At 65.9% G+C, this 98,552-nt stretch carries 92 protein-coding genes, 1 tRNA gene and 1 pseudogene (1 of these 94 running past the window's edge); 47 read left to right on the top strand and 47 right to left on the bottom strand.

The window, feature by feature from the left end:
- Positions 1 to 294: 294 nt before the first annotated feature.
- Entirely contained in the window at positions 295 to 1,167 is an 873-nt protein-coding gene (locus tag FHS98_RS10705; protein ID WP_167104148.1) for a PAS domain-containing protein, read from the bottom strand.
- A 140-nt stretch (positions 1,168 to 1,307) separates the two neighbouring features.
- On the opposite strand from FHS98_RS10705, the gene FHS98_RS10700 reads away from it, so the two are divergent.
- Genes FHS98_RS10700 through FHS98_RS10690 form a run of 3 tightly spaced genes read left to right on the top strand, consistent with a single transcriptional unit; the run spans position 1,308 to position 4,107 of the window.
- Positions 1,308 to 1,751, top strand: a complete 444-nt coding sequence (locus tag FHS98_RS10700) for a TadE/TadG family type IV pilus assembly protein (protein ID WP_167104145.1) — start codon at positions 1,308 to 1,310, stop codon at positions 1,749 to 1,751.
- Positions 1,748 to 3,418: a TadG family pilus assembly protein gene (locus tag FHS98_RS10695; protein ID WP_208402179.1), complete on the top strand. Its 1,671-nt coding sequence runs from the start codon at positions 1,748 to 1,750 to the stop codon at positions 3,416 to 3,418. Before FHS98_RS10700 ends, FHS98_RS10695 begins: the two co-directional genes overlap by 4 nt.
- On the top strand, positions 3,418 to 4,107 hold the full coding sequence (locus FHS98_RS10690; protein WP_167104139.1) for a hypothetical protein: 690 nt from the start codon (positions 3,418 to 3,420) through the stop codon (positions 4,105 to 4,107). Before FHS98_RS10695 ends, FHS98_RS10690 begins: the two co-directional genes overlap by 1 nt.
- Positions 4,108 to 4,118: 11 nt before the next feature.
- Here the strand turns inward: FHS98_RS10690 and FHS98_RS10685 are convergent, their stop codons facing one another.
- The gene (locus tag FHS98_RS10685; RefSeq protein ID WP_167104136.1) at positions 4,119 to 4,301 is read right to left on the bottom strand and encodes a hypothetical protein; all 183 of its coding nucleotides are present in this window, start codon (positions 4,299 to 4,301) and stop codon (positions 4,119 to 4,121) included.
- A 240-nt stretch (positions 4,302 to 4,541) separates the two neighbouring features.
- Here FHS98_RS10685 and FHS98_RS10680 point away from each other — a divergent pair, with 240 nt between their 5' ends.
- Positions 4,542 to 6,920: a DUF3772 domain-containing protein gene (locus FHS98_RS10680; protein WP_167104134.1), complete on the top strand. Its 2,379-nt coding sequence runs from the start codon at positions 4,542 to 4,544 to the stop codon at positions 6,918 to 6,920.
- Here FHS98_RS10680 and FHS98_RS10675 read toward each other — a convergent pair.
- On the bottom strand, positions 6,917 to 8,101 hold the full coding sequence (locus tag FHS98_RS10675; RefSeq protein ID WP_167104132.1) for a BaiN/RdsA family NAD(P)/FAD-dependent oxidoreductase: 1,185 nt from the start codon (positions 8,099 to 8,101) through the stop codon (positions 6,917 to 6,919). The two genes, FHS98_RS10680 and FHS98_RS10675, sit on opposite strands and share 4 nt — an antisense overlap.
- A 92-nt stretch (positions 8,102 to 8,193) precedes the next feature.
- Here FHS98_RS10675 and ppk2 point away from each other — a divergent pair, with 92 nt between their 5' ends.
- Positions 8,194 to 9,099 (top strand): polyphosphate kinase 2, encoded by a 906-nt coding sequence (gene ppk2, locus FHS98_RS10670; protein ID WP_167104129.1) that lies wholly within the window; start codon positions 8,194 to 8,196, stop codon positions 9,097 to 9,099.
- A gap of 9 nt (positions 9,100 to 9,108) precedes the next feature.
- Here ppk2 and FHS98_RS10665 read toward each other — a convergent pair whose 3' ends face one another.
- The 4 genes from FHS98_RS10665 to FHS98_RS10650 all read right to left on the bottom strand — a co-directional run bounded on the left by FHS98_RS10665 (position 9,109) and on the right by FHS98_RS10650 (position 15,939).
- The gene (locus FHS98_RS10665) at positions 9,109 to 10,113 is read right to left on the bottom strand and encodes a CorA family divalent cation transporter (RefSeq protein ID WP_167104126.1); all 1,005 of its coding nucleotides are present in this window, start codon (positions 10,111 to 10,113) and stop codon (positions 9,109 to 9,111) included.
- 76 nt (positions 10,114 to 10,189) lie between these two features.
- A complete protein-coding gene (locus tag FHS98_RS10660; protein ID WP_167104123.1) occupies positions 10,190 to 11,602 on the bottom strand; it encodes an efflux transporter outer membrane subunit in 1,413 nt (470 codons plus the stop codon).
- On the bottom strand, positions 11,589 to 12,770 hold the full coding sequence (locus FHS98_RS10655; protein WP_167104121.1) for an efflux RND transporter periplasmic adaptor subunit: 1,182 nt from the start codon (positions 12,768 to 12,770) through the stop codon (positions 11,589 to 11,591). Before FHS98_RS10655 ends, FHS98_RS10660 begins: the two co-directional genes overlap by 14 nt.
- The gene (locus FHS98_RS10650) at positions 12,763 to 15,939 is read right to left on the bottom strand and encodes an efflux RND transporter permease subunit (protein ID WP_167104118.1); all 3,177 of its coding nucleotides are present in this window, start codon (positions 15,937 to 15,939) and stop codon (positions 12,763 to 12,765) included. Before FHS98_RS10650 ends, FHS98_RS10655 begins: the two co-directional genes overlap by 8 nt.
- Before the next feature lie 183 nt (positions 15,940 to 16,122).
- Between FHS98_RS10650 and FHS98_RS10645 the strand changes: the two genes are divergently transcribed.
- Complete coding sequence (locus FHS98_RS10645) at positions 16,123 to 17,052, top strand: LysR substrate-binding domain-containing protein (RefSeq protein WP_167104115.1); 930 nt, start codon at positions 16,123 to 16,125, stop codon at positions 17,050 to 17,052.
- Here FHS98_RS10645 and fghA read toward each other — a convergent pair.
- Genes fghA through FHS98_RS10630 form a run of 3 tightly spaced genes read right to left on the bottom strand, consistent with a single transcriptional unit; the run spans position 17,049 to position 19,865 of the window.
- Entirely contained in the window at positions 17,049 to 17,885 is an 837-nt protein-coding gene (gene fghA, locus FHS98_RS10640; RefSeq protein WP_167104111.1) for an S-formylglutathione hydrolase, read from the bottom strand. The genes FHS98_RS10645 and fghA overlap by 4 nt on opposite strands.
- 8 nt (positions 17,886 to 17,893) lie before the next feature.
- Positions 17,894 to 18,793, bottom strand: coding sequence for a formyltetrahydrofolate deformylase (gene purU / locus FHS98_RS10635; RefSeq protein ID WP_167104108.1), 900 nt, complete (start codon positions 18,791 to 18,793; stop codon positions 17,894 to 17,896).
- Positions 18,756 to 19,865, bottom strand: coding sequence for an S-(hydroxymethyl)glutathione dehydrogenase/class III alcohol dehydrogenase (locus tag FHS98_RS10630; RefSeq protein ID WP_167104105.1), 1,110 nt, complete (start codon positions 19,863 to 19,865; stop codon positions 18,756 to 18,758). The genes purU and FHS98_RS10630 overlap by 38 nt, the downstream gene beginning before the upstream one ends.
- Positions 19,866 to 19,987: 122 nt before the next feature.
- Here FHS98_RS10630 and FHS98_RS10625 point away from each other — a divergent pair, with 122 nt between their 5' ends.
- Both FHS98_RS10625 and FHS98_RS10620 read left to right on the top strand, forming a co-directional pair.
- Positions 19,988 to 21,073 carry a glycosyltransferase gene (locus FHS98_RS10625; RefSeq protein ID WP_167104103.1) on the top strand — a complete coding sequence of 362 codons (1,086 nt, stop codon included), beginning with the start codon at positions 19,988 to 19,990 and terminating at the stop codon, positions 21,071 to 21,073.
- Entirely contained in the window at positions 21,073 to 22,143 is a 1,071-nt protein-coding gene (locus tag FHS98_RS10620; RefSeq protein ID WP_167104100.1) for a glycosyltransferase, read from the top strand. The genes FHS98_RS10625 and FHS98_RS10620 overlap by 1 nt, the downstream gene beginning before the upstream one ends.
- Positions 22,144 to 22,147: 4 nt before the next feature.
- Here FHS98_RS10620 and FHS98_RS10615 read toward each other — a convergent pair whose 3' ends face one another.
- Entirely contained in the window at positions 22,148 to 23,374 is a 1,227-nt protein-coding gene (locus FHS98_RS10615) for a hypothetical protein (RefSeq protein ID WP_167104097.1), read from the bottom strand.
- Positions 23,375 to 23,609: 235 nt separating this feature from the next.
- Here FHS98_RS10615 and FHS98_RS10610 point away from each other — a divergent pair, with 235 nt between their 5' ends.
- Entirely contained in the window at positions 23,610 to 24,896 is a 1,287-nt protein-coding gene (locus FHS98_RS10610) for an oligosaccharide flippase family protein (protein WP_167104094.1), read from the top strand.
- Here the strand turns inward: FHS98_RS10610 and FHS98_RS10605 are convergent.
- Positions 24,891 to 25,919: a substrate-binding domain-containing protein gene (locus tag FHS98_RS10605; protein WP_167104091.1), complete on the bottom strand. Its 1,029-nt coding sequence runs from the start codon at positions 25,917 to 25,919 to the stop codon at positions 24,891 to 24,893. The genes FHS98_RS10610 and FHS98_RS10605 overlap by 6 nt on opposite strands.
- Positions 25,916 to 27,136: an MFS transporter gene (locus FHS98_RS10600; RefSeq protein WP_167104088.1), complete on the bottom strand. Its 1,221-nt coding sequence runs from the start codon at positions 27,134 to 27,136 to the stop codon at positions 25,916 to 25,918. The genes FHS98_RS10605 and FHS98_RS10600 overlap by 4 nt, the downstream gene beginning before the upstream one ends.
- A gap of 155 nt (positions 27,137 to 27,291) precedes the next feature.
- On the opposite strand from FHS98_RS10600, the gene FHS98_RS10595 reads away from it, so the two are divergent.
- From FHS98_RS10595 to FHS98_RS10570, 6 genes are all read left to right on the top strand, one after another.
- Positions 27,292 to 29,778: a TonB-dependent receptor gene (locus tag FHS98_RS10595; protein ID WP_167104085.1), complete on the top strand. Its 2,487-nt coding sequence runs from the start codon at positions 27,292 to 27,294 to the stop codon at positions 29,776 to 29,778.
- 116 nt (positions 29,779 to 29,894) lie between these two features.
- Positions 29,895 to 31,457 carry a tryptophan halogenase family protein gene (locus tag FHS98_RS10590; protein ID WP_167104081.1) on the top strand — a complete coding sequence of 521 codons (1,563 nt, stop codon included), beginning with the start codon at positions 29,895 to 29,897 and terminating at the stop codon, positions 31,455 to 31,457.
- A 13-nt stretch (positions 31,458 to 31,470) separates the two neighbouring features.
- Positions 31,471 to 33,732, top strand: coding sequence for a beta-glucosidase (locus tag FHS98_RS10585; RefSeq protein ID WP_167104078.1), 2,262 nt, complete (start codon positions 31,471 to 31,473; stop codon positions 33,730 to 33,732).
- A 124-nt stretch (positions 33,733 to 33,856) separates the two neighbouring features.
- Entirely contained in the window at positions 33,857 to 34,156 is a 300-nt protein-coding gene (locus FHS98_RS10580; protein ID WP_167104075.1) for a terminase small subunit-like protein, read from the top strand.
- Positions 34,157 to 34,271: 115 nt separating this feature from the next.
- Complete coding sequence (locus FHS98_RS10575) at positions 34,272 to 35,999, top strand: copper resistance system multicopper oxidase (protein WP_167104071.1); 1,728 nt, start codon at positions 34,272 to 34,274, stop codon at positions 35,997 to 35,999.
- Entirely contained in the window at positions 35,996 to 37,030 is a 1,035-nt protein-coding gene (locus FHS98_RS10570; RefSeq protein ID WP_167104068.1) for a copper resistance protein B, read from the top strand. Before FHS98_RS10575 ends, FHS98_RS10570 begins: the two co-directional genes overlap by 4 nt.
- Here FHS98_RS10570 and FHS98_RS10565 read toward each other — a convergent pair.
- The 4 genes from FHS98_RS10565 to FHS98_RS10550 all read right to left on the bottom strand — a co-directional run bounded on the left by FHS98_RS10565 (position 36,961) and on the right by FHS98_RS10550 (position 40,329).
- Positions 36,961 to 38,106, bottom strand: a complete 1,146-nt coding sequence (locus tag FHS98_RS10565) for a glycosyltransferase (protein WP_167104065.1) — start codon at positions 38,104 to 38,106, stop codon at positions 36,961 to 36,963. The genes FHS98_RS10570 and FHS98_RS10565 overlap by 70 nt on opposite strands.
- On the bottom strand, positions 38,103 to 38,897 hold the full coding sequence (locus FHS98_RS10560) for a DUF2334 domain-containing protein (protein WP_167104062.1): 795 nt from the start codon (positions 38,895 to 38,897) through the stop codon (positions 38,103 to 38,105). The genes FHS98_RS10565 and FHS98_RS10560 overlap by 4 nt, the downstream gene beginning before the upstream one ends.
- Complete coding sequence (locus FHS98_RS10555; protein ID WP_167104059.1) at positions 38,897 to 39,445, bottom strand: methyltransferase domain-containing protein; 549 nt, start codon at positions 39,443 to 39,445, stop codon at positions 38,897 to 38,899. Before FHS98_RS10555 ends, FHS98_RS10560 begins: the two co-directional genes overlap by 1 nt.
- Before the next feature lie 104 nt (positions 39,446 to 39,549).
- Entirely contained in the window at positions 39,550 to 40,329 is a 780-nt protein-coding gene (locus FHS98_RS10550) for an FkbM family methyltransferase (RefSeq protein WP_167104056.1), read from the bottom strand.
- A gap of 219 nt (positions 40,330 to 40,548) precedes the next feature.
- On the opposite strand from FHS98_RS10550, the gene FHS98_RS10545 reads away from it, so the two are divergent.
- The 7 genes from FHS98_RS10545 (at position 40,549) to FHS98_RS10515 (ending at position 49,726) form a co-directional block, all read left to right on the top strand.
- Complete coding sequence (locus FHS98_RS10545) at positions 40,549 to 41,283, top strand: polysaccharide biosynthesis/export family protein (RefSeq protein ID WP_167104053.1); 735 nt, start codon at positions 40,549 to 40,551, stop codon at positions 41,281 to 41,283.
- 119 nt (positions 41,284 to 41,402) lie between these two features.
- Complete coding sequence (locus tag FHS98_RS10540) at positions 41,403 to 41,735, top strand: hypothetical protein (protein ID WP_167104050.1); 333 nt, start codon at positions 41,403 to 41,405, stop codon at positions 41,733 to 41,735.
- 155 nt (positions 41,736 to 41,890) lie between these two features.
- Entirely contained in the window at positions 41,891 to 43,213 is a 1,323-nt protein-coding gene (locus tag FHS98_RS10535; RefSeq protein ID WP_167104047.1) for an O-antigen ligase family protein, read from the top strand.
- Positions 43,214 to 43,339: 126 nt separating this feature from the next.
- A complete protein-coding gene (locus tag FHS98_RS10530) occupies positions 43,340 to 45,592 on the top strand; it encodes a GumC family protein (protein ID WP_167104044.1) in 2,253 nt (750 codons plus the stop codon).
- A 41-nt stretch (positions 45,593 to 45,633) separates the two neighbouring features.
- Positions 45,634 to 46,830: a tetratricopeptide repeat protein gene (locus FHS98_RS10525; protein WP_167104042.1), complete on the top strand. Its 1,197-nt coding sequence runs from the start codon at positions 45,634 to 45,636 to the stop codon at positions 46,828 to 46,830.
- The gene (locus FHS98_RS19085) at positions 46,827 to 48,641 is read left to right on the top strand and encodes an ATP-binding cassette domain-containing protein (protein WP_167104039.1); all 1,815 of its coding nucleotides are present in this window, start codon (positions 46,827 to 46,829) and stop codon (positions 48,639 to 48,641) included. Before FHS98_RS10525 ends, FHS98_RS19085 begins: the two co-directional genes overlap by 4 nt.
- Positions 48,638 to 49,726: a glycosyltransferase gene (locus FHS98_RS10515; RefSeq protein WP_167104036.1), complete on the top strand. Its 1,089-nt coding sequence runs from the start codon at positions 48,638 to 48,640 to the stop codon at positions 49,724 to 49,726. The genes FHS98_RS19085 and FHS98_RS10515 overlap by 4 nt, the downstream gene beginning before the upstream one ends.
- Here the strand turns inward: FHS98_RS10515 and FHS98_RS10510 are convergent.
- Positions 49,657 to 50,802 (bottom strand): glycosyltransferase family 4 protein, encoded by a 1,146-nt coding sequence (locus FHS98_RS10510; protein WP_167104033.1) that lies wholly within the window; start codon positions 50,800 to 50,802, stop codon positions 49,657 to 49,659. The two genes, FHS98_RS10515 and FHS98_RS10510, sit on opposite strands and share 70 nt — an antisense overlap.
- Before the next feature lie 2 nt (positions 50,803 to 50,804).
- Positions 50,805 to 51,962, bottom strand: coding sequence for a glycosyltransferase (locus FHS98_RS10505; protein WP_167104030.1), 1,158 nt, complete (start codon positions 51,960 to 51,962; stop codon positions 50,805 to 50,807).
- 169 nt (positions 51,963 to 52,131) lie between these two features.
- On the opposite strand from FHS98_RS10505, the gene asnB reads away from it, so the two are divergent.
- From asnB to FHS98_RS19080, 5 genes are read left to right on the top strand one after another with little or no spacing between them, the layout of a single operon-like run.
- Positions 52,132 to 54,063, top strand: coding sequence for an asparagine synthase (glutamine-hydrolyzing) (gene asnB, locus FHS98_RS10500; protein WP_167104027.1), 1,932 nt, complete (start codon positions 52,132 to 52,134; stop codon positions 54,061 to 54,063).
- Positions 54,045 to 55,130, top strand: a complete 1,086-nt coding sequence (locus FHS98_RS10495; RefSeq protein ID WP_167104024.1) for an EpsG family protein — start codon at positions 54,045 to 54,047, stop codon at positions 55,128 to 55,130. The genes asnB and FHS98_RS10495 overlap by 19 nt, the downstream gene beginning before the upstream one ends.
- Positions 55,076 to 56,275, top strand: coding sequence for a glycosyltransferase family 4 protein (locus FHS98_RS10490; RefSeq protein ID WP_243847961.1), 1,200 nt, complete (start codon positions 55,076 to 55,078; stop codon positions 56,273 to 56,275). Before FHS98_RS10495 ends, FHS98_RS10490 begins: the two co-directional genes overlap by 55 nt.
- 31 nt (positions 56,276 to 56,306) lie before the next feature.
- Positions 56,307 to 57,374 (top strand): NAD-dependent epimerase/dehydratase family protein, encoded by a 1,068-nt coding sequence (locus FHS98_RS10485; RefSeq protein WP_167104257.1) that lies wholly within the window; start codon positions 56,307 to 56,309, stop codon positions 57,372 to 57,374.
- Between the two features lie 10 nt (positions 57,375 to 57,384).
- Positions 57,385 to 58,668: a sugar transferase gene (locus tag FHS98_RS19080; protein WP_167104022.1), complete on the top strand. Its 1,284-nt coding sequence runs from the start codon at positions 57,385 to 57,387 to the stop codon at positions 58,666 to 58,668.
- Here the strand turns inward: FHS98_RS19080 and FHS98_RS10475 are convergent.
- Positions 58,581 to 59,840, bottom strand: coding sequence for a nucleotidyltransferase domain-containing protein (locus FHS98_RS10475; protein WP_167104019.1), 1,260 nt, complete (start codon positions 59,838 to 59,840; stop codon positions 58,581 to 58,583). The genes FHS98_RS19080 and FHS98_RS10475 overlap by 88 nt on opposite strands.
- A gap of 142 nt (positions 59,841 to 59,982) precedes the next feature.
- Here FHS98_RS10475 and FHS98_RS10470 point away from each other — a divergent pair, with 142 nt between their 5' ends.
- A complete protein-coding gene (locus FHS98_RS10470; protein WP_167104016.1) occupies positions 59,983 to 60,291 on the top strand; it encodes a DUF6916 family protein in 309 nt (102 codons plus the stop codon).
- Here FHS98_RS10470 and FHS98_RS10465 read toward each other — a convergent pair.
- From FHS98_RS10465 to FHS98_RS10435, 7 genes are all read right to left on the bottom strand, one after another.
- The gene (locus tag FHS98_RS10465; RefSeq protein ID WP_167104013.1) at positions 60,284 to 60,808 is read right to left on the bottom strand and encodes a GNAT family N-acetyltransferase; all 525 of its coding nucleotides are present in this window, start codon (positions 60,806 to 60,808) and stop codon (positions 60,284 to 60,286) included. The two genes, FHS98_RS10470 and FHS98_RS10465, sit on opposite strands and share 8 nt — an antisense overlap.
- Before the next feature lie 3 nt (positions 60,809 to 60,811).
- Positions 60,812 to 61,351, bottom strand: coding sequence for a phage tail protein (locus FHS98_RS10460; protein WP_167104010.1), 540 nt, complete (start codon positions 61,349 to 61,351; stop codon positions 60,812 to 60,814).
- A gap of 18 nt (positions 61,352 to 61,369) precedes the next feature.
- The gene (locus FHS98_RS10455; RefSeq protein WP_167104007.1) at positions 61,370 to 61,903 is read right to left on the bottom strand and encodes a phage tail protein; all 534 of its coding nucleotides are present in this window, start codon (positions 61,901 to 61,903) and stop codon (positions 61,370 to 61,372) included.
- Positions 61,904 to 61,927: 24 nt separating this feature from the next.
- Positions 61,928 to 62,437: a phage tail protein gene (locus FHS98_RS10450; RefSeq protein ID WP_167104004.1), complete on the bottom strand. Its 510-nt coding sequence runs from the start codon at positions 62,435 to 62,437 to the stop codon at positions 61,928 to 61,930.
- 450 nt (positions 62,438 to 62,887) lie between these two features.
- Positions 62,888 to 64,804 (bottom strand): asparagine synthase-related protein, encoded by a 1,917-nt coding sequence (locus tag FHS98_RS10445; protein WP_167104001.1) that lies wholly within the window; start codon positions 64,802 to 64,804, stop codon positions 62,888 to 62,890.
- Positions 64,801 to 65,091, bottom strand: a complete 291-nt coding sequence (locus FHS98_RS10440) for a PqqD family peptide modification chaperone (protein ID WP_167103998.1) — start codon at positions 65,089 to 65,091, stop codon at positions 64,801 to 64,803. The genes FHS98_RS10445 and FHS98_RS10440 overlap by 4 nt, the downstream gene beginning before the upstream one ends.
- 23 nt (positions 65,092 to 65,114) lie before the next feature.
- Positions 65,115 to 66,323 (bottom strand): sulfotransferase, encoded by a 1,209-nt coding sequence (locus FHS98_RS10435; protein WP_167103995.1) that lies wholly within the window; start codon positions 66,321 to 66,323, stop codon positions 65,115 to 65,117.
- Positions 66,324 to 66,475: 152 nt separating this feature from the next.
- Here FHS98_RS10435 and FHS98_RS10430 point away from each other — a divergent pair, with 152 nt between their 5' ends.
- Positions 66,476 to 67,075, top strand: a complete 600-nt coding sequence (locus tag FHS98_RS10430) for an aspartyl/asparaginyl beta-hydroxylase domain-containing protein (RefSeq protein WP_208402178.1) — start codon at positions 66,476 to 66,478, stop codon at positions 67,073 to 67,075.
- Here the strand turns inward: FHS98_RS10430 and FHS98_RS10425 are convergent.
- From FHS98_RS10425 to FHS98_RS10410, 4 genes are all read right to left on the bottom strand, one after another.
- On the bottom strand, positions 67,030 to 67,458 hold the full coding sequence (locus FHS98_RS10425) for a lasso peptide biosynthesis B2 protein (RefSeq protein WP_167103989.1): 429 nt from the start codon (positions 67,456 to 67,458) through the stop codon (positions 67,030 to 67,032). The genes FHS98_RS10430 and FHS98_RS10425 overlap by 46 nt on opposite strands.
- Positions 67,459 to 67,502: 44 nt before the next feature.
- On the bottom strand, positions 67,503 to 68,408 hold the full coding sequence (locus FHS98_RS10420) for a sulfotransferase domain-containing protein (protein WP_167103986.1): 906 nt from the start codon (positions 68,406 to 68,408) through the stop codon (positions 67,503 to 67,505).
- The gene (locus tag FHS98_RS10415; RefSeq protein ID WP_167103983.1) at positions 68,405 to 69,328 is read right to left on the bottom strand and encodes a phosphoenolpyruvate carboxykinase (ATP); all 924 of its coding nucleotides are present in this window, start codon (positions 69,326 to 69,328) and stop codon (positions 68,405 to 68,407) included. Before FHS98_RS10415 ends, FHS98_RS10420 begins: the two co-directional genes overlap by 4 nt.
- Before the next feature lie 210 nt (positions 69,329 to 69,538).
- Positions 69,539 to 69,615: transfer RNA gene (locus FHS98_RS10410), tRNA-Arg, on the bottom strand.
- Positions 69,616 to 69,697: 82 nt separating this feature from the next.
- Here FHS98_RS10410 and FHS98_RS10405 point away from each other — a divergent pair.
- Positions 69,698 to 70,216 (top strand): hypothetical protein, encoded by a 519-nt coding sequence (locus FHS98_RS10405; protein ID WP_167103980.1) that lies wholly within the window; start codon positions 69,698 to 69,700, stop codon positions 70,214 to 70,216.
- Positions 70,217 to 70,310: 94 nt separating this feature from the next.
- Positions 70,311 to 71,471: an acyl-CoA desaturase gene (locus tag FHS98_RS10400; protein ID WP_167103977.1), complete on the top strand. Its 1,161-nt coding sequence runs from the start codon at positions 70,311 to 70,313 to the stop codon at positions 71,469 to 71,471.
- A gap of 41 nt (positions 71,472 to 71,512) precedes the next feature.
- Here the strand turns inward: FHS98_RS10400 and FHS98_RS10395 are convergent, their stop codons facing one another.
- Positions 71,513 to 72,106, bottom strand: coding sequence for a peptidylprolyl isomerase (locus FHS98_RS10395; RefSeq protein ID WP_167103974.1), 594 nt, complete (start codon positions 72,104 to 72,106; stop codon positions 71,513 to 71,515).
- 92 nt (positions 72,107 to 72,198) lie between these two features.
- Here FHS98_RS10395 and FHS98_RS10390 point away from each other — a divergent pair, with 92 nt between their 5' ends.
- The 5 genes and pseudogenes from FHS98_RS10390 to FHS98_RS10370 all read left to right on the top strand — a co-directional run bounded on the left by FHS98_RS10390 (position 72,199) and on the right by FHS98_RS10370 (position 76,116).
- The gene (locus tag FHS98_RS10390; protein WP_167103971.1) at positions 72,199 to 73,215 is read left to right on the top strand and encodes an adenosine deaminase; all 1,017 of its coding nucleotides are present in this window, start codon (positions 72,199 to 72,201) and stop codon (positions 73,213 to 73,215) included.
- A gap of 13 nt (positions 73,216 to 73,228) precedes the next feature.
- Positions 73,229 to 73,750, top strand: coding sequence for a phosphoribosyltransferase (locus FHS98_RS10385; RefSeq protein WP_167103968.1), 522 nt, complete (start codon positions 73,229 to 73,231; stop codon positions 73,748 to 73,750).
- Between the two features lie 58 nt (positions 73,751 to 73,808).
- Positions 73,809 to 74,810, top strand: a complete 1,002-nt coding sequence (locus FHS98_RS10380) for a fumarylacetoacetate hydrolase family protein (protein ID WP_167103965.1) — start codon at positions 73,809 to 73,811, stop codon at positions 74,808 to 74,810.
- Between the two features lie 44 nt (positions 74,811 to 74,854).
- A pseudogene (locus FHS98_RS10375) lies at positions 74,855 to 75,160 on the top strand (4a-hydroxytetrahydrobiopterin dehydratase); the annotation flags it as partial.
- The gene (locus tag FHS98_RS10370; RefSeq protein ID WP_167103959.1) at positions 75,157 to 76,116 is read left to right on the top strand and encodes an NAD(P)H-dependent flavin oxidoreductase; all 960 of its coding nucleotides are present in this window, start codon (positions 75,157 to 75,159) and stop codon (positions 76,114 to 76,116) included. The pseudogene FHS98_RS10375 and the gene FHS98_RS10370, both read left to right, overlap by 4 nt.
- A gap of 3 nt (positions 76,117 to 76,119) precedes the next feature.
- On the opposite strand, the gene FHS98_RS10365 is transcribed toward FHS98_RS10370, so the two are convergent.
- Positions 76,120 to 76,644 (bottom strand): DUF1465 family protein, encoded by a 525-nt coding sequence (locus tag FHS98_RS10365; protein ID WP_243847960.1) that lies wholly within the window; start codon positions 76,642 to 76,644, stop codon positions 76,120 to 76,122.
- Between the two features lie 213 nt (positions 76,645 to 76,857).
- Between FHS98_RS10365 and FHS98_RS10360 the strand changes: the two genes are divergently transcribed.
- Positions 76,858 to 77,316 carry an Hsp20 family protein gene (locus tag FHS98_RS10360; RefSeq protein WP_167103956.1) on the top strand — a complete coding sequence of 153 codons (459 nt, stop codon included), beginning with the start codon at positions 76,858 to 76,860 and terminating at the stop codon, positions 77,314 to 77,316.
- A gap of 55 nt (positions 77,317 to 77,371) precedes the next feature.
- Here the strand turns inward: FHS98_RS10360 and FHS98_RS10355 are convergent, their stop codons facing one another.
- On the bottom strand, positions 77,372 to 77,572 hold the full coding sequence (locus FHS98_RS10355; protein ID WP_167103953.1) for a YdcH family protein: 201 nt from the start codon (positions 77,570 to 77,572) through the stop codon (positions 77,372 to 77,374).
- A 228-nt stretch (positions 77,573 to 77,800) separates the two neighbouring features.
- On the opposite strand from FHS98_RS10355, the gene FHS98_RS10350 reads away from it, so the two are divergent.
- Complete coding sequence (locus FHS98_RS10350) at positions 77,801 to 77,956, top strand: YdcH family protein (RefSeq protein WP_167103950.1); 156 nt, start codon at positions 77,801 to 77,803, stop codon at positions 77,954 to 77,956.
- Between the two features lie 98 nt (positions 77,957 to 78,054).
- Here the strand turns inward: FHS98_RS10350 and FHS98_RS10345 are convergent, their stop codons facing one another.
- The 5 genes from FHS98_RS10345 to FHS98_RS10325 all read right to left on the bottom strand — a co-directional run bounded on the left by FHS98_RS10345 (position 78,055) and on the right by FHS98_RS10325 (position 81,446).
- Positions 78,055 to 78,447, bottom strand: a complete 393-nt coding sequence (locus FHS98_RS10345; RefSeq protein WP_167103947.1) for a PilZ domain-containing protein — start codon at positions 78,445 to 78,447, stop codon at positions 78,055 to 78,057.
- A gap of 109 nt (positions 78,448 to 78,556) precedes the next feature.
- Positions 78,557 to 79,009 (bottom strand): RNA polymerase-binding protein DksA, encoded by a 453-nt coding sequence (gene dksA / locus FHS98_RS10340; protein ID WP_167103944.1) that lies wholly within the window; start codon positions 79,007 to 79,009, stop codon positions 78,557 to 78,559.
- 631 nt (positions 79,010 to 79,640) lie between these two features.
- Positions 79,641 to 80,192, bottom strand: a complete 552-nt coding sequence (locus FHS98_RS10335) for a hypothetical protein (protein ID WP_208402176.1) — start codon at positions 80,190 to 80,192, stop codon at positions 79,641 to 79,643.
- An 89-nt stretch (positions 80,193 to 80,281) separates the two neighbouring features.
- Complete coding sequence (locus tag FHS98_RS10330; RefSeq protein ID WP_167103941.1) at positions 80,282 to 80,890, bottom strand: preprotein translocase subunit YajC; 609 nt, start codon at positions 80,888 to 80,890, stop codon at positions 80,282 to 80,284.
- 115 nt (positions 80,891 to 81,005) lie between these two features.
- Complete coding sequence (locus tag FHS98_RS10325) at positions 81,006 to 81,446, bottom strand: host attachment family protein (RefSeq protein WP_167103938.1); 441 nt, start codon at positions 81,444 to 81,446, stop codon at positions 81,006 to 81,008.
- A gap of 89 nt (positions 81,447 to 81,535) precedes the next feature.
- On the opposite strand from FHS98_RS10325, the gene serS reads away from it, so the two are divergent.
- From serS to argC, 9 genes are all read left to right on the top strand, one after another.
- Positions 81,536 to 82,816: a serine--tRNA ligase gene (serS, locus tag FHS98_RS10320; RefSeq protein WP_167103936.1), complete on the top strand. Its 1,281-nt coding sequence runs from the start codon at positions 81,536 to 81,538 to the stop codon at positions 82,814 to 82,816.
- A gap of 2 nt (positions 82,817 to 82,818) precedes the next feature.
- Positions 82,819 to 83,577 carry a 5'/3'-nucleotidase SurE gene (gene surE, locus FHS98_RS10315; protein WP_167103933.1) on the top strand — a complete coding sequence of 253 codons (759 nt, stop codon included), beginning with the start codon at positions 82,819 to 82,821 and terminating at the stop codon, positions 83,575 to 83,577.
- 69 nt (positions 83,578 to 83,646) lie between these two features.
- A complete protein-coding gene (locus FHS98_RS10310; RefSeq protein WP_243847959.1) occupies positions 83,647 to 84,765 on the top strand; it encodes a peptidoglycan DD-metalloendopeptidase family protein in 1,119 nt (372 codons plus the stop codon).
- A 10-nt stretch (positions 84,766 to 84,775) separates the two neighbouring features.
- A complete protein-coding gene (locus FHS98_RS10305; protein ID WP_167103930.1) occupies positions 84,776 to 85,966 on the top strand; it encodes a GGDEF domain-containing protein in 1,191 nt (396 codons plus the stop codon).
- A gap of 39 nt (positions 85,967 to 86,005) precedes the next feature.
- Complete coding sequence (gene rimO, locus FHS98_RS10300; RefSeq protein ID WP_167103927.1) at positions 86,006 to 87,337, top strand: 30S ribosomal protein S12 methylthiotransferase RimO; 1,332 nt, start codon at positions 86,006 to 86,008, stop codon at positions 87,335 to 87,337.
- A 115-nt stretch (positions 87,338 to 87,452) separates the two neighbouring features.
- Positions 87,453 to 88,853, top strand: coding sequence for a leucyl aminopeptidase family protein (locus tag FHS98_RS10295; RefSeq protein WP_167103924.1), 1,401 nt, complete (start codon positions 87,453 to 87,455; stop codon positions 88,851 to 88,853).
- Between the two features lie 137 nt (positions 88,854 to 88,990).
- A complete protein-coding gene (locus FHS98_RS10290) occupies positions 88,991 to 89,323 on the top strand; it encodes a MarR family winged helix-turn-helix transcriptional regulator (protein WP_019833202.1) in 333 nt (110 codons plus the stop codon).
- Between the two features lie 52 nt (positions 89,324 to 89,375).
- Positions 89,376 to 90,179, top strand: a complete 804-nt coding sequence (locus FHS98_RS10285; protein ID WP_167103921.1) for an NlpC/P60 family protein — start codon at positions 89,376 to 89,378, stop codon at positions 90,177 to 90,179.
- Positions 90,176 to 91,117 (top strand): N-acetyl-gamma-glutamyl-phosphate reductase, encoded by a 942-nt coding sequence (gene argC / locus FHS98_RS10280; protein WP_167103918.1) that lies wholly within the window; start codon positions 90,176 to 90,178, stop codon positions 91,115 to 91,117. Before FHS98_RS10285 ends, argC begins: the two co-directional genes overlap by 4 nt.
- Before the next feature lie 41 nt (positions 91,118 to 91,158).
- Here the strand turns inward: argC and FHS98_RS10275 are convergent, their stop codons facing one another.
- The 8 genes from FHS98_RS10275 to FHS98_RS10240 all read right to left on the bottom strand — a co-directional run.
- The gene (locus FHS98_RS10275) at positions 91,159 to 91,551 is read right to left on the bottom strand and encodes a GtrA family protein (RefSeq protein WP_167103915.1); all 393 of its coding nucleotides are present in this window, start codon (positions 91,549 to 91,551) and stop codon (positions 91,159 to 91,161) included.
- Entirely contained in the window at positions 91,548 to 92,531 is a 984-nt protein-coding gene (locus tag FHS98_RS10270) for a glycosyltransferase family 2 protein (protein ID WP_167103912.1), read from the bottom strand. The genes FHS98_RS10275 and FHS98_RS10270 overlap by 4 nt, the downstream gene beginning before the upstream one ends.
- The gene (locus tag FHS98_RS10265) at positions 92,528 to 93,460 is read right to left on the bottom strand and encodes an NAD-dependent epimerase/dehydratase family protein (protein ID WP_167103909.1); all 933 of its coding nucleotides are present in this window, start codon (positions 93,458 to 93,460) and stop codon (positions 92,528 to 92,530) included. Before FHS98_RS10265 ends, FHS98_RS10270 begins: the two co-directional genes overlap by 4 nt.
- Positions 93,461 to 93,482: 22 nt before the next feature.
- On the bottom strand, positions 93,483 to 94,706 hold the full coding sequence (locus tag FHS98_RS10260) for a DegT/DnrJ/EryC1/StrS family aminotransferase (RefSeq protein WP_167103906.1): 1,224 nt from the start codon (positions 94,704 to 94,706) through the stop codon (positions 93,483 to 93,485).
- The gene (gene rfbG / locus FHS98_RS10255; RefSeq protein WP_167103903.1) at positions 94,697 to 95,830 is read right to left on the bottom strand and encodes a CDP-glucose 4,6-dehydratase; all 1,134 of its coding nucleotides are present in this window, start codon (positions 95,828 to 95,830) and stop codon (positions 94,697 to 94,699) included. Before rfbG ends, FHS98_RS10260 begins: the two co-directional genes overlap by 10 nt.
- Positions 95,823 to 96,635, bottom strand: a complete 813-nt coding sequence (rfbF, locus tag FHS98_RS10250) for a glucose-1-phosphate cytidylyltransferase (RefSeq protein ID WP_167103900.1) — start codon at positions 96,633 to 96,635, stop codon at positions 95,823 to 95,825. Before rfbF ends, rfbG begins: the two co-directional genes overlap by 8 nt.
- 142 nt (positions 96,636 to 96,777) lie before the next feature.
- Entirely contained in the window at positions 96,778 to 98,322 is a 1,545-nt protein-coding gene (locus tag FHS98_RS10245; RefSeq protein WP_167103897.1) for a glycosyltransferase family 39 protein, read from the bottom strand.
- Between the two features lie 56 nt (positions 98,323 to 98,378).
- Positions 98,379 to 98,552 carry the 3' end of a glycosyltransferase family 4 protein gene (locus FHS98_RS10240; protein WP_167103894.1) on the bottom strand. The gene runs 1,011 nt beyond the window's last position, so the window shows 174 of its 1,185 coding nt (coding positions 1,012–1,185); its start codon lies beyond the right edge, outside the window — the gene reads right to left on this strand; its stop codon occupies positions 98,379 to 98,381.

Raw genomic sequence — 98,552 nt, 5'->3', positions numbered from 1 at the left:
GGCGCTGTAGCGCTTCCTCGTCGTCTTCATTCCCGTACCAATCCATCAGGTCGGGAGTAGCTTAACACCCTGTCCAGAAAACCGGCACCACCTCACTAGCACTATACCAGCAACAAAGGAACAGCTACGACAAGCACCCACAATCAAGCAACGATAAAAAGCACGCAATATCAAGGGTTAGAACAGCTAGCATAAGCTGTCGCAATCTAGCGCAATGACGTGATTCCAAAACTCTTAATCAGCGGGTCCTTGGTTCGAGCCCAAGTGCGTCCACCATTTTCCTCTCATTGATCTTCAGGCAGGTCCGTGGAGGACCATGACGGCGCCGCCGATACCATAACCCTCTTTCCATGAGGCGAGCGCGATGCGGCGGGGGCGATCGCCGCCGTCGACCAGCAGGCAGGCATCCAGCGCCTCCACCTTGGCGCCGCCCATGACCTTCTCCAGCGCAGCGCTTACCGCATCGCGGGAGGCCATGGCGAACAGATCGGTCACGCGCGCGCCCGCCAGCCGGTCGGGAGCGATGCCCACGATGCTGGCAAAGCTCGCGTCCACCTCGGCGATGGACGCACGGACAGTCAGTTGCGCCGTCCCGATATTCCCATGCGTCTCCAGGGCCGCCGATAGCGCGCGGGCACGGGCAAGCTCGTTTTCCGCTTCATCCTCCGACGATGCCGACTGCAAAGTCAGCGCCATTCCCGTCGGCCAGGGGAAAGCATGGAGATGGATGGAGCGCTCATCCTGCCCAACCAGCGAGAATCGCGCCGGCGCCGCGCTGCGCAGCACCCGTCGGATCTGTGTGTGATAAGGATCTTCCGCCAGCCTCGGGAGCAGATCGAGGATCGATGTGCCGATCAGCCTGTCCCGGCTTCTGCCGAGCATCACCGAGGCCAGCGTGTTCAGTTCCTGCATCCGAAGCGATTTGTCGAGCACGACGAAACCGACATCGATCCGTTCCGACAGAAGCGCATGATCGACGGCAATCTCGCTCTCCTGCGCTTCGCTCCGAGAGAATTGCGCATATGCATCCGCGGCGAGAAGAACGCAGCGTGGCCGTCCATGATGCGTAACCACTAAAGGGCCACGCGCCGCGCGATCCTGCCACGCGCCGAAATTTCGCGTAAGTTCCGCGGATGACACGCATTGCATGGGCTGGATCTGTGTCATACGCCCCTCCTCTTCCGTTTAAGTGACGGAATCCCGGGCGATCATCAACTAGACTTAGATCGAATTTTCCGCGTTATTCAGGCATTTTGCGTAAACTTCGCAGAAACTCGATCTGCATGACGAAGCCATAGACTGGCGACATGGTTCGACGGCTCGCCGCTCGCCCTCATGAGGCCAAAGCCGGCACCCTGTGTGCCGATGCGCGGGGGGTAGCCGCCATCGAGATGGCCTTTGTCCTCCCGATCCTGCTGACCCTCATCATGGGCGTCATCTCCTATGGGGACTGGTTCCTCACGGCGCACACCGTTCAACAGGCGGCCAATGATGCCGCGCGCGCCTCCATCGCCGGCCTGACATCCGATGAGCGCAGCGATCTGGCGGTCAGCAACGTGAAGACCATGCTCGCGCGCGGCGGCGCACTCGACCCGGATAAGGCCACGACCAGCGTGAGCGACGATCAGACGACGCTCACCGTGAACGTCTTCTACGATGCTTCACAGGATCCCCTCCTCCACATGAGCTTCGTGGTTCCGCCGCCAACCAGCATCCATCGGAGCGCGGCGATCAGTCTTGGAGGCCTATGATGCTTGTGTTCAAGCGACATCTCCGAGGGATTGCCCATGATCGGCGAGGTTCGGTCACGATCCTCACCGTCGCGGCGATGACGGCGCTGCTCGCCTCGACCGCATTCGCCGTGGACATGGGCTCGGTCTACCTCGCCAACCGCAAGTTGCAGGGCGTCGCCGACGCGGCGGCTCTGGCGGCGGTCGGCACATCCGGCGCTGCAACCGCGGCCGCCCAGCAAGTCATCGCCGACAACAGGCTGACGGACGCGCAGATTGCCGCACTCGTACCCGGAACCTATACGCCGGACGGGTCGATCAAGCCGGCGCAGCGCTTCGTGCCCGGTACGCCCTCCACCAACGCCGTACAGGTGACGCTGGTGCAATCGGTGCCGCTGTTCTTCGGCGGCGCGATCACCGGCCGCCGGTCCACACAAGTCCGCGCGACGGCGCTGGCCGCTCGTATCGATTATGCCGCCTTCTCCATCGGCACCCGATTGGCATCCGTGCAGGGCGGGCTGCCCGGTGCATTGCTGGACGCGCTGGCGGGGACGAAGCTGAACCTGTCCGTAGCGGATTATAATGCGCTGGTGGGAACGCAGATCGACCTGCTGAGCTTCTCCAAGCAGCTCGCCACCAAGCTGGATCTGACGGGTGCCAGCTTCAACGACACGCTCAATGCCAAGGCGACCTTGCCGCAGATATTGTCGGCGCTGGCAGACGCCTCCACCAACCCCGCGGCCACCTCAGCGCTGAATGCGCTGTCGCTTCGGGTTCCGTCGACGACGGTCCAGCTTTCCAACCTGATCGACCTCGGCCCCTATGGCTCGCAGGACCATGCCGATCCGTCCACGGTCATCTCAAGCGACGGATATTCGATCGTGCGCGAGATGCTTCAGCTCGCCAATGGATCGCGTCAGGTATCGACGGACCTCGGCGTCGATCTGCCGGGAGCCGCCAGCACCAATCTCACTCTCGCCATCGGGCAACGGGCAGAGCACTCGCCCTGGCTGTCGGTCGCGCAGGGCGGGAACGTCACCGTCCATACCTCGCAGGCCCGGCTTTATCTCGACACGAAGCTTCTGGACGGATCGGGCCTCGCCTCGGTACATCTGCCGCTCTATGTCGAGCTGGCGGAAGCGCAGGCCAAGCTCAGCAGCATCACCTGCCAGAAGCGGGACAACGCCACGGTCGGACTTAGCGTACTGCCTTCGCTCGGCAATGTCGCGATCGGCGCGGTGGACATGTCGAAGCTGAACGATTTCAGCACTCCCGAGACGCCAGGCCCCGTTTCGGTCGCGAATGTGTTGTCGCTCCTCGGCATCAATGTCGCGAATGTGACGGCCCAATCACAAATCCAGTTGGGCGGAGCCAGCCCGAACTGGCAAACGCTGGCATTCAATCAATCCCAGATCGACTCCCACACGGTTCAAACCGTTCAGACCCCCGATCTCGTTCAGGGCATTACGGCGTCGCTCGTGAGCAATATGAAGCTCAAGGTGCAGGTTCTGGGGCTTGGCCTTGATGTCGGCGGTATCACCAAAAGCGTCGGATCGCTTCTGACCCCGGTTGCGCCGGCACTGGATGGGCTGCTCGATCAGGTCACGAACCTGCTTGGCGTGCATATCGGGGAGGCCGATCTCCAGGTGAACGGCGTACGCTGCGGCACGCCCTCGCTGGTTGCGTGATGGCATCGAAGGTAGAGCGCCAGTCTCCCGTCACGCTCGGCGGCGTGGCGGCGATGGGCGGAGCGATCGCGCTCTGCCTGGTGGGCCTTGGGCAGACCACGCGGGCCACGCCGACGCCGCCTTCGCTGCTGTTTCTCGGCTGGGTCGGCGCGGCGGGCCTTATCATCGTCCTGTGCCGCGTGCGGCTGCCACGGGCGGTGCGCCTCGGATGCATCATCGCGACGCTGGGCGTGATGTTCCTTCTCGCCGCTCAAAGCGACATGTTCGCGATGAAGAAGGTATCGAGGAAGATCGCCGATCCTCTGGCCGCCGCCGGCGAAAATGGCGCCGACATGACCGGCGGCAGTGCCTCGCGCTCGTCCGGGCGAGCCGGAGCGATGATCCATCTACGCGCCTCTGCGCGAGGCGACCTCGGATGGACCGGGCGGCTGGATGCCATGCTGGCAGGCAACATCGGAAGCGCATCCGCCTCCTGGCTGACGATCGATGGCAGCGTCGCCGCGCAAGAGCAGGAGGGGCGGACGGCCGTCACGGTCGAATGGCGGATCAGCGGCTCCGGGAAGGCCTCCGACTGTGGCATCACTTCCGTCGTCAGCGGGGACGAGAAGGCGGTCGGCATCGCCGTTCGCGATGCCTTTGAAACCGCCGCGCTCCGTTCGATCCAGCGCGCTCAACCCGTCTGCTTCTGAGAGGGCGGCGCCTACTCGGCGATGGCCATCCCGATCAGCACCGCCGTCGCCGCCAAGGTGGCGAACAACAGCCCGACCCTGGCAAACGCGGGCACGCCCCGTGACGAGCTATATTCGCTGGGGTCATCCTCGGAGCCGATGTTCCGCGAATGGCTCGGATCGTCCAGCGGCAGGTTGTCATTCTCCGTAGCCATGGTTCCGGTCTCCTCGCCTGTCGGCCAAGGGCAAAACGCCCCGATACCCAGAAGGAGCCCCGATAAACGACAAGCTGCCGAGGCCGCCTGAGCCCCGTCATCATACCCCCGTGTGGGCCGGGCTGTCACCGAAGATCAGCCTCCTGTCGCGCCGGATGGAGCGATCGCGTCCGTCGATGTGCCCGAAAAGGCGCGCCGCCGGGCTGGGCGCGGCGTTTCGGAGACGATAGGAAGGGCCGCATGATCGCCCGCCTCCTCGTGCTGCTCTCCCTTCTCGTCGCCGGTCCGGCCTTTGCGCAGGAATCCGATCCCATCACCGGAGCCACTCGAACGCTCGATCAGGCTTCAGCCGAGTTCAGCGCGATCGACAGCGCGTTCAACGAGCGAACCAGCCCAGCCGAGCGGCAGGCGCTGCTCGATCGGGCGACGGCCGTGAAGAAGGCGTCCGACGACCAGATTGCGATACTCGGCGACCAGCTCGGGATGATCGACGCGCGGATCGCCCAGCTCGGCCCGGTGCCTGCCGGCATCACCGAGGCGCCGGATATCCGTGCCCAGCGCCGGCTGCTTGCCGGTCAGCGATCGACCGTGGATTCGGCCATCAAACGTGGAAAGCTGCTCGGCGTCGAGGCGGACCAACTCACAGGCGAAATCACCGAAAGCCAGAGCGACGCCTTCAGCGAGCGCATGTCCGAACGAGTCGCGTCGCCCCTGACGCCGGGCTTCTGGGAGCCGCTGGTCCATTCCCTGCCCCGTGACGGGAAGCGCATATCGCTCTTCCTGAAGGTCGAGGCCAATGCTTTCCAGAATGGCATCGCGAACGGCGGGCTTCCCTCGGCGTTCGTCGGCTTCATCATCGCCCTGCTGCTGATCGGCCCGGCGCGGAGCCTCCTGAAGCGCGCGGGGCGACGCTATGTCATCGCGCATGTGCCGGGCAGCCGCATCCGCCGCTCGGGCCTCGCCCTCTGGCTGGTCGCGGTCGGCGTGTTGCTGCCGGGGCTTGCGTCCATGGCGTTGGTGGGGGGCTTCCACTCGGCCGGGATGATTGCACCGGCATGGGAAAGCGTGGCCCGCTCCTTCCAGAGGGTGACGTTCGTGGCGGCGTTGATCTCCGCCCTCGGCGGCGCCCTGCTCCAGCGGGGGCAAAGCTCGTGGCGTCTCCTGCCGATCTCCGATGAGTCGGCATCCGGCTTGCGGCCATGGACCTTCGCCGCAACGGGCGTCGTCATCGCGAGCGTGCTGCTCACCGCCATCCGCGAAGCAGCCGGAGCGAGCGGTCCGGCCACGGCAGCGGCGGACTCCGCCTCTGCCGTTCTCAACATCGGGCTGATCCTGGGCGTGCTCGTCACGATCGGCCGCCTGCGCGCCCGCGCCATGCGTGCCCATGGCGAGGATCGAACGGATCAGGCCGGCGTCGCCTTTTTCGCGCTGGCCGCCTGGGCCATTCTGGCCATCGCCGTGATGGCGCTGCTGGCGGGCTATATCAGCCTGGCCTATCTCCTCTCCCGTTCGCTCGTATGGGTGACCGTGGTGGCGGGCGCGCTCTATCTCAGCCTGATCGCAACGGACGACATCTGCTCCAGCCTCTTCGCCCGCGAAGGCCGGCTTGCGACCGTCATGCACGACGGCTTCGGCCTGCGCCGCAGCCTCGTCGACCAGCTCGGGGTCGCTCTTTCCGCCGCGTTGCGACTGGCGATGATCGTGGTCGCGGCGGGGTTCGTCTTCCGCCCCTTCGGTTCGAACGTCACCACGCTGTTCGGCGAGATCGGGCGCATCGCGCAGGGCGTCACCATTGGCGAGATCACCATCTCTCCCGGTGCGATCCTGCGCTCCGGCGCGGTGCTGCTCGTCGGGCTGTTCATCGTCCGCAGCAGCCAGCGCTGGCTGACCAGCCGCTACCTGCCCGCGACCGAGCTGGATGCCGGCGCCCGCAATTCGATCAGCATGGTGGCGCGCTACACCGGGCTCATCCTTGCGGTGCTCTGGTCGCTGGCGTCGCTGGGCATCGGCGTCGAGCGGATCGCCCTGCTGCTTTCGGCACTGTCCGTCGGCATCGGCTTCGGCCTTCAGGCGATCACGCAGAACTTTGTCTCGGGCCTGATCCTGCTGGCGGAGCGCCCGGTGAAGATCGGCGACCTTGTCCGCATCGGAGATCAGGAAGGCGATGTGAAGCGCATCAGCGTGCGCGCGACCGAAATCCAGATCGCGGATCGCTCCACCCTGATCGTCCCCAATTCGGAGCTGATTACCAAGACGATCCGCAACATGACGCTGGCGGACCCGATCGGCCGCGTTCAGCTCAAATTCTCGGTGCCGATGGGGAGCGACATCCGTCAGGTCCGCGAGATGGCGCTGGCGATCTTCCACGAGGCGCCGGCGGTGCTCGACACGCCCGCGCCGAGCATCTTCATCGACTCCATCGCCGACGGGCGGATCAACATCAACGGCTTCGCCTATGTGCGCAGCCCGCGCGACGTGTACGGGACGAAGAGCGAGATCCTCTTCCATCTGCTCGATCGATTGCCGGCCGCAGGCATCGAGTTGGGCACCACGCCGCAACAGTTCCAGTTCATCGGCCATATCCCCCCGGCCGCGGAGGGCGAACCTATCGGAGGCTAGAGCGCCTGCCCCGCGGCGTGGCCGCTCGCCCACGCCCACTGGAAGTTATAGCCGCCGAGCCAGCCGGTGACGTCCACCGCCTCGCCGATAGCATAGAGGCCGGGGACCGTCCGCGCCTCCATGGTCTGCGAGGACAGGCCCGCCGTGGAGATGCCGCCGACCGTCACCTCCGCCTTGGCGAAGCCTTCCGTTCCGTTGGGCATGAAGCGCCAGTCGCCGAGCCGCTGTTCGGCCGCTTCGAGCGCGCGGTCCGGCAGATTGGCCAGTTCGCCCGCAAGGTCGAGGCGCTCGGCCAAGGCCTCCGCGAGCCGATCCGGGAGCATGGCCGCCATGATGGAGCGGATCGTCGCCCTCGGCCGCGCCCGCTTGGCCTCGCGCAGCCAGCCGCCCGGCTGATCCGGCAGAAAATCGAGCCCTATGCTCTCGCCATGTCGCCAGTAGGAGGAAATCTGGAGGATTGCCGGGCCGGACAGGCCCCGATGGGTCAGCAATGCGGCCTCGCGGAAGGCGGTTTTCCCGCTCTTCGCCACGACCTCCGTCGCCACGCCTGAAAGCGAGCGGAACAGCGCCTCCTCCTCGCCGAGTGTCAGCGGCACGAGCGCGGGGCGAGGCTCCACGACCTTCATTCCGAACCGGCGGGCGATGTCATAGGCGAACCCCGTCGCGCCCATTTTCGGGATCGACGGGCCGCCCGTCGCGATCACCAGCGCGGGGGCCGAAGCCTGCTGCCCGCCACAGGAGACCGTGAACCGACCATCCGCATGATCGATCGCCCGAACCTCTTGTCCGCAGCGGATCGTGACGTCGCCCTGCGCGCATTCGTCGAGCAGCATCGTCACGATCTGCCGCGCCGATCCATCGCAGAAGAGCTGGCCGAGTGTTTTCTCGTGCCAGGCGATCCCATGGCGTTCCACCATCGCAATGAACTGTTCCGGTCGATACCGCCCCAGCGCGGACTTGGCGAAGTGCGGGTTCGCGGACAGATACCGGTCCGGCGCCGTATGGATATTGGTGAAGTTGCAGCGGCCTCCGCCGGAAATCAGAATCTTCCGTCCCGGCTCGTCCGCATGATCAACCACCAGCACGCGCCGCCCACGTTGTCCTGCGATAGCCGCGCACATCAGGCCCGCCCCACCGGCGCCGAGGATGATGGCGTCGAAAGGTTCGGCCGGGCTCGTCATGGGGAGCGCCCATTCCATATCTGGCGCCGAAGGGAAAGCGCGATGAGCCCGCTGTCATCGGAGGGACATCATCCCGCGCTAGCGATCGCCGCATGACCAACTACGCCTCTGATCTCGATCGTATCCGCGAGGAGCTGGCCGACAGCTTCGACGAAGAGCTGGAGATGGAGCTTGACGAAAGCAGGCTCGAAAGCCTGCTGATCGACGCCCCGGACAGGGAGCAGACGCTCGATCGCGGCGTCTATTTCCGTTCGCTCTTCAAGCTCCAGCACGAGCTGGTCCGCCTTCAGGACTGGGTGCAGAACAAGGGGCTGAAGGTCGTCATCCTGTTCGAGGGCCGGGACTCGGCCGGCAAGGGCGGCGTCATCAAGCGCATCACGCAGCGGCTCAACCCGCGCGTCTGCCGCGTGGCCGCCCTCCCCGCGCCGAACGAGCGCGAGCGGACGCAATGGTATTTCCAGCGCTACGCCGCGCACCTGCCGGCGGCGGGCGAGATCGTCCTGTTCGACAGGAGCTGGTACAACCGCGCCGGCGTCGAGCGAGTGATGGGCTTCTGCACGGACGACGAGGTGGAGGAGTTTTTCCGCTCCGTGCCGGAGTTCGAGCGGATGCTGATCCGCTCGGGCATCATCCTGCTCAAATACTGGTTCTCGATCACCGACGACGAGCAGCAGTTCCGCTTCGCCATGCGTATTCACGATCCGCTGAAGCAGTGGAAGCTGTCGCCGATGGACGTGGAATCCCGTCGCCGCTGGGAAGATTATACCCGCGCCAAGGAGGAGATGCTGGAGCGCTCGCATATCCCGGAAGCGCCGTGGTGGGTGGTCGAGGCGGTGGACAAGAAGCGCGCCCGGCTCAATTGCATCAGCCATATCCTCACGCAGATCCCGTATGACGAGATCGAGCGCGCGCCTGTCGTGCTGCCCGATCGCGTGCGCCACGAGGATTATGAGCGGCATCCCGTCCCGCGTGGAATGTACGTCCCCGAACTCTATTGACCGGCAGGCCTATTGCCGCCGGACGAGGCCCATCAGCTTCAGCAGCCAATAGGAACCGCCCGCCGAGACGAGCGCCACGATCGTGGCCATCAGCGTGCCGTGCTGCCCCTGCGCGAACGGCAGGCCGCTGGTATTCATCCCGAAAAAGCCCGTCACCAGCGTGGCGGGCATCATCAGCGCGGTCAGGATCGAGAGCAGGTAGATATTCGAATTGATCCGCTGCGCCGCCTGAAGATCGAGTTCGTCGCGAAGCAGCTTGAGTTGGTTCTGCGCGGCGACGATGTCCGTATCAAGGGCCGAGAGGCGCGGCTGGAAACGCTGCGCGACCGGCGCCAGCTCCGGCGGGAGGCCCGGCTGCCGCTCAAGCCGCTGGAGTGTCGCGCGCATTCCGCCGATCATCCGGTGCAACTGCGCAGCGCGCCGACGGGCCGCGATCAGGCGCCGAGTATCGGGCGCGAGATCGTCCACCAGCAGATTTTCCTCCGCATCCAGTAGTTCGGTCGTGAGATCGAGAACGAGCGAGCCCATGCTGTCCGTGAGCGTAGCGAGCAGGACGCCGAGCGCGGTTTCGGCATCCTCCGCAGCCTCCCCCTCCTCCAGCCGCGCGCGGAAAAGATCCGCACTGTGGAGGGGGCGATAGCGCCCGGTCACCAGAAGGCCGTCGCTCAGCGCGACATGCAGGCTCCCGATTCGGCCGACGCTCGACGGATCGAAGCCTCGTTCGAAATCATGCAGCAACAGCCCCACCACGCCACCTTCGACCACGCAGCGCTGATGGCTGTCGCGCGTGAGCATCAGCGCATGGATCGACGGTCCGAATTCCGGGCGCTCCTCCAGCCAGCGTAGGCTGCGCTGGTCGGAAAGGTTGAGGTGTATCCAGCGGAAAGGCGTATCCGGCGGCGGGAGAGCCGCGTCGAGCACGCTCACCCCCTTCTCGTCGCATCGATAGCACCACACCAGACCGGGCTCGCGCGCGGTCTTCTGAAGGCCCGTGCCGCGATCATCTCCGTCCAAACGGCACCTTTTCCGAAATCCGTGGGCGGGACGGAGGGATATCATGCCGGCCCGACACGGGGAACCGGAAGATCGCTCAGCCGGCGATCGAACCTCCCAATGCCCGCACGCTGTCGACCGACGTCGTCAACTGACGGGTATGGAGATCGAGCAACGCGCGCTCCGCGTCCAGCGCGGCGGTCTGGGCCGTCACGACCTCCAGATAATCCGATGCGCCGTCCCGATACCGGGTGAGCGCCAGATCGCGGGTCCGCTCGGCGGCGGCGACGGCTTCCGCCTGCTCATGCTCCTCCAGCCGGAGATCGCGATCACGGGCGATATCGTCCTCCACCTCGCGGAAGGCGTTGAGCACCGTCTGCTTGTAGTTCGCGGACGCTTCCCGGAACTCCGCCCGTGCGATACGGACGCGAGCGGCACGGGCACCGCCATCGAACACCGTCAGCGCGGCTGAGGCAGGCCCCAGTGCCCAGAAGCTGCTCGCGGTACTCAGCAGATTGGGGCCGGTCGTCTCCCAACCGCCGCCGCCGCCCAGCGTCAGCGTCGGGAAGAACGCGGCGCGGGCCACGCCGATGCGGGAATTGGCGGCCGCCACGCGACGTTCGGCCGCATCGATATCCGGTCGGCGCTGGAGCAGCGTGGACGGAGTGCCCGTCGCGAAGGCCGGCGCCGCGCCCAACGTCGGGTCAGCCGCGATCGAAAAGCTGGATGCAGGCTCGCCGACAAGCACCGCGATAGCATGTTCGAACGCCGCGCGCTGGGCGTGGACTTCGAACAGCTCCGCCTTGGCCGAGGCGAGCTGGGTGCGTGCCCTGTTGGTGTCGAGCCCGGACGCCGCGCCGCCCTCGTGGCGGGCATTCGTCAGATCATAGGCGCGCTGATAGGCATCGACCGTCTGGCGGAGCAGACCTTCGCGCGCATCGAGCCCGCGCATCTGGAAATAGGCGGTGGCGAGACTGGTTTGCAGGCCCAGCCGCACGCCGGCCACATCCGCGGCGCTTGCCTGTGCCTCGGCATGGCTGGCCTTGATCGAGTTGCGGATGCGGCCGAACAGGTCGATCTCCCAGATCATGGAAGCGCCGGCCTTGTAGTCGTTATAGGTTCCGGCCTGCCCGTTCGGGGACAACGGGCGGTTGGCCGAAACCCGATCCCGCGCCGCGCTTCCGCCAACGCCGATTTCCGGGAAGAGATCGGCTCGGGCCTCATGCAGAGCCCCCCTCGCCTCGTCATAGCGCGCGACAGCCGCCGCGAGCGAGGGACTGCCAGCCTCGATGCGTTTCTCCAGTCCCGTCAGGACGGGATCGCCGAAAACGTCCCACCAGGCCGCGCGAGGAGCGTCCGCCGCGGGAGCGGCGACCGACCAGCCCTCCGGCACCTCCTTGTAGGCCGTCGGCGTCGTGATGGACGGACGGTGATAATCCGGCGCCAGCGAACAGCCCGACAGGAGCGCGGCCAGCGCGAAGGCGGAAACCGCCCGCTCAGTGCTTCGCATCGGCGGGTGCATCCTTCGCGATCTGAACCTGGTCGCCGTTCTGGATGGCGTCCGGCGGGCTGTCGATCACCTGATCGGCTGCCGTGAGGCCCGCGACGATTTCCAGCTTATCGCCCGAATCCCGCCCGATCCGAACCTGATGCAGCTTCACGCGGCCCTGCGCATCCACCACGGCGGCGAGCGTTCCGTCGCTGCGATAGATCACCGCGCTGGCCGGAAGCGTAACCGCATTGGCCGTCCCCGAAATCGGGAAGCGCACCTGCGCATAGGCGCCCGGCTTCAGGGCGCCATCAGGGTTCGCGGCCTGAAGCTCGACCAGTTCCGTGCCGGACTGCTGATCCACGGCCTCCGCCGCGCGCGTCAGCACCGCGTCGAAGTTGCGGCCGGGAAATTCCGGCAGCGTCAGAGTGACATGGAGACCCGGCTTGATCTGGCCGGAGGATGATTGCGGCACACGCACATAGATGCGCACGCGGCTCACGTCCGATACGGTGAAGAGCGGTTGGGAAGCGGCGGTGCCCGCCGTCACGAGCTGGCCGATCTGGGTGGAGCGGCTGGTCACCACGCCGGCGAAAGGCGCCTCGATCCGGGTGAAGCCCTGCAACGCCACCAGCCGCCGGACATTCGCCATCTGCGCATTCGAGAGCGCAGCCTTCGCCGCCAGATCGCCCTGCTTCTCGTCCGCCTCCTGCTTGGAGACGGCATCCTTGGCGAGCAGCGTCGACCAGCGGGTGGCAGTCGTCCGGGCGAGCGCCTCATTGGCGTGCGCGGTCTGGAGATCGGCGCGGGCCTGGGCGAGCTGCTGGTCCACTTCCGGCGCGTCGATCAGCGCGAGAAGCTGGCCGGGCTTCACCGGCGAGCCGATATCCACGAACCACTTGCGGACATAGCCGTTGGTCCGCGCATAGATCGGCGCACTGTTCAGCGCCTGCACATTGCCCGGCAGCACCAATGCGCCCGTTCCAGCCTCCGACTGGGGTTTCACCACGGCGACGGTCGGCACCGACTGGGCCTTGGTCCAGTCCGCCAGCTCCGCATCGGAATGATGGCGGGCATGAATGCCCCACGCGACCGCGGCGATCGCGACCACGGCGGCCGCGACGCCCACGCGCTTCAGCGAACGCGAGTCCTCCGGCGGCGCGCTCCGCACGGACGAGGTGTCATGCATGGATTTCCTCCAGTCGGGCGGCGGACGAAACGGGCCGGCCCTTGCGATGGGCGACGCTGAAGACGACGGGCACGAACATCAGCGTGGCGAAAGTGGCAACGAGGAGGCCGCCGATCACGGCACGGCCGAGCGGCGCGTTCTGCTCGCCGCCCTCGCCGAGGCCGAGCGCCATGGGCAACATGCCGATCACCATGGCGAGCGCGGTCATCAGCACCGGGCGGAAGCGGGTCATCCCGGCCTCGAATGCCGCCTTGGTGGCATCGCCCAGCTCCTCCAGCTTCTCGCGGGCGAAGCTCACGACCAGGATCGAGTTGGCGGTCGCCACGCCCATGCACATGATCGCGCCGATGAGCGCCGGCACCGACAGCGTCGTGCCCGTCAGGAACAGCATCCAGATGATGCCGGCGATGGCACCGGGCAGCGCGGTGATGATGACGAACGGATCGAGCCAGCTCTGGAAGTTCACGACGATGAGCAGGTAGATCAGCACGATCGCGCCGATCAGCCCGAAGAAGAGGCCCGAGAAGGCGATATTCATCGTCTGATACTGGCCGCGCAGTGTCACCGTGGTGCCCTTCGGCGCCTCCTTCTTCAAATCCCGCAACACCTTGTTGATGTCTCCGGCGACGGCCCCGAGGTCGCGCCCGGAAGGCGTCGCGTAGATGTCGAGCACCGGCACGATGTTGTAATGGTTGACCACCGCATCGGTGTTGTCGCGGGTGAAATTGGCGATGCCGCCGATGATCTGCGGTTGGGTGGCGCCGCCGCCCGTCACCGGAATGTTGCTCAGTTCCTGCAACGTGCGGACGCGATATTCCGGTGCCTGTGCGGTGACCGTATAGGACACGCCGTTCTCCGGGTTCACGAAATAGACCGGTGCGGTCTGCGAGGTGCCCGCCAGCGCGTTGGCGAGGCTGGTGGTGACGTCCTTCTCGGTCAGCCCGAACTGACCGATGCGGGTCCGGTCGACGTTGACGCGCAGCTCCGGGTAAGCGGACGACTGCTGGATGCGGCCATCAGCCGCGCCGGGGATCGCCTTCACGCGCCGCAGTATCTTCTGCGCATAGGCCATGTTCGCCTTGGCGTCCTTGCCGACGATCTGGATATCGATCGGAGCCGGAGCGCCGAAGTTCAGGATCTGGCTGGTGATGTCCGCCGGCAGGAAGCCGAAGGTGACGCCGGGGAAGGCCCGCGGCAGTTCCTCGCGCAGGCGCGTGACATACCCCGCGGTCGGCTTGTGATCCTCGCTGAGCGTGATGAGGATATCGCCATCCTGCGGGCCGATGGTGCCCGAGTTGTTGTAGGTCGTGTTGATCGACGACACCGGCAAGCCGATATTGTCGACCATCGTCACCAGTTCGTCCTTGGGGATGATCTGGCGGATGCGGCGTTCGATCTGGTCGAACTTGGCCGACGTATCCTCGATGCGCGAGCCCACCGGCGCACGGACGTGCAGCGTGATCTGCCCGGCATCCACCGACGGGAAGAAGTTCCGCCCGAGAAACGGCACCAGCAGGAAAGACACCGCAACGATCGCGAGGAAGCCGATAGCAAAGGGCTTGCGCGCGCCGAGCGCCCGGCCCAGCAGCCCGCCATAACCCTTGCGCAGCCGCTCGAACCGCGCCTCGAAGCCCCGCTGGAAGCGGACGAGCGGGTTACGCGTCTCCTCGCGATGCTCGGCATGGACGTGCGGCTTCAGCAGATACATGGCCATCGTCGGCACCAGCGTGCGCGACAGGATGAACGAGCCGATCATCGCGAACACCACCGCCAGCGCCAGCGGCACGAACAGGAAGCCCGCCACGCCCGGCAGGAAGAACATCGGCACGAACACGATGCAGATGCAAAGCAACGACACGAAAGCCGGTGTCACGATCTGCGCTGCACCGTCGAGGATGGAGCGGATGACGCTCTTCCCCTGCTCCAGATGGTAGGTGATGCTCTCGATGGTGACGGTCGCGTCGTCGACGAGGATGCCGACCGCGAGGCTCAACCCGCCCAGCGTCATGATGTTGAGCGTGTTGCCGGTCGCGCCGAGGAAGATCACCGCGAACAGGATCGCCAACGGGATCGAGATCGCGATGATGACGGTCGAGCGCCACGAGCCCAGGAAGAGCAGGATCATCAGCGAGGTGAGCGCGGCGGCGATGGCGCCTTCCTTGATGACGCCCTGGATGGCGGCGCGCACGAACACCGACTGATCGCCGATCGGCAGCACCTTCAGCGTCGAGGGCAGCGTCTCGGTGATGCTCGGGAGCTTGTCCTTCACGCCCTGCACGATCGACAGGGTCGAGGTTGCGCCGTTCTTGAGGATCGTCATCAGCACGGAGCGCGTGCCATCGACATGCACGACGTTCTGCTGCGGCGCAGAGCCATCGCGGACGTGGGCGACGTCGCGCAGATAGATGGTCGCGCCGTTGACCGTCTTCACCGGCAGATCGTTGAGGCCTTCGATCGAGTTCGGCGCATTGTTGAGCGCGACGTTATACTGGAAGGTGCCGATCTTGGCGAAGCCGGCCGGATTGATCTGGTTCTGGTTGGCGATGGCGTTGCCGACGTCCTGCGCCGACAGACCCTTGGACTGAAGCGCCTCGGGATCGATATCCACCTGCACCTGGCGCTGCTTGCCGCCCGAGGGATAAGGCAGCGCCGCGCCCGGCACCGTCACCAGACCGGGGCGGATCTGGTTCTGCGACAGGTCGAACAGCTTCTGCTCGGACAGCCCCTTGCCCGACACGGCGAGCTGGAGGATCGGCACCGTCGACGCGTTATAGTTGAGGATCAGCGGCGGCGTGACGCCGGGCGGGAGCTGCTTCAGGATGGTCTGGGAGACGGATGTCACCTGCGCGGTCGCCGTCTGGATGTTCGCGCCCGGCTGGAAATAGATCTTCACCACGCCGATGCCCTGCATCGACTGGCTCTCGATATGGTCGATGTCGTTGACCGTGGTGGTCAGCACGCGCTCGAACGGAGTGATGATACGACCCGACATGTCGTCCGACGACAGCCCGGCATATTGCCAGGCGGTCGCGATCACGGGCACGCCGATGTTCGGGAAGATGTCGACCGGAGTGCGGGCCGCCTGAAGAACGCCGACGATGGCGATGAGAATCGACATCACGATGAAGGTCAGCGGGCGGGCCAGGGCTATCCGGACGATGCCGTTCATCACGCTCTCTCAACTCGAAGTCGCCCACAGGGTGGAGCGCAAAGGAGGCGTCGAACCCTGCGCGCGCGCCGTGGAGGGGGGGAACTACGGGGGCGCAGGGTCCGAACGCGTTTGATGTGCGCGCGCTGTCAACCGAGGTCCAGTATGGATTTAGGACCGATCGATATGTAATGCATATCGATCATGGAATTGCGCCATCTCCGCTACTTCGTCCGTGTCGCGAGCGAACTTCATTTCGGTCGCGCGGCCGAACAGCTCGGCATCTCCCAGCCCCCACTCAGCCAGCAGATCCGGCAGCTAGAGGGGGAACTGGGTGTCCAGCTCTTCGAACGCTCCAGCCGCCGGGTCAGGCTCACGCTCGCGGGCCGATTGTTCCTCGAAGAGGCCAGGGCGACGCTGGAACGCGCCGAACATGCCATCAACGTCACGCGCCGGGCCGCCAGCGGAGAGATCGGCGAACTGAGCATCGGCCTTTCGGCATCGGCGTTGTTCATGCCGATCTTCTCGGAATCCGTGACCGATTTCCGCCGCCTCCATCCCGAGGTGCATCTCGATCTTTCCGAGAAGTCGCTCGCCGCCCAGCGCGAGGGCGTGGCCGGCGGCGCGCTCGACATCGGCCTGATCCGCAGCGGCCGGCGACCGACCCTGCCTTCCGACCTCACCGCCATGGCGATCGCCGTGGATCGCATGTATGTCGCCATGCCTACGGGCCATCGCCTCGCCAATACCTCCGATCCGATCGACGTCGCCGATCTCGGTGGCGAACCGATGGTTCATTATCCCTATGACCGTGAGGGGTTTCAGGAGGATCTGTGGCGGCTGTTCGGCAGTGCCGGGCTCCATCCGCGTCTGGTGCAGGAGACGCATGAGATGTCCACGCTGCTGGGCCTCGTCTCGGCGGGGCTTGGCATCACGGTGCTGCCGGCGTCGCTGCGCCGTCTGCATGTCGCGAACCTTCACTATCGCGAGATCAGCGGAGATCGGGCGCTCAGCCGCATGTGGGTGATCCACAATGTCGAGCGGACCCGGCCGACCACCCTCGCCTTCCTCGACGTGCTGCTGCCGCGGGTGGACAGCCTTCCCTGTCAGGAGAAGTTCGAGGACGTGGCCTAGCCCAGCCGGGCTGCGTGCCAGCGCAGATGCTCGGCCATGAAGGTCGAGATGAAATAATAGCTGTGATCGTAGCCCGGCTGGAGCCGAAGCGTCAGGGAAATGCCCGCACGAGCACAGGCGGCCTCCAGCAATTCGGGGCGGAGCTGCTCCTTCAGGAAGCCGTCCGCCTCGCCTTGATCGACCAGCAGGGCCGGCACGCGCGCGCCGTCCTCGATGAGCGCGACGGCGTCATGCCGGCGCCACGCGGCCCGATCCGCGCCGAGATAGCCGGACAGCGCCTTCTCTCCCCAAGGCACCTGCGAGGGCGCCACGATGGGCGCGAAGGCGGAGACGGCCTTGAAGCGATCGGCGAGGCTCAGCCCGATGGTCAGCGCGCCGTGGCCACCCATAGAATGGCCCATGATGGACTGGCGCGCCATGTCCGCCGGAAACTCCGCCGCGATCAGCGCCGGCAGTTCCTCGGTGACATAGCTCCACATGCGGTAATGCGGGGCGTAAGGTTGTTCGGTCGCATCGACATAGAAGCCCGCGCCCAGCCCGAAATCATAGGCGCCCGCCGGATCGTCCGCCACGCCCTCGCCGCGCGGCGAGGTGTCGGGCGCCACGAAGATCAGGCCCAGCTCCGCGCAGGCGGCGCGGAACTCGCCCTTCTCCGTCACATTCGCATGGGTGCAGGTGAGGCCCGAGAGATACCAGACGACCGGCAGCTTCGCGCCCTCTTCGTGCGGCGGAACGTAGACCGAGAAGGTCATGTCCGTGCCCGTCTCATGCGAGGCGTGGCGATAGACGCCCTGAACGCCGCCGAACGCCCGGTTGGTCGAGACCGTCTCCATGCCTGCTCCTATCGGAAAACCACGGTGCGCTGGCCGTTCAGGAACACCCGTCGTTCCGCCACCCAGCCGACCGCGCGGGCCAGCACCTGCGCTTCGATGTCGCGGCCGATCCGCGCGAGATCGGCGGCGGTGGAGCGATGATCGACCCGCTCGACCGCCTGCTCGATGATCGGCCCCTCGTCGAGATCGCCGGTGACGAAGTGAGCCGTCGCACCGATCAGCTTCACGCCCCGCGCGTGCGCCCGCTCATAGGGTCGGGCGCCCTTGAAGCTTGGCAGGAAGCTGTGGTGAATGTTGACGCAGCGCCCTTCCAGTTCGCTCACCAGAGTAGGCGACAACACCTGCATGTAGCGCGCGAGCACCATCAGTTCCGCCCGCTCGGCGCGGAACAGGTCGACGATGGCGCGCTCCTGCCGGTCGCGCGTGTCGGCCGTCACCGGGAGATGGTGGTAGGGCACGCCATGCCAGCGGGTGATCGGCTCCAGATCGATATGATTGGAAACGACACCGACGATGTCGATCGGCAGCACGCCCGTCCGCCAGCGGTGGAGCAAGTCCACGAGGCAATGCGAACCCTTGGACACCGCGATCAGCACGCGTGGCTTTTCGTCAGCCCGATGGAGTTGCCAGTCCAGCGCGAAACGCTCCGCGACCGGCGTCAGCGCCGCGTTCAACCCGGCCTCATCGGCAGGGAAACGCTCGCCGCCCTTCATGAAGGCGAGCCGCATGAAGAAGCGCCCCGTCTCCAGATCGGCATATTGCTGGCTGTCGAGGATGAACCCGTCCACCCCCGCCAGCGCACCCGATACACCCGCCACGATCCCCACGCTGTCCGCGCAGGTGAGCGTCAGAATCCAGCCTTGGCTCACCTCAGAAAACCACCACCGAACGGATGCTCTCACCGGCATGCATCAGGTCGAAGCCCTTGTTGATCTCGTCCAGCGTCAGCACATGGGTAATCATCGGGTCGATCTCGATCTTGCCGTTCATGTACCAGTCGACGATCTTCGGCACGTCGGTGCGCCCCTTGGCGCCGCCGAAGGCCGAGCCCTTCCACACGCGACCGGTGACGAGCTGGAACGGACGGGTGCTGATCTCCTTGCCCGCCTCCGCCACGCCGATGATGATGCTCTCGCCCCAGCCGCGATGGCAGGCTTCCAGCGCGGTGCGCATCACCTGCGTATTGCCGGTGCAGTCGAAGGTGTAGTCCGCCCCGCCATCGGTCAGCGCCACGAGGTGGGCGACGAGATCGCCCTCCACCTTCGTGGGGTTCACGAAGTCGGTCATGCCGAACTTGCGGCCCCATTCCTCCTTGGAGTCGTTGATGTCGACGCCGATGATCTTGTCCGCGCCGACCATCTTGGCGCCCTGGATCACGTTGAGGCCGATGCCGCCCAGGCCGAAGACGATCACGTTTGAGCCTGGTGTCACCTTGGCCGTCTTCACCACCGCACCGACGCCGGTCGTCACGCCGCAGCCGATATAGCAGCTCGACTGGAAGGGCGCGTCCTCGCGGATCCTGGCGACCGCGATTTCGGGCAGGACGGTGAAGTTCGAAAAGGTCGAGCAGCCCATATAATGATAGATCGGCTGCCCCTTGTAGCTGAAGCGCGTGGTGCCGTCGGGCATCAGCCCCTTGCCCTGCGTGGCGCGGATCGCCGTGCAGAGGTTGGTCTTGCCCGAGAGGCAGCTTTTGCACTGGCGGCATTCCGGCGTGTAGAGCGGGATGACGTGGTCGCCCGGCTTCACCGAGGTGACGCCCGCGCCCACCTCGCGCACGATGCCCGCACCCTCATGGCCGAGGATCGAGGGGAACAGGCCCTCGCTGTCGAGCCCATCGAGCGTATAGGCGTCGGTATGGCAGATGCCCGTCGCCATGATCTCGACCAGCACCTCGCCGGGCTTCGGGCCTTCAAGGTCCAGCTCGACGATCTCCAGGGGCTTCTTCGCTTCGAATGCCACAGCCGCCCGTGTCTTCATCGTCTCGATCCTTCCGCCAGTTCCGGCTGGCTGACATACACGATTTGGCCGTCTCGCAAATCCTTCCGCAAGAGTGTTGCGATCCGCTGTTCCGGGCGCCGTTCGGATGCTACCGCGCGGGGATGAAGCACCCCGCCTCCATCGGCATCGTGATGCATGACTTCCCGCTCGGCGGCACGGAGCGGATCGCTCTGCGCCTCGCGCGGGAGTGGATCAGCCGCGGGGTAGCCGTCACCATCTTCTGCGGCGACGAACATGGGCCGCTGCGGGCCATGGTGCCCGAGGACGCCCGGTTGATCCCGGCCGAGCCGCCCATTCCGCGCGGCACGCGATCACGTCAGCGATTGGGCCGGGCAGCCGCGCGCTACTTCAGGGCGCACCCCGTCGATGCGCTCTTCGTGACCGGAAACTTCCACTGGGAAGTTGTGCCGGCGCTGAGCCGCATCAGGCCGCGCCCGACGATCCTCGTCCAGATCAGCTCGCCTCTGGAGATGCCGCGACGCCGGCGGCTGCGTCAGGCGCTGTTCCGGCGTCGAATGCGGCGCCTGCTCGCCCGCGCGGATGCGCTCGTCGCTATGGACGAAGCCGCTCGACGGAGCGCGGACGCCATGATGAAGCGCCCGATCGCCACGACCATTCCCTTGCCGGCGCTCGATGATGACCATCCGCCGGCCGCCCCCGCATCGGGACGCACGATCCTCGCGGCCGGACGCCTGATCCACCAGAAGGGTTTTGATCTTCTGATCGAAGCCTTCCGTCAGCTCGGCGATCGCGATGCCCGGCTTATGATCGCCGGAAGCGGCCCGGAGGAAGAGGCGCTTCGGCGGCAGATTGCGGCGGCGGGGCTCGCCGATCGGGTCCGACTGGCAGGCTATGCGCCCGATATCCGCCCCCTTCTCGATGAGGCGCGGCTGTTCGTGCTGCCTTCGCGTTTCGAGGGCTATGGCGCCGTGATCGTCGAAGCGCTGGGCGCCGGGCGACCCGTCATCGCCACGGCGTCGACGCCGGCCGTGGAGGACGTCCTGACCGACCCCGCGCGAGGGCTTGTCGTGCCGATCGAGGATATCCCGGCCCTCACCCATGCCCTCCGCGAATTGCTCGACCGGCCCGCGCCGGACCCGGCGGCACTGGCGGAGGCTGTCGCTCCCTATCGGATAGGCGCGGGTGCAACGGCCTATCTCGACCTCTTTGCTCGGGCAAAATCCTGATGCGCATCGCTTATGTCATCAATTCGGTCGAGGGCGGCGGAGCGGCGCTGCCCGTGCCGGCCGTCACGGACGTCCTGCGCCGGGGCGGTGCGGAGATCCGCATCCTCGCCCTCACCCGCCGCGACGGCCGGGCGATCCCCCCGATGGAGGCGGCCGGGCTCGACGTCATCGTCAGGGAGGGCGGCGAGAAGGATCATGTCGCCGCGCTGAGGTGGCTCGATCGCCAGATCATCGCAACGCGACCGACGCATCTCTGGACATCGCTGAGCCGTGCGACGCTACTGGGGCAACTCGCCGGTGCGCGGCGGCGCATACCTGTCGTGAGCTGGCAGCACGCGGCCTATCTCAAGCCCGCCAATCGTCGGCTGCTCCGCGCCATGCAGGGAATGTCGCGCCTCTGGGTGGGCGATTCCGATGCCGTGACGCGGCTGACCGCCGAACGTCTCAGGGTGCCGCCGGAGCGCCTCGTGCAATGGTCGATCTTCCGCGCGGACCCAAGCGCCCCTCAGGCGAAGCCGTGGCAAGCGGGTGAGGTCTTGCGGATCGGAACGCTCGGCCGCCTGCATCCGGTGAAGGGATATGACGTCCTGATCGACGCGCTCGCGCAACTGCCGGCGACGGGCTTGCCGATCGAGGTTTCAATCGCAGGGGAAGGCGCCGAGCGGGAGGCGCTGGCGGCCCGCGCGCGGGCGCTGGGCGTCACCTCGCTCCGACTAGCCGGATATACGGAGAACCCGCGTGCCTATCTCGCCGGGCTGCATCTCTATCTTCAGCCTTCGCGCTCGGAGGGGCTGTGCGTCGCTGTCCACGAAGCCATGCAGGCGGGGCTCCCGGTGATCGCGAGCGGCGTGGGCCAGCTTCCCTATTCGATCGATCCGGGCAAGACTGGAGCGCTCGTGCCTCCCGGCGATGCTGGCGCGCTCACCGGCGCACTGGCGACCATGCTCGCGAGGCCCGAACAGCTCGAGGCCATGGGCGCCCTCGCCCGCACCACCGTGCTGGATCGCTTCAGCGCTGCCCGGTTCGAGGCCGCCGGCCTGGCGATCCTCGACCGGATGCGAGGCTTCTGACCGATCAGGCCGCCGCCGCGGTGGGGCGCTTGGAGTGGCGGCCCGCGCCACTGCTGATCGCCGGCACGATCTGCTGCACCGGCCGCGCGAGGCTGCCGAGAATGGCCCTTGCCGCGCGATCGGCCGAACTCTCCTCGGTCAGATCGAAGCTGCGGCGGAACAATTCCTGCTGCATGGGCAGATAATGCGCATGTTCGGCAACGGCGCGATCCAGCGCCGCACCGAGATCGGTCGGATCGGCAATGACTTCGCCGGTCTGCCAATGGGCATAGTTGGGGTTGCCCCGCCATTCCGCGTTCTGGCTGTTGAGGAACAGGCACGGGCGCGGACGATACAGGAACTCGTAGACCTGACTGCTCACGTCGCCGAGATAGATGTCGGCGGCGGAGGTATAGGTCATGTCCGTGGAGGCCCGGCTGCCCAGATCGACGTGGATGTTCGGCGCTTCCTTCACCCGGCGGTCGATCAGGCCGGGCCGATCGATGCGCAGCTTGTCGATGGTCAGCACGAAACGCCGGTGGAACAGCATCACATGCGGCGCGAAGATCAGGTTGTAGCGGTCGTCGTTCAGGAAATGGTCGAGCACCGCACGGCCGTGCCGATACCATGACGACAGATGCGGCGACGGATGCGGATTATAGAGCACCGTCGGCTTGCCATTGTCCTGAAACGGCAGGCGCACGGGCACCTTCGGCAGCAGATCGAACTTCGGATAGCCGACCGTCGACAGGCGATCCGGGGAAAGCCCCGCTTCCTCGATCAGCCGCTCGCGGATCTTCGGCCCCGACACCAGCACATGATCGAACTTCGCGCTCGCCTTGTCGAACCCGATCGCCCGATCGCCCGCGCCGTGGCGGGTATGGATGATACGCAGATTGTCGAGATGATAATGGCTCTTGAGCAGCAGCGAGGTCTTCTCCGCCACCACCAGCATGTCCAGCGAGGCGAAGAAATCGAGATTGTCGCGATAGATGCCGAGCTTGGTGATCGGCAGGATCGCCTCCAGGCGCCGCGCGAAACGGGTGAGCGGCCGGCGCAACGTCAATTCGACCGACGGCAGCGTCACCCCATGCGCCGCGCTGATCCGCCGGACTTCGGCCGAGAGACGCTCGTTGGTGGTCGCCACGACGATATCGACATGGGGCGCCACGCGGGCCAGCGCCATCGCGATGGGCAGCGAGTGGGCGACCTGATGGATCTGGTCGTGGTTGAACAAAAATCCGATTTTCATAAATGCTCGAAACCGATGCTCGCCTATCGGAAGAGACGTAGCCGATTGGCCATTCCCGCAGCTTTTCCCGTTATTAAATAGCGTTCATGGAAAGATTCGTGACTCCCGCCACCGTGCATTTGGCACGGCACAAGGGTAGAGCGCCCGCATGACCGCCCCAGTTGCACCCGGCCGAACGCCAGTTGCGTCCTCGCCCGCCAAAGAGACCAGACAAGCTGAATCGGGCCTGAAGAGAGTGGTCGCCAATCTGGCGCACCTGCTCGGTGGCAAGGCGGCGGCCGGGCTGATGAGCCTGGTCTATCTCATCATCGTCGCGCGGACGCTCGGCGTGCGCGATTATGGGATGCTCGTGCTGGTGAACAGCTATGCCCTGTTCGTCGGCAGCCTGCTGGCCTTTTCCGGTTTCCACGGGGTGGTCCGCTACGGATCGCTGGCGGCGGCGGAGAACGATCCGGCGCGGCTGGCGCGGATCGTTCGCTTCATGGCCGTGGTGGAACTGGGCTTCGGATTGCTGGCCGTGCTCGTCACCGCGGCGGCCGTGCCTCTGGTCGGGCCGAGGCTTGGCTGGTCGCCGGATGCGATGCGGATCGCCGTGCCCTACAGCCTCGCCGTGCTCGCGACGGTTCGCGCCACGCCCCAGGGACTGCTCCAGGTCGCCGGACGCTTCGACCTGATCGGCATCCACCAGGCGGTGTCGCCGACCGTGCGGCTGTTCGGGACGCTTATCATATGGACGATCGGCGGCGGACTGGACGGCTTCCTGCTCGTCTGGCTCCTGTCCAGCGTCGCCGAGGGCGTCGCGATGTGGGCGCTCGGCCTGATCGCGTGGCGCAAGCTGATGGCCTCCGAGCCGCTTCGCGGGCCGTGGCGCGGGCTGCTGCGGGAGCCGACCGGCTTCGGCCGCTTCATCCTCGTGACCAATCTCGACATCACTTTGCGCGAGTTGGCGCCCAATCTCGCTCCCCTGACGATCGGCTGGATGCTGGGGCCGGTGGCGGCCGGCCTGCTATCGCTGGCCCAGAGAGCGACGACGCTGCTGGATCAGCCCTCCAAGCTGCTCAGCCAGGCGAGCTATGCGGTGCTCGCCGATCAGGTCGCGCACGGACGGTTCGATCAGCTCCGCCATACCGTCTGGCGGAGCGCCACCATTGCCGGCGCCCTCGCCGCGCCGATCGTCGTCGCGTTCTGGGCAGCGGGCAACCACCTCCTGCCCTTCCTGGGCGGCCACACCTTTCAGGGTGGCGCGGTCATCGTCACGCTGATCGCGGGGGCGAGGCTCGCGGCCCTGATCGCCTCGCCCATCGCGGCGGGACTGACGGCGCTCGGCAAGCCCCAGCGATCCATGGCGGTGACGCTGGTGACCAATCTCGCGCTCTATCCGCTGCTGCCGCTGCTGGTGTTGTGGCTGGGGCTCCATGGCGCGGGGCTTCACGCGCTATTCCAGAATGTGATCGCGACGGCGATGCTGATCTTCTTCTTCGCAAAGGATGCCCGCGATCCGCCGCCACGCCCGGTTTCATGAGGAGGCGGCAGGCGGCGCGGTGCTCTCGCGGGTGATGAGGGCATAGGACAGTTCGCGCTGGAAACGCGGATCGCCGGGCGCGTTGCGATAGACGGGATCGATGAGGATATCGACGGCAGCCGCCGCCATCTCCTCCATCGGCTGGCGAACCGTGGTGATGGGCGGCCAGGCGATCCGCGCCGTCGCGGTGTCGTCGAAGCCCGCGATGGAAAGGTCCGTCGGCACGGTCAGGCCCAGCTTGGCCGCCGCCGCCGACACGCCCAACGCCATGTCGTCATTGCTGGCGAAGATCGCGGTGGGACGGGACGGGCCGCGCAGCATCGCCTCGCCCGCCTCGATTCCGCTACGGAAGGTGAAATCCCCCGGCGCGACATGATCCGGGATGACGCTCAATCCCGCCCGGCGCATCGCCTCCAGATAACCCTTCAGTCGCTTCGGAGTCGCCGCGTGGCTGGGGATGCCCTTGATAAATCCGATATCCCGATGGCCAAGATCGATCAGACTGCGCGTCATGTCATAGGCCGCCCGCTCCTCGTCGATGTCGACGACGCCGGAGCGCTCCAAACGCTCCCCCGGCGAAATGCGGACATAAGGCAGCTTCAATGCCTCCAGCCGATCCAGCAGCGGGCCATGGCGGCAGACCGGCGGCGTCAGGATCGCGCCGTCCAGTCTCAGCGCGTCGATGCTCGTCATCATCTGCCGCTCCCATCCCTCCGACGAGATGTCGAGCGGCTCGACGACAAGATGATAATTCCGCTTCCGGCATTGCATCAGCGCGCCGCGCTGCATCGCCACGGCGTAGCTCGACCAGGCGGGATCGTGGAGGAACAAACCGAGCAGATAGGACCGAGAGCTCGAAAGGCTGCGTGCAAAGGCATTGGGTCGATAACCAAGCGCCTCGACCACTTTCATCACCGCATCGCGCAGTTCGGGACGGACATGCGCCTCCTGGTTGATGACGCGGGAGACGGTCTTCGCAGAGACGCCGGCCTGCGCGGCAACGTCCTTGATAGTAATGGTCACGACAGCTCCCGGTTGCGAGACGAGCGGTAGAGTGCGAACGCAACGATCACGATATAACACGCCCCCGGAACCAGGAGCGAAAACACCAGCCCGCGCGCATCGGCGACATAGCCCGTCAATACCGGTATTACCGCGCCACCCACGACGGCCATGCACAGCAACATCGAGGCCAGCGGCATGTCCGCCTCGTCGTCCGGCATAGCGAGCGCGTAGCCGAGCGGGAACATGACGGAGTTGCACAACCCGATCGCCAGGATCGCGATGGCTCCGGCCATTCCACCGACACCGATCACGACCGCCAACAGCAGCAACGCTCCGCAGGCCGCGAGCATCAGCATCCGCGCCGCCGCGATCCGCCGGAGCAGCCAGGAACCGGCGAAGCGGCCGATCATCGCTCCGCCCCAGTACAGGCTGACGAGCCGTCCGGCGAAAACCGCTCCGGCACCGATCGTATCCGGCAGCATGAGATAATTGACCGCCAGCGTCCCGACCGTCACCTCCGCACCGACATAAGCGAAGATCACGATCACGCCGGCCTGCATCGGCCGATGGGCCAGCAAGCGGCGGATGCGCGTGAAGCTCGGCGTTGCCGCGCCGGAACCGGCGGTGCGCGGCAGGAGATCGCGGCCAAGGAAAAAGCCGAGGGCCAGGCAGAGCAGTCCCGCGCCCATCGCCAGAAAGGGCAGCTCCGGCATCAGCCGGCCCTGCCATGCACCGAGCAGGAACCACGCGCCGATCAGCGGCCCCAAAACGGTGCCCAACGAATTGAACGCCTGAAGCAATGTGAAGCGCGACGCCATGGCCGAACCCGAACCCGCGGCCGCCACCACGGCATTCCCAGCGATCTGGAGCACCGTCGCGCCCGACGACAGCAACAGCAGCGAAGCCAGCATGGAGGGATAATCCCGCGCGCCGTTGGCGATCGACAGGAGCAGACACCCCGCCCCCACCACGGCAAGACCGGCCGCGATGGCCCTCAGATAGCCGATACGCACGACGGCGAGCGCGATCGGCAGCGCGAACAGCAGATAGCTCGAATAATAAGCCAACTGCACCGTCAGCGCCTGATGATAGTTCAGCCCCAGCGTCAGCCGGAGCCGCGGCACGAGCAGGTTCACCATGGAGTTGAGCAGGCCGCCGCCGAGATAAACCCCGACAAGCAACCGAAACAGCCGGTCAGCCCGACCGTCCTGCGGCGTCCCTCTCTCCCCCATCATGCGGTAACGCTACCATTCGGCTCGACAAGCACAAGTCTCCTTCGTTCCGGCTGCTTTTTACCAGACAACGATGTCAAATTTTCTTTGACATCGTTGTCTGGTTCTGTTTGAAGGCGGCCAAGCCCCATCAACTGGGCGATTTCTGGGAGGGATGCATGACCCGGCATATTCTTGCCGCGAGCACTGCGCTTGCGGCCACGCTTTTCGTTACCTCGACTGCCTTCGCGCAGGACAGCGCCCCCGCCACGCCCGCTCCAGCGGCCGAGGCCGGCCAGATCCAGGAAATCACCGTCACCGCGACCAAGCGCGAGACGAGCCTCGAGCGCACGCCGATCGCCATCTCGGCTTTCGGTCAGGGCCAGCTCGATAAGCAGCAGGTCAAGGACGTCACCGGCCTCGCCGATTTCGTGCCCAGCCTTCATTTCGCCCAGCAGGGCGATCAGGGCGCCATTCTGCTCACGATGCGCGGCATCGGCAATGACAGCGCTTACACGGAAGTCGCCGACCCCGAGGTCGCGATCTACGTCGACGGCATCTATTCGCCGCGCGCGCAGGGCGCTTCCGTCCTGCTGTACGATATGGAGCGCGTCGAAGTGCTGCGTGGCCCGCAGGGCACGCTGTTCGGCCGCAACGCGACCGTCGGCGCGATCAACATGGTGACCGCCAAGCCGAAGCTCGATGACTTCCACGCCAGCCTTGAGGCGGTGGGCGGCAGCTACAACCGCTTCGGCGTGCGCGGGATGGTCAACATCCCGGTGACGAGCAACTTCGCCCTGCGCGCTGCCTTCATCACGGATCGTCATGACGGCTACATCAGCTATCAGCAGGCGCCGAATATTCCCGGCCTCAACCGTTCCGCCTTCGTCACCAGCGGCAAGCGCTATGGCGCGGCGGATCAGAAGTCGGCACGTCTCAGCGCTCTGTGGGATCTCGGCCGCTTCAAGTGGAATCTGAGCGGCGAATATTACAAGGATGACGGTGCGCCCATCCTGTCGCTGATGCAGCATCCGCGGGCCGGCCAGAAGTTCTGGTCCGCGCTGGTCGACACCGCGCCGCAGACCAACCGCTATTCGGGCGGCGTCCGCTCGAACATGACCTATGACTTCAGCGATCATATCGAAGCGGCTTACATCGCCGGCTGGTCGCGGGTCGGCGGCAATGCGGACTCGGATGCCGATGCCGGCGCGCATCCGCCGACGCAGAATGCGGATGGTTCGATCAACCTGCCGAACGACAGTTTCGGCGAGAACCGGACGACCTTCTCGCGCTATGACTCCTGGAGCCAGGAAGTTCAGTTGAAGTCGATCGGCAAGAACACGATCGACTGGATTCTCGGCGGCTATTACAGCCACGAAAAGAACCAGATTCGCTTCGATATCGACCAGCGCAACGGCTATCGCGACGGCACCTTCAACTGGGCGGGCACGTTCATCCAGGCTGATCGCACCATCGATTCGCGCGCCGCGTTCGGCCAGGCGATCTGGCATGTGAACAACTGGATCAACCTGACCGGCGGCATTCGCTACACGTCCGACGAGAAGCGGGACGTCGGCGGCCGCAACATCACCTACTGCGGTGGCACGGTCGCGGCTGGCAATCCCAACTGCTACAACACGCCTGGCCTGCCGGGGATTTTCGGCATTGCCAACAATGGCGCGGGCAACGCCCAGCAGGTCGTCGACCAGTTGAACGCCGAGAGCAGCGCGCTCGGCTACGGCAACCTGTGGGATATCTCCAAGAACGACACCCACGGCAAGTGGAACAAGGTGACCTGGCTGGCCCGCGCCGACGCGCAGGTGACCGACACCACCCTTGTCTACGGCTCGGTGAGCACGGGCTTCAAGTCGGGCAACATCGAGGACGGCGGCCTGCTCGCTGGCCCGGAGACGCTGACCAACTATGAAGTCGGCTCCAAGTCGCGGCTGTTCGGCGGACGTGCCACGGTCAACCTCGCGGCCTATTATGAGGACTTCAAGGGCTATCAGGTCAACCAGGCGATCACGACGCAGGATGCGAACGGCAACATCACGGGCAGCCAGCTCGTGACGACCAACGCCAAGGGCGCGAAGGCCTGGGGTATCGAAGCCGAAATCACGGCCAACATCACCCGGACCGACCGCATCAACTTCGCGGGCACCTATCAGCACACCAAGCTGGATCACCTCGTCACGATCGACAACCGTATCTATCCGACGGCTGAAGAGAATTTCGAGAATCTGGCGGGCAACCAGCTCCCGCACGCGCCGCATTTCTCGATGACGGCCACCTACGAGCATGATTTCCTGCTGCCGAACGAAGGCCGCCTCACGCCGCGCTTCACCGTCCATTACGAGACGCGGAGTTGGCTGAGCTACTTCAACGGCGACGTGGCATCGCGCTACAAGCCGGACGATCAGGCCGGCAAGGGCCTGCTCGGCACCGAGTTCGACCAGCAGAAGGCCTATGCCAAGATCGATCTCGGCATGACCTACGCGGCTCCGGGCGACAAGTACGAGATCGAGGCGTTTGGTCAGAACGTGACCAACCATCGCATCCGCACCAGCGCGGGCGTCAGCGGGACGACCAACGGCCTCTCCGCGGTGTTCCTGTCGAACTATGAGGCTCCCTCGACCTGGGGCGTGCGCGTCCGCGCGAAGTTCTAAACTTCCCCCACCCGGCTTGCGTTTCGCCGGGTACTGCGGCCATCGTTCGTGATCGGACGATGGCCGCCATTTCTTTCCTTGGACCTCCGGCTCCTTTCAGCAGAGGCTGAAGACGCATGACGCAGAAGCGTATCGTGATCGTGGGAGGCGGAACGGCGGGCTGGCTCACCGCGGCCTATCTGTCCCGCAATCTGCCTGGGGCCGGGCGGCCGCATGGCTGGGCGATCACGCTCGTCGAATCCCCCGACATCGGCGCGATCGGCGTCGGCGAGGGAAGCTTCCCGACACTCCGTTCGACGCTTGCCACCCTGGGCCGCAGCGAGGCCGAGTTCCTCCGCGCCAGCCACGCGACCTTCAAGCAGGGCGTGCGCTTCGTCGACTGGGCTGCCGGACCGACGCCGGGCTCCGGCGCGGACGACTATTTCCACCCCTTCAACCTGCCCTTCGGCGGCGATGCGCCCGGTCTTTTGCCGTTCTGGCTGGACAGCGCATCCGATCCGGCGCGCCCGGCCTATGCCGATGCCGTCACCGCGCAGGAGCGCGTGATCCGCGCCGGACGCGGCCCCAAGCGGGCTCAAGACCCCGATTTCGACGGCCCGATGAATTATGCCTATCATTTCGATGCGGCGCGCCTCGCGGATTTCCTCCGCGATGTCGCGACCTCGAACGGCGTCGAGAGGATCGAGGCCACGATCGCGACCGTCGACCGCACCGAGCAGGGCGGCATCGCGGCCGTGCGCGCGGCCGATGGCGGGCCGGCGATTGCGGGAGATTTCTTCGTCGACTGCTCGGGCTTCCGGGCGCTGCTGATCGGCGATACGCTCGGCGCCCGTTTCAAGAGCGTCGAGGATGTGCTGTTCAACGATCGCGCCATCGCGCTCCAGATCCCGCACGAGCGGCCGGACACACCGATCGCGCCCTATACGCTGGCGACGGCGCATGAAGGCGGCTGGATCTGGGATATCGGCCTGATCGATCGCCGCGGCACCGGCTGCGTCTATTCGAGCCGCCATATGTCCGACGACGAGGCCGAGGCGGTGATCCGTCGCTATGCCGGCCCGGCGGAGAAGGGGCTTCAGACCGGGCGGCTCCAGTTCCGCACCGGCTATCGTGAGCAGCAATGGATCGGCAACTGCATGGCGATCGGGCTTTCCGCCGGCTTTTTCGAGCCGCTGGAATCGACCGGCATCATGTTGATCGAAGTCGCCGCCCGGATGCTCGCCGAGATGCTGAACGGCCCGGTCGACCGCGCCGCGCTTGAAGGGGCCGCGCGCAACTTCAACCGGCAGATGCCGGCCCGTTTCGACGCCATCGTCGAGTTCCTGAAGCTCCATTATGCGGTCAGCCGCCGCGCCGACACCGCCTATTGGCGCGACAACACCGATCCCGCTTCCTGGCCGGAAGGGCTCCGCGACAAGATCGCCCAATGGCGCCGCCGGCTCCCTTCCCGCTTCGATTTCGTGGTGGATCACGAGACCTTCCTGCCGCCGAGCTGGGCCTTCATCCTGCACGGCCTCGGCTTCGGGACGCAGGCGGGGGCCGGTGCCTTCGCCGCCTCCCCACAGGATGGCGCGGATGCGCGCACGGCTTTCGACAGGGTGCGACAGGCCGGCGCGCAGGCGGTCGACGCCCTGCCCGACCACCGAGCCCTGCTCGACCATTATCAACGACAGAACTGAGAGAGAGGCCTTCATGAGCGAGACCCGTTTCCCGATCCTGCGATGCATCCTGCTGGCGGGCGCTGCGCTCTCGCTGACGGCGCCTGTGCTGGCTGCGGCGCCTCAGGCGGCCAAGCCGTGGCTGAATCGCAAGCTCGGGACGGAGGCGCGCGCCTCCGCGCTGGTCGCCGCGATGACGGAGGACGAGAAGCTCCAGCTCGTCCGCACCTGGTTCCCGCCCTTCGCGCAGGGCAAGCCGGGCGCGCCGACCGATATGGTCCCATCCGCCGGTGAGATGGTCGGCGTGCCGCGCCTCGGCATTCCGACGCTGCGTGAGAGCGACGCCAGCCTCGGCGTCGCCAATCAGGTCGAGCAGCGCAAGGGCGACGTCGCGACGGCGCTCCCGGCCGGCCTCGCCACGGCGGCCAGCTTCGATCCCGAGGTCGCCTATGCGGGCGGCGCGATGATCGGCTCCGAAGCGCGGGCCAAGCGCTTCAACGTCCTGCTCGCCGGCGGCGTCAACCTGACGCGCGATCCGTGGGGCGGGCGCGACTTCGAATATCTCGGCGAAGACCCGCTGCTGGCCGGCGTGATCGATGGCGCGCACATCAAGGGCGTGCAGAGCAACCACATCGTCTCGACCATCAAGCATTTCGCCCTTAATTCGCAGGAAACCGGCCGCATGGTGGCGGATGCGAAGCTCGACTGGACGTCGCTCCACGAGAGCGATCTGCTCGCGTTCAAGATCGCCATCGATCAGGGTCGTCCGGGCTCGGTGATGTGCGCCTACAACCTCGTCAACGGCGATTATGCCTGCGAGAACAAGGAGCTGCTGACCACCATCCTGCGTGGGGATTGGGGCTATAAGGGCTTCGTGATGTCCGACTGGGGGGCGGTACACTCGACGGCCAAGGCCGCCAATGCCGGCCTCGATCAGGACAGCGGCGCCGAACTCGACAAGATGATCTATTTCGGCGCGCCGCTGAAGGAGGCGCTGGCGAAGGGCGAGGTGCCGAAGGCCCGCCTCGACGAGATGGCCAAGCGCGTGCTGACCGGCATCATCGAGACTGGCCTCTACGACGATCCGGCGCCCGCCACCAACCAGCCGATCGATTATGCCGCCCACGCGCTCGTCGCCCAGAAGGCGGCCGAGGAAGGCATCGTCCTGCTGCGCAACGAGGGAGACATGCTCCCGCTCGCGACACAGGCGAAGCGCATCGTCGTGATCGGCGGCCATGCCGATGTCGGCGTGCTGTCGGGCGGCGGTTCGTCGCAGGTCCGCTCGGTCGGCGGCGTGCCGGTCGAGATTCCGCTGAAGAGCGGCCCGGCAGCCTCCTTCGCGCGGACGACCTGGCATAATTCCTCGCCGATGAAGGCCATTCAGGCGCTCGTGCCCGGCGCGGAGGTCACCTATGTCGACGGCAGCGATCCGGCTGCGGCAGCAGCGGCGGCAAAGGCGGCGGACATCGCCATCGTCTTCGCGACGCAGTGGCGCACCGAGGCGGAAGACATCCACAACCTCACCCTTCCGAACGATCAGGACGCGCTGATCGACGCGGTCGCGGCGGCCAACCCGAAGACTGCGGTGGTGCTCGAAACCGGCGGCCCGGTGCTGATGTCGTGGCTCGAGAAGGTGCCGGCGGTGCTCGCCGCCTGGTATCCGGGCCAGCGCGGCGGCGAGGCGATCGCCAACATCCTGTTCGGCAAGGTGAACCCCTCGGGCCGCCTGCCTATCACCTTCCCGGTCGCCGAAAAGCAGGCCCCTCGCCCCGCGCCGGTCAACCTCGCGGCGATCGAGGCGAACGACGCGGCTTCCAACGCGGGCAGCGCCGGCGCGCAGGCGGCGATCTTCCCGATCGAATACCCGGAAGGCGCGAATGTCGGCTATCGCTGGTTCGAAGCGCAGAAGGAGAAGCCGCTCTTCCCGTTCGGCTATGGGCTTTCCTACACACACTTCGCGTACAAGAACCTCAAGGTGACCGGCGGCGCGACGCTCGCCATCAGCTTCGACGTGACCAACAGCGGCGCCCGCGCCGGTGCGGATGTCCCGCAGGTCTATGTCGCGGCGGATGGCCAGACGGCGCGCCTCGCCGCCTTCCAGCGCGTCGAGTTGAAGCCGGGCGAGACCCGTCATGTGACGCTGACCGCCGAGCGGCGCATCCTGTCGCGCTGGGACGACAAGGCGCGGGGCTGGCATCTTGTGGGCGGGCGTTACCATGTCGCCCTTGCCCGTGCCGCGGGCGACGCGGCGTTGACCGCCGATGCCACCATGACCGATCAGCGCTTCCGCCCCTGATCCTGGAGGCGGCGCGGGCCATGGCCGCCTGCGCCGCCTTACTCAAGCTCCGGCGATCACCCCGGTTGACTTCGCGCCCGATCCCGATAGGGCAGCGCGCCCCGCCGAGGAACGCCCCGCGAACATGATCGAGAATGCCGACGTCCCGAATATCCAGTTGAGTTTCGATCTCGGTGATCTCGACCCGTTGCTGGAGCGGATCGCGGGCGGGGAATCCCTGCTGCGCGTCTGTCGGGATTGCCGGATGAGCTTCAAGGGCTTCCTGCGGCTCGCGGACCAGGATCCAGCCTTCGCCGCCCGACTCGAACGGGCGCGGGAGCGCGGCATGGACATCCTGCGCGAACGCCGTGAGCAAATCGACGGGGATGCCCTCAAGGCACTGAGCTGGATCGTGCGGCGAAGGCTGGGCGCGTCCGCGGGCTGATCCGCGCCTGGCGACGCGGGGGGTCGAGCAACAAAATCTCGATCGCCCCTCTTGACCTTCCCAACATGACAAGCCCCATCGGGTTCGCGGTGAAGAGCGACGGGGCCGGTTTCAGATGACTTCCAGTACGACACGCGCACTCGGTTCCGAGCGGATCGTCGACCGGCGGCGGTTGCTGCTCGGCTCCACGCTGTTCGGGGGAAGTGCGGTCGCGTCGGCATGGACGCCGGCATGGGCCAAGCGGATTTCTACGGGGATCGGGAGCGAAGCGCGCCCTCTTTCCGGTGAGGACATCACGCTGCGTATCGCCCGCCAGACGATGCGGATCGACGGACGCCCTTCACGCGCCGTCGGCATCAACGGCTTCGCGCCTGCGCCGCTCATCCGTCTGCGGCAAGGGCAGAATGTCCGCCTGCGCGTCGTCAACGAACTGGACGAGGACAGCTCGATCCACTGGCACGGCCTGCTGGTGCCGGCGCAGTTCGACGGTGTGCCCGGCATCTCCTTCCCCGGCATCCGCGCACGTTCGACCTTCGTGTATGAATTCCCGATCCGGCAGGCGGGCACCTACTGGTATCACAGCCATTCGGGCTTTCAGGAGCAGCTTGGCCTTTACGGCCCGCTGGTGATCGAGCCGGCCGGCCCGGAGTGCGCGCCTTTCGACCGCGAGCACGTCATCCTGCTCTCCGATCATAGCCATGAGGCGCCTGAGACGATCTTCCGCCACCTCAAGCTGATGCCCGAATATTATAACCGGGAGCAGCAGACGCTCTCCGGCCTGCTCGCGGGCAAGGACCAGCCACTCGCCGAACGCCTCAAATGGGGCGGGATGCGGATGGAGCCCACCGACATCGCCGATGTCACCGGGGCGACCTACACCTATCTCGTCAACGGCCATGGCCCGCAGGATAACTGGACCGGACTCTTCACGCCCGGCGAGCGCGTTCGCCTGCGCATTATCAACGCCTCGTCGATGACGACCTTCAACCTGCGCATCCCCGGTTTGCCGATGACGGTCGTTCAGGCGGATGGTCAGGATGTCCACCCGGTCGAGGTCGACGAGTTCCAGATCGGCATCGCCGAAACCTACGACGCCATCGTCATTCCCCAGGAGGATCGCGCCTACACCCTTGTCGCCGAGAGCATCGACCGGTCCGGCATGGCGCGGGCGACGCTCGCCCCACGCGCCGGCATGATAGCGGAGATGCCCCCGCTCCGGGCACGGCCCCTGCTTTCCATGGCCGACATGGGCATGGGCGCGATGGGCGGCGACATGGGCGGCATGGACATGAGTATGCGCAATTTCGCCCATGCCCTGCAGGTGAAGCGTGGCCCCGGCGTGCAGACGCTCGCCCCCATGCCGGTCGACCGAACCGGCGATCCCGGTGTGGGGCTGGCCGGCGTCGGGCATCGCGTGCTGACCTATCGTGACCTGATGGCGCTCGATCGCAATCCCGATATCCGTGCCCCGTCCCGCTCGATCGAGGTTCATCTGACCGGCAACATGGAGCGCTTCATGTGGTCGTTCGATGGCAAGGCCATGTCCGATATGATGGAGCCCATCCCCTTCACCGAGGGCGAGCGGGTGCGCGTGACGCTCATCAACGACACGATGATGGGCCACCCCATCCACCTGCACGGCCATTTCTTCGAGCTGGTGACGGGCCATGGCGATCATGCGCCGCGCAAGCATACGGTGCTGGTCCAGCCGGGTGGGACGCTGAGCTTCGATCTTACCGCCGACGCCCCCGGCGACTGGGCGTTCCATTGCCATCTTCTCTATCACATGACCGCCGGCATGATGCGCGTCGTGAGCGTCCGTCCGCGCGGAGACGCCGCATGATCCACCGCCCTCTGCTGCTCGGCATGGCCTTCCTCGCCGCGCCTTCCCTTGCGCAATCGATGCCGGGAATGGACATGAAAGGCATGGTGATGCCCGCGCCGCCCAAGGCACCGGCTCATCATCGAAAGACGCCACCCGCGAAACCGGCCGCCAAGGCGGCCCCTCATCATGCGATGTCCCACGATCATGGCGATATGACCATGCCGATGGGACACGACATGCCCGAGCCCCCTGCGGCCCATGACATGACCGCGATGGATGGCGTGGCGATGACGGGCACCTCGCTCCCCGCAGGCAACGCGCCGGCACCTTCGATGCCGATGGATCATTATGCGGACCGCTTCTACGCTCCGGCGGACATGGAACGCTCCCGCCGGCAGATGATGCGGGAGGATGGCGGCGGGCTCCACCATCAACTGCTCTTCAACATCGCGGAGATACAGGCTCAACAAGGGCATGAAGGCTATCGCTGGGATGCCGATGGCTTCGTCGGGGGCGATATCAACCGCCTCTGGATCAAGAGCGAAGGCGAAGGCCGGTTCCACGACGGCGTCGATCATGCCGAGGTGCAGGCGCTCTACGGGCGCGCCATTGGCCCTTATTACAATCTCCAGCTCGGTGTGCGGCAGGATATCCGCCCCTCCCCGTCGCGGACCTACGCCGCGTTGAGCATCGAAGGCCTCGCCCCCTACAGGTTCGAGACGGAGGCGGCGCTGTTCGTCTCGACGCGCGGTGACGTGCTGGGCCGGATCGAGGCGCTGTACGACCAGCGGATCACACAGCGGCTCGTCCTTCAGCCTCGCGTCGAACTCAATCTCTCCGCGCAGGATGTGCCACAGGGTCGCTATGGTGCCGGATTGGTCGACGCCGAACTCGGCCTGAGGCTGCGTTATGAGATCCGGCGGGAATTCGCCCCCTATGTCGGCGTGAGTTGGGAACGCAAGGCGGGCAAAAGCGCCGACTATGCCCGCGCCGATGGGGACAGGATATCCTCGGCGAGCTTCGTGGCGGGCGTGAGAGGCTGGTTTTGAGCCATGTCCGCATCACTCAGCCCCAAAGCGGCGAGGAATTTTCCGGCGATCCTGTCCGGGTCGAAACGCCGCGCCGCTGCGCGCTGACTGTCGGGATCGGGAGGGCAGGCCAGTTGCCTCTCGATGGCGGCGGCGAGCGCGGCGGCATCGCCTGTCGGCACGATGGCCCCGTGGTGACCATCCATCAGAATTTCCCGCACGCCGTCTCCGCAATCGGTACTGACGACCGCGAGCCCCGCATGAAGCGCCTCGATGAGAACGGTCGGCAGCCCCTCGCGATCGGAGGAAAGGGCCAGGAGATCGGCCTGCTCCATATGGTCGTAGGGCGACGGCTGAAAGCCGAGAAAGCGGATCTGACGGCTCATGCCCAACACCTGCACGCGTTCTTCAAGGCTGCTCCGTAGCGGGCCGTCGCCCAGGATATCGAGGTGGAGATTCTTCCCGCGCATCCGGGTGAACGCATCGATCATGAGGCCGGGATTTTTCGGCCGGTCCAACCGTCCGATCCATAATATTCGCTTTCCCGGCCCCCGCGCCACCGACGATTGGGGCGGAGGCGGAACAGGATTGAAGATCGGAACGACCCGACCGTCTAGACCGATGGTCATGCCGCGGACATCGCGTGCCACGCCGCCCGACACGGCGATCACCTTGGTCGCCAGGCGGTAGAGGACGCTCGCGCTCAGGAAATAAGCCCAGCGCGGACTGTTGGCGCTGCGGCTCGGCGGCGAATGCTCCCATACCAGCAGCCGAGTGCCCGGCGACACTATCCGGCCAAGGCAGGCACAGAGATTGAGCTTCCAGAAACTGGAGATCAGCGCGACCGGCCGCCGTTCCCGAAGGTAACGCACCAGCCGGCCGGGAAGTCGCCATGTCCGTTCGCACCGAAGGTCCACGACAGTGAAATCGCGCGCCGCCTCTTCCAGCAGTTCGCCGGCGGATTGCATCAGCAGGATATCGATCGCATAGCCCCGTCGCTGGAGCGCCGCCGCCAGATATAACGCCACCCGCTCGCCTCCCCCGAACTTCAGGCTCGAAAGGAGGAACGCGATCCGTGGCGGCGGCTGGCCGTTCATGTTCCACGGACCTCCGCCCAGAGCCGCTTGCCAGCCAGATAGGGCGGCAGGAGCATCCGCTCCACTCGACCGCGTGCGAGGAACCCATGATGATATCCCCGATCGAGAAGGCTCCGGGGGCGTGATCGCAACGACAGATCCTGCAACGCCACCAGCCGCTCCCGATAATAAGGCTGCGACAGCGCCCGCCGCAGCCGATCCATATCCGCAGGCGTCATGCTGTTGGGATGGAGGCAGATCGTCCATGTTCCCCACCGGCGCGGCCGGGGGAACCATAGTTGCTGGGGCACCCAGGCGAACCCGTCCTCTTCGAAGCTGTCGAGGCTCAGGCCGTCGCTGATGATGCGGATCGGTGTCGCTTCCCGGAGCGCGCGCAGAGTAGCCCGATCGAACGCATGTCCGGGCGCGATCCACGCCGTCGGCCGAATGCCCTGCGCCACGAAAGCCGTCCAGGCGCGGACCAGCAGCCTCTTCTGCGCGTCCTCATCCAACCCGGCAAATTCGCTGCGATCATGGAACGGGACGATCAGCGTGCGGCGGTCCACCGGATGCTGACGATGGTGCAGGCCATGCATCGCAATCGCCCAACCTTTCGCCTCCCAGGCCCGGACACGATCCCAGAACAGCGGGTCCACCGGCCCCCGCACCAGATCCGTATCGCGATTTTCCGGTACGACCGCGACGATCGGCCGCGCCGCCAATGCATCGAGCATAGCCTCCATCGCAGCCCAGCGCTCCCGATCCATGGTCGGACATGCATCGTCGAGCCGCAGGAGATAGCGCGCCGCCATCAAAGCACCTCGTACAGGACGAAGAGCCGATGCTCCTCATCGAAGCGCTCGACCCGTGCCGCCACGGCCAGCCCATCGAGGAAGGCGAAATCATGATGATGGCGATAAGGCAGCGGACTCGTCGGCTCGACACGATCCATCAGCACATGGCGCGTCTTCGGCAGAAGCGGCCTCAGCCACGCCGCCACCTGATCCGGCGCGAAATCATGTAGCCAGTTCACGGCGATGAGCACGTCGATCGCCGGCTCCTCCACATCATCGAAGCTGCCTTCGCGAAATGTCACGGCCCGCCCGTGCCGGAGCCGGGCCGCCCGCAGCACGGCGCGATCGACGTCGTAGCCGATGCGTTCCGCCGCGCTCACCCGCGAGAGGATCGATCCGAGCCCGCAACCGACCTCCACGACGCAACGCGGCCGCAGCCCGTTGGCAAGCATCGCGACGCCACGGCGATAGGCCCGCCGGGATGTGGGGGACGACATATGCCATGGAGGGAAACCGAACAGCAGCCGCAAGCCTCCAAGCGCCACCTGATCGATCGCGATCCTCATCGAGCGGACCAGCCCCCGTGCCCGCGCGCGCCTCCATCGGCCGGCCAGTCCATCCTTCTTCGCGGACCAGCTCCCGGATATCCAATGAGCGGGATCGTTCACCATCACATCGCGCAGGCAAGGCTGACGACATAACCGTCGAAATGCATGAACTCCCGCTCGCGGGAAGCCATGGCGGAGAGGAAATGGCGGGCCACCCGCCTGCGGGGCAGCATCCACTCATGAAGCTCGATCAGCAGGATCGGAAAGCAGTCGATCCAATCCGTGTTCGACGCGAATAGCGTTTCCTCGAAGCCCTCGATGTCGATCTTGATGAGGAAGGGAATGCATCCGACCGCCTGATCGAGAATATCCGGCACGGTCGTGAAGGGAATGGTTCCGTCGGCGTCCGGCCGTACCTGGAATCCGCAATTCCGGCCCGTGACGACAAGCCGTCCCTGGCCGCTATGGCTGGATATCGCCGCTTCGAGAAGCGTCGCTCCCGCTGGAAGGTTATGGCGAGCTATCGCGCAATTGCCCGCATCCGGCTCCACGGCGACCAGCTCCGCGCCCGGAAACACTTCCCGGAAATAGCGCGATGCGAGCCCGATATTCGCCCCCAGGTCGACGATGAGGGGTGTGCCCCTTTGCTCCAGAATTCGGCCATAAAGCGCGCCCATCTGATCCGCCCGACCGGTAGCGCTCAGTTCGAAGCCTTCGTTCAGGAAGATGTGCTCGATCTGCACCCAGTCATCGCCGTCGCGGATCGTGAAGCGTAGCCAACGCCGCTGCCTTCGATCGAAAATCCATTGCCGGCGCAGGAAAGGTGGTGTGACGCCAATAAATCTACGCCGCCCGAGCAGGCCTCGCACCAGATAGATCAGCCAGATCCGCACCAGCCGCATCGCGCTTGTCCCAGCCCCGATCACATCCGCCGTCAGCCGCCCGTCATGGCGACCTGAGCTTGCCGCAGAAGCCCTCCCATGGCCACGATCCACGGAAGCAGATGCCACCAATGTGAAGATATCTTCTTGAAATGACGACGAATACTACGCCCTCATCAAACATGCATTGATTGCGGCCCTTCTTCTCGATTGCTAATATTGTTCGAGAGGGAGGCGTGCATGGGATATGGCGTGCATATGGCGGCCTGGTTCCGGTTATCGGGGTTCAAGCGCCTCTCCACGGCGATTATTGGTGCCTCCTGCCTGCTGCTCCCCGCTTGCGCGGGAAGCCTCGGCCAGAACGTCGCGCAGAACCCGGCGAACTTTCGCGCGCCCGACCCGGCGCCGCTGCCGCAACTGTCGACGGATCGGAAATTGCTGGTCGGCGACGTCATCAATGTTCGTGTTTACAAGGCCGACGCCTTTTCAGGTGACCAGACGGTCGACAGCGCCGGCCGGATCAACATTCCCCTGATCGGATATGTCCCCGCCGCGGGCCATACCACCACGGAGATCGAAACCGCGCTGGCTCAGGCGCTCGGCGCCAAATATCTGGTGTCGCCCAGCGTCTCCGTCACGCTCAAGACGGCCGTGCAGAACATGATTACGATCGACGGTTCGGTGCAGCAGCCCGGCGTCTATCCGCTGGATCCGGACGCCACGCTGGTCCGCGCCATCGCCATGGCGCGGGGCACGGCAGACGGCGCGAATCCACGGCGTGTCGTGGTGTTCCGTCGGATCGATGGGCAGAGGATGGCTGCGTCCTTCGATCTGACGAGCATCCGGCGCGGCAAGAGCCCGGACCCTCCGGTCTATGCCAATGATATCGTGGTGGTAGACGGTTCGGCACTGGCAAAGACGCTCAAGACATCCCTCGAGACATTGCCTTTCGTGACACTTTTCCGGCCGTTCTAGACAAGCATGAACGATACTTTCGTCTAATTCCCTCAATTAGGGGCGATCTCGATCATCGATCGGTGACAATTTCGTCGCTTATGGATTATAAGGCGAGCCAACGCTCTACGGAGACCAGAATGGTCGGCAGCAAAATCTCTTCGGCGGTCGCGATCCTCGCTCTGATGAGTTGGTCGGCCCCGGCCCTGTCCGCTGAAAGCGCCAGCGGGATAGCCAGCAACCGCATGGCACTGGCGATGCCCATCGCACCGGAAGGCGCTGTCCCGTGCTCGTCCAACGCGGCCGGAGATGCCGCCCCCTGCGATGCCGTGGCCGGACACGCCTCCTCCTGGCCCACCATGCGGTTCCTGCTGATCGGGATCGCGGCGGCCGGCGCCGTCGCCGTGGCGGCGGGCACCAGCGGCGGCGGGCACCATTCGGCGGGCGGTGGCACGTCTCCCGTCAGCCCCTGAGCAGGTGAAGAACGCGCCGCCGAAACATCGTCGGCATCTCGCGATTTCAGAGGCGACCGGCGTATCTCGGTATCTCGCCGGGCTCCGAGGCATATCGACAGGAGCGGGCGATCATTTCCTTCCTCCGCCTCTATAGCGCTCCCCTCTTTCTGTTCATGTGCCTCGTGCTGGGCGGAGCGAGCGCGGCCGGCGTTATGGCCAACGCCTTCCTCCAGATCGTCTCCATCGGGCTGATTATCGCCGTGATGCTGAGTGGCGCGCTGCCTCCCGTGCCGCGCCCCGCTCGCCGCCTGTTCATATTGGGAGGCCTCTGGGCAACGCTTCTCGTAGTGCAACTGATTCCGCTTCCACCATTGCTCTGGGAGCATCTTCCCGGTCGGCTCGACGCCCTGCACGCTTTCCGTCTCGCGGATATCAGGCCCGGCTGGCAGCCCATCTCGCTGGTCCCCGATGCGACGATCGCCGTGTTCCTGTCCCTGCTGCCCCCCACGGCGATGATCCTGATTACGCTCGCGTCGACGAGGTCAGGCAGGCGCGTCGCCGTTTGGGCACTGGCAGGCGTTGCCGTCGTTTCCGTGCTTCTGGGATTGTGCCAGAAGGCTGGCGGAGCGCTCTCCCCTCTTTATCCTTATGCGATCACCAATGCGGGGAGCCCGGTTGGTTTCTTCGCCAATCGCAATCATCTCGGCACATTGCTGCTCTGCGCATTGCCCTTCATTCCGGCGGCTCTCCTGCCCTCGCAGGGTGATGCGCGGCCATGGCGGAACTGGGCTGTCGCGGCGCTGATCCTGGTTCTTGCCGGGAGCGCGGCCCTGACAGGATCGACTGCGGCCATATTGCTGCTGGCGCCGGCAGCCGCGGGATGCTGGTTCGTTGCCTCGGACGGACGCGGACGACGCCTTTCCCGCCTCGGCGGCGGCATCGTCCTTGCGCTGCTGGTCATGGCCGCCTTTGCCTGTGCCTGGAACTTTCCGGCGAACGGGAAGAGCGACATTTCCCAGCATCGCTGGATCATTACATCGCTGACGGTGCGGGCCGCGCTGGATTTCATGCCGTTCGGCAGCGGCGGCGGGAGCTTCAGGCAAATCTATCCGGCCTATGAGAACCCGGAGGACGCCTCGCCGGAGTTCATCAATCACGCGCACGATGATTATGCGGAAATCGCGCTGGAATATGGCGCGCCCGGCATTCTGCTCGCACTGGGAGCTGTCGGCCTGTGGGGCGAGCGAATGCGGGTGCTGTGGCGATCGCCGAGGAACGGGCAGCGTATCGCTCGCGCCGGGGGTGTCGCCGTGGGCATCGTGTTGCTTCACAGTCTGGTCGACTATCCCGCGCGCACGGCCGCCATCGCAGTTCTGATGGCCTTTGCCGCGACGTTGATGGCAACCCCTTCCGCACTCGTCGAGGAACCGCCGCGAAGGCTCCGGTCTCGCCGGGCGCGTTCGGGATCGCTGATGGTGATGATCGATGACCTGTGACCATCGCAGGCCTCCGGCAAGGCCGGCAGGCGCTTCGATTGTGGCCGCGGCGTTTGATGATGTCGTGATCGGTTCGATCGGTCCTTTCGGGAGACGACGGGCCAATGAGGGGGCGGGCAGAGGCGCATGAACGAACTCACCAACGATCTCGGCTTCGCCGGGCCACGACGCCCCGGCGACACCGGCCGCCGCGTGGCGATCCTGACCGCCGGACAACAGATCGCCGCCATGGCGGAGGAGCGGAGCGCCAATCCGCAGATCGATGTCGCGGATCTGCTGCGCATCCTCTTCAAGTGGAAATGGCTGATCCTTGGCGCGATGGCGGCCGGCGCCGCGCTGGCGCTGGTTGTCACGATGCTGTCCACCCGTGTCTATCGATCGACGGTGACGCTGGATATCAACACGGCGCCGGTTGAGATCATGGCCGCGGAAAAGGGGTTCCAGCCCCGCATCCGCAACGAGGACCAGTTCCTCCAGACCGAATATGGCCTGCTCAGAAGCCGCTCTCTCGCCACGCGCGTGGCGAAGACCCTCAATCTCGCCGATGATCCCCGCTTCGTCTCCCCCACCGTTCCGCCGGACAGGCGCGAACTGGCGGCGACGTTCCGATTGATGAGGGGCCTCCAGGTCGAGCCCGTGCGAGGCAGTCACCTGGTTCATCTCTATTATCAGGACGTCGATCCCAATCGCGCCCCGCGCATCGCCAACGCCTTTGCCGAGGGCTTCATCGCTTCCACGGCGGAGCAACGCTACAACGCCACCGCTTATGCGCGCAGCTTTCTGCAAACGCGGCTGACCGCCACGCGAGAAAAGCTGGAGGCCAGCGAACGGCAGCTTGTCAACTATGCCCAGCAACAGGGCATCGTGCAGCTAGACCGTGGCGATGCCGGAACCGCCTCTTCCGCCCGCGCCGGTGACGGCCCCACCAGTAATGGGGGGGACACGCTCTCCGCCCAGTCGCTGACGGCGTTGAATGCCGCGCTTTCCTCCGCGATCAGCGACCGGATCGCCGCGGAGCAACGTTATCGGCAGGCGGTTGCCAATCCCACGGCCAACGAAGTGTTGCAAAGCGCCGCCGTCCAATCCCTGCGTACCGATCGGGACAAGCTGGAAGCCGACTATCGCGAGCGCCTCTCCACCTTCCAGCCGGATTACCCGGAAATGGTGTCGCTGAAGAACCGGATCGCGCAGATCGACCAATCGATCGCGCATGAGACACGCGATATGGCGGCCTCGCTCCATTCCGCTTACCTCGCGGCCCTTGGGCGCGAGGCGGAGTTGCGCAAGCAGGTCGATCAATATCGCGGGCAGGTTCTCGATCTGCGCAATCGTGGGATCGAATACACCATCCTCCAGCGCGAGGTGGATACCAATCGCGTCCTCTATGACGCGCTGCTCCAGCGCTTCAAGGAGATCGGCATCGTCGGCGGGCTCGGCGAAAGCGATGCCGCCATTGTCGACAGCGCACTTCCGTCCTATTCGCCGTTCGAGCCGAGGCCTTTTCGAAACCTGTTGATCGGCGTGGCGGGCGGCCTCGCGCTTGGTCTGGCGATCGCCTTCATCATCGAGTTCATCGACGATACGATCAAGACGCCCGAGGACGTCGACGAGAAGCTGCACCTGCCCGTGCTCGGCATGGTGCCGCGCATGGGCAAGGCGCAGTCGATGACGGCCGAACTCGCCAGCCCGCGCTCGCAGGTGGCGGAGGCCTATTATTCGGTGACGAGCGCGCTCCAGCTCAATTCCAACGACGGCAATCCGCGCTCCATCCTCGTCACCAGCTCACGCCCCGGCGAGGGGAAATCGAGCACCTCACTTGCGCTCGCCCAGAATTTCGCGCGTGTGGGGCGGACCGTGCTGCTGATCGATGCGGACTTGCGCAAGCCCTCCTTCTCTTCCGCCACTGCGGGCGAAAAGGGTCTGTCACGCCTGCTCACCAGCGCCGATGCTCTCCAGCCTCATGTCGTTCAGAGCAATATCACGGGCCTTTCGCTGCTGCCGAGCGGCCCCATCCCGCCGAACCCTGCCGAACTGCTCGTCACCAACCGCATCAGCGTCATCGTCGACGAGGCAACGCGTCATTTCGAGGTCGTCATCGTCGACGCGCCGCCGGTGTTGGGCCTTGCCGATGCGCCCATCCTGAGTTCCATCTGCGAGGCCACTCTGGTCGTGATCGAGGCAGGCTCGATCCGGCGGACGGTGGCGCGAGCGGCAATGAGCCGCCTCCTCGCGGCGGGCGCCCGGATCGCAGGCGTGGTGCTCACCAAATATAACCCGAAGACGACCGGCTATGGGTATGGATACGGTTATGGATATGGTTACGGCACCCGCGAAAATGCCGAGGCCAAGCCGTCCCTGATGCTGGACATCGCGTCATGACGACATTGCCGCTTCGGGCGCGGATGTCGTGGCCGGCGCGCTTGATCGCGATTATGATGAGCCTGCTGGTGATGTGGCTGGTCGTCCGCAATGCCGCGCTCGAGCTTTTGTCGGAACGGGAGCCGACCGCGGCGATCGGCTTTCTGCCTGCGGGGAGCGGGGCGCTGGCCGCCGATGGCTGGTCACGCGTGGCCGCGTCGGGGGGACGCGTCGATCCGGTCGCGCGTCGACGGGCAGCGGAGGCTCTGCGGCGCGAGCCGGTCAATGCCTCGGCCCTCGCCCTGATCGGTCTGGCCGCGAGTGCCGATGGCCGGCTCGATCAGGCCCGCTTGCTGATGGAGGCCGCGCGGGATCGCGATCCGCGCCTGCCCGCCGCGCGTTACTGGCTGCTCGATCATGACATGCGCAGCGGCGATTATGCGGCCGGCCTGAATGAGGTCGGCCCGGCGCTTCGCCTTCGTCCGGGGACGGGCGACGCGATCATGGCGCTGGTCATGGGATTGCTCGGAAGACCCGATGGTGCGCGGGCGGTGCGGGCCAAGCTGGCCGAAAATCCGTTCTGGCGAACGGAATTCTTCCGAACACAAGCCTATCAGCCGGGCCATGCGCAGCCACTTCTGACGCTGCTGCGATCCCTCCCCCCGGCCAGCGATCCCCCCAACGACGCCATCGAACAGCATGTGGTGCTGACCGCCGCCCTGATCGGCGGGAGCCCCGACGATGCCTATCGCCTGTGGCTGTCGCGGACACCCGGCGCCGGGCAGGTTCCGCCCCAGGCGATCTACGATCCCGATTTCCGGGGTCTGGTCGGCACGCCGCCCTTCAATTGGGCGCTCACGCAAAACGACGACGCCAGCGCAGCCATGCGGATCGCCCCCGATCTGCCGGAGGGCCACGCCCTCGCCCTTTCCTATCGGGGCACGACATCCCCCCTGCTCGCCGAGCAATATCGGCTTGCCGATGCAGGGCATTATCGCTTCCAGCTTCGCGCCCGGCGCATCTCGGGAGAGTCCGGTCAACTCATCGCGCAGCTCCGTTGCGCCACCGGCGATCGGCCATTGGCCAATCTCAAGATCGATCCCCGCACCACCATGGGGGCGTATCAGACGGGGTTCGACGTCCCCGCCTCCTGCCCCGCTCTCCATATCGCGTTCGTCGGAGAAGCCGGCGATCGGCCGGGCTCCGTGGAGATGCAGATCACGGGCGTGCATCTCGCCCGGGTTCAGGACAGCAAGTGACGGCGCGTTCGCCTGTCGACCCTGCCACCCGCGTGGCGCCGCCCCGTCGCCGAAGCGCGTGGCGGGCGGCGGGCATCGTCTATGCCCATCTCGACGACCGCCGCCGTCGTGACCTGATGGCGACACTCGTGCTGATGGTGATCGGAGCCTTTGCCGAACTTGTGACCGTCGGCGCGGTGCTGCCCTTCCTTGCGGCCGTAAGCGGCGCGGGAGCCAGGCATTATCCGCTTGCCATCGCCTTCGCCCGAGCCGCCGGTCAGGCAAGCGGCCTTGGCATGGTGGGCTTCTCCGCGGCTCTGCTGATCCTCGTCGCGATCCTTTCCGCCATCCTTCGGTTGACCCTTGTGCATGTCAGCCAGAACTTCGTGTTCGCTATGGCCCATGATCTGGCCGGCGAGATCTACGCGCGCACGCTGCATCAGCCCTACGACTTCCATATCGTGCATAACAGCAGCCGGACCATCGCCAGCATCGAGAAGGTGCAGCATCTGCTGGGTGCCGTCCTGTTGCCCGCCATGCAGGGGGCGACGGCGGCGCTCGTCTCGCTGTTCGTCTTTGCCGCGCTGCTGGCGGTTGCGCCGGGGATGTCGATCGTCGCGGGTGCGTGCTTCGGCTTGCTCTATGTGCTGGTGAGCCTCGTCAGCCGGCGCAGGCTCTATCGCAACGCCGATGTGATTACGGAGATGCTCCACGCGCGCGTGCAGACCCTTCAGGAGGGGCTCGGCGGCATCAGGGACGTGCTGCTCGACCGGTCACAGGCGATGTTCCTCGCGAAGTTCCGCCGGATCGACGCCCGCTTCCGCCACGCGCAGGCTTCCAATCATTTCATCGGCGCGGCACCGCGTTATGTCGTGGAAGCGGGTGGCGTGGTGCTGATCGCGGTGCTGACAGCCTATGTCGGGGGCCGGCCGGGCGGACTCGTCGCGGCGCTGCCGATGCTGGGCGCGCTGGCACTGGGTGCGCAAAGGCTGCTCCCGCTGGTGCAGCAGATCTATTTTAGCTGGTCCCAGATCCATGGCAATCGAAGCGCGATAGAGGAGGTCGCCGCGCTGCTCGAAATGCCGCAGCAGGCGGACGAGCAGCCCCATGCGTCCGTCCGTTTCGAGACCGCACTTGAGCTGAAGGCGGTGGGCTACACCTATCCGGGCTGTACCGCCCCCGTCCTGCGGGACATCTCGCTCACCATCCATCGGGGGATGCGGATCGGGATCATCGGCAAATCGGGAAGCGGGAAGAGCACGCTCGTGGATGTCGTCATGGGTCTGCTCGATCCCACTGCCGGGCGCATGGAGGTTGACGGGCGGACGCTAGCGGCGTCACGGAAGCACGGCTGGCAGTCGCAGATCGCCCATGTGCCGCAGGCGCTGTTCCTCGCCGACTGTTCGATCGCGAACAATATCGCCTTTGGCCGTGAAGATACGATGGTCGACATGGCACGCATCGAGGATGCCGCCCGCAAGGCGGATCTGCACGATTTCATCGCGAGCCTGCCGTGCGGCTATGACTCGCTGGTCGGCGAGCGGGGCATCCGCCTGTCGGGCGGACAACGGCAACGGATCGGCATTGCTCGGGCTCTCTACAAGCGCGCCGCCATCCTCGTGCTCGACGAGGCGACCAGTGCGCTCGATGGCGAGACGGAGGCCTCGGTGATGGCCGCGCTGGCTGGGCTTTCCCGGGATCTCACCATCATCTCGATCGCGCACCGTGTCTCGTCTCTGCGGATGTGCGACCGGATCATCCATCTCGACGGCGGACGCATCCGGGCCATCGGATCCTATGACGCCATTCTGGCGGGCTGGTCGGGCGTTTGAGGGACGAACGCCCGATCCTGCTGGTCAGCCCGCTCGATGAAACCATGATCCGAGGTGGCCGGGACATGGTTTCCGCCATGAACCTGGCGATCCTGACCGATCTCCATGGCGATCGCCTGCTGCGTTACCGACTGTCGGCTGCGAAGGTTCGCCGGCAGCCCGCGCTTCTGCACGGGCATATCGACGGCATCGACGATCACAGCATCGCGGCCATCGATCGGATCGTGGGGGAACGCAACATGGGCCAGGTCTTCCTCGATGGCTCGAACCTCGGCGGCCTCGCCCGTGCGATCCGCCGGCGGCGGCCGGGCGTCCGCATCATCACCTTCTGCCACAATGTCGAGACGAGCTTCTTCTTCGGCGCGCTCCGCTCTCATCGCACGCCCAAGGCCGCCGCCGTCCTGCTCGCCAACGCCCTGGCCGAGCGGTCCGCCGTTCGGTCGAGCGACATCCTCTTTTGCCTCAGCGAACGCGACGGGCGGATCATGCGGCGTCTCCACGGCCGTATGCCCGACGCTGTTCTGCCTCTGGCGATCGCCGACAGCTACAGGGAGGAGGAGGAAATCTCCGCCGACATGCCGAAGGAGCGCTACGCCTTGTTTGTCGGAGGCGGCTTTTATGCGAATATCGATGGCATCCGCTGGTATCTGCGGAAGGTCGCGCCGCAAGCCGGGCTGAAGACGGTGATCGTCGGCCGCGGAATGGAGAGGCTGCGTGACCTGTGCCGGGAACGCGATGCCTGTCTTGTGGGCCAAGTGGCCGATCTCGCACCCTGGTATCGCGCCGCGCATGTCGTGATCGCGCCCATCCTCGGCGGGTCTGGCATGAAGACCAAGGTCGCCGAGGCGCTGATGCACGGCAAGCGGGTGATCGGCACGGCGGAAGCCTTTTCAGGTTATGGCCCGGCGGTTCTCGCGTCAGGCGATCTGTGCCGCGATGCCGGAAGCTTCGCCCAAGCGATCCGGCACGCCGCCACCCTCGATCTGCCCGCCTTCGATCCGGCGCTGAGGGCGCTCTATGAGCGCTTCCACTCCTTTACGTCCGCGCGCGAGCGGATGGCCGATGCGCTTGCCAGTTCCCGATAGAGTGCGCCGATGCGCCGCGCAGGCGTCTCGATATCGAAGCTCTTCACCCGCTCTGCCCCATGGGCAACGAGCCGCGCCCTCTCCCCGGCATCGCTCCAGATGCGTTCGATCACAACAGCGGCGGCTTTCGCATCGTCGACGGGGAAGCAGGTTCCCCACTCTTCGGTGAGTTCCCGAAAGACGGGGATATCGCTCGTCACCAGAGCCCGGCGCGCGGCCATGGCTTCGAGCAGCGGTATCCCGAACCCCTCGTAACGCGACGGGACAGCGACCATGCGGCAGCGCTCGTACAGCGCCCGCACGGCACCATGGTCCGCATCCTCGATGATCGTGACGAGATCGCCCACCCCCTGCCCCGCGATCCGCCGCCGGAGCGTCGCCATCCCTCCGCCATCGCGACCGACGAGGACGAGGGGCCGCGCCAGCCCCTGCGCACGCAGCAACGCCACCGCATCCACCAGCAGGCCGAAATTCTTTCGCGGTTCGATATGGCCCACGCTCAGCAGAAACTCCTGCGGCACGGCCCAACGACAGCCCATATCGGGCGTAGCGAACGCGCCGACGTCGATGCCGTTATACACCGTCGATACGGCGACCCCGCGACGGATGGAGGAAATCTCGTCCTTCACCGTTTCCGACACCGCGATCACATGCCGGGCGGCCGAGAAACCATGATGCAGCACCGCCTTCGCCATCAGCCGCGCGATCAAAGGCTCCTCCCTGCGGATCGGCCGAAGGTCGTGGATCGTCAGCAGCATCGGACAAGGCGCGCCGATGATGACTGGCAGGCTGAATGTCTCGAACAGGTCCAGCCCGTCCGCCGGGAGTGTCCTGGGCCAGAAGGCCGCCCCCCTCAGCGTCCGCTCGATACGACCGACGCTCGGCAGCGGGGTGGGCCGGGCGATCACGTTCGCGGCCCCCGAGAAGTGGCGCGCCGCGGGGTAATCGGCGGCTTCGTAGATGAAAAACTCGATTTCCGGGTTCTGGCGGATCACCTCCCCGTAGATCGAAAAGAAGCGTCGGTTCGCACCGGAAGGGCGATCGTTGAAACAGGTCGCGTTGAGCCCGATGCGCATCGTCAGCCGCCGTCGAGACCCAGCAACTCGAAATGCCGCCGGATCACGGCCGTTTCCTCAAAGGGCGCCACGGCGCGGGCGAGTTCTTCCGGTGGGATCGGCCGATCGAGCGCCTCCGCCATCCCCTCCGCCAACCGGACCGGATCGCCAACCGGAACCAGATAGCCGAAGCGCCCATCCTGCAACACTTCGCGAGGCCCGGTCGGGCAGCAGGTGGCCACCGGCGTGCAGCCGCACAGCATCGCCTCGACAAGCACGTTGGGGAGCCCCTCGACGTGTGATGACAGGACGAACAGATCGGCTTTCGCGAAATATTTGAGAGGATTTTCAACGCGGCCGGGCAAACAGACATGCTCCGCGATCCCGAGTTGCGAGATACGCTGTTCCAGTTCGCTCCTTAGGGGGCCTTCGCCCAGGATGACCAGCCGCGCCCGCCGGCCGGACCGTAGCAGCAGGGCCATGGCCTCGATGAGATCGCCAAACCCCTTCCATGGCGCCAGCATTCCCGCCGCGACGATGATCGACCCGCCGTCGCCCTTGAACCATTCGTCCTCGACCGGTTCCGTCATCCGCGCCCGCGCGGCCGGCTCGTCGAGGATGTTGTAGACGCAGACCTGGCGACCATGCGGGAACAGCGTGCGATATTGCCCGACCATATCCTGCGAGACGCATGTCAGCGCGTCCGCTCGCCATGCCACGGCGCGCGCGCACCATTTCAGCGCCCAGCGCTTGGTGAAGAGCCTGTCAGAATAGGTATCGAACGGCGATACCCGCGACGACCCGCTGATCCGGGCGCCCGAGCGCGCCATGATGGCGGTCGCGAGCAGGACGGTGTTGAGATGGTCCTCCGCCGAAAACAGCACGTCGGGCCGTTCGCGTCGAAGGTAGCGGAAAAGCGGCTTCGCCATTCCGAGCGTCCGTTCCACGCCCAGCACATGGATCGCCACGCCCGGCGCATCGGGAACATCGAGATCCTCGTCGCATCGGCCGACGATGAGGTCCACTCGATGCCCGCGCCGCGCCAACGCCGCCGCAAAGCGCCATTGGGCGAGCGAGACCCCGGAAATCGTATAGCGCGGCGTGACGACCGCAATTCTCAACCCCTGCATCCGACGCAAGCCCGCCGCCGAAACGAGCTTCCATATGGCGGTCTGAGACATCCTCCACCAAGACAAACTCCGCCAGATTTAGGGTAATTCTTCCGATATCCCCGTGCCCGGCGGGATCGGTCGATCCCAGGGGCAATATTCCCGATCAAGGCGACTGGACATTTCTCTTTCGCTGAGGCTCCTTCCATTTCGGTTCGTGTGCGTTGCGGGGGCTCGGCATATGTGCGGCGTCGCAGGTTTGTGGACACGCGGCTCCGTCCATGCCGCCGATGCCCGCACCATGGCGGACACGCTGTCCCATCGCGGGCCGGACGATGCCGGCGTCTGGGCGGACCCGGACGCCGGCATCGCGATCGCCCATCGCAGGTTGTCGATCATCGATCCATCGCCGGCGGGGCATCAGCCGATGCTGTCGCCCTGCGGTCGCTTCGTGCTGAGCTTCAACGGCGAAATCTATAACCATCCAAGCCTTCGGCAACAGCTCGGCGAGTTCGAATGGCGCGGCCGCTCCGATACCGAGACGCTGCTCCACGCCATTGCGCGCTGGGGGCTGGCCGGTGCGCTGGCCCGATCGACCGGCATGTTCGCGCTGGCGCTATGGGACAGGCAGACCCGAACGCTCGCGCTCGCCCGGGATCGGATCGGGGAGAAACCGCTCTATTTCGGCTGGACGGAGGATGCGATCCTGTTCGGTTCGGAGCTGAAGGCGCTCCGGGCTGCGCCCCATTTTCGGGCGGAAGTCTCCCCTCAGGCCCTGTCGCTCTATCTGCGATACAATTATGTCCCGGCGCCCTGGTCGATCTTCCGGCATGTCTTCAAGGTGGAGCCCGGCACAATCGTGACGCTGGATGCTGAAGCGCTCGGCCATCCTTCAGGCGAACCGCCCCGTGCCGATGATCGCGATCTGTCAGTGGGCATCCGTTGCGAGCGCTTCTGGTCGCTGGATGCGATGCTCGATCGAGGTAATGACGAAAGGGTGGACGCCGCGGAAGCGATCGATCGCGTCCATGCCTGTCTGCGCGACGCCGTGCTACGGCAGAGCATGGCGGACATGCCGGTCGGAGCCTTCCTTTCGGGAGGGATCGATTCCTCGACCATCGTCGCGATGATGCGCGAGATTTCGGATCGGCCGGTGCGGACCTTCACCATCGGCTTTCGGGAGGCGGGCTTTGACGAGGCGCCTTTTGCCCGTGCGGTCGCGGATCATCTCGGCACCGAACATAGCGAACTCCAGGTCGATCCGTCGGACATCCTCGCGATCATCCCCGATATCCCCACCATCTACGACGAACCCTTCGCGGACTCCTCACAGCTTCCTTCCGTCCTGCTGAGCCGCATGGCGCGGCAATCCGTCACCGTCGCGCTATCCGGCGACGGCGGAGACGAACTGTTCTGCGGCTACAACCGCTATCTCTTTCCACAGAGGCTTTGGAGCATGGCGGAGGCACTGCCCGGCCCTCTCCGCCGGTCGATCGGTTCCACGATCACCGCCATCGCCCCGGAGCGCTGGGACCGGCTGGCGCGGGCGATCCCGATGGCGGGCGTCAAGGCGCACAAGATCGGCCGAATGTTGCAGACACCCGCACGGACCATCGACATCTATCGTGCCGCCACCGAGGAATGGCAGGACGGCCTGCCGATCCGCGCGACTTTCCCCGTGCCGTCCCTGCTGAACGAGCACGCCGCCGCCGGCCGCGTGCCGGAGGAACGGATGATGCGGTGGGATATGATCGGTTATCTGCCCGGCGACATCCTCACCAAGCTCGATCGCGCGAGCATGTCCGCCGGCCTGGAGGCCCGCGCACCCTTTCTCGATCATCACGTCGTGGAGCAGGCCTGGCGCACTCCGATCGCCTTCAAGAAGCGCGAAGGCCAGGGCAAATGGGTTCTCCGGCAGATCCTGCGACGCCATCTGCCCGACACGCTGATCGACCGCCCCAAGGCCGGCTTCGCGCTGCCGCTCGGCCAATGGCTGCGCGCGGAGCTGCGCGACTGGGGAGAGGCCCTGCTGGGGGATGCGCTCCGCGACGATCCCCTGCTCGATGCCGCGAGGATAGGGCAGCGATGGGCCGAGCATCAGCGCGGCTCACATGACTGGACACCCTCGCTCTGGGGCATCCTCATGTACCGGGCATGGGCGGCGACATGCTGATCTACTGGCTGATGTTCGCTTTCCCCTCGGCTATGGCCCTCGTCGAGCAATCGGACGAACGACATCGCCAGCGCTTCGGCTTCGCATGGATATTCGCGATGCTGGGGCTGATCCTCCTCATCGGCTTCCGGTGGGAGACCGGTGGCGATTGGGGCAATTACAGTCGCATGGTGGAGCAGGCGCTGTGGTATCCCACGCACTTCTCTCCGCTGGGCGACCCCGGCTTCTCCCTGCTCATCACCTATGCCGCGCATACCAGCCTCGGATTGCTCCTGATAACGGCGGCGAGCGGGGTATTGATGGGGATCGCCCTCACCCGTTTCTGCATCCACCAGCCGCGCCCCTGGCTCTGCCTTGCGGTCGCCGTGCCTTATCTCGTCGTGGTGATGGGCATGGGCTACATCCGGCAGGGGATGGCGATCTCCTTCCTGCTCATGGGGTTGGTATCGTTGAAGGAGGGGCGCACGCTCCGCTATTGCGCTTGGGTGTGCTGCGGCGCGCTGTTCCATTCGACGGTGCTGATCCTGCTGCCGCTCGGCGTGATGGTGATGACGCGGAACATCCTGCTGCAAGGGCTGCTCGGCCTCGCTTCGCTGGGGTTGCTGGCGCGCGCCATCCTGCTGGCTCATGCCGATACCTATGTGGTGAACTATATCGACAGCGAGATGTCCTCCTCAGGCGCGATGGTGCGCCTCGCGATGACGGCATTGCCGGCTGCGATCTTCCTCGCCTTTCCCGGCCGGTTCGAGCTGAACGATCGGGAACGCAGCGTGTGGAAAGGGCTGAGCCTCGCCGCCATCGTGGCGTTCGTCGCCCTCTTCTTTTCTCCATCGTCGACGGTGATCGACCGGCTCGGCCTGTATCTGATCCCGGTCCAATGCTTCGTCTATTGCCGCCTCCCGGATGCCTTCGCCGGGAACCGCAGGATGAAAAGCCTCGTCACCGTCGCCGTGATCTTGGGCTACGCACTGGCCTTCTTCGTCTGGCTCACCTTCGCGGTGAACGTCGAATATTGGCTGCCTTATCGATCCTATTTCTTCGAAGACGGCATATGCCTCGAGTGCTGATGTCCGCGAACCAAGGCTGGAACATCCTCAACTTCCGGGCGGGCCTCGTCCGCGCCCTGATCGCGGACGGGCATGAGGTGATCGCCGCAGCCGGTGACGACGGAACATTTCCGAAGCTCCGGCAACTCGGCGTCCGCCCCATCGCTCTGCCGATCGACGGCGCCGGCACCTCCATCGTCCGGGATGCGTGGCTTTTCCTTCGCTATTGGGAACTGATGCGGCGTGAGCGGCCGGACATCTTCCTCGGCTGGACGATCAAGCCGAATATCTATGGATCACTCGCCGCCGCGCTCTGCGGCATACCGTGCATCAACAACATCTCCGGGCTGGGGACAGCCTTCCTTCGGCCCGGCTGGCTTACGGCGGTGGCCCGCTCTCTCTATCGTCCAGGCCTACGCCGCTCAGCCACCATCTTCTTCCAGAACGAGGCGGACCGGGCCTTGTTCATCGAACGAGGGATCGTCCGGCCGGAACAAGCGCAACGCATCCCCGGCTCCGGGATCGACACGACATGGTTCGATCCCTCGACCTATCCCGAGCCGCCGGGCAATCCCGTTCGCTTCCTGATGGTCGCCCGGCTGATCCGGGACAAGGGCGTGCTGGAATATGTCGAAGCGGCGCGTCGCTTGCGGCACCATCACCGCGACGTCCGCTTCGAGCTTCTGGGCTCCCTCGACATCCCCAACAGAACGGCGATCGGGCGGGAAATGCTCCAGCAATGGATCGACGAGGGCATCATCGACTATCTCGGCACGATGGACGACGTCCGGCCGGCCCTGGCGCGCGCCGACTGCGTCGTTCTGCCCTCCTATCGTGAAGGCCTGCCCCGCGTGCTGATCGAAGCGGCCGCGATGGCGCGTCCCGCGATCGCAACCGACGTGCCCGGATGTCGCGACGTCATCATAGAGGGCGCCACCGGATTTCTCTGCCGACCACGCGATACCATCGATCTCGCGGACAGGATGGAAGCGATGCTCCGCCTGTCATCCGCAGGTCGAAAGGCCATGGGCGATGCCGGTCGCATTCATATTGAGGCCAGTTTCCACGAAAAAATCGTCACGGAAATGTACAGACAAGAGATTGATCGAGTCATCCTACGGAGCGATCGAAAACGGCAACGGGTACGATTGCCGATCAATATATGAATATCGGGGTATTGGTGCGGGGTTCAACCGGATGGCAACGACACTTGTCACGGGCGTGGCCGGATTCATCGGAATGCATGCGGCGGATGCGCTCCTGTCCCGTGGCGATCGGGTGCTCGGCATCGACATCCTCAACGATTATTATGACCCGCGATTGAAATACGCGCGCCTTGAGCGACTGTCGGAGCGGCATGGGCGCTCTTTCCACTTCGAGCGCGTCGATTTTGCCGACCGGCACGATCTGGACGCGGTGCTCAGCGCCCATCGCTTCGACCGCATCCTCCATCTGGGAGCGCAAGCGGGTGTGCGCTATTCGATCGACAACCCCCATGCCTATGTCCAATCCAATCTGGTAGGTCATCTGAACCTACTCGAGATCGCACGCGCGCGGCGGGTCGAGCATCTCGTCTATGCTTCGTCATCCTCCGTCTATGGCGGCAACCGCACTTTTCCGTTTCGCGTCGAGGATCGCGTCGAGCGCCCCCTTTCCCTCTACGCGGCGACCAAAAAAGCCGACGAGTTGATGAGCGAGAGCTACGCTCATCTCTATCGTCTGCCGCAGACAGGGCTGCGCTTCTTCACCGTCTATGGGCCGTGGGGGCGGCCGGATATGGTGATGTGGATTTTCACCAGAGCCATTCTGGCGGGTGAGCCGATCGCGCTGTTCAATCATGGCGAGATGGAGCGCGACTTCACCTATGTCGACGACATCGTTGCCGGAATCGTCGCGGCGCTCGATCGTCCGCCTGCCGATGACGGTTCCGAGAAGCCCGGTGGCAGCATCGGCCCCCACGCTCTCTACAATATCGGCAACAATCGAGCCGAGCCACTCGGTCGCATGATCGATCTGCTGGAGGCCGAGATCGGCCGCCCCGCCATCCGTCGCCATCTTCCCATGCAGCCGGGCGATGTTTCCAGCACTTGCGCGGAGATCGCGCCGATCCAGAGCCAGCTCGGCTTCGTGCCCCGAACGACGATCGACGAGGGCATCCCGAAATTCGTTCGCTGGTATCGGGAATTCCACGGCCTCGATGACCAACGTGGGATGTCGCCGACATCATCCATGGCGACGGCTTCTCCTCGGGAAATGGTCGGCTAGGCGGCGGAGGGTGTCAGGCAGGCTCCCTCTCGCCAGGCTGCGCCTCTGGCATCGGGGCGATCTCCATCTTGCGGGTGCGCTGCTGCTTGGCGTGGCGCTGCCCTTTTCCATCGCGGCGATCCTCGAACCGAGATTGCTCGGCCTTCACCTCTTCTTCGTGTCGCTGGGCGGCAGCATCGTGGCGATCACGATGGGCGCATGGCTGTTTCGAAACCTCATCGCCTTCCCCGGCATCCGCGCGAGCTATTATGTATTGCCGGTCTTCCTCTCGACCTTCGCCGCGGTTTTCGCCGCCTGCCTGCTCACGCGAGCGCAATATAGCCGGCCGCTGCTCGTCTCCTCGCTCGGGCTGGCGGTAGCGTGGCATTATCTCGTCTATACGATGGTCCAGCGGCGCCAGCGGCTGGCGATCGCAGTGGTGCCGTTCGGGCGGGCCGAAAGCCTGTTGTCCATCGAGAACGTCATATGGGTCCGGCTGGACCGGCCGTCGCTGCCGCCCGGTTTCGCCATGCTGGCCGCCGACTTCGATCAGGATCTCACGCCCGAGTGGGAGAAGCTGCTCGCCGAATGCGCGCTGAACGGCATTTCGGTCCTCCACTATAAGCAGCTCCACCAGTCCCTTACCGGACAAGTCCAGATGGAGCGCCTGTCCGAAAACGCCTTCGGATCGCTGATGCCGGATACGACCTATCTCGCGGTGAAACGCATCGCCGATCTTCTGATGGCGCTGATGCTGATGCCGCTCTTGCTGCCCCCTTTGCTGCTCATTGCCTTGCTCGTCCGGCTCGACTCCCCTGGCCCGGCCTTTTTCCGGCAAGTCCGCATCGGTTATCGTGGCGAGCCCTTCTCGCTCTGGAAATTTCGCACGATGCGCGAGATGCCGTCCGCCGAGCTGCCCGGAGAACATCAGGCCCGTCAATCGGCCATGACCCGCAGCAACGACAGGCGTATCACCCGAATAGGCCGTATCCTGCGCCGTACACGGATCGACGAACTCCCGCAGATCATCAACATCCTGCGCGGCGAGATGAGCTGGATCGGCCCGCGCCCCGAAGCGGCCGTGCTGTCACAATGGTATGAGCGTGAAATTCCCTTCTATCGCTATCGCCATATCGTTCGACCGGGAGTCTCCGGTTGGGCGCAGGTCAATCAAGGGCATGTCACCGATATCGGCGATATCACCACCAAGCTCAGCTACGATTTCTTCTATATCAGCCGCTTCACCTTCTGGATCGACATGCTGATCCTGGCCCGGACGGTCAAAACCCTGTTCACCGGCTTCGGCTCGCGATAGCCGGTCGATCTCCGCGCCGATCGTCGCCAGCGACGGACAATCAGGAGCGGAATGCGCAATAACGGATAGAGAAAGCTCAATGCCATCGGCAATCCGAGCGCCCCGATATCCTCTGCCGAAAACAGCACTCGTCGAACGACCGAAAGCAGGTTCGCCATTCCAGGCGCGATCAACAGCTTGGCCGTCAATTCGGCCCAGCCCCGATAAGCGGTGTCCGCCAGATCGCGCTCCCCGTCGCCAGCCCTTATCACGCGCAGAGTCAGCCAGTTCAGCGCCTGAACACGCAACGGCCGCGACACCGGAAAGCCTTCCGGCAATGGCCGTCCCATCAATTCGTTCAGCAGAAAGAAGGCAGACGCGGCCGCCCGCCCTGCGCCGGAAGCCTGTGCCCGCGCCCAATATCGCATCCCGCCGTCATCACTCGCGGAGATCATCGCTCCGACATCCACCAGCCATTTCAATCTGGCCCAAAGATGCGCGGCACCATGCGTGCAGAGGTAGATGAACAATTCCTCGTCCGCGAGCGTCGCCAATGGCTCCCCGCGCATTGCCGCAACCTCCTGCCATCGCCGCAGGGGTGGCACGCCCGGATCGGGCAGGTCATCGGACAGGCGCCAGTGGAGCTCGACCACCATCCCATGATCGCCATGACGGTGGAAACTGTCCTTGGCCGCCCAGACGAACAGCCGCCGTGTCTCCGGCGACAGTTCCTGCCGGGGAATGATCCGCCGATAGCCTGCCTGATCCAGAATCCGCCAGGCCGATGGCAGATTATCGGCTGCAACGGCCAGATCGATGTCGACCGCATCACGAAGCTCGATACGGCCGAAAAGACGGACCGCGAGCGCCGTTCCCTTCAGGAACAGGACGGGGATATCCGCGTCGGCAAAGCATTTCCGTAACCGCACCGCCTCTCCCGCCTGGCGGAGCGTCGCCGTGACGCGGCGACGTGCGACCCGGAGCAATCGGTCCGGCACCGCAATATCCGCCTGCTCCAACGCGTCGACGACCAGCGCGGAGACACCATGACGAACGGCGATACGGGCAACGCGATCCCAATCGACATGCTCGCCCGCGAGCGCCCGGACGCGTGCCGTCTGCGCCGCCGATCGCGGCCAGACGGAGCAAGCCACCACCAGATCGAACTCCGCGAGGTTCGGCCTATCGGCCATGTCTCCACACTCCGATGACTAGCAAGCCGCGGACAATCGAGCGCAAAATGGATGTATTACCACTGCTCTCCCCGCTTCTTCTCGATTATGGACCATGCCTGCGGATCAAAAGCCATCGGCATTGCGAAAGGCGCCACTTTCGATGATCGTTCAGCCGATTTCACATGAAGATTTCGAACCTCTTACGGGCAGCCGGTTCGCCGTGCTCGATGCTGGCCACCCGTCAGCGATGCTCGATCTGATCGAGGTGACGCCGCTCAAGAATTACGGCACCCCCGACAGCCTGCGCACCCCTTTTTCATTGCTGTTCAAGAGCAGCGATCGGTCGGCGGATATCATGCCTCAGCGGCTCTATCGCCTGTCGCACGACGATATGGGCGAACTGGAGATATTCCTCGTCCCCATTGGACGAGATGAAACGGGCGTCACCTACGAAGCCGCGTTCAACTGACGAGTTGCGGCGGCGCATCGACAAGACGCTCCATTTCCAGATAGATGTCGGTCTGACTGACCGGTACGAAGCCGAGACGATGATATAGCCGCAAAGCGGGGTTATATCTTTCGACAAATATCCCGATACCTTTACCGCGAGCCGCCGCCGCATCCGCCAGCGCCAGAAGCAAGACCGTGCCGATGCCTCGCCCTCGGTGCGAGGGCATCAGGGCGATATCCACGACATGCACCTGCGTCACGCGCTCTTCGATATAGAGCCGACCGACCGGTTCCCCGTCACACAGGACGATCTGGTAGATGCAGTTCGGGATATGGCTGCGATAATGAAGACGCTGGGCCGCGAACTGCTGATCGCAAAAGGCCCGCTTGTCCGCGACACTCCAGTCCGAAAGGGCCGAGAGTTCCTGTTCCCGCGTGGACGCGTAGAGACCCTGCAAAAAGGGAATATCCTGCTCGACCTCCGCTCTCAGCCGATAACCGTGGGCCAGGAGTCCATCCGGCAGCGCGAAATCCATCGATCAATTTCGCGCCGGAAACACGCCATTCAGGGCGATCACGAAGTTCAGCGCGAGGACCGGCTGCATGTTGTCGTGCGGCTGGGAACCTCCCGTCACGCCGATGACCGTGGGCGCCAGCGTGACCGGCGGCGTCGCGACATCGCTATAGGCTTTCCCTGGCCCGGAGGTGGAGAACATCGCCTGGCTGGCAGGCGCCGCGACATTCTGCGCGGTATTCGGCGGAGATGCGGCACCGCCGTTGAGCGCGTGCGTATGGCTCGGCATTTGGTCGTCGGTCAGCGTGACTGTCGCGCTCCCCGATTGCTCGCCGATGGTACGCGGCGTGAGCGACGGCCCATTGCCCCAGCCCATCGGCGCCGTCCCCTGAAGGTTGGGCAGCGCGAACGTGGTCTGGCCGTTGCCGCCATAGGTCGTGCCGAGGATGGCGAACAATGCCGAATTCTGGCTGATCGACAGCAACTGGCCATTGCAGAACGCAAAATCTCGCGGGGGGAAGTTGAACCCGACGATCTTGATCTCGCCGATGAACGGAGTGGCCATGTTCCATGCCTCCTGAGATTAGTTCCGGCTCGGGAAGATGCCCGCGAGCGCGATGATGAAGCTGACGCACAGGGAAGGCATGATGTTGGGATGCGGTTGGCTTCCTCCATCGGTTGCGATGCTGCTCGCCGCCATGGCTGCGGGCGCGATGCCGCTCGTGCCCGGCACCACATAGAATTCCGCCGCTCCCTGCGGTGTGGCAGGGACATTATTGGCAGGCCCCGGCTGGCTCCCGGCGTCGGGGCTCGCCATTGCAGCATGGTTATGCTGCGGAATTTGCGTCACGAGCAGGGTGACGTTCTCCGTTCCCGCCTTTTCCCCTATGGTGCGAGACGTCAGGCCGTTGCCCTGCCCCTGATGGATCGGCACGCGGCCCCGCATATCGGGCAAAGCGAAGGTGGTGGTGCCATCGCCGCCATAGATGGTTCCGAGCAGCGCATAGAGCGTGGAATACTGCGCGATGCTCAACAGGCGCCCATCACAAAGAGCCCAGCCGCGGGGAGCGAAATTCCCCCCGAACATGCGAACCTCGCCGAGATACTGATCGGACATGCAATCCTCCTGACCTTTGCCGGCTCAGTTGCGCGAAGGGAAAACGCCGTTCAGCGCGATGCAGTAATTCATCACCAGATAGGGCTGCATATTCTCGTGCGGCTGGCTTCCTCCCGTCAGCCCGATGGTTTGCGGGCTGATGGCGATGAGGTTCGTGCTGGCCGCATAGAAATCCGCGACGGTCGACGTATCATTGGCGAAACTGCCCCCATTGGGAGCCCGACTGTCGGCCGTCGTCGAGGTGCCCCGGAGGAGATGCATGTGCCTCGGCATGGTCTGCACCGTCAGCGTCACCGCCTCCTCTCCCACCGGGGCGCCCTGCGGCAAGGTCGAAGAGAAATGCATGGGCGTGCGACTGCGCAGATCAGGCAAGGCAAAATTGACCGTGCCGTTCCCTCCATAGGTGGTTCCCAGCAGGGAAAAGAGCGCCTGATTCTGGGCGATCGGCAAAATCTGCCCATTGCAGAGCGCATAGCCTCTCGGTGCGAAAGGAAATCCGAAAAGCTTGATCTCACCAACAAAAGGCTGTGACATGGCACCCCCTTACGCGGCAGGGAAACCTCCGCTCAAATACCGTAAACTGGCATCAAAAAGTCACCCGCCATAAACGACGGAATGGCACCATAGACTAAAGGCGAATCCATCGAATCTTTCGATCGAACATCAGGTATATATTTTACGGAGATCCTTGGAATCATAGCCCAAGAATGAACCGATATGATTGCATATCAGCGGAAATTCTGCCATCGATCCTCTCCATAAGCGGGCTGGAGGGATGCGTGAGCTTCAATTCCACTGAAACTCCGGGAAGGCACACGACTGTGTCGCCGCTTGCCGAAACAGGCGATGCGCAACGGACACGCAAGCCTTGGTCGACTCCCACTGTCATCCGATCCGAGCTTTCACAGACAGCCGCGCATGTGACGCGCTTCACGGACGGCAGCCACGCCGGCATCAGCTACGGCTCCTGATCCCGCGCCCACGCTAGGCATTACTTGCTTCGAACCAGGCGACGAACCGCGCGCAGATCAGCGCACGGATCGCAAAGCTGAGCCGCGCATGATCGCGCATCTTCTCTTCGCGCGTGCCGGCCAGCATCTTTTCCAGCGTTCCGAAATCGAGATAGCGCGAGAGTCGCCCGCCCCGATCCAGTGAACGCGCTTCGGCCAGCGCGTCAGGTGCCGAGGCCATGGCCATTCGATACATGTCGGGATCGAGGGAATCGTTGCCGGGGCCGCTCGCCAGCAGCCGTTCGGGCAGGCAATCGCGAAAGGCCTCACGGGCGAGATACCGCTCCAGCCCGTTACGGAAGTGGAGCGCCTCCGGCAAGGCCAGCGCAAACTCCACAACCCGCTTGTCATGGTAAGGGCGCGAGAAATCCAGCCCCCTTGCCGCCGCCAGCAGTGACTGGACCGGTTCCGCCGCCGCATTGGAGGCAAGGAACTCCCGCCAACGCGCCTCCCACCGGGTGCGGGCATGGCCGGCGCGACGCAGGCGGGATGGATCGATCTCTCCCCGCCTGAAGAGGGATCGCGCGAAATCGCGATCCACCGGCTTCGTCTTCCAGAGCGGCCGGAATCCATTCCGGCCTGAATGCAGCGCCCCGATAAGGGGCAAGGGGATCAAGGCCAGCAAGACGTCGTCGCGCCAGATTTGAACTCGGGAGCGGCCGGTCGCGCGGCGCCGCGCGCGATATTCACGGACGAACCGCCCGATATGCCCGCGCCGCAGGATGCGGCCCAGCATGGCGCCCGCCCGGACGTTGATCGTGTAGTCGCCGCCCATGCCATCCAGCACCAGTCGCACGCCGGAGGACGCCACCCGGTCGAACAATTCCCGACGAACATAGGATGTGCCGCCCATATCGTCGCTCTGGGCAAAGGCGGTTTCGATGTGGGAGAAGGCGGTTTCGTCACGACGGACGAAATAACGCACGTCCATATAGGGAAAGGCGCTGAATGCCTCCACGGCGGCGCGGGCATCGCGTGTGGCACGCCGCTCGCCTTTCGCCAGCACCGAGGAGACGGCCACGATCCTCCGCCCCTGCGCCGCGACGATCGGCCCCGCCATCGCCGCGACGATGCCGCTGTCGAAGCCGCCGCTGAACAGCAGGCCCGGCGCATGGATCAGCCGCCTGACACGACAACCGACCACCTCTTCCATGAGACGCCGATAGGTCTCGATATAATACTGCTCGTCCTGCTCCAGGTGCTGGGGCGCGGGCTGCATCTCCCAATAACGGCGACGGTGCAGAGCCCCCTGCCCATCGAGCTGCGCCGTCTCGCCACCCGGCAGGATGGCGATACCGTCGTACAGCGTCACGCCCGGCACATGATCGACGGCCTGGAGAAGCCGTCGGCCGATCTCCCTCTCCAGCAATCGCCGCGGCACGCCTTCCACCGCCCACAAGGCCTTGGGCTCGCTCGCGAAGGCGAGGAAGCCGTCGCCATGATGATAGTATAGCCCGCGCTGCCCCATATGGTCCCGCGCGAGCAGCAGGCTGCGGGTGCGCCGGTTCCAGACGGCGAAGGCGAAGTCGCCCAGCAGATGCTCGGCGCACGCCTCTCCCCAATGCCGATAGGCCGCCAGGAGAAGCGCACTGTCGGACATCTCCGCCAGCACCTCCGGCGCGATGCCGATCCGCTGGGCCAGATCTTCCCGATTGTCGATCCGCGCATCCGCGACCAGTTCCACATCCATGGCGGGATCGTGCAGCGGCTGCGCCTCGAAGACGTCCTCCCGATGGACGCGCATCAAGGCATGGCCGAGCCCCGCGGAACCGTGAACCGAGATGCGCCGGCCGTCCCGCCCGCGGTGCGCGAGCGTATTGCCCATCCGCTCGATCTCCCGCGGCGAGACGGGCCGGCCATCCCAGCGCACCACCCCGAATATGCCGCTCATGCGCGGGACAATGCCGGATCGGCGGACGGCACCGGATCGATCGCGCCGTTCTCCGCCAGTTCCTCCAGAAAGGAACGGACCTCCTTCTCGCAAACCTCCCGGTCGACCTCGAACTCCGTCTCGAGCTGGCGGCAGATCGGCTCGAACAGCCCCAGCTCGTCGACCAGCTCCCAAATTCGCGCGCCGGTTTCGCTGAGCCCCAGATAAAGGCCCTTCTCCATGCTCATCATCAGGATTTCGGGGCCGACCCTCGCGGCGAGCCAGTCGCCTCTCTTGCTGACGATCATGTCCGCTCCTCCCCTGGCGCCGTTCATGCCGACGCAAATTCTTCCGTGATGGCCGCCCCCGAGACGGCCTCCAGATGGCGATGGACGTCGCCGAGGACGGCCTCCGCCGCCGATCGGAGAGCGGGGCCGGCTTCCGCCTGCTTGCTCGTCTCGTCGCGTTCGAAGGCCGTGCGGGGCATTTTCGCGTTCCGTTGCGCTGCCATGGCCATCGCCCGGAGCATTCCGTCGTCCGGCGCGATGCCGAAATGCGGCAGGATGCGCGTCTCGACGGCCCGTGGCAGTTCCCGATAGTTGACGAAGAGCCCCCGCCCCAGCGGGCGATGCGTCAGCGCCGCCTCGCAGATGCGGGCAAGCACATGGGCGACATAGGTCTCCACCGCCATCCGCTCGCCGCCGGCGATGCCGTAGAGGTCGCCCATGGCGCCGGGCACCGTCTGAAAGCCGCGCATCCGCATATGCGATACGAGCACCTCGACGGGGTCACGATAGAGGAACAGCCACGGCGTGTCGGGAAAGGCCCGGCGAAACAGCGGGAGGGCCAACGTATGCCAGCTATCGAGCTTGACGAAATAGCGGCGGCGCCGCGCATCCGGCCCCTGCCCCAGCGCGCCCACCATCGCCCTGAGCAACGCGACCCGCTCGTCCATCGAGGCGTCGCGCCGGCCATGGGCGAGCTGGACCACCGCATCCAGCGGCGGCGCCTCGGAAAGAACGAGATGCCGTTCGTCGGCCGCCAGCATCTGGGCCACAAGCGTCGAGCCGCACCGGGACATATGGAATATGAAACCATCGGGAGCGACATCCGGCCGACCACCCCCATTCGACACGAGATCCGCCAGAGCGGTCCGGTGTCGCAGCAGCATGTTGATCGGCCTCTGCCGAGCCCGCCTCAGCGAGTCCTCGAAGAAGGGCTCGATCAGGGGACGCCCCCCGAAATGGACCCAGTCGACGGCCAGCGCCTCCCCACTCGACACGACGGCCCCCGGCAACCAATGCCCGGCCGGCCGGCCGGATGCCCTCGGTGGCCGATCATCGAAGCGATCCAGCCCAAGCGGGTCCGGCTTCAGGGCGGCGCGGATCTCATCCGGTGTGAGCGCCAGCCCCGCCTTATCGGCGCACCAAGCGGCAGCGACGGCGAAATCTTCCACATCCTCGATCGCCGCCAGATGCCGCTCCAGTTCGATGTCGGACGAGATGCTCGCTCGCAAGCGATCCAGCGCTGGGGGTGTCATGACCTCGCCCCGATCCGTCATCCGACACATCCCGATCTGTTCCGGGCGACGCCCTTCCAGTAAACCGAGCGATGATGATCGACCATTTAGGGATCGGAAGCACCCTCATGCCGGACATATTGCGTCAGACTGAGGCCATCTTTCCCGACCGGATGCGCCTTCCCTTCGCGTTCGATGCCGCTCGTCTGCGATCGGACCTGCAACGGCTGGAGCACCATCCCTGGATCGATCACCTCGTGCGGCAGAACTATGAAGGCGAGTGGAGCGTCATCCCGTTGCGCATGGCCGCCGGGGCAACGCATCCCGTCATGATGATCTATGCCGATCCCGGCGCTACGCGTTTCGAGGATGCTCCTCCGCTTGGCCATGCGCCCTATCTCCGGGAGGTGCTCGCCTGCTTCCGATGCCCCTTGCAGACGGCGCGGCTGATGCGCCTGACGCCGGGATCGATCATTCGGGAGCATCGCGATCACGATCTCGCCGCCGAATGGGGAATGGCGCGCATCCACATACCGATCGCGACGAACGACAAGGTCGACTTCCGCCTCAATGGCCACCCCGTGACGATGGCCCCCGGTGAGGCCTGGTATCTTCGCCTGTCGGACCCTCACAGCGTCGCCAATCGCGGGGTGACGGATCGCGTCCATCTCGTGATCGACTGCGTGGTCGACGACTGGCTTCGCCACCAGCTCGCCTCGTCATCCGATCAGACGAGACACCCCAATTCTGTCAGCGCCGGATCAAGCGGATAGCCGATGACCGGCACTCCGGCCGCATCCAGCCAGGCGTGCGCGTCGAGCCGCGTCTCTCCCTGCTTCACCGCGCCGAAATGGAGAACGCTCGCGATGCCTCGCCGTCCGAGCATCGCACGGGCTGCCATCGCCTGCTGAAGACAGACCGCCCGGAATGGCACCAGCGACGCCACCCGACCGACGGCCCAGCCGATCGCCGCAGCGGTCATGGCCTGATCGGGTTGCCCTCCCGATCGGCACCGGGACACCCTTCGATCCGTTGGCGAGACGAAGACGCCCAGCCTTCGCGTGATCCGATCGATCGGCACCAGCGCGATCCAGACGCGCGCGCCAAGAAGGCTCCATGCGGCCTCCAGCAATAGCCGGCGACGCTCCGGTGTCATGCACCTCAACGTCCGCAACTTCCGTATGAATGTGCCGGGCGGCATCATCCGGCCGCAACCTTCACGGTCTGGGCGCGAGGATAGCCGAGCCTGTCCATCATTCCGGCATGATCCTCCTCGATCCGGGCGACCTGCGTGACGCTCAACTCCTGCTGCCACGCCGCGACCTGACCGCGCCGGAAGAAAGGGGCGCTGCGGCCCACCGGAGCTTCCCGGAAGCCGCTCCGCAATTCCTGTGCTCGCAGGAGCGTGAAGCTCGCGAACTCCACCGCGCGCTCCATCGCCCCGAAGTCCAGGGCCACGCCGGCAAAGGCCAGCGCCCCGGCAAAGATCCCCAGCGTATCCGTATGCAGATCCTCATAGCGGACGAGATGCACCGGTATCTCGTCCTGATCGAGCCACGATCGGTTGAACCCGCTCCAACCGGGAAGCCGCTGGCGAAGCTGGCTATGCTGTCGATCGGCACGCCCGCAGAACATGCCTTCGGGATCGGCCATGAACCGGATGCTCTGATCGATCGTCTGGCCGCCATGATTGGCCAGCGACGGCGCGACATCGCGCGGATCGCGCACGATCAGGATAGCGCCCTTCACGCCCGGACCGGCACCGAGCAACGGCACGCCGTCCGTCGTATAGGTCCATGCGTCATGCGTCTTGATGAAGAGCGGCTGTCCGGGCGGAGCCTCATCGTCGATATTGGCGGAAAGCCAATCTCGTCCCGCCATCGCCTCATAAAGCCCCGGACGGAGCCGATCGCATTCCTCATGCGTCAGCAGGCCGGAGGGAAACAGCATCATATTGTCGAACCGCGCGCGCGCGCTGGCTATTCCACCCCGTTCGGGAAGCGCGTTGATATCGACCGGAGCCTCGGCCCGAAGATTGGCCAGCAGCAGGCGAAACCATGTGTTGCCCGATTTCGGATAAGAGGCGAGCCAGATCCCTCCGCTCAAGCGACCGGCTCCATCATGCCGAGTTCCTCCCAATGGGCCTGGAGGTTCTCGATCAAAGCCGGCATCCGGCCGAAGCCGAGTTCGCGGGTGAAGGTGAAGATGCCGGCCTGCTGCGCGATCGCCGCCGCCGCCTGGAAATAGAGCCCCTCCTGCCCCATCCGGCGAACCATTGCCGGCCTGTAGGCATTGCTGCGGATCAACAGCGCGCCGTCGACGATATTCGATCGAACGATGCCCGGCGGCTCGGGCGGCCGTGCCTCACGCAACATATAGACCGCGGCGATCGGCAGGGGCTGACGGGCCGCCGAAGGGGGATCGACATAGAATTTCTGAAGCTGCCGTCGTACAGGCTCCGCCATTCGCCCGCCGAGCGCGAGATGGTCGATGGCGTTGCGCCACAGCTTGAGCTGCCGCACGTCGGGGCACACGATGGCCGGCCCCGATGGAGGCAGCGAGACACCGCAAAAATCGTCCGCCAGAAGATCATGGCCATGATTGGCAAGCGCCGCCGCCAGCGTCGATTTGCCCGCACCGGAGGGACCGCAGAACAGCACCGCGCCATTCCCCACACGGACGGCGCTGGCATGAAGGAGTATCTGTCGCCGTTGGTGGAGCAGGATGCCCATGCCGGTTCCGCTCAGGAAGACGGTGGCGTCATCGGCCATCACACCCGCGTCGATCTCGTAGCGGAGTTCCCGGCCTTTGGTGAGAAGCATCCGAACGATGCCGGGCACCGCGATGAGAAAGCGATCCTTCGCCAGTTCCCAGTTCGGTCCGCAGGCGTCCGCATTCTGCAATTCGGAGGGGACGCCCCCGCGCCGAATGCGGATGTCCGGTTCCTCCTGCGGGCCGCAGGGAACCAGGCCGCCAAGGCGCAGGTCGCTTTCCACCGACAGGCCGGAGACGACATAATGAAACATGCGACCCCCGATCACCGGACAGGCCGGATAACGATCCCCGTTCCGATCCCGACCTTGGCCGACGATAGCGCGGCCCGCGGAAAATTCGGTCGCGGATAGCCCCGTTCATGGGGCAACTCCGAGGTTTTTTGGGGAGCGCGATCGCTTCGACGCATGTGCAAGCGCCCGATGAACGCCATCGGCTACAGGCTTGCGGGATATAATGGAAATTGGCGCGCCCGGAACGATTCGAACGTCCGACCCTCAGATTCGTAGTCTGATGCTCTATCCAGCTGAGCTACGGGCGCGCTGCGAGGCGGGTCTCTATAAGGGGTTTCGCGAACGTGCAACCCCATTGCGACAAGAAATCCGCGCCCCTAGACCAAAACCATGTCCAGCCCCTCCAAGCTCCGCGCGCGCATCGGCGCGATCCTGCCTCTCCTGCTGACATTGGCCGCATGTACCGGCCCGGAATCCGGCTATCCGTCGCTGGCGCCCCGGCCGATCGAATCCATGTCGCTCGCCGAACCCATGCGCCCGGCAGCCGCACCGCCTGTCGCCGATCCATCGGCGCTGGCGCGCTACGCTCCGGTCCTCAAGCAGGCGCACGCCGATGATGCGACCTTCCGCGAGACCCTGAAGCAGGAGCGCGAAACGCTCGAACGCGGCCGGAACGCGCCGCGCGGCAGCGATGCATGGACCGCCGCGCAGACGTCCCTCTCCCGGGTCGAGGCCGCGCGAGCCCCCGTCGCGCGGGCGCTCTCCGATCTCGACGCCGCGCGCAGCAGCACTCCCACCGAGGAGAATACCGGCCAGGCCGTGGCCGCGAGCCAGGCGTTCGAGCAGGTGCAGGCTCTCGACAAGGCCGAGACGGAAGCGCTCTCGAGCCTCATGCCGCCCGGACAGTAAATCGCTGCGAACACCCGCGGATGCGGAAGGCTCGCAGGCTCTCCGCAAAAGGCATGGGGTTTGTTCATCCAGGATGCGCTATGGGGCCGCCGCGATGAATCGATACCCCCTCCCCAAAGCCCGCGATGACCACGACATCATCTACCCCTCCGCCATCCCCTTCCTCCTGATCCATCTGGCCTGCTTCGCCGCGTTCTGGACGGGCATCAGCACCAGCGCGCTGTGGCTGTGCTTCGGGCTGTATTGGCTGCGGATGTTCGGAGTGACGGCGGGCTATCACCGCTATTTCTCGCATCGCACCTATACGACGAGCCGGGCCTTCCAGTTCCTGCTCGCCCTGATCGCGCAGAGCACCTTCCAGAAGAGCGTCCTCTGGTGGGCCGCGAAACATCGGCATCACCATCTCCACTCCGACACCGAAGAAGACGTCCACTCCCCGCGTCTGACCGGCTTCGTCTACAGCCATCTCGGCTGGGTCTTCGCACGGCAGCACGATACCGCCGATCTCGGCGTGGTGCCGGACCTCGCCAAATATCCCGAGCTGCGCTGGCTCCATCGCCACGAATGGGTGCCTGGCATCGCCCTCGGGACGCTGTGCTGGCTTGTGGCGGGCTGGTCGGGCCTCATCGTCGGGTTCGTGTGGAGTACCGTGCTCGTCTATCACGCGACCTTTTGCATCAACTCGCTCGCGCATGTCCGCGGCACGCAGCGCTATGTGACCGGCGACGATTCCCGCAACAACCCGATCCTCGCCATCCTCACCATGGGCGAGGGCTGGCACAACAACCACCACGCCTTCCAGAGCAGCGCCCGGCAAGGCTTCCGCTGGTGGGAGATGGACCTGACCTTCTACATCCTGCGCGCGCTGAGCGTCGTGCGGGTCGTCGGCGGACTGAAGCCTCCCCCCATCGCCGTGATCCGCAACGAGCAGCGGCTCGGTGCCAAGATCATCGGCCGTTCCGCGACGCGGCTGGCCGAGCGCTACAATCCCGAGCGGATCGCCCACTCGCTGCGATCGGTGCTGCCGGACTATGAGCTGGCGGCGCTGCTCGAAGCGCTCGAACATACGCAGGAGCGGGTCGCCGCGCGCTGGGCGGAGGTCGCCTCGCATATGCCCAGCCGGGAAGACATGCTGGTCGAAGCGCGCAAGCTCTTCGCCAAGACGCCCTCGATGGAGGAGATCGTCGATCGCGCGCATCGCCTCGTGCTGCACGCCGTCGGCAGGCAGCTCAGCGCCAACGCCGCGACGGCCTGACGACGACGGCAGGGGGCCGGCGCTTCGCCCCCTGCCCCGCCTCAAGGAAGGCGGCGTGCGGTCAATATCCTGATCGGGTGGAGCATCGACTGGCCCACCGTCAGCTTGGACCAGCCGCCCTTGAAAGTGGGCCGCGCCAGCATCCTGCGGACCAGCGGCATCCCGCTCACCACATGGCCGAAAGCCGCATAGCCGGGGTCTTTCTTGCTGGCATCGAGATAGGTGCCGTCGCCGACCACGATGAAGAAATCCCCCATCGCCGTTCCCGGCTCGTCGCGCGCCATGGAAACGGTGCCGTCGAGGTGATGGATGCCCGTCCTGCTGGTCGGTTCATGGGCGATCGGCTTCAGCGAATGGCCCATGGAATTGTTGATTCCGCCTTCGACGAAACCTTCCTTCGTGTTGGGCGTGCCGCGCGCGGCCCTATAGAAGCTCGTATTGTCGAACAGCTTCCGGTCCACATAAGCGAGGAAGTTGTTGGAGGTGATCGGCGCGCGCTTCATCTCCAGCGCGATCACGATCGGCCCCTCCGTCGTCTCGATCTTCACCCGGACGGGCGGCGTTGGACGGGGCGCGGCCGCGACCGGGAACGCCACGGCCAACGCGAGGAGCGGAATGAGGGATCGACGAATCATGGGGACCGGAATGTCGCCACGCCCTTCTCCGCCGCAAGCGAAAATGAGGCCGAACGGCTCGCGCGATGCGCTGCGGTGCGGTAAACGGGTGCATGACCATCGCGCTCGCCGATTTCGCCGCCAGCCTGCCCAAGGCCGAACTCCACCTCCACATCGAAGGATCGCTCGAGCCCGAGCTGATGTTCGCGCTGGCCGAGCGCAACAAGGTGGCGATCCCCTTCGCCTCGGTGGAGGAGGTGCGCGCCGCCTATCGGTTCAGCCGCCTCCAGGATTTCCTCGATATCTATTATCAGGGTGCGCAGGTGCTCCGCGAGGAAGAGGATTTCCGCGACCTCGCGGTTGCCTATTTCGATCGCGCGGCGGCCGATAACGTCGTCCACGCCGAGATCTTCTTCGATCCGCAGACGCACACCGATCGCGGCATCCCGTTCCAGACCGTGCTGAACGGCCTGCACGCCGGCATGGTGGAAGCCGAGAAGAAGCACGGCCTCACCTCCAAGCTCATCCTCTGCTTCCTGCGCCACCTCGACGAAAAAGCCGCCCTCGACACGCTCAAGGCCGCCGAGCCCTTCCTGGACCGTATCGCCGGCGTCGGCCTCGACTCCTCGGAACTGGGCCACCCGCCCGAGAAGTTTGCCCGCGTCTTCGCGGCGGCGGGTGCGATGGGGCTGAAGCGCGTCGCCCATGCCGGTGAGGAAGGCCCGCCGGACTATGTCCATCAGGCGCTCGATATCCTCGAGATCGACCGGCTCGACCATGGCAATCGCGCGCTGGAAGACGGGTTCCTCACCACCCGCCTTGCCCGCGAGGCGATGACGCTGACCGTTTGCCCGCTATCCAACCTCAAGCTCTGTGTGGTCGATCATATCGACGCTCATCCGATGAAGCGGATGCTCGACGCGGGCCTGCGCGCGACGGTGAACTCCGACGATCCCGCCTATTTCGGCGGTTATGTGAACGACAATGTCCGCGCGCTGGCCGGCACCGGACAGCTCAGCCGCGAGGATTTCGTGACGCTGGCGCGCAACAGCTTCCTCGGCTCTTTCCTGCCCGACGAAGCGATCGCTCGTCACCTCTCGGCGCTCGCCGCCCACGTCACCACCGCCTGAAAGGACAGAGCCGATGTCGCAACCGACCCTGACCTACATTCCCCACGAGGATTTCCTCGCGGCGATCCGCACGCTGGCGGCACAGGTGGAGAAGAGTGGCTGGCGGCCAAGCTTCATCATCGGCGTGGGGCGCGGCGGGCTGGTGCCGAGCACCTTCCTCAGCCACGCGACCGGCTGGCCGATGCTCTCGGTCGATTATTCGGCGCAGGTGCCCGGCTTCTCCGACGAGCCCCTCGCCCGCCTCAGCCAGATGGCGGCGAATGGCGAGCGGCTGCTGTTCGTCGACGACATCAACGACACGGGGCGGACCATCCGCCATCTGCGCGAACTGCTCGCCGTGGCATCCCCGCCGGAGGACGGCATCCGCTTCGCCGTGATGATCGACAATATCCGTTCGATGGAGAAGGTCGACTATCAGTCGCAGATCATCGACCGGGCCGTGACCAAGGACTGGTTTGTCTTCCCGTGGGAAGCGATCTCCAGCCACAGCACGATCCTGACCGACGCCGCCGCCGTGCCCGAACGGACCGCCTAATCCGGTTGCCCGAGACCGTCCTCGCAGGCAGAAGGGCGGGAATGGATAAGGAGAGGGCATGAAGCTCGCATCGCTCAAAGCCGGCCGGGATGGCCGCCTCGTCGTCGTCTCGGACAATCTCGCCTGGTATGCCGACGCCACCCACATCGCGCCGACGCTTCAGGCCGCGCTGGATGATTGGGATCATGCCGGCCCCGCGCTCGCCAATCTCGCGACTGACCTCGCGCATGAGGTGATCCCCATGCAGCGCTTCCACGAGCATGAGGCCGCTGCCCCGCTGCCCCGCGCCTATCAGTGGGCGGACGGCTCGGCCTATGTGAACCATGTCGAGCTGGTGCGGCGCGCGCGCGGCGCGGAGATGCCGGAAAGCTTCTGGACCGATCCGCTGATGTATCAGGGCGGCTCGGATGGCTTCCTCGGCGCCCGCGACGCGATCCCGCTCGCCGATCCCGCCTGGGGCTGCGATCTGGAGGCCGAGATCGCCGTCATCGTGGGCGACGTGCCGCAGGGCGCGACCCGCGAGCAGGCGCTGGAGGCGATCCGCCTCATCTGCCTGGTCAACGACGTGTCGCTGCGCAACCTCATCCCGAACGAGTTGGCCAAAGGCTTCGGCTTCTTCCAGTCCAAGCCTTCCTCCGCCCTGTCGCCCGTCGCGGTGACGCCGGATGCGCTGGGCGATGCGTGGAAGGACGGCAAGCTTCACCTGCCGCTGCTCGTGTCGCTCAACGGCGCCCCTTTCGGCAAGGCGGATGCCGGCGTCGACATGACCTTCGATTTCGGCCAGCTCATCGCCCACGCCGCCAAGACGCGCGCGCTTTCGGCCGGCACGGTGATCGGCTCCGGCACCGTCTCCAATCGCGGCGAAGGCAATTCGCCCGGCAAGCCGATCGCGGAAGGCGGCCTCGGCTATAGCTGCATCGCGGAGATCCGCACCGTCGAGACGATCCTGCGCGGCCAGCCGGAAACGCCTTTCCTCCAGCATGGCGACACCATCCGCATCGAGATGAAGGACGCGCACGGCCACAGCATCTTCGGCGCGATCGAACAGACCGTCGACTGACCCGCTTATCCCAGCTAGATTGACGCAAACGTCAAGGAGTCGACGATATGGTCAAGAGGCTGGGAGAGGCCGAGCGGGCGGAGTTGCTGCCGACGCTTGGTGGATGGGAGCATGAGCCGAAGCGCGACGGCATCACCAAGCGCTTCGTCTTCGCAGACTTCGTGGCGGCGTTCGGGTTCATGACCCGCGTCGCCCTGCTCGCCGAGAAGGCGGATCATCATCCCGAATGGTCCAATGTGTGGAACCGGGTCGACATCCTGCTGACCACGCATGATGCCGACGGCCTGTCGATGCGCGACATCGAACTGGCCCGCGCGATCGACAAGGCGGCGGAAGGAGCGCGCGCATGAGCCTGCCGCCGATCTTCGACCGCCTCCGCCTGCCGGTGATCGCCTCGCCGATGTTCATCGTCTCCGGGCCGGAACTGGTGATCGCCCAGTGCAAGGCCGGCATCGTCGGCTCCTTCCCGGCGCTGAACGCCCGTCCGCAGAGCCAGCTCGACGAGTGGCTGCACCGGATCGAGGAGGAACTGGCCGCCTGGGATCGCGATCATCCCGACACGCCCTCCGCGCCCTATGCGGTGAACCAGATCGTCCACCGCAGCAATCCGCGACTGGAGGAGGATCTCGCCACCTGCGCCAGCCGCAAGGTGCCGATCATCATCACCTCGCTCGGCGCGCGCGAGGACTTGAATACCGCCGTCCATGGCTGGGGCGGCGTGACGCTCCACGACATCATCGACGACCGCTTCGCCCGCAAGGCGATCGAAAAGGGCGCGACCGGCCTGATCGCCGTCGCGAGCGGCGCGGGCGGCCATGCGGGGCGCCTTTCCCCCTTCGCGCTGGTGCAGGAAATCCGCGAGTGGTTCGAAGGCCCGCTGGTCCTCTCGGGCGCGATCGCCAACGGCCATTCGATCCTCGCCGCGCAGGCGATGGGGGCGGATCTCGCCTATATCGGCTCGCCCTTCATCGCGACCAGCGAGGCTCACGCGGCCGAAAGCTACAAGCAGGGCATCGTCGAGGGCCGGGCGGCGGATATCGTCTACACCGATCTCTTCACGGGCGTGCATGGCAATTATCTGCGCGCCTCGATCGTCGCGGCGGGGCTCGACCCCGATCATCTGCCGACGAGCGATCCGAGCAAGATGGACTTCGGCGGCGGCGCGGCCAAGGCCTGGCGCGACATCTGGGGTTCGGGCCAGGGCATCGGCGCGGTCCATGCCGTCGAGCCCGTGGCGGAGCGCGTCTCGCGGCTGGCGATGGAATATCGGGCGGCGCAGGCCGAACTGAAGGCGAAGAGCCTCTGAGGATCAGGCGGCGGGCGCAGCGTGGTGGATCATCTGCCCGCCACCCAGCGCGCCCGCCAGCCGCGACGATCCGAACGCCCGCTCCAATTGCCCCATCAGGCTCAGCACCGGGCTTTCCGGTGTCGCGGTGCGGCGGATACCGCTGTCAAGTCGGAGCACGCGAGCGTACAGATCTTCGGTCGCGGCGATGATCTGCTGCGCCGGCCTCGGCAGCGCTTCTATCGCGGCAGGATCGCTTTCGGGAACATGGCCCAGCTTCCGTTCGGGCGCGGAGGCCTGTTCCGCGCCGATCTCCCCGCTGGCGAGCGCGCGGCGGACAAGGAGCCACGCGATCACATGCATCAGCCGCGTCGTCACGCGCAGCGACTCGCAGGAGAAGCCGACGCGCAGCAGCGGCGGAAGATCGTCCCGATCGGCCCGACCGGCGGCATCGAAATAGCCGCGCGCTTCGTCCGCCAGAAGCATCGCCTCGACATAGAGCGAATCGACCAGCCGCCGGCTGATCCCGTCTTGAAGAGCAATAATCATGGCGTGGGTGTGCCATAGCATTTGCCCGCAAAATACGCTCGTGACGGAAGCGAAACCGCGGGACCGTCCCACACCAGAACACCCACTTGAAAGAGTGATGGCGCTATCCATCTTGGGTAGGTCGAGGCGCCGCCATCCGGGGTGCCGCGACGGGCCTGGCGGATAGTCCGCGGGCTTTATCGTCGTTCATTCGCCCAAGGAGGGTCTGAACCTATGCGTACGCTTGATTTCGCGCCCCTGTTGCGCTCGTCCATCGGCTTCGAAAATCTCAATCGCCTCGTCGATTTCGCCACACGCGGCGAAGGCGATGCCTACCCGCCCTACAATATCGAGAAGCTGGCCGAGGACAGTTACCGCATCTCCATGGCCGTCGCCGGCTTCTCGCGCGATGAACTGGAGCTGACGGTGCAGGACAATGTGCTGATCGTGATCGGCAAGGCCGAGCCCAAGGCTGGCGAAGCCGAGCGCGAGTTCCTCCATCGCGGTATCGCGAAGCGCGCTTTCGAGCGCCGCTTCCAGCTCGCCGACACCATCAAGGTCACGGGCGCCGGCTATGTCGACGGCCTGCTCAACATCGAGTTGAAGCGCGAAGTGCCTGAGCACAAGAAGCCGCGCCGGATCGCGATCGACGGCCAGGCGACCGATGGCACCGAAAGCCTCATTACGGCCTGATCGCCGCTCATACGAAAGAGGCCGGTCCGATCCGTCGGGCCGGCCTTTTTTCGTATCAGGCGATGATATCGGGGATCAGCGTATCCCCCAGCACGGAAATCTCGTCCTTGATGCGGAGCTTGCGCTTCTTGAGACGCGCGATCTGGAGCTGATCGGGTTGCGGCAGATCGCCCAGCGCCTGAATGGCGGCATCGAGATCACGATGCTCCGTGCGCAGCAGGGCGAGCCTGCGGCTGATCTCCTCCTCGGCATCCATCCCGACTGTCCCCGTACCGGTCGACTCCCGTCGACGCGGGTGGTCTCGTTCCAGCGATGCTCCCTTGGCTGGCTCGCTGCAAGCCCGGAATCCGCCTGCGCGGTCACCGCCCACGGATCGTCGCATTTGTGAAACCCGTTTGCCGCTTTCGCTCTTTGTTCACGCGACAGCCCGGCGATTTGGTGATTTAGTGGAGGATGCTGACACTAGCTAGCGAGGAGGTATCGAATGGCCGATCCACATTCCAGCGCTTTGCTGTCCCGTCACGCGGGACTGGACGCTCGAATTGCTGACGAAGAACGGCGACCCGCTCCCGATCAGGGCATGATTGCCAGCCTCAAGAAACAGAAACTGAAGATCAAGGAAGCCCTCGCGGGGCTTTGAACCGCACGCGGTCCGCCGGTGTCGAAAGGACACCGCGGGCCGCCCGAAATCCCATATTGTCAATGCATCGGCAACGGGCACCGCGCGGCGTCGCCGCTTCAGCGAGCCTTCAGGCCGGGACGGCGATAATCCAGCGTCGTCGGCCGGAACAGATCCTCATCCGCCTTCGCCGCACGAGGCTTGCGTGCCAGGGTCTTGTCGATCGGATGATCGAACGCCACGCCGATGCGGCCGGACTCGGCCCAGGCCACCGCCCCGCGCACGAGCCCCACACCCTCAAGCATGATTTCGACTCGCGCCGCCTGCCGGAAGTCCTCCGGCGCATCCGCCATCAGACCACCGGACGAGACGTTGCGGACCCGCACATTATGGCCCTCGCCGGCCTGGCCTTCATGTTTGAGACGGGCGAAGACGAACAGGCTGTCCCGTTCGTCACGACGCTGCGAGTCCGTGCCACCTTGCGGTGTATCGCTACCCAAAGCTTCTTTCACCTCTGCTCAACCCTGCAAACGCCCTAACGATCTGGCCATACTAGCAAAATCGAGCCGCCGCGACCAAAGCCTAATTCGGCCGCCAGTCCCTCATCGGCACCGATCCGGCTCAGTCGTCGCGCGAAATCTTCTCGTTACGTTCGTGCCGCTCCTGCGCTTCCACCGTCATCGTGGCGATCGGGCGGGCTTCGAGGCGCGCCAGCGAGATCGGTTCCCCCGACACCTCGCAATAGCCATATTCGCCTTCGTCGATCCGCCGAAGCGCCGCATCGATCTTGGAGATCAGCTTGCGTTGCCGGTCGCGGGTACGCAGTTCGATCGACCAGTCCGTCTCGCTCGATGCGCGATCGGTGATGTCGGGCTCGCGCAGCGAATCGGTCTGAAGCTGCGCGAGCGTTTCCTTCGCCTCGCGCAGGATGGAATCCTTCCATGCGAGCAGCTTGCGCCGAAAATAGATTGTCTGCCTAGGCCCCATGAAGGGCTCGTCGGAAGCAGGACGATAGTCCTCTGGAAGCGTGTCGGCTTCCTGCTCTGCCCCCACGGTATCAACCGCCGTCGCCATGCAACTCTCCGCTCCTCTGCGGAGCCTGCGATCAGGCTGTTGGACGCCCTCACGCGAGATGCTCCTGTCCCCGGGCCGCCCTATAGCCAGCCGCGAAACCGCATACAAGCGCCGCCTTGTGCAAACCGAGGCGCCGCAAGACCAGAAAACCCACGGCGCTGCAACGCCGTCACAGTCCTTTCAGATCCAAATGCGTGTCTTTCCTGACGCAAAACGGGACATTAACCAGGCGACGTCTAATCACCTCCCTTCCCATTCCTCGTTGAACAGGCGAGGAGGGATCGGAAACATGCGCTCACAGGGTTTTGTAGCGCTTCGGCAAGCGAGCGGATGGCGCAACCGGCCGTAACGGCCTGGAGTTCGGCGACATCCGCCAAGCAGGGGGCGAGAGGGAAGCGATGTCTGTTAGAATGGCGGTCGCGAAATTATGCGCCTGCGCCTGTGGCGGCGCGGCCATCGGCGGTGGCGCCGTTCACTATGCGGAGCATCCGCGACCGGCGCATCATCGCGTGGCGCCCAAGCCCGTACACCGCGTCGCAGCCGCTCCGGCGCGCAAGGTGGTAACCACCACCACGACCTGCACGCCCGGCACGATCACGCTGGCTCGCGCCCCTGAAGCGGCGCCTCCGGCTTATGCGGGCGGGGCGGTCGCTCCTGCGGCGACCACGACCGGGGGCAGCTCGGGCGGCTTCATCGGCGGCCCCGGCTTCTTCGGCGGCGGCTTCTTCGGCGGAAGCACCGGCAGCGGCGGCTTCCTCGTTTCCACGACATCATCGAGCAGCGGAGGATCGACCTCCACCTCGAGCGGCGGCTCCTCCACCTCCACGGGCGGATCGTCCACCTCCACGTCAACGGGTGGCTCCTCCACGTCGACATCGACGGGCGGCTCCTCCACCTCCACCTCGACGGGCGGGATCACGAGCACGACGACTTCGTCCAGTTCCACGGGCTCCTCGACGTCGAGTTCCACCTCCTCGTCGACTTCGTCTTCGACCTCCTCCTCGTCGTCGACCAGCTCCAGCACGTCGGGGTCGAGCAGCACCAGTTCCTCGACGAGCGGCGGCTCGACCACCACGACCACCACCGGCGGCCCGCCGACCGACGTGCCGGCTCCGCCGATGCTCGTGCTGTTCGGCGGTGCCGCGGCGGCGCTTGTCGCCCGACGCGCCGTCGCGCGGCGCAAGAACCGCGAATAACCACAGGCGATCAGACATAAGAAAAGGGCCGCGACGCATCAGCGCGTCGCGGCCCTTATTCCTTTCGGGCAGGCGCTTAGTGCAAGCCGCCCGCCCCACCACCGCTGGCGCCGGCCGCCGCACTGAGCTGCTGCGCGGTCATCGCGATGCGGAGGCCGCCATTGCTGCCCGCGCCGAAAGCCGTGACCGGGAGGCGGACCTTGCCGCCGCTGGCAAGCTCCACCGTGGCGAACTGGGCATCGACCGTCGCGATCGTGCCGACCGCGCCGCCCTGCATATCGGCGACCGCCGCGCCCTGCGTGACGTCAGGCTTGGCCGCGGCCGCCTGAGGTGCCGGCGCCGCCTGCGCGACCGCCGCGTCGATCTGGGCCGCCGTCATCGCGATCACCGGGCCGTTCGGCCCCAGGGCGAAGCTGGTCTTGGGCAGGCGCACCTTGCTCTTGCTCGTCGCGAGCACGACGAAATCGCCATCGATGCTCTCGATCGTGCCAACCGTGCCGCCCGACGTATCGAGCACCTTGGCACCCGTCTCAAGAGCGCTCGGCGTCGTCGCCGGAGCGGTGGCCGCGGGAGGCGTCGAACCGGCAGCCGCGCCGGCGGACGGAGCCGTTGTCTGGGCGAATGCCAGAGACGGCAACATCACCGTGGCAGCCCCCAGCATCAACCCCGTCTTCGTGAACTTCATCGTCTAACCCTCCATGGATTTCATCCAAACTGGAGCATCAACACATTCAAACGCCCGATGAGGGAACCTCTGAGAGACGAACCGAGACTGAGAAACGACGAGACGTAAAATCACGTCAATCCAGCGCCGTCAGAACCTTCTCGATCTCTCCAACGGGGCTTCCCGTCATATCCTTGCCGACCTCCCGGAGAATCCTGTTCTCCACATCACGATGATAATGCTTGCGGAGCTGCCCCAGCGTCTTGGGCGGCGCCATCACGATCAGATCCGAAAACTCGCCGGATTGCACGCCTCGGGACAATATCTCCGCCGTATCCGCCGCGAAGCGCAGCCCCTCGATCTCATGCGCGTCCGCCGATGGAAAGGCCCCTCCCCCGGCGTTGGGCGCAAAGGAGCGGCCGGGCGAATCGGTCACCATCTCGCGGGTCTTGCTCGCGGCTTCCTCGACAGCGCTCATGACGGTGAGATTCAGCGCCTCGGCATCTCCCCCGTTGCGCAGGAGGAGGCGTTTGCGGCCGTCGGCGACGAGAATGACGCTGTTGCGGGGGACGCGCATGGCATTTCTCCGATATGGGCGTGCATCGGATAAACGCGACCGCCGGGTGAGGGTTGCGAAGGCGGCGGCCTCCCGCCATAGCCCGTGCCATGCATGACATTCGCCTGCTCCGCGACGATCCCGCCGCCTTCGCTGCCGAGATGCAGCGCCGTGGCACCGCCTTTGACGCCGACGCCTTCACCGCGCTCGACGCCGACCGCCGGCACGCGGCGCTGTCGGTCGAAACCGCCCAGGCAGAGCGCAATCGGCTGTCGAAAGAGATCGGCAAGGCGTTCTCCACCGGCGATCGCGCCGGCGGCGAGGCGATGCAGGCCGAAGTCGCGCGCCTCAAGCAGGTGATCGCCGATGGCGAGACGCAGGAAGCCGCCATCGCAGAGCAGCTCAACGCCCGCCTCGCAGAGATCCCGAACCGCGCCGCCGCCAACGTGCCTCAGGGCGCGGACGAGAACGACAATGTCCTCGTCTCCCATTGGGGCGAGCCGGAAGCGCCGGCCTTCACGCCGCGCGAGCACGACGATCTCGGCCGCGCGCTGGGCATGGACTTCGACGCCGCCGGTTCGGTGTCGGGCGCGCGCTTCGTCTATCTCAAGGGCCAGATCGCCCGCCTCAACCGCGCGCTGGGCCAGTTCATGCTGGATCACCAGACGCAGCGGCACGGCTATATCGAGGTGGCGCCTCCGCTCCTCGTCCGCACCGAGGCGATGTTCGGCACCGGCCAGCTCCCCAAGTTCGCCGAGGACTTGTTCCAGACGACCGACGGCCGCTGGCTGATCCCGACCGCCGAGGTGAGCCTCACCAACTATGTGCGCGACCAGATCCTCTCCGAGCAGGAGCTGCCGCTGCGCATGACGGCGCTCACCAACTGCTTCCGGGCCGAGGCCGGCGCGGCCGGGCGCGACACGCGCGGTATCATCCGCCAGCACCAGTTCGAGAAGGTCGAACTGGTCTCGATCGTCACCCCCGAACAGTCCGAGGACGAGCATGAGCGGATGACCCGCGCGGCCGAAACCGTGCTGGAGGCACTCGGCCTGCCCTATCGCCGGATGCTGCTCTGCACGGGCGACATGGGCTTCTCGGCGGCACGGACCTATGATCTGGAGGTGTGGCTGCCCGGCCAGCAGCGCTATCGCGAAATCTCGTCCTGTTCGAACTGCACGGATTTCCAGGCGCGCCGCATGAACACGCGCTTCCGCCCGGCGAGGGAGACCAAGGGCACGCGCTTCGTCCACACGCTGAACGGCTCGGGCCTCGCCGTCGGCCGCACGCTGGTCGCGGTGATGGAGAATTACCAGACCGCCGATGGCGCGGTGCGGATTCCCGAAGTGCTGCGCCCCTATCTGGGCGGGCTTGAGGCGATCGAGCCGGCCTGACGGTGCGCATCCTCGTCACCAACGACGATGGCATCCACGCGCGCGGCCTGGGCGTCGCGGAGACGATCGCGCGCCGGTTCAGCGACGACATCTGGGTGGTGGCACCGGCGGAGGAGCAATCGGGCGCGGGGCACTCGCTGACGCTCACCCGGCCACTCCGCCTGCGCCAGCATGGCGAGCGGCGCTTCTCGGTGACAGGCACGCCCACCGACGCGGTGATGATGGCGCTGCTGGAGGTGCTCGACGGCCCGCCGGACCTGATCCTCTCCGGCGTCAACCGCGGCGCCAATCTGGGCGAGGACGTGACCTATTCGGGCACCGTCTCGGCCGCCATGGAGGGCGCGCTGGCGGGCATCCGCTCGGTCGCCCTGAGCCAGGTCCATGCCCGGCAGGCAGCCGGCGAGGATGTCTCCTTCGCCGTCGCGGAGGCGTGGGGCGAGCGCGCGATCCGTCCGCTGCTCGATACGCCGTTCGCGCCGGGAATGCTGGTCAACATCAACTTCCCGGCGCTTCCACCCGAAGAAGTGAAGGGCATCCGCGTCGTGGAGCAAGGCATTCGCGACTATGGACGGGCGCGCATGGTCCGCCACACCGATCCGCGCGGATTTCCCTATTACTGGCTGCACTTCGGCGGGATCGTTTACACCGCGGCTCAGGATACCGATCTGGAGGCGATCGCGGGCGGCCATGTCACCGTGACGCCGCTCCACCTCGATCTCACCTATCGCGAGGCGTTGTCATCCCTTGCCGCAAGCTATTGACCACGCGTCTCTTGGCAGCGCCCCTTTCCACCAGTAAGGCACCGCGAGAATAGCTGCGGGGTTTGGGGCATGACGGCGCGTTCCGGTCGTTGGGTAATGGCGATCGCGCTTCTCGCGACCAGCGGCTGCATCCCGCGCGGCGCTCCGCCGGAGTCCTACGGCGACAAGGGCGGCACGCCCCCGCCCTCCTCACGCTCGACACGCCCTCTCTCGACCGAACTGCCGGCTTCCCGTCGCGGGCATATCCGCACCGTCGACATCCCGAGTTCGGTCAAGCAGCCGACGCCTTCGTGGCTGACACGGCAGGTGACCGCGGACGCCAGGACCATCCCCGATTCGACCTATGTCGTGAAATCCGGCGACACGATCCGCTCGATCGGCAACCAGACCGGCGCGGGATCGGAAGCCATCGCCCGCGCCAACAACATCCCCGCGCCGTTCGTGGTGCGTACCGGGCAACGCCTGAAGATACCGGGCGGCCGCTATCACATCGTCCGCGAGGGGCAGAGCGGCATCGCCATCGCGCGCGCCTATGGCATCGAATGGTCCCGGATCGCGGACCTGAACGACCTCCAGCCGCCTTATGTGCTGCGCAACGGCCAGCGGCTCCTGCTGCCGAGCGCGCCGGAAACCGCGCAGATGACGGTCGAGCAGCGCGCCCATGCCTTCAGCCTCGATATCGACGATCTGGCGACCGGCTCCGAGCCCGCCATCGCGACCGACGCCGCGCCGAAGGCGCCGACCGCGACGCCCAGGAAGCCGCTCCACACCGATGTCGCCATCGCCGAGCCGCACGCTTTCTCGGGCAAGTTCGACTGGCCGCTCTCGGGCCAGATCATCGGCCGCTTCGGCCCGTCGGGGGACGGCCGCCGCAACGACGGCATCAACATCGCCGCCAACCGGGGCGATCCGATCCGGGCGGCGGCGGATGGCGTGGTGGCCTATGCGGGCTCCGCCATCGCCGTCTATGGCGGCCTGATCCTCATCAAGCATGGCGATGGCTGGATCACCGCTTACGGTCATGCCGAGCAGATTCTCGTGACGCGCGGCCAGTCCGTTCATCGCGGCGACGTGATCGCGCGCGCCGGCGCGACCGGCTCGGTGAACAAGCCGCAGCTCCATTTCGAGATCCGCGACAAGCGGACGCCCGTCGATCCGCTGCGCTACCTGCCCGCCGCCCGCGAATAGGGCCGGACCATTGGGGGCGGAGGATATTCAGGCGAGCGTCGTCATCTCGGTGGCGATGCTGGTCATCAGCCTCGTGCTGGGCACGGCGATGGCGATCGGCTGGGCCTGCTTCGGACGGCCACGTCATGCGCTGAGCTGGTCGATCGCCTACTTCCTCTACGGGATCGAGATTCTCGCCGTCGCGGTGGGCACCGCCCGGCCGAGCCTCTATCCCATTCTGGAAATGGTGGAGTTCGCCTGCATCCTCGCGGCGGCCTCGCTGGTGGCGATCGGGGCACGACAGCGGGCGAAACTCGACAGCCGGGCGCGCGGCATCGGCATCGCCTTCGCCACCGTGTTCATCGTCTACGAGGCTTTACGCCACAGCGTGCATCCCTGGTGGCTGTCGGCGACCGACGGGCTCTTCACCTCGGTGATGCTGGGCATCGCGATCGCCGCCATCCGCCCCCGCGATCGGGAACCGGAGGCCGCAGAATGGGCCACCATGACCACGCTCGCGGTGTTCGTGCTGTTCGAGCTGCTGCTCGTCTTCCTCGATATGAAGGGCCGTCTCCACCCGGAAGACCATCGGCTGGCGAGCTTCTTCATGGACTTCTACCTCGCCGGCCTGACGCCGGTGTTCGTCGCCAACGGCGTGGCGGCCAATCTGCTCATCGCGTCCGATCTGGCGGCGAAGCTCCGCACTCTGGCCGCGAGCGATGGATTGACCGGCGTGTTCAACCGGCGCGGATTTCATGAGGCGGCGGTCCGTGCCGTTTCGAACGGGCGCCGGCATCGTCAGCCGATCGCGATCGCCCTGGTCGATATCGATCATTTCAAGAGCATCAACGACCGTTTCGGCCATACCGCCGGCGACCGGACGCTGCGCTTCATCGCGCGGAGCCTGTCCCGTGCGCTGCGCAAGGGCGATCTGGTGGGCCGCATCGGCGGCGAGGAATTTGCCCTGCTGCTGGTGAACAGCAGCGCGGAAGAGGCTGTCGAGGTGATGGACCGCGTCCGCGCGGGCATTGCGGCGGGGTTCCTCAACGAGGATATGCCCGTGCCCGTCACCGCCAGCTTCGGTGTCACCTCGGTGGAACTCGGCGGCGGAGCGGCGGAAGACATGCTGGCCCAGGCGCTCGACCAGGCCGACCGGGCGCTGTACCGCTCCAAGATCGAGGGCCGCAACCGCACGACGCTCGCGCTTTTGACCGAGGCCTAGTAAAATGTGCCGCGTTGCACTATGTGCGCGGCCGCTCCCATGACCATAGAACTCCCCTCCCCGCCGAAGATCGGCATGGTATCGCTTGGCTGTCCGAAGAACCTCGTCGACAGCGAGCGCATCCTCACCAAGCTCCGCTCGGATGGCTACGCCATGTCCGGCGACTATGCGGGCGCGGACGTCGTGCTCGTCAACACCTGCGGCTTCCTCGATTCCGCCAAGGAAGAGAGCCTCGAAGCGATTGGCGAGGCGATCGCGGAGAATGGCCGCGTCATCGTCACCGGCTGCATGGGCAAGGAAGCCGAGCTGATCCGCGAGCGCTTCCCGGACGTGCTCGCCGTCACCGGCGCGCATCAATATGAGCAGGTGGTCGGCGCGGTGCATGAGGCGGCACCCGTCGTCGCCTCGCCCTATCTCGATCTGGTGCCCGAGCGTGACCTCAAGCTCACGCCCAAGCACTACAGCTATCTGAAGATCTCGGAAGGCTGCAACCACCGCTGCTCCTTCTGCATCATCCCGAGCCTGCGCGGCGATCTCGTCAGCCGCCGCCCGGATGCGATCCTGCGCGAGGCGGAGAAGCTCGTCGCGGCGGGCACGAAGGAACTGCTGGTCATCAGCCAGGACACCTCGGCCTATGGCGTCGACCTGCGCCACGCCTCCTATCCGCTGAAGTCCGGCGGCGAGGTGCGCGCGCACATGACCGACCTCGCGCGCGAGCTGGGCAAGCTCGATGCGTGGGTGCGCCTGCATTATGTCTATCCCTATCCGCATGTGGATCATGTGATCCCGCTGATGGCGGAGGGGCTGGTGCTCCCCTATCTCGACATCCCCTTCCAGCACGCGTCGCCCAAGGTGCTGCGCGCCATGAAGCGCCCCGGCAACGACGCCAAGGTGCTGGAGCGCATCAAGAACTGGCGGACGATCGCCCCGGACATCGCGATCCGCTCGACCTTCGTGGTCGGTTTCCCCGGAGAAACGGAGGAGGACTTCCAGTATCTCCTCGACTGGCTCGACGAAGCCCAGCTCGATCGCGTCGGCGCGTTCCGTTTCGAGCCGGTCGAGGGCGCAGCGGCGAACGACCTGCCCGATCCGGTGCCCGAAGAGGTGAAGGAAGAGCGTTATCAGCGCATCATGGAGAAGACGGCCGCGATCTCGGCCGCCAAGCTCCAGGCCAAGATCGGCCGCACGCTCGATGTCATCATCGACGCGGTGGACGAAGATGGCGGCGCGACCGGCCGCTCCAAGGCGGATGCGCCCGAGATCGACGGCGAGGTCTTCCTCCGCGACGCGGGCCACCTCAAGGCGGGCGACATCGTCCGTGTCGAGGTGGAGGATGCCGACGAGCACGATCTCTACGGCGTGCCGGCCTGACATCGGCGATCACCCCTTCGAGGTGATGCGAAAGGGTGCCCACCCTCCACCGGGCAGCCGCCGGAATCCGCCACTTCCGGGTGACGCGCGCGCCGTCCCGTTGTAGGTTGGCGTCATGACTGATTTTGCCTCGCTGCTTCAGGCCGATCGCGGCCAGCCCGCCCATGTCCTCCATCTCGTGCATCCGGGCGGCTTCGAGGAATGGTTGAACGCGCAGCCGGAACGTATCCGCGCGGCCGCAGCGGCGGCTGGTTTCCGGGGCAAGCCCGGCGAGTTCGCTTTCGTTCCCGGCAACAAGGCCGACGAATGGGCCGGTGTGGTCGGAATGCCGGAGAAGCCTGGCCCCTGGGATCTGGCCGCAGCGGTCGCGAAATTGCCGGACGGCACGTTCCGCCTTTCCGAGGGGACGCCGGGCGTAACCGCGCTCGGCTGGCTGCTCGCCCAGCATCGCTTCGATCGCTATCGCAAGGATGCCGATCCGGCGAAGCGCCGCGTGCTGCTCACCCCCGAGGCGGCGCGGATCGACGAGACGGTTGCGATTGCCTCGGCGGTCGCGCTCGTCCGCGATCTGGTCGATACGCCCGCCAACGACATGGGGCCGGCCAATCTCCAGGCGGCCGCCGAGGATATCGCCAACCGGCATGGCGCCAGCACCCGTGTCATCCGGGGCGATGCGCTGGAGCATGACTACCCGATGGTCGCCGCCGTCGGCCGTGCCGCCGCGACCGCGCGGGGGCCGCGCCTCATCGAGTTGGAATGGGGCGATCCGGGCCATCCGCGTGTCGCCATCGTCGGCAAGGGCGTGTGCTTCGATTCCGGCGGGCTCGACATCAAGCCCGCATCGGGAATGCGGATCATGAAGAAGGATATGGGCGGCGCGGCGCACGCGCTGGCGCTGGCGGACCTCATCATGGGCGCGAAGCTGCCGGTGCGGCTCCATCTCCTCATCCCGGCGGTCGAGAACGCCATTGCGGGCGACGCGATGCGGCCGGGCGACATCCTCATCTCGCGCAAGGGGCTGAGCGTCGAGATCGCCAATACCGATGCAGAAGGCCGCCTGATCCTCGCGGATGCACTCACTCGGGCGGCGGAAGGCGAAGGCGGTGTCCGTCCCGACCTGATCCTCGATTTCGCGACGCTCACCGGCGCCGCCCGTGTCGCCTTGGGGCCGGACCTTCCCGCGATGTTCGCCAATGACGAGGCGATCGCCACCGCCCTCCTCTCCGCCGGCGAGGAGAGCGCCGACCCGCTGTGGCGCCTGCCGCTCTGGGCCGGCTATCGCGACATGCTGAAGTCCGACGTGGCGGACCTCAACAATGCCCCCGAGGGCGGCTTCGCGGGCAGCATCACGGCGGCGCTCTTCCTCGAAAAGTTCGTGCCCGCGGACATTCCCTGGGCGCATTTCGACACCTTCGCCTGGATGCCGTCCGCCAAGCCGGGCCGTCCGAAAGGCGGGGAAGCGCTGGGCCTGCGCGCCGCGTGGAGCATGTTGCGCCGCCGTTATGGGGGCGGCTGACGGGCTTGCCCAAAATCCTTTTCGAACGGCAAGGAAACGATCGGCGCTTTCGCGTGTTTCTGATATGATCCGGCGGCAGGGGTCGCGGGACTATACGGGACATCCGAAGCGTGAAGAACGAACCGCTCAGCACATGGATGGAGGCACTGGTCGCCTACGTCCGGTCGGGCCAGCCGGACCTCACCAACCGCCAGATGGCGCTCCTGCTGCTCGTCTATCGAACCAGCGGCCCCCATACGGTGCGAGGCCTGGCCGGGACACTCGGCGTATCGAAACCGGTCGTCACACGCGCCTTGAATACGCTGGGCCGCCTCGGCTATCTGCGCCGCGAACGTGACGAACGCGATCGTCGCAACATCTTCGTGACACGCACCAGCCTGGGAGCGGAATTCCTTGAAGGCTTCAAAGCCCTCATCGCCGGCAAGGAGCGCCGCCGGCCTCAGCCAGTCTCCCACGCCACGCACGCCTGAGAGGTTCAGTCTTGCGGGCCCGTCGCTGCGCCTCGACCCGCGCGTCCATGCCGTGCGCAAGGATATCGCAGACGTCGCGCTGGCGGATCGGGTGTTCGCGCCACATTATGCGCGTCCGCTGATCCATGGTTGCACGGCCGCCGCGACACCGATGCGGGCCGCGCCCGGCCATGGCGCGACTGCGGTATCCGAACTGCTGAAAGGCGAAGGCTTCGCCGTCATCGACAGCAGCGGGGACTGGGCGTGGGGCTACAGCCTGCACGACGGCTATGTGGGCTATGTCGCGATCGATGCGCTCGGCCTCGCGCTGGAGCCGACCCACATCGTCTCGCAACCCGCCGCGCTCGTCTTCGCCGCACCGGACATCAAGTCTCCGGTGGTGGAGTGGCTGCCCATGGGCGCCCGGCTCGCCGTGACCGGGGAGGATGGCCGCTTCCTCGCCGTCGCCAACGGCTTCGTCCACCAGCGTCACGTCGCCCCGCTGGGCGAGGCCGCGCCCGATTATGTCGAAGTCGCCACCCGGCTGACCGGCACGCCCTATCGCTGGGGCGGACGGTCTGGCGACGGGATCGACTGCTCCGGCCTCGTGCAGCTCGCGCTCGCCTTCGCCGGCATCGCCGCGCCGCGCGATTCCGATCAGCAGGCCGCGGCGCTTGGCGAGGCGCTGGCCGAGGGCAGCACGCTCCGACGAGGCGATTTCGTCTTCCTGCCCGGCCATGTTGGCATGATGGCGGACGATACCCATCTGCTCCACGCCAACGCCCACTGGATGCGGGTGGTGACGGAGCCCCTTCAGGACGTATTAGCGCGCCAGCCCGAAGGTAAGGACATCACGGCGCTTCGGAGACTGGGATGACTGTACGCGTGTTCGTCGACGGCGGGGCCGGCACCACGGGGATCGAGATCGTCGATCGCCTCTCGGGCCGCCGCGACGTGACGCTGAGCCTGCTGCCGGACGATCGCCGCAAGGATGCAGGCGCGCGCGCCGACGCGCTGGCGGCCGCCGACATCGCGATCCTCTGCCTGCCCGATGATGCCGCCCGCGAGGCGGTTGCGCTGGCGGACGGCCTCTCCACCCGCTTCATCGACGCATCGACCGCGCACCGCACCGCCGAGGGCTGGACCTACGGCTTCGCGGAGATCGAGCCCGAGCGCCGCGATGAGCTGCGCGCCGCCCGTTTCGTCTCCAATCCGGGCTGCTATCCGACCGGTTTTCTGGCGCTCGTCCGCCCGCTGGTCCGCGAAGGGCTGCTGAGCGCGGAGACGCCGCTCAGCGTCAATGCCGCTTCGGGCTATTCGGGCGGCGGCAAGGCCATGATCGCCGAGTTCGAGGCCGGCGCCGCGCCGACCGCCTTCCGCCCCTACGGCCTCTCCCTCGCGCATAAGCATGTGCCGGAGATGCAACGTCATTCGGGCCTTGCCGTCCCGCCGATCTTCGCGCCGTCGGTGGTCAGCACCTATCGCGGCATGATCGTGGAAGTGCCGCTCCATCTGTCGCAACTCGCGAGCGGCGCGACGGTCGAACAGGTCCACGCCGCGATCGCGGAGAGCTATGCGGGCTCGCCGCTCGTCAGCGTCGCTTCGCTGGAGGAGAGCGCCGCCCTGGGCACGCTTTCGATCGAGCATGTCGGAGATACGGACCGCCTCGCCCTGTTCGTCTTCGCCAATCCGAAGACGGGGCATATCCGCCTCGCCGCCGCGCTCGACAATCTCGGCAAGGGCGCGAGCGGGGCGGCCGTGCAGAACCTCAACCTGATGGCCGGCCTGCCCGAGACGGAAGGCCTGCGGATCTGATCCGTCTGGAGCGGGCGCCCTCTCCGGCGGGCGCCCCTCCCTCAGCCTGTCGCGGCGGCGGCTCTGCGAAACACCAGCCAGCGCGAGAGCGAGAAGTTCAGCACCACCGTTCCGCAGATGGCGACTGCCTTGGCGGGCAGCGACCCCAGTTGCGGTGCCAGCGTCCACAGCACCGCCGTCGACAGCGCCAGCCCCGCACAGCACATCAGGGCGAAGCGAAGCGCCTGCCCGCCGGCCGGCTCCTCCCGCGCGGCGAAGGTCCAGCTTCGATGAAGCAGGAAGGCCAGCACCGCCGACAGCGGGAAGGAGATCATGTTCGCCAGCCGGGGATCGAGCCCGCCTGCCACCAGCATCGCGAAGATCAACGCGTCGGTGAGCGTCGCCAGGCCGCCCACGACGAGGAAGCGCAGCACCTGCCCGGCGGCGACCTTCACGGCGACGCCTCTTCTCCGATCCGCGACGGCACGACATTGAGTGCCACCTCCACGAGCGGTGACGGACGATGCTTCGCCTGCATGAAAACGCGGCCGAGATATTCGCCGATGATGCCGAGGAAGAGCGCGTTGAGCGTGATCGACATCAGGAGGAGCAGCGTCGTGGTGGCGAAACCCGCCGGCCAGCCCGCTCCCAATGTCAGCCGTAGGAGCAGATAGACGAAGATCAGCAGGAAGGTGATGCTGCCCACGAACAGCCCCACGGCCGACGCGATCCTGAGCGGCAGTAGCGAGTGGTTGAGCAGCCCGTCCACCGCGAGCGCGATCATCTGCCGCAGGGGGAATTTGCTCTGCCCGGCCGTGCGGATACCCCGATCATAGGGGATGCCGACCTGCGAAAAGCCCATCGAACCGATGAGACCCCGCAGATAGGGCGAAGTGTCCTGGACATGACGCAGCTCATCGAGGATGCATCGATCGACCAGTCGGAACTCACCCGCATCGACCGGCAGATCGTCCTCGCTCAGCGCGGCGATGAGGCGGTAGAAGGCTCGCCGTGCAAAGGCGGTGCCCGCTCGATCGCGAAGCGAACGGCGGATGCCGTAGACCACCTGATGCCCCTCCCGCCAGCGCGCCAGCATCCGGGGGATCAGTTCGGGCGGGTCTTGAAGATCGCAATCGAGCTGGATCGCGCAGGCGCCGTCCGCATTCTTGTAACCCACCAGCAGCGAACGCTGATAACCATAGTTCCGCGCGAGGCGGATCACCCGCACCCTGGCGTCTCGCGCGGCGATCCCGGCCAGGATCGGGAATGTCCGGTCGGTCGAATGATTGTCGGTGAAGATGATCTCATAATCATAGCCGGGCAGGCCGGCGAAGACGTCCACAATGGCCTGGTAGCAGCGCTCGACGGTCTCCTCCTCCTGATAGACGGGGACGAGCACGGACACGCGCGCCGGAATGGGTTCGATGGCGTTCATGCGGCTTCCGCCACGCGCCCGCGACGCATGTCCCCGATAAGCGCGGCGAGCCCCTCGTCGAGGCCGATCCGGGGGCTCCAGCCGGTGAGCGCCTTCATGCGATCGGTGGCGAGGTGCAGCGTCACCGGATCGGCCTGCGGTGCGCGGAGGAGATGGTCGGTGCCGGTTCCCGCCAGTCGGGCGATGCGCTCGGCAAGCTCGGCCACACCGACGGTCCGGCCCGAACCGACGTTGACGATCGTGCCACCCGCCAGCGCCGCCTCCGGGAGCCGGCAAAGCGCAGCGACGGCATCTTCGACATGGATCAGATCACGGCGATCCAGCGGCCGGTGGATCGTGAAGGGCCGGCGCGAAAGGCAGGCCGACACCAGCCCCGGCACGAGGAAATCCGTCGCCTGCCCCACCCCATAGACCAACGCCAGCCGAGCAGTCACGAGCGGGAACGGCAATGCGGGCGCCATCGCCCCCGCATAGTGGGTGCCAGCGACCATGGCGGCTGCGTAGCCCGTGCTGGGCTGCTCGCGCTGCTCTTCGCGGAAAGGCGTGCGTGTCTCGCCATATTCCGCGATGGAACCGGTGCGTAGGAAGAAGCGCGGAGGCGGAGAGCTGTCGGCAGCCTCCTCCACCAGCGTCAGCAGGTCCACAAGATCGCCCACCAAGGCCACCGCACTGGCGAGGCTTCGGTCGTGTCGCCGTGCGGTGCTACAGGCGAGATGATAGATATGCGTCGGCCGTGCCTCGTCGAGGCAGGCGCGGAGAGCACCACGGTCTCCGATCGCCAGCCGATGCACGCGGATCACGGGGAGGATATCCTCCAGCCGCCCCGCATCGGTTTCGGGCCGGAGCAGGACATGAACCTCCTGCCCCTCCTCCGCACAGCGCCGCGTCAGATGCGAGCCGACGAACCCCGCCGCCCCGGTGATGAGCACGCGCCTGCCTGTCGAGGCCGGATCAGGCGGCGCAAGCGGCATGGCTCGATCGGGACGAGGCGCGGCGGTCTGCGAAGGACCGGAAGCTCCGGTGCATATGGGCGATCTGCGCCTCATCCAGGCCATGGTGGCAGGCAAGCAGGATGCCGCCCCGCATCACCGCGTCTGCGATCGGATATCCTTCCGGCGCGGCCCGATGGCGGACATTCGCCATGGCCGGCTGGCGCAGAACATTGCCGGTGAAGACTGGCCGGGTCTGGATGTCATGCTCTTCCATCCACATCTGCATCTCGCGCCGCGTGAAGGGCGCCCCGTCCCGGATGGTGAGCGGGAAGGCCAGCCATCCGCTCCGTGCCGTCTCCAGCGGGCGAGGCAGGATGAACCAGTCCTCATAGTCGGCGAAGAAGGCCTGCTGACGTTCGACATGCTCGATGCGGCGGCGGATATTGTCCTCCAGACGATCGAGCTGGACGAGGCCGAAGGCCGCGCCCATCTCCGACGGTTCGAGATTATAGCCCAGCGCTTCGAACACGAACTTCGCATCATAGGGGATGCCGTCCACCGCGATGTCGAACCGCGCCTCGGCCGCTTCGGAATCCACGAACAGCGAGGAGGTCCGCCCCCAGGAGCGCAACAGCCTGGCCCGCCGCGCCAGCTCGTCGTCACGCACGCAGATCATGCCGCCATTGCCCGCCGCGTTGATGACGTGCGAGCCGTAGAAGCTGGTCGTGCTGATCTCGGACCGGGCGCCCGTGCTCCGGCCATCCAGCGTCGCACCCAGCGTATCGGCGCTGTCCTCCACCACCGCCAGCCCATGATGGTCCGCGATGGCGCGGATGCGGTCCCAGTCGGGCAGATTGCCGATCAGCGAAGGGATCATCATCGCCCGTGTGTTCGGGCCGATCATCGCCTCGATCCGCCCGGCATCGATATTGTAGGTGCCCTCCTCCACGTCGACGAAGGCCGGCACGAGCCGATGCCGCACGATCGGCGCGACGGTGGTGGCGAAGGTGAGCGCCGGCGTGATGATCTCGCTGCCCTCGGGGAGGCCGAGCAATTCGATCGCCAGATGATTGGCGGAGGAGCCCGAATTGACCATGACGCCGTGGCGCTTGTCGAACAAGGCGGACACCCGCGTCTCCATCGCGCGCACCCGCTCGCCCATCTGGGTCGAGCCGCGCAGCACGCTCACCACGGCGTCGATCTCCGCTTCGGAATGGACGCTCTGTCCGTAGTTCACGCGCATCGGCGGAGCCCCTCCCTGCCGATCGAGGAACGGGGTTCGAGATAGGCGGCGAGTTGTGCGCGGCTGATCTCCCGCATGTCCGCCCCGCCGCGCAGATAAGCGGCATACCATTCGGCGGTGAGGCCAAGCGTCCGCTCCACCGTCAGCCGGGGCGACCAGCCCAGTTCCGCATGGGCCTTGCTGCTGTCGAGCCTGAGCACGCTTGCCTCGTGCGGCGCGTCGATCTCTGCCCCGAAGCGGATCGGCAGATCGAGTTCGCGCGAACAGGCCATGATCGCCCGCGCCAGCGTCTCGACATCGACCGTCTGCTCCCCCGAAGGTCCGAAATTCCAGGCACCGGCAAAGGACGCTCCGTCGCTCGACAGAAGCCGGGTGGCCAGCAGCAGATAACCGGAGAGCGCCTCCAGCACATGCTGCCACGGGCGGATGCTGCGCGGGTTGCGGATGAAGAGCGGCAGCTTGTTGCTGGCCGCCCGCACGATGTCGGGCACCAGCCGGTCCTCCGCCCAGTCGCCTCCACCGATGACGTTGCCCGCGCGGGCCGTCGCCAGTTGCGGACCTGCGGGATCGGCGAACCACAGCCGGCGATAGCATTCCGCTACCAGCTCGGCGCAGGCCTTGGAGGCGCTATAGGGGTCGGTGCCGCCCAACCGGTCGGTCTCGCGATAGGACCAGTTCCAGCCGCGATTTTCGTAGCATTTGTCGCTGGTGACGACGACGACGGCCTTGAGCGACGGCATCGCCCGCGCAACGTCGAGGACGTTGGCCGTGCCGGTGACGTTGGTGGCGAAGGTCTCCGCCGGGAAGCGGTGGGAACGCCGCACGATCGGCTGCGCAGCGAGGTGGAAGACCAGCTCCGCGTCGACGCCGCTCGCCGCCCGCCCCAACGCCTCGGGATCGCGGATATCGGCGAAACGGCCGTCGATCAGCCTGTCGAGGCCGACCGCTTCGTAGAAGGAAGGCTTCGTCGGCGGCGGGAGGGAGATGCCCACCACCTGCGCACCCATATGCTCCAGCCAGAGGCACAGCCAGCCGCCCTTGAAGCCGCTATGCCCCGTGACGAGCACCCTGCGTCCGGCGAGCATCTCGGCCAGCCGGTCATCCTCGCCCGGCGCCTCAGGCATAGATCATCGGGCGGACAACAGGATCGGAGCGCTGCTCGAACCGGAGCCAGGGCGGCGTACCCTCGGCGCAGAGCCGCTCCAACTGCTCGCGGTCGCGCACCGTGTCCATCGGGTGCCAGAAGCCCTTGTGCTTGAACGCGAAGAGCTGGCCATCGGCCGCCAGCCGGGCGAGCGGCGATTGTTCCAGCGGTTCATGGTCCCCTTCGAGATAATCGAACACGCCGGGCTCGAAGACGAAGAAACCGCCGTTGATCCACGTCTCGTAATTCTGGACCTTCTCGGTGAAGGCCGCGACGCGATCGCCCTTCGCCAGCTCCAGATTGCCGAAGCGCGCGGGCGGCTGCACCGCCGTCACCGTGGCGAGCCCGCCATGCGCGCGGTGGAACGCCAGCAGCGCGTCGATGTCGATATTCCCCACGCCATCGGAGTAGGTGACCATGAAGGTCTCGTCGCCGATCCAGTCCCGCAGGCGAAGCAGGCGGCCGCCCGTCATCGTCGCCTCGCCGGTGTCGACCACCGACACGTTCCACTCCATCTTGCGGCAGGGGCGCAGGTTCATCCGCCCGGTGCCGAGCCTGACCGTGAAATCATTGTTCATGAGATGAAGGTTGTTGAAAAACGCCTTCATCATCATGCACTTGTAGCCGCAGGCGACGATGAAATCATGCTGGCCCCAATGGTCGTAGATATCCATGACATGGAGCATGATCGGTCGCCCGCCGACCTCGACCATGGGCTTGGGAATCCGCACCGTCTCTTCGGAAAGCCGGGATCCCAGTCCCCCTGCCAGAAGCACCGTTTGCATGGTGTCCCCCCGACCAATCGGCCGGCGGCGTGCCGGCTGGAGGAAGGATAGCGCGTTCGCCGGCCCCGCCGCCCTGCGCAGGGGAATTAGTGCCCGGCCCCGTAGGCAACTATACCATCGGCGTCATGCTCACCCGAAAGGTCTACGGCATCGGAGCAACGGGGGCGGACCCGACAACGGGGCGGATGAAGAGCTGCATCTGCGGATACCCCGTCACCACCTCGGCATAGCCACGGGAGCGCGCATAGGCGACGAAGGCCGGGTCGAGCACCGCCTCGCGCCCCGTGACGATCGCGGCGGGGGGATCGGCGTCGAGGAAAGTTGGAAGGGCTCCCGGCGATGTCGTTGTGAAGAAGCGCCGGTCGGCGGGCGCGATATAGTCCGCGACCCGATAGATGAAGGGGCCTGCCTCGAACTCCCGATAAAGGGGAAGCCGCCCTTCCAGCGGCAGGATCGGCTGCAACGTCACCACCTTCCCCCGTTCGCCTCTGGCTGCGAGTTCCGTGCGGATGCGCTCTCCCTCGGCATGGATCTTCGTCCCCGTCCAGCGCGATGGATGCGCGATCGCGGTCATGTGAGGCAGAAGCCTTGGCGTGATGAGCCCCAGCGCCAGCACCGATACGCCCACCAGCAGCGGCCGCAGACGATGCCGGACGGGCTCATCCATCTCCCCATACAGCATGATGGCGAGCAGCAGCACGAAGGGCACGGGCGGCTCATAATATTGGGGGAAGGCCGGCGTCGGCACGAAGGAGAGCGGCGCCGCGATGCCGATGATCGCGATCAGGAAGAGAACCGGCCAGCGGAACAGCCGAGTTGGATCATGCCGCCGGATGATCCAGCCGAAACTCAGCGCCAGCACGCTGGACAGCAAGCCCGAACTCAACAGCCAGACGCTTCCCGCCAGGGCCAGCTTCTCCCCGAGGCTCATCACCTTGGGCGCCGTGGAATGCTCCCAATAAGCGAGATGCCCGCCGGTGAAATAGCGCACGGTATGCGCAAGCAGCATCTGCGGATCGCTCGCCCCGACGATAAGGATCGGAAGCCCTCCCGACACCCCGCCCGCCAGCAGCGGCAGCAGCACCCGCCGGATGCGGTCGACGGGCGTCAGGCCGCGCGGCACGATCATCGCCGCGATCACCACGGGGGGAAGAAGCATCACATAGCTGATCTTCAGCAAGATCGCGCCGCCCACCGCGCATCCGGCGAGGAAGACGAGCCATGGCCGCACCCGCCCGCCATCGAGCGCGAGGATGAAGCAATGCGCGCCCAGCAGGGCGAAGGGGACGGGCAGGAAATTGTTGGTGGTCACCATCCCCGCCGGCCCGAGCAGCGTCCCCGCCCCCAGCACGAGCATCGCGACCAGCAGCATGGCCGGCCCGCCTCGGTAATGGCGGACGATCAGCCACCAAGCCCCTGCCGTCGCCAGCCAGCAGCCGAAGATCAGCAAGCGCCCTGCCAGCAGGAGGGAGGTCGTGCCCGTCACCGCATAGATGCCGCCGAGAAGCAGCGGCAGCCCCGGCAGATGGTTGTAGCCGACCACGCCGTAGAGCGGTTCGTGAAAGATCAGTCGCGCGGCGGAGACATGGATCTGCTCGTCATGCGAGAGGGGATAGGTCATGACGCGGCCGAACAGGCCGACAAGCAGCAGCACGGCCAGAGCCCAGGCCGCGATCCGCAAAGCCACGGCCCGGCCGGCATTCGCCGTCCCCGGCGCTCGGGCAACGACCCCCACGGAGGCCATCAGCGCCCCTCCCCGCCCGATGCCGTCGCCCCCATCCGGCCTCCGACCAGCAAATCCTGATATTGCGCCATGATCGCATCGGCATGTTTCGCCTCGCCGAACCGTTCACCGGCATCCGCGCGCGCCGCATCCGCGATGGCGGTCCGGCGAGCGGGATCGGACAGCAGACGGAG

This window comes from Sphingomonas oligoaromativorans (assembly GCF_011762195.1).
In the GTDB taxonomy this organism is placed as follows: domain Bacteria; phylum Pseudomonadota; class Alphaproteobacteria; order Sphingomonadales; family Sphingomonadaceae; genus Solisphingomonas; species Solisphingomonas oligoaromativorans.
This window is presented reverse-complemented; position numbering and strand designations above follow the sequence as displayed.

What these genes read in the sequence shown, in the direction of transcription:
- FHS98_RS10495 (WP_167104024.1), top strand. Translation starts at nt 54,045, where the DNA reads ATGGGCGGCGACATGCTGATCTACTGGCTGATGTTCGCTTTCCCCTCG.
- FHS98_RS10560 (WP_167104062.1), bottom strand. Translation starts at nt 38,897, where the DNA reads ATGGCGGCGCGCTATCTCCTGCGGCTCGACGATGCATGTCCGACCATG.
- FHS98_RS10370 (WP_167103959.1), top strand. Translation starts at nt 75,157, where the DNA reads ATGAGCCTGCCGCCGATCTTCGACCGCCTCCGCCTGCCGGTGATCGCC.
- FHS98_RS10355 (WP_167103953.1), bottom strand. Translation starts at nt 77,572, where the DNA reads ATGGATGCCGAGGAGGAGATCAGCCGCAGGCTCGCCCTGCTGCGCACG.
- argC (WP_167103918.1), top strand. Translation starts at nt 90,176, where the DNA reads ATGACTGTACGCGTGTTCGTCGACGGCGGGGCCGGCACCACGGGGATC.
- FHS98_RS10475 (WP_167104019.1), bottom strand. Translation starts at nt 59,840, where the DNA reads ATGGCCGATAGGCCGAACCTCGCGGAGTTCGATCTGGTGGTGGCTTGC.
- FHS98_RS10530 (WP_167104044.1), top strand. Translation starts at nt 43,340, where the DNA reads ATGAACGAACTCACCAACGATCTCGGCTTCGCCGGGCCACGACGCCCC.
- FHS98_RS10660 (WP_167104123.1), bottom strand. Translation starts at nt 11,602, where the DNA reads ATGCGAAGCACTGAGCGGGCGGTTTCCGCCTTCGCGCTGGCCGCGCTC.
- FHS98_RS10290 (WP_019833202.1), top strand. Translation starts at nt 88,991, where the DNA reads ATGGAGGCACTGGTCGCCTACGTCCGGTCGGGCCAGCCGGACCTCACC.
- FHS98_RS10590 (WP_167104081.1), top strand. Translation starts at nt 29,895, where the DNA reads ATGACGCAGAAGCGTATCGTGATCGTGGGAGGCGGAACGGCGGGCTGG.
- FHS98_RS10685 (WP_167104136.1), bottom strand. Translation starts at nt 4,301, where the DNA reads ATGGCTACGGAGAATGACAACCTGCCGCTGGACGATCCGAGCCATTCG.
- FHS98_RS10435 (WP_167103995.1), bottom strand. Translation starts at nt 66,323, where the DNA reads ATGACACCCCCAGCGCTGGATCGCTTGCGAGCGAGCATCTCGTCCGAC.
- FHS98_RS10595 (WP_167104085.1), top strand. Translation starts at nt 27,292, where the DNA reads ATGACCCGGCATATTCTTGCCGCGAGCACTGCGCTTGCGGCCACGCTT.
- FHS98_RS10415 (WP_167103983.1), bottom strand. Translation starts at nt 69,328, where the DNA reads ATGTTTCATTATGTCGTCTCCGGCCTGTCGGTGGAAAGCGACCTGCGC.
- FHS98_RS10545 (WP_167104053.1), top strand. Translation starts at nt 40,549, where the DNA reads ATGGGATATGGCGTGCATATGGCGGCCTGGTTCCGGTTATCGGGGTTC.
- FHS98_RS10540 (WP_167104050.1), top strand. Translation starts at nt 41,403, where the DNA reads ATGGTCGGCAGCAAAATCTCTTCGGCGGTCGCGATCCTCGCTCTGATG.
- FHS98_RS10390 (WP_167103971.1), top strand. Translation starts at nt 72,199, where the DNA reads ATGACCATCGCGCTCGCCGATTTCGCCGCCAGCCTGCCCAAGGCCGAA.
- FHS98_RS10705 (WP_167104148.1), bottom strand. Translation starts at nt 1,167, where the DNA reads ATGACACAGATCCAGCCCATGCAATGCGTGTCATCCGCGGAACTTACG.
- FHS98_RS10360 (WP_167103956.1), top strand. Translation starts at nt 76,858, where the DNA reads ATGCGTACGCTTGATTTCGCGCCCCTGTTGCGCTCGTCCATCGGCTTC.
- rimO (WP_167103927.1), top strand. Translation starts at nt 86,006, where the DNA reads ATGACCATAGAACTCCCCTCCCCGCCGAAGATCGGCATGGTATCGCTT.
- FHS98_RS10645 (WP_167104115.1), top strand. Translation starts at nt 16,123, where the DNA reads ATGGAATTGCGCCATCTCCGCTACTTCGTCCGTGTCGCGAGCGAACTT.
- FHS98_RS10330 (WP_167103941.1), bottom strand. Translation starts at nt 80,890, where the DNA reads ATGAAGTTCACGAAGACGGGGTTGATGCTGGGGGCTGCCACGGTGATG.
- FHS98_RS10510 (WP_167104033.1), bottom strand. Translation starts at nt 50,802, where the DNA reads ATGCGCATCGGGCTCAACGCGACCTGTTTCAACGATCGCCCTTCCGGT.
- FHS98_RS10620 (WP_167104100.1), top strand. Translation starts at nt 21,073, where the DNA reads ATGCGCATCGCTTATGTCATCAATTCGGTCGAGGGCGGCGGAGCGGCG.
- FHS98_RS10430 (WP_208402178.1), top strand. Translation starts at nt 66,476, where the DNA reads ATGCGCCTTCCCTTCGCGTTCGATGCCGCTCGTCTGCGATCGGACCTG.
- FHS98_RS10600 (WP_167104088.1), bottom strand. Translation starts at nt 27,136, where the DNA reads ATGATGGGGGAGAGAGGGACGCCGCAGGACGGTCGGGCTGACCGGCTG.
- FHS98_RS10395 (WP_167103974.1), bottom strand. Translation starts at nt 72,106, where the DNA reads ATGATTCGTCGATCCCTCATTCCGCTCCTCGCGTTGGCCGTGGCGTTC.
- ppk2 (WP_167104129.1), top strand. Translation starts at nt 8,194, where the DNA reads ATGACCAACTACGCCTCTGATCTCGATCGTATCCGCGAGGAGCTGGCC.
- FHS98_RS10570 (WP_167104068.1), top strand. Translation starts at nt 35,996, where the DNA reads ATGATCCACCGCCCTCTGCTGCTCGGCATGGCCTTCCTCGCCGCGCCT.
- FHS98_RS10535 (WP_167104047.1), top strand. Translation starts at nt 41,891, where the DNA reads ATGTGCCTCGTGCTGGGCGGAGCGAGCGCGGCCGGCGTTATGGCCAAC.
- FHS98_RS10450 (WP_167104004.1), bottom strand. Translation starts at nt 62,437, where the DNA reads ATGTCACAGCCTTTTGTTGGTGAGATCAAGCTTTTCGGATTTCCTTTC.
- FHS98_RS10445 (WP_167104001.1), bottom strand. Translation starts at nt 64,804, where the DNA reads ATGAGCGGCATATTCGGGGTGGTGCGCTGGGATGGCCGGCCCGTCTCG.
- FHS98_RS10425 (WP_167103989.1), bottom strand. Translation starts at nt 67,458, where the DNA reads ATGACACCGGAGCGTCGCCGGCTATTGCTGGAGGCCGCATGGAGCCTT.
- FHS98_RS10310 (WP_243847959.1), top strand. Translation starts at nt 83,647, where the DNA reads ATGACGGCGCGTTCCGGTCGTTGGGTAATGGCGATCGCGCTTCTCGCG.
- FHS98_RS10675 (WP_167104132.1), bottom strand. Translation starts at nt 8,101, where the DNA reads ATGACGAGCCCGGCCGAACCTTTCGACGCCATCATCCTCGGCGCCGGT.
- FHS98_RS10550 (WP_167104056.1), bottom strand. Translation starts at nt 40,329, where the DNA reads ATGCGGCTGGTGCGGATCTGGCTGATCTATCTGGTGCGAGGCCTGCTC.
- FHS98_RS10350 (WP_167103950.1), top strand. Translation starts at nt 77,801, where the DNA reads ATGGCCGATCCACATTCCAGCGCTTTGCTGTCCCGTCACGCGGGACTG.
- FHS98_RS10505 (WP_167104030.1), bottom strand. Translation starts at nt 51,962, where the DNA reads ATGTCTCAGACCGCCATATGGAAGCTCGTTTCGGCGGCGGGCTTGCGT.
- FHS98_RS10260 (WP_167103906.1), bottom strand. Translation starts at nt 94,706, where the DNA reads ATGCGCGTGAACTACGGACAGAGCGTCCATTCCGAAGCGGAGATCGAC.
- FHS98_RS10555 (WP_167104059.1), bottom strand. Translation starts at nt 39,445, where the DNA reads ATGAGGATCGCGATCGATCAGGTGGCGCTTGGAGGCTTGCGGCTGCTG.
- FHS98_RS10470 (WP_167104016.1), top strand. Translation starts at nt 59,983, where the DNA reads ATGATCGTTCAGCCGATTTCACATGAAGATTTCGAACCTCTTACGGGC.
- FHS98_RS10455 (WP_167104007.1), bottom strand. Translation starts at nt 61,903, where the DNA reads ATGTCCGATCAGTATCTCGGCGAGGTTCGCATGTTCGGGGGGAATTTC.
- FHS98_RS10325 (WP_167103938.1), bottom strand. Translation starts at nt 81,446, where the DNA reads ATGCGCGTCCCCCGCAACAGCGTCATTCTCGTCGCCGACGGCCGCAAA.
- FHS98_RS10385 (WP_167103968.1), top strand. Translation starts at nt 73,229, where the DNA reads ATGTCGCAACCGACCCTGACCTACATTCCCCACGAGGATTTCCTCGCG.
- FHS98_RS10295 (WP_167103924.1), top strand. Translation starts at nt 87,453, where the DNA reads ATGACTGATTTTGCCTCGCTGCTTCAGGCCGATCGCGGCCAGCCCGCC.
- FHS98_RS10365 (WP_243847960.1), bottom strand. Translation starts at nt 76,644, where the DNA reads ATGATTATTGCTCTTCAAGACGGGATCAGCCGGCGGCTGGTCGATTCG.
- rfbF (WP_167103900.1), bottom strand. Translation starts at nt 96,635, where the DNA reads ATGCAAACGGTGCTTCTGGCAGGGGGACTGGGATCCCGGCTTTCCGAA.
- FHS98_RS10655 (WP_167104121.1), bottom strand. Translation starts at nt 12,770, where the DNA reads ATGCATGACACCTCGTCCGTGCGGAGCGCGCCGCCGGAGGACTCGCGT.
- asnB (WP_167104027.1), top strand. Translation starts at nt 52,132, where the DNA reads ATGTGCGGCGTCGCAGGTTTGTGGACACGCGGCTCCGTCCATGCCGCC.
- FHS98_RS10690 (WP_167104139.1), top strand. Translation starts at nt 3,418, where the DNA reads ATGGCATCGAAGGTAGAGCGCCAGTCTCCCGTCACGCTCGGCGGCGTG.
- fghA (WP_167104111.1), bottom strand. Translation starts at nt 17,885, where the DNA reads ATGGAGACGGTCTCGACCAACCGGGCGTTCGGCGGCGTTCAGGGCGTC.
- FHS98_RS10630 (WP_167104105.1), bottom strand. Translation starts at nt 19,865, where the DNA reads ATGAAGACACGGGCGGCTGTGGCATTCGAAGCGAAGAAGCCCCTGGAG.
- FHS98_RS10460 (WP_167104010.1), bottom strand. Translation starts at nt 61,351, where the DNA reads ATGGCCACTCCGTTCATCGGCGAGATCAAGATCGTCGGGTTCAACTTC.
- FHS98_RS10440 (WP_167103998.1), bottom strand. Translation starts at nt 65,091, where the DNA reads ATGATCGTCAGCAAGAGAGGCGACTGGCTCGCCGCGAGGGTCGGCCCC.
- dksA (WP_167103944.1), bottom strand. Translation starts at nt 79,009, where the DNA reads ATGGCGACGGCGGTTGATACCGTGGGGGCAGAGCAGGAAGCCGACACG.
- FHS98_RS10575 (WP_167104071.1), top strand. Translation starts at nt 34,272, where the DNA reads ATGACTTCCAGTACGACACGCGCACTCGGTTCCGAGCGGATCGTCGAC.
- FHS98_RS10405 (WP_167103980.1), top strand. Translation starts at nt 69,698, where the DNA reads ATGTCCAGCCCCTCCAAGCTCCGCGCGCGCATCGGCGCGATCCTGCCT.
- FHS98_RS10695 (WP_208402179.1), top strand. Translation starts at nt 1,748, where the DNA reads ATGATGCTTGTGTTCAAGCGACATCTCCGAGGGATTGCCCATGATCGG.
- FHS98_RS10650 (WP_167104118.1), bottom strand. Translation starts at nt 15,939, where the DNA reads ATGAACGGCATCGTCCGGATAGCCCTGGCCCGCCCGCTGACCTTCATC.
- FHS98_RS10615 (WP_167104097.1), bottom strand. Translation starts at nt 23,374, where the DNA reads ATGAAAATCGGATTTTTGTTCAACCACGACCAGATCCATCAGGTCGCC.
- FHS98_RS10580 (WP_167104075.1), top strand. Translation starts at nt 33,857, where the DNA reads ATGATCGAGAATGCCGACGTCCCGAATATCCAGTTGAGTTTCGATCTC.
- FHS98_RS10465 (WP_167104013.1), bottom strand. Translation starts at nt 60,808, where the DNA reads ATGGATTTCGCGCTGCCGGATGGACTCCTGGCCCACGGTTATCGGCTG.
- FHS98_RS10585 (WP_167104078.1), top strand. Translation starts at nt 31,471, where the DNA reads ATGAGCGAGACCCGTTTCCCGATCCTGCGATGCATCCTGCTGGCGGGC.
- FHS98_RS10565 (WP_167104065.1), bottom strand. Translation starts at nt 38,106, where the DNA reads ATGAACGGCCAGCCGCCGCCACGGATCGCGTTCCTCCTTTCGAGCCTG.
- rfbG (WP_167103903.1), bottom strand. Translation starts at nt 95,830, where the DNA reads ATGCCTGAGGCGCCGGGCGAGGATGACCGGCTGGCCGAGATGCTCGCC.
- serS (WP_167103936.1), top strand. Translation starts at nt 81,536, where the DNA reads ATGCATGACATTCGCCTGCTCCGCGACGATCCCGCCGCCTTCGCTGCC.
- FHS98_RS10625 (WP_167104103.1), top strand. Translation starts at nt 19,988, where the DNA reads ATGAAGCACCCCGCCTCCATCGGCATCGTGATGCATGACTTCCCGCTC.
- purU (WP_167104108.1), bottom strand. Translation starts at nt 18,793, where the DNA reads ATGCCGGTGAGAGCATCCGTTCGGTGGTGGTTTTCTGAGGTGAGCCAA.
- FHS98_RS10380 (WP_167103965.1), top strand. Translation starts at nt 73,809, where the DNA reads ATGAAGCTCGCATCGCTCAAAGCCGGCCGGGATGGCCGCCTCGTCGTC.
- FHS98_RS10400 (WP_167103977.1), top strand. Translation starts at nt 70,311, where the DNA reads ATGAATCGATACCCCCTCCCCAAAGCCCGCGATGACCACGACATCATC.
- FHS98_RS10485 (WP_167104257.1), top strand. Translation starts at nt 56,307, where the DNA reads ATGGCAACGACACTTGTCACGGGCGTGGCCGGATTCATCGGAATGCAT.
- FHS98_RS10680 (WP_167104134.1), top strand. Translation starts at nt 4,542, where the DNA reads ATGATCGCCCGCCTCCTCGTGCTGCTCTCCCTTCTCGTCGCCGGTCCG.
- FHS98_RS10700 (WP_167104145.1), top strand. Translation starts at nt 1,308, where the DNA reads ATGGTTCGACGGCTCGCCGCTCGCCCTCATGAGGCCAAAGCCGGCACC.
- FHS98_RS10270 (WP_167103912.1), bottom strand. Translation starts at nt 92,531, where the DNA reads ATGAACGCCATCGAACCCATTCCGGCGCGCGTGTCCGTGCTCGTCCCC.